Source organism: Pseudomonas syringae group sp. 247E2 (assembly GCF_032587795.1).
GTDB lineage: Bacteria > Pseudomonadota > Gammaproteobacteria > Pseudomonadales > Pseudomonadaceae > Aquipseudomonas > Aquipseudomonas amygdali.
This window is the reverse complement of record NZ_JAWHPK010000025.1, coordinates 342,644-450,715: the sequence shown is the minus strand read 5'-3', so window position 1 is coordinate 450,715 and position 108,072 is coordinate 342,644. Positions and strand designations below refer to the sequence as shown.

General features: G+C 54.6%; 78 protein-coding genes and 2 pseudogenes (1 of these 80 running past the window's edge). 41 read left to right on the top strand and 39 right to left on the bottom strand.

Features of this window, described 5'->3' with window-relative positions:
- Positions 1-283: 283 nt before the first annotated feature.
- A complete protein-coding gene (locus tag RYC18_RS22125; protein WP_054076371.1) occupies positions 284-1,171 on the bottom strand; it encodes a DMT family transporter in 888 nt (295 codons plus the stop codon).
- Positions 1,172-1,431: 260 nt separating this feature from the next.
- Between RYC18_RS22125 and RYC18_RS22120 the strand changes: the two genes are divergently transcribed.
- A complete protein-coding gene (locus RYC18_RS22120) occupies positions 1,432-2,688 on the top strand; it encodes an OprD family porin (protein WP_004665143.1) in 1,257 nt (418 codons plus the stop codon).
- A 253-nt stretch (positions 2,689-2,941) separates the two neighbouring features.
- Here RYC18_RS22120 and pcaC read toward each other — a convergent pair whose 3' ends face one another.
- From pcaC to RYC18_RS22080, 8 genes are all read right to left on the bottom strand, one after another.
- The gene (gene pcaC, locus RYC18_RS22115; RefSeq protein WP_004665142.1) at positions 2,942-3,340 is read right to left on the bottom strand and encodes a 4-carboxymuconolactone decarboxylase; all 399 of its coding nucleotides are present in this window, start codon (positions 3,338-3,340) and stop codon (positions 2,942-2,944) included.
- A complete protein-coding gene (locus tag RYC18_RS22110; RefSeq protein ID WP_316886849.1) occupies positions 3,337-4,698 on the bottom strand; it encodes a 3-carboxy-cis,cis-muconate cycloisomerase in 1,362 nt (453 codons plus the stop codon). Before RYC18_RS22110 ends, pcaC begins: the two co-directional genes overlap by 4 nt.
- 24 nt (positions 4,699-4,722) lie before the next feature.
- Positions 4,723-6,072 (bottom strand): MFS transporter, encoded by a 1,350-nt coding sequence (locus RYC18_RS22105; RefSeq protein ID WP_005779820.1) that lies wholly within the window; start codon positions 6,070-6,072, stop codon positions 4,723-4,725.
- 86 nt (positions 6,073-6,158) lie between these two features.
- Positions 6,159-6,761, bottom strand: coding sequence for a protocatechuate 3,4-dioxygenase subunit alpha (gene pcaG / locus RYC18_RS22100; protein ID WP_004665140.1), 603 nt, complete (start codon positions 6,759-6,761; stop codon positions 6,159-6,161).
- A gap of 11 nt (positions 6,762-6,772) precedes the next feature.
- Positions 6,773-7,492, bottom strand: coding sequence for a protocatechuate 3,4-dioxygenase subunit beta (gene pcaH / locus RYC18_RS22095; RefSeq protein WP_002553121.1), 720 nt, complete (start codon positions 7,490-7,492; stop codon positions 6,773-6,775).
- Between the two features lie 124 nt (positions 7,493-7,616).
- Entirely contained in the window at positions 7,617-8,546 is a 930-nt protein-coding gene (gene pcaQ / locus RYC18_RS22090) for a pca operon transcription factor PcaQ (protein ID WP_005753503.1), read from the bottom strand.
- 52 nt (positions 8,547-8,598) lie between these two features.
- On the bottom strand, positions 8,599-8,841 hold the full coding sequence (locus RYC18_RS22085) for a glutaredoxin family protein (RefSeq protein ID WP_005779823.1): 243 nt from the start codon (positions 8,839-8,841) through the stop codon (positions 8,599-8,601).
- A 57-nt stretch (positions 8,842-8,898) separates the two neighbouring features.
- Positions 8,899-9,969, bottom strand: a complete 1,071-nt coding sequence (locus tag RYC18_RS22080; protein WP_057404366.1) for an acyltransferase family protein — start codon at positions 9,967-9,969, stop codon at positions 8,899-8,901.
- Positions 9,970-10,212: 243 nt separating this feature from the next.
- Between RYC18_RS22080 and RYC18_RS22075 the strand changes: the two genes are divergently transcribed.
- From RYC18_RS22075 to RYC18_RS22030, 10 genes are all read left to right on the top strand, one after another.
- On the top strand, positions 10,213-10,527 hold the full coding sequence (locus RYC18_RS22075; protein ID WP_002553118.1) for a YqjD family protein: 315 nt from the start codon (positions 10,213-10,215) through the stop codon (positions 10,525-10,527).
- Positions 10,528-10,531: 4 nt separating this feature from the next.
- Positions 10,532-10,924: a phage holin family protein gene (locus tag RYC18_RS22070; protein WP_002553117.1), complete on the top strand. Its 393-nt coding sequence runs from the start codon at positions 10,532-10,534 to the stop codon at positions 10,922-10,924.
- The gene (locus tag RYC18_RS22065; protein WP_002553116.1) at positions 10,921-11,277 is read left to right on the top strand and encodes a hypothetical protein; all 357 of its coding nucleotides are present in this window, start codon (positions 10,921-10,923) and stop codon (positions 11,275-11,277) included. Before RYC18_RS22070 ends, RYC18_RS22065 begins: the two co-directional genes overlap by 4 nt.
- Positions 11,278-11,450: 173 nt before the next feature.
- Positions 11,451-12,782, top strand: a complete 1,332-nt coding sequence (locus RYC18_RS22060; protein ID WP_004661594.1) for a deoxyguanosinetriphosphate triphosphohydrolase — start codon at positions 11,451-11,453, stop codon at positions 12,780-12,782.
- Between the two features lie 251 nt (positions 12,783-13,033).
- Positions 13,034-13,426, top strand: a complete 393-nt coding sequence (locus RYC18_RS22055) for a response regulator (protein ID WP_002553114.1) — start codon at positions 13,034-13,036, stop codon at positions 13,424-13,426.
- A 515-nt stretch (positions 13,427-13,941) separates the two neighbouring features.
- Complete coding sequence (locus RYC18_RS22050; RefSeq protein WP_316886848.1) at positions 13,942-14,994, top strand: hypothetical protein; 1,053 nt, start codon at positions 13,942-13,944, stop codon at positions 14,992-14,994.
- 193 nt (positions 14,995-15,187) lie between these two features.
- Positions 15,188-16,063, top strand: coding sequence for a hypothetical protein (locus RYC18_RS22045; protein ID WP_316886847.1), 876 nt, complete (start codon positions 15,188-15,190; stop codon positions 16,061-16,063).
- A 9-nt stretch (positions 16,064-16,072) separates the two neighbouring features.
- On the top strand, positions 16,073-18,223 hold the full coding sequence (locus RYC18_RS22040; RefSeq protein ID WP_316886846.1) for a hypothetical protein: 2,151 nt from the start codon (positions 16,073-16,075) through the stop codon (positions 18,221-18,223).
- Complete coding sequence (locus tag RYC18_RS22035) at positions 18,204-18,755, top strand: hypothetical protein (RefSeq protein WP_316886845.1); 552 nt, start codon at positions 18,204-18,206, stop codon at positions 18,753-18,755. The genes RYC18_RS22040 and RYC18_RS22035 overlap by 20 nt, the downstream gene beginning before the upstream one ends.
- Positions 18,748-20,178, top strand: a complete 1,431-nt coding sequence (locus tag RYC18_RS22030; RefSeq protein ID WP_122385181.1) for a hypothetical protein — start codon at positions 18,748-18,750, stop codon at positions 20,176-20,178. The genes RYC18_RS22035 and RYC18_RS22030 overlap by 8 nt, the downstream gene beginning before the upstream one ends.
- 140 nt (positions 20,179-20,318) lie before the next feature.
- Here RYC18_RS22030 and RYC18_RS26585 read toward each other — a convergent pair.
- The 3 genes and pseudogenes from RYC18_RS26585 to RYC18_RS22020 form a co-directional block, all read right to left on the bottom strand.
- A pseudogene (locus RYC18_RS26585) lies at positions 20,319-20,483 on the bottom strand (DUF4427 domain-containing protein); the annotation flags it as partial.
- Between the two features lie 1,794 nt (positions 20,484-22,277).
- Positions 22,278-23,428 (bottom strand): IS3 family transposase gene (locus RYC18_RS22025; RefSeq protein WP_316886844.1). Its coding sequence is split into 2 segments (ribosomal slippage): positions 22,278-23,194 and positions 23,194-23,428, totalling 1,152 coding nucleotides; the frame shifts between segments, so codons are not numbered across the junction.
- 409 nt (positions 23,429-23,837) lie between these two features.
- Positions 23,838-36,917 (bottom strand): calcium-binding protein, encoded by a 13,080-nt coding sequence (locus RYC18_RS22020; protein WP_316886843.1) that lies wholly within the window; start codon positions 36,915-36,917, stop codon positions 23,838-23,840.
- A 396-nt stretch (positions 36,918-37,313) separates the two neighbouring features.
- Here RYC18_RS22020 and RYC18_RS22015 point away from each other — a divergent pair, with 396 nt between their 5' ends.
- Entirely contained in the window at positions 37,314-38,789 is a 1,476-nt protein-coding gene (locus RYC18_RS22015) for a tetratricopeptide repeat protein (RefSeq protein ID WP_316886841.1), read from the top strand.
- Between the two features lie 71 nt (positions 38,790-38,860).
- Here the strand turns inward: RYC18_RS22015 and RYC18_RS22010 are convergent, their stop codons facing one another.
- The 5 genes from RYC18_RS22010 to RYC18_RS21990 form a co-directional block, all read right to left on the bottom strand.
- Positions 38,861-40,282, bottom strand: coding sequence for an HlyD family type I secretion periplasmic adaptor subunit (locus tag RYC18_RS22010; RefSeq protein ID WP_122385514.1), 1,422 nt, complete (start codon positions 40,280-40,282; stop codon positions 38,861-38,863).
- A complete protein-coding gene (locus tag RYC18_RS22005) occupies positions 40,275-42,431 on the bottom strand; it encodes a type I secretion system permease/ATPase (RefSeq protein WP_122385513.1) in 2,157 nt (718 codons plus the stop codon). The genes RYC18_RS22010 and RYC18_RS22005 overlap by 8 nt, the downstream gene beginning before the upstream one ends.
- Before the next feature lie 259 nt (positions 42,432-42,690).
- Entirely contained in the window at positions 42,691-44,097 is a 1,407-nt protein-coding gene (locus tag RYC18_RS22000) for a TolC family outer membrane protein (protein WP_122385512.1), read from the bottom strand.
- Positions 44,098-44,653: 556 nt separating this feature from the next.
- Positions 44,654-44,983 (bottom strand): hypothetical protein, encoded by a 330-nt coding sequence (locus RYC18_RS21995; protein ID WP_122385511.1) that lies wholly within the window; start codon positions 44,981-44,983, stop codon positions 44,654-44,656.
- Between the two features lie 163 nt (positions 44,984-45,146).
- On the bottom strand, positions 45,147-45,479 hold the full coding sequence (locus RYC18_RS21990; protein ID WP_316886836.1) for a hypothetical protein: 333 nt from the start codon (positions 45,477-45,479) through the stop codon (positions 45,147-45,149).
- A 237-nt stretch (positions 45,480-45,716) separates the two neighbouring features.
- Here RYC18_RS21990 and RYC18_RS21985 point away from each other — a divergent pair, with 237 nt between their 5' ends.
- The 11 genes from RYC18_RS21985 (at position 45,717) to RYC18_RS21935 (ending at position 59,312) form a co-directional block, all read left to right on the top strand.
- Positions 45,717-46,754, top strand: coding sequence for a hypothetical protein (locus RYC18_RS21985; RefSeq protein WP_316886835.1), 1,038 nt, complete (start codon positions 45,717-45,719; stop codon positions 46,752-46,754).
- Complete coding sequence (locus tag RYC18_RS21980) at positions 46,738-49,809, top strand: hypothetical protein (RefSeq protein WP_122385525.1); 3,072 nt, start codon at positions 46,738-46,740, stop codon at positions 49,807-49,809. Before RYC18_RS21985 ends, RYC18_RS21980 begins: the two co-directional genes overlap by 17 nt.
- Positions 49,806-52,160, top strand: coding sequence for an RNaseH domain-containing protein (locus RYC18_RS21975; RefSeq protein ID WP_316886834.1), 2,355 nt, complete (start codon positions 49,806-49,808; stop codon positions 52,158-52,160). The genes RYC18_RS21980 and RYC18_RS21975 overlap by 4 nt, the downstream gene beginning before the upstream one ends.
- Before the next feature lie 71 nt (positions 52,161-52,231).
- A complete protein-coding gene (locus tag RYC18_RS21970) occupies positions 52,232-53,800 on the top strand; it encodes an ATP-dependent nuclease (RefSeq protein WP_316886833.1) in 1,569 nt (522 codons plus the stop codon).
- On the top strand, positions 53,785-54,816 hold the full coding sequence (locus RYC18_RS21965; RefSeq protein WP_122385223.1) for an AAA family ATPase: 1,032 nt from the start codon (positions 53,785-53,787) through the stop codon (positions 54,814-54,816). Before RYC18_RS21970 ends, RYC18_RS21965 begins: the two co-directional genes overlap by 16 nt.
- Positions 54,817-54,991: 175 nt before the next feature.
- Complete coding sequence (locus RYC18_RS21960; RefSeq protein ID WP_316886832.1) at positions 54,992-56,128, top strand: radical SAM protein; 1,137 nt, start codon at positions 54,992-54,994, stop codon at positions 56,126-56,128.
- On the top strand, positions 56,128-56,742 hold the full coding sequence (locus tag RYC18_RS21955) for a 3'-5' exonuclease (RefSeq protein ID WP_122385221.1): 615 nt from the start codon (positions 56,128-56,130) through the stop codon (positions 56,740-56,742). Before RYC18_RS21960 ends, RYC18_RS21955 begins: the two co-directional genes overlap by 1 nt.
- Entirely contained in the window at positions 56,736-57,332 is a 597-nt protein-coding gene (locus tag RYC18_RS21950) for an AAA family ATPase (RefSeq protein ID WP_183144325.1), read from the top strand. The genes RYC18_RS21955 and RYC18_RS21950 overlap by 7 nt, the downstream gene beginning before the upstream one ends.
- The gene (locus RYC18_RS21945; protein ID WP_122385219.1) at positions 57,317-58,111 is read left to right on the top strand and encodes an aldo/keto reductase; all 795 of its coding nucleotides are present in this window, start codon (positions 57,317-57,319) and stop codon (positions 58,109-58,111) included. Before RYC18_RS21950 ends, RYC18_RS21945 begins: the two co-directional genes overlap by 16 nt.
- Positions 58,112-58,296: 185 nt before the next feature.
- Positions 58,297-58,572, top strand: coding sequence for a hypothetical protein (locus RYC18_RS21940; protein ID WP_122385218.1), 276 nt, complete (start codon positions 58,297-58,299; stop codon positions 58,570-58,572).
- The gene (locus tag RYC18_RS21935) at positions 58,569-59,312 is read left to right on the top strand and encodes a Fic/DOC family protein (protein WP_122385217.1); all 744 of its coding nucleotides are present in this window, start codon (positions 58,569-58,571) and stop codon (positions 59,310-59,312) included. The genes RYC18_RS21940 and RYC18_RS21935 overlap by 4 nt, the downstream gene beginning before the upstream one ends.
- 165 nt (positions 59,313-59,477) lie before the next feature.
- On the opposite strand, the gene RYC18_RS21930 is transcribed toward RYC18_RS21935, so the two are convergent.
- The 4 genes from RYC18_RS21930 to RYC18_RS21915 all read right to left on the bottom strand — a co-directional run bounded on the left by RYC18_RS21930 (position 59,478) and on the right by RYC18_RS21915 (position 62,062).
- Positions 59,478-60,113 (bottom strand): HAD family hydrolase, encoded by a 636-nt coding sequence (locus RYC18_RS21930; RefSeq protein WP_122385216.1) that lies wholly within the window; start codon positions 60,111-60,113, stop codon positions 59,478-59,480.
- Positions 60,114-60,173: 60 nt separating this feature from the next.
- Positions 60,174-60,581: a DUF6957 family protein gene (locus RYC18_RS21925; RefSeq protein ID WP_235664280.1), complete on the bottom strand. Its 408-nt coding sequence runs from the start codon at positions 60,579-60,581 to the stop codon at positions 60,174-60,176.
- Between the two features lie 78 nt (positions 60,582-60,659).
- Positions 60,660-60,986, bottom strand: a complete 327-nt coding sequence (locus RYC18_RS21920; RefSeq protein WP_183144324.1) for a hypothetical protein — start codon at positions 60,984-60,986, stop codon at positions 60,660-60,662.
- Between the two features lie 344 nt (positions 60,987-61,330).
- Positions 61,331-62,062, bottom strand: coding sequence for a metallophosphoesterase (locus RYC18_RS21915; protein ID WP_122385213.1), 732 nt, complete (start codon positions 62,060-62,062; stop codon positions 61,331-61,333).
- Between the two features lie 284 nt (positions 62,063-62,346).
- Between RYC18_RS21915 and RYC18_RS21910 the strand changes: the two genes are divergently transcribed.
- Positions 62,347-62,802, top strand: a complete 456-nt coding sequence (locus RYC18_RS21910; RefSeq protein WP_122385212.1) for a helix-turn-helix domain-containing protein — start codon at positions 62,347-62,349, stop codon at positions 62,800-62,802.
- A gap of 222 nt (positions 62,803-63,024) precedes the next feature.
- Here the strand turns inward: RYC18_RS21910 and RYC18_RS21905 are convergent, their stop codons facing one another.
- Positions 63,025-63,537, bottom strand: coding sequence for a hypothetical protein (locus RYC18_RS21905; protein WP_122385211.1), 513 nt, complete (start codon positions 63,535-63,537; stop codon positions 63,025-63,027).
- A 226-nt stretch (positions 63,538-63,763) separates the two neighbouring features.
- Between RYC18_RS21905 and RYC18_RS21900 the strand changes: the two genes are divergently transcribed.
- Positions 63,764-64,216 (top strand): helix-turn-helix domain-containing protein, encoded by a 453-nt coding sequence (locus tag RYC18_RS21900; protein ID WP_122385210.1) that lies wholly within the window; start codon positions 63,764-63,766, stop codon positions 64,214-64,216.
- Positions 64,217-64,567: 351 nt separating this feature from the next.
- Here RYC18_RS21900 and RYC18_RS21895 read toward each other — a convergent pair whose 3' ends face one another.
- Entirely contained in the window at positions 64,568-65,563 is a 996-nt protein-coding gene (locus tag RYC18_RS21895; RefSeq protein WP_236535034.1) for a toll/interleukin-1 receptor domain-containing protein, read from the bottom strand.
- A 247-nt stretch (positions 65,564-65,810) separates the two neighbouring features.
- Between RYC18_RS21895 and RYC18_RS21890 the strand changes: the two genes are divergently transcribed.
- From RYC18_RS21890 to RYC18_RS21880, 3 genes are all read left to right on the top strand, one after another.
- A complete protein-coding gene (locus tag RYC18_RS21890) occupies positions 65,811-67,364 on the top strand; it encodes a TIGR04141 family sporadically distributed protein (RefSeq protein WP_122385209.1) in 1,554 nt (517 codons plus the stop codon).
- 191 nt (positions 67,365-67,555) lie between these two features.
- Complete coding sequence (locus RYC18_RS21885) at positions 67,556-67,978, top strand: hypothetical protein (RefSeq protein ID WP_122554290.1); 423 nt, start codon at positions 67,556-67,558, stop codon at positions 67,976-67,978.
- Between the two features lie 292 nt (positions 67,979-68,270).
- Entirely contained in the window at positions 68,271-69,128 is an 858-nt protein-coding gene (locus RYC18_RS21880; protein ID WP_122385207.1) for a DUF6216 family protein, read from the top strand.
- 416 nt (positions 69,129-69,544) lie between these two features.
- On the opposite strand, the gene RYC18_RS21875 is transcribed toward RYC18_RS21880, so the two are convergent.
- The 3 genes from RYC18_RS21875 to RYC18_RS21865 form a co-directional block, all read right to left on the bottom strand.
- Positions 69,545-71,971 carry an AAA family ATPase gene (locus RYC18_RS21875; protein ID WP_240875744.1) on the bottom strand — a complete coding sequence of 809 codons (2,427 nt, stop codon included), beginning with the start codon at positions 71,969-71,971 and terminating at the stop codon, positions 69,545-69,547.
- 484 nt (positions 71,972-72,455) lie between these two features.
- Positions 72,456-72,929, bottom strand: coding sequence for a hypothetical protein (locus RYC18_RS21870; protein ID WP_240875745.1), 474 nt, complete (start codon positions 72,927-72,929; stop codon positions 72,456-72,458).
- Between the two features lie 389 nt (positions 72,930-73,318).
- The gene (locus RYC18_RS21865; RefSeq protein ID WP_122385167.1) at positions 73,319-73,762 is read right to left on the bottom strand and encodes a hypothetical protein; all 444 of its coding nucleotides are present in this window, start codon (positions 73,760-73,762) and stop codon (positions 73,319-73,321) included.
- A gap of 278 nt (positions 73,763-74,040) precedes the next feature.
- On the opposite strand from RYC18_RS21865, the gene RYC18_RS21860 reads away from it, so the two are divergent.
- The 4 genes from RYC18_RS21860 (at position 74,041) to RYC18_RS21845 (ending at position 79,741) form a co-directional block, all read left to right on the top strand.
- Positions 74,041-74,286 carry an ATP-binding protein gene (locus tag RYC18_RS21860; RefSeq protein WP_316886831.1) on the top strand — a complete coding sequence of 82 codons (246 nt, stop codon included), beginning with the start codon at positions 74,041-74,043 and terminating at the stop codon, positions 74,284-74,286.
- 417 nt (positions 74,287-74,703) lie between these two features.
- Positions 74,704-75,099, top strand: coding sequence for a hypothetical protein (locus tag RYC18_RS21855; protein ID WP_122385168.1), 396 nt, complete (start codon positions 74,704-74,706; stop codon positions 75,097-75,099).
- A 404-nt stretch (positions 75,100-75,503) separates the two neighbouring features.
- Positions 75,504-76,115, top strand: coding sequence for a response regulator transcription factor (locus RYC18_RS21850; protein ID WP_268812142.1), 612 nt, complete (start codon positions 75,504-75,506; stop codon positions 76,113-76,115).
- A 56-nt stretch (positions 76,116-76,171) separates the two neighbouring features.
- Positions 76,172-79,741 (top strand): transporter substrate-binding domain-containing protein, encoded by a 3,570-nt coding sequence (locus RYC18_RS21845; protein ID WP_057404365.1) that lies wholly within the window; start codon positions 76,172-76,174, stop codon positions 79,739-79,741.
- 82 nt (positions 79,742-79,823) lie between these two features.
- Here the strand turns inward: RYC18_RS21845 and RYC18_RS21840 are convergent, their stop codons facing one another.
- A complete protein-coding gene (locus RYC18_RS21840; protein WP_005732557.1) occupies positions 79,824-80,168 on the bottom strand; it encodes a YggL family protein in 345 nt (114 codons plus the stop codon).
- A 330-nt stretch (positions 80,169-80,498) separates the two neighbouring features.
- On the opposite strand from RYC18_RS21840, the gene dacB reads away from it, so the two are divergent.
- On the top strand, positions 80,499-81,965 hold the full coding sequence (gene dacB / locus RYC18_RS21835; RefSeq protein ID WP_005746064.1) for a D-alanyl-D-alanine carboxypeptidase/D-alanyl-D-alanine-endopeptidase: 1,467 nt from the start codon (positions 80,499-80,501) through the stop codon (positions 81,963-81,965).
- 52 nt (positions 81,966-82,017) lie between these two features.
- Here the strand turns inward: dacB and RYC18_RS21830 are convergent, their stop codons facing one another.
- Together RYC18_RS21830 and rlmKL are read right to left on the bottom strand one after the other, a co-directional pair.
- A complete protein-coding gene (locus tag RYC18_RS21830) occupies positions 82,018-84,408 on the bottom strand; it encodes a diguanylate cyclase (protein ID WP_316886830.1) in 2,391 nt (796 codons plus the stop codon).
- 140 nt (positions 84,409-84,548) lie between these two features.
- Positions 84,549-86,801 carry a bifunctional 23S rRNA (guanine(2069)-N(7))-methyltransferase RlmK/23S rRNA (guanine(2445)-N(2))-methyltransferase RlmL gene (gene rlmKL, locus RYC18_RS21825; protein WP_005746066.1) on the bottom strand — a complete coding sequence of 751 codons (2,253 nt, stop codon included), beginning with the start codon at positions 86,799-86,801 and terminating at the stop codon, positions 84,549-84,551.
- A 590-nt stretch (positions 86,802-87,391) separates the two neighbouring features.
- Here rlmKL and rmf point away from each other — a divergent pair.
- Complete coding sequence (gene rmf, locus RYC18_RS21820) at positions 87,392-87,607, top strand: ribosome modulation factor (protein ID WP_002553055.1); 216 nt, start codon at positions 87,392-87,394, stop codon at positions 87,605-87,607.
- Positions 87,608-87,749: 142 nt separating this feature from the next.
- On the opposite strand, the gene RYC18_RS21815 is transcribed toward rmf, so the two are convergent.
- Positions 87,750-88,781: a quinone-dependent dihydroorotate dehydrogenase gene (locus RYC18_RS21815; protein ID WP_004659287.1), complete on the bottom strand. Its 1,032-nt coding sequence runs from the start codon at positions 88,779-88,781 to the stop codon at positions 87,750-87,752.
- A gap of 251 nt (positions 88,782-89,032) precedes the next feature.
- On the opposite strand from RYC18_RS21815, the gene RYC18_RS21810 reads away from it, so the two are divergent.
- Together RYC18_RS21810 and RYC18_RS21805 are read left to right on the top strand one after the other, a co-directional pair.
- Positions 89,033-90,244 (top strand): CmpA/NrtA family ABC transporter substrate-binding protein, encoded by a 1,212-nt coding sequence (locus tag RYC18_RS21810; protein WP_316886829.1) that lies wholly within the window; start codon positions 89,033-89,035, stop codon positions 90,242-90,244.
- Positions 90,245-90,258: 14 nt separating this feature from the next.
- The gene (locus RYC18_RS21805) at positions 90,259-90,834 is read left to right on the top strand and encodes an ANTAR domain-containing response regulator (protein WP_002553052.1); all 576 of its coding nucleotides are present in this window, start codon (positions 90,259-90,261) and stop codon (positions 90,832-90,834) included.
- A gap of 63 nt (positions 90,835-90,897) precedes the next feature.
- Here RYC18_RS21805 and RYC18_RS21800 read toward each other — a convergent pair whose 3' ends face one another.
- Positions 90,898-92,145, bottom strand: coding sequence for a glycoside hydrolase family 68 protein (locus tag RYC18_RS21800; RefSeq protein WP_016980862.1), 1,248 nt, complete (start codon positions 92,143-92,145; stop codon positions 90,898-90,900).
- A gap of 894 nt (positions 92,146-93,039) precedes the next feature.
- Between RYC18_RS21800 and RYC18_RS21795 the strand changes: the two genes are divergently transcribed.
- From RYC18_RS21795 to cobA, 5 genes and pseudogenes are all read left to right on the top strand, one after another.
- The gene (locus RYC18_RS21795) at positions 93,040-94,251 is read left to right on the top strand and encodes a nitrate/nitrite transporter (RefSeq protein WP_002553050.1); all 1,212 of its coding nucleotides are present in this window, start codon (positions 93,040-93,042) and stop codon (positions 94,249-94,251) included.
- Between the two features lie 7 nt (positions 94,252-94,258).
- Positions 94,259-95,920, top strand: coding sequence for a bifunctional protein-serine/threonine kinase/phosphatase (locus RYC18_RS21790; protein ID WP_057404363.1), 1,662 nt, complete (start codon positions 94,259-94,261; stop codon positions 95,918-95,920).
- Positions 95,921-96,197: 277 nt separating this feature from the next.
- A pseudogene (locus tag RYC18_RS21785) lies at positions 96,198-97,403 on the top strand (NAD(P)/FAD-dependent oxidoreductase); the annotation flags it as partial.
- A 20-nt stretch (positions 97,404-97,423) separates the two neighbouring features.
- Positions 97,424-100,144, top strand: coding sequence for a molybdopterin-dependent oxidoreductase (locus RYC18_RS21780; protein WP_316886828.1), 2,721 nt, complete (start codon positions 97,424-97,426; stop codon positions 100,142-100,144).
- Between the two features lie 10 nt (positions 100,145-100,154).
- Positions 100,155-100,916 carry a uroporphyrinogen-III C-methyltransferase gene (cobA, locus tag RYC18_RS21775; RefSeq protein ID WP_005746075.1) on the top strand — a complete coding sequence of 254 codons (762 nt, stop codon included), beginning with the start codon at positions 100,155-100,157 and terminating at the stop codon, positions 100,914-100,916.
- An 87-nt stretch (positions 100,917-101,003) separates the two neighbouring features.
- On the opposite strand, the gene RYC18_RS21770 is transcribed toward cobA, so the two are convergent.
- From RYC18_RS21770 to ppsA, 8 genes are all read right to left on the bottom strand, one after another.
- A complete protein-coding gene (locus RYC18_RS21770) occupies positions 101,004-102,038 on the bottom strand; it encodes an OmpA family protein (protein ID WP_002553044.1) in 1,035 nt (344 codons plus the stop codon).
- A 105-nt stretch (positions 102,039-102,143) separates the two neighbouring features.
- On the bottom strand, positions 102,144-102,734 hold the full coding sequence (sigX, locus tag RYC18_RS21765; protein ID WP_002553043.1) for an RNA polymerase sigma factor SigX: 591 nt from the start codon (positions 102,732-102,734) through the stop codon (positions 102,144-102,146).
- An 82-nt stretch (positions 102,735-102,816) separates the two neighbouring features.
- Entirely contained in the window at positions 102,817-103,641 is an 825-nt protein-coding gene (locus RYC18_RS21760; protein WP_002553042.1) for a mechanosensitive ion channel family protein, read from the bottom strand.
- A gap of 2 nt (positions 103,642-103,643) precedes the next feature.
- On the bottom strand, positions 103,644-103,892 hold the full coding sequence (locus RYC18_RS21755) for a hypothetical protein (RefSeq protein ID WP_002553041.1): 249 nt from the start codon (positions 103,890-103,892) through the stop codon (positions 103,644-103,646).
- Positions 103,893-103,978: 86 nt separating this feature from the next.
- A complete protein-coding gene (locus RYC18_RS21750; protein ID WP_002553040.1) occupies positions 103,979-104,974 on the bottom strand; it encodes a zinc transporter ZntB in 996 nt (331 codons plus the stop codon).
- An 11-nt stretch (positions 104,975-104,985) separates the two neighbouring features.
- Positions 104,986-105,474: a ribonuclease E activity regulator RraA gene (rraA, locus tag RYC18_RS21745; RefSeq protein ID WP_004659258.1), complete on the bottom strand. Its 489-nt coding sequence runs from the start codon at positions 105,472-105,474 to the stop codon at positions 104,986-104,988.
- 87 nt (positions 105,475-105,561) lie between these two features.
- A complete protein-coding gene (locus tag RYC18_RS21740) occupies positions 105,562-106,554 on the bottom strand; it encodes an alpha/beta fold hydrolase (RefSeq protein ID WP_005779855.1) in 993 nt (330 codons plus the stop codon).
- Positions 106,555-106,715: 161 nt separating this feature from the next.
- On the bottom strand, positions 106,716-108,072 hold the 3' portion of the coding sequence (gene ppsA, locus RYC18_RS21735) for a phosphoenolpyruvate synthase (protein WP_046835258.1). 1,019 nt of this gene lie beyond the right edge of the window; 1,357 of the gene's 2,376 nt are visible here — the last part of the coding sequence; its start codon lies off the right edge, out of view — the gene reads right to left on this strand; its stop codon occupies positions 106,716-106,718.

Here is a 108,072-nt window from a genome sequence, read left to right as displayed (position 1 = left end):
CCTCGCTCCTGTTTCCGGCCCGACTTCGTCGGGTTCCTTCGCCCTGTCACTGATCCGGGGGCCGCCGCAACGGGCCATCCTTGGCCCGGTGCGGCTTGCTCGGCGTCCTGCCTCGCATCCCCCGGATCAGTGCCAGGACTCAGCCGTCACTAACGTCGCACTCTGCGTCGTCAGTGCTACCGTGATCGAAAAGCACGTATGGCGGCCTCCTGCGGGCGCAGCATGACGTTGTGCTGCACTGAAAACTTGTGATGCAGGGCATCCCAGGCTCCAGCACCGGACACTACCCACCCTTACGCCGCTGTTGCCAAGCCGCCGCCAGGCCGCTGAGGCAGATGATGGCGATGCCTGCCTGTGCGGTCGGTGATGGCATGTGGTCGAACACCACGAAACCCAGCAGCCCGGCAAACACGATCTGGCAATAGCTGAACGGTGCGAGCATTGCCGGGGCGGCGAAGCGGAAGGCCTGGGTCAGCAGCAAGTGGGCCGACATACCACATGCCCCCAGCGCCAGCAGAAACGGCAGATCTTTAAGCGCAGGCACTTCCCAGAAGAACGGCACCAGCGCGCTCATCAACAGGGTATTGAACAGCCCGGCAAAAAAGTTGCTGGTGGTCGGGCTGTCAAACGGGCTGACCAGCCGCGTCAGGAGTTGATACAACGCAAAACACAAGGCTGACGACAGCGGCAGCAGAATCGCCGGGGTAAACAGCTCGCCCCCCGGATGAATGATGATCATCACCCCGATAAACCCGACAACCACCGCAACCCATTGCCCGCGCGTCACACGCTCATGCAACAGCGGCACCGACAGTGCCGTGACCAGCAACGGAGCGAGAAAGTTGACCGCGGTCGCCTCTGCCTGCGGGATGAACATCAGGCTGCTGGTAAACAGCAGACTGGTGCCCAACAGCGCCAGCGCACGCAATGCCTGCAAGCCGGGACGCTTGGTACGCAGCACGCGCAACCCCGCCGATGGCATGAAGATGCAGGCCATGAGCAGCGTGTGCACCACGTAGCGCGCCCAGACCACCAGAATGATCGGATAGAAGCCGGACAGGTACTTGGAGAGTGTGTCGTGACTGGCGAACAGAAAAGTCGCCAGAAGAATGAAACCAATCCCTTTCAGTGGTTGGTTGACGCCGGACAAAGGCGTGCTGGCAGTGCTCATCGCGCTTCCTTGTTCAAGTTTCAGCAGCCGGACGCCGTGGCCGAAAACGCCAGAGCACGCCGCCTATGTTTACAGACCCGTATCTACAGACCAGTGAGCATCGCACACACGTTTGCAACGCCCCTCACAAAATGTTCGAACCGGTTCATTAACGTTCGATTATCGCCCGAAACAGTTATTTCACAATTGCACGGCACCTTCCGGCCTTTCACTATCGTAGCCAGCTACACGACTCAATAACTACAAAAAAGGTCTGTTCCATGCGCGCCAATTCCTCCTGCAAACTCCTTTGCGGTCTGTCTGCGGCCATTGCTGCAAACCTGACACCCATCAGCGGCAATGCTGCCGGGTTCGTCGAAGACGCCAAGGTCAATCTGAACCTACGCAACTTCTATATCAACCGCAACTTCGTCGACCCGGCCAATGCGCAGAACTACGCCGAGGAGTGGACGCAGAACTTCATCCTCGATGCCCGCTCCGGCTTCACCCAAGGCACCGTTGGCTTTGGTGTGGATGCGCTGGGCCTTTACTCGCTCAAGCTAGACGGCGGCAAGGGAACAGGCGGCACGCAATTGCTGCCGATCCACAGCGATGGACGCCCGGCCGACGACTTCGGGCGACTGGCCGTGGCGGGCAAGGCGCGCTTCTCGAAGACCGAATTGAAGGTCGGCGAGTGGATGCCCGTGCTGCCGATCCTGCGCTCCGATGACGGCCGCTCGCTGCCGCAAACCTTTCAGGGCGGGCAAATCACTTCCAAAGAGATCGACGGGCTGACCCTGTACGGCGGACAGTTCCGCGGCAACAGCCCGCGCAACGACGCCAGCATGGAAGACATGTCCTTGAACGGCCGCTCAGCGTTCACCTCAGACCGTTTCAACTTCGGCGGCGGCGAGTACGTGTTCAACGAAAAGCGCACCCAGGTCGGCGTCTGGTACGCCGAGCTTGAAGACATCTACCACCAGCAATATTTCAACCTGCTGCACAGCCAGCCGTTGGGCAGCTGGACGCTGGGTGCCAACCTTGGCTACTTCCAGGGCAAAGACGACGGCCAGTCGCTGGCCGGTGATCTGGACAACAAGACCTGGTCAGCGCTGCTTTCGGCGCGGCACGGCGGCAACACCTTTTATGTGGGCCTGCAGAAAGTCAGCGGCGACAGCGCCTGGATGCGCGTCAACGGTACCAGTGGCGGGACGTTGGCCAACGACAGTTACAACTCCAGCTTCGACAACGCCAGGGAGAAATCCTGGCAGTTGCGTCACGACTATGACTTCGCAGCCTTGGGCGTGCCCGGCCTGACCCTGATGAACCGCTACATCAGCGGCGACAACGTGCATACCGGCACCATCACCGACGGCGAAGAGTGGGCACGGGAAACCGAGCTGGCGTACGTGTTCCAGAGCGGCGCGTTCAAAAGCCTGTCGCTCAAATGGCGCAACTCCACCATGCGGCGTGACTACAACACCAACCAGTTCGACGAAAACCGCCTGATTGTCAGCTACCCGCTGTCGCTGCTCTAAAAACAAAGAACGCCGCCACGGTTGATCACTCATCGTTATACAGAAATCTAACTGACTATCGTGCCGACGCTCCGCGTCGGCATGCAGTTCTGGACGCTCTGCGTCCTCTTTGTGACGCTACGCGCCACGCGCTGGTTCTGCGAGTCAGTGAGATTGAGGCCCGACTTCGTGATAAAACAGCGCTTTCATTTATGGGCAGTGAACGCGGGTAAGGCATGACATTTCGCTGCAGCACTCCTTGTTATGCGACTTTTCAATCCTCCTTCAACGACTCCACACCCATTTCATCCCATACCGCTTCGGCCAGGTGGAACGTCGCATTGGCCGCCGGAATGCCGCAGTAGATAGCGCTCTGCATCAGCACTTCCTTGATTTCCTCACGGGTCACGCCATTGTTTTTTGCGGCCTTCAGGTGCAGGCGCAATTCGCCCTCGCGATTCATGCCGATCAACATCGCAATGGTAATCAGGCTGCGGGTATGGCGTGGCAGCCCCGGACGGGTCCAGATATCACCCCAGGCGTGACGGGTAATCATCTCCTGGAATTCTTCATTGAACGGCGTCAGTTTGCTCAGGCTGTTGTCGACATGCGTATCGCCCAGCACTGCACGGCGCACCTGCATGCCAGCTTCGTAACGTTCGTCTTCGGTCATCGGGAAATCCTTGTGTGTTCAGCCACGGCACGCTCGACCCATTGTCGGGCCTGGCCAAGGTAATGGGCCGGATCAAGCAGACGATCCAACTCGTCGGAAGAAAACTGCTCACTGACTTGCGAGTTTTCGCCGAGCACCTGACGCAAATGGGCGCCCTGCTCCACCGCACGCCGGCAGCACTGTTCGACCAGATGGTGGGCAGCATCGCGGCCGATACGCTGAGACAGCGCAATGCTCACTGCCTCGGCGAGAACCAGGCCTTTGGTGGATTGCAGATTGCTCGCCATACGCTCGGCATCGACCTGCAGACCGGGTAGCACCTGCAACGCTTGCTGCAGCGAACCGGAAACCAGACAGCACAGCTCCGGCAAAGTCTCCCACTCGGCATGCCACAGGCCCAGACTGCGCTCGTGCTCCTGCGGCATGGCGGCCAGCATCGTGGCGACCAGCCCCGGTGCGCGGGTGGCGGTGCTGATCATGACCGCAGCACCGACCGGGTTGCGTTTGTGCGGCATGGTCGAAGATCCGCCCTTACCCGGTGCCGAGGGCTCGAAGACCTCGCCCACTTCGGTCTGCATCAGCAAGCTCACGTCGCGCCCCAGTTTGCCGAGGCTGCCGGCGATCAGGCCCAGCAGACCGGCAAACTCCACAAGTCGGTCGCGCTGGGTGTGCCAGGGCTGCTCGGGCAACTCCAGTTGCAATTCACCGGCCAGCGCTTCGGCCACCGAAAAGGCCTGGTCGCCCAGCGCCGCGAGGCTGCCGGAAGCACCGCCGAATTGCAGGCACAACAGGCGCGGTTTGATCTCGTTCAAGCGCTGTCGATGGCGAGTCACCGCGCCCAGCCAGCCGGCGATTTTCATCCCCAGGGTGACCGGCGTGGCCTGCTGCAGCCAGGTGCGTCCAGCCAGCGGCGTGCCAGCATGACGCTGTGCCTGCTCAGCCATCGCATCGGCCAGTAGGGTGAGATCACGCTCAAGCAGCACGATCGCTCGACGCAGTTGCAGAATCAGCCCGCTGTCCATCACATCCTGGCTGGTTGCGCCCATATGCACATAGCGCTCGGCCTCAGCACTGCGCGCGGCTATCTGTTTGCCCAGCGCCTTGACCAGCGGAATCGCCGAATTGCCGGCACTGCCGATGGCAATTGCCAGCGCGTCGAAATCGAACAGCCGTGCGTCGCAGCTCAGTTCGATGTCGGCGACCACCTCCGGCGGGATCAGGCCGACGCGTGCCTGTGCCCGAGCCAGCGCAGCCTCGAAATCGAGCATGCCCTGTACCCGGCCTTCATCCGAAAAGATCTCGCGCATTTCGGGTTGCATGAAGTAGGCATCGAAAAGTTGATTGCTCACTCTGTTCACATCACCACTCCAGATTGAAAGGTTTCAGGTAGCGTCCGAATGACTGACCCAGCCCTTGATCAGCACCGCTATCGCGGCCAGGGCAGCGGGGACCACCAGCGCCGTCAGCACCTGTTCGAAGCTCCAGCCCAGGCCCAGCAGTGTGGCACCGGCCCAGGCGCCGAGAATTGCGCCGAAGCGGCCGATCCCGAGCATCCACGACACGCCAGTGGCACGCCCCTGGGTGGGATAGAAACGCGCTGCCAGTGAAGGCATTGCCGACTGTGCGCCGTTGATGCACATACCGGCCAGCAGCACCAGCGTGGCCAACAAGGCGACATTGCCCAGACTCTGCCCGACCAGCCAGGCGAACACACCCGCCAGCGCATAGGCCAGACCAATGACCTTATGCGGATTGTAACGATCCATTGCCCAGCCGACCCCCACTGCACTCAGCACCCCGCCGAACTGGAACAGCGCACCGATGAACGCCGATTGCTCCATGCTCGCGCCACTGTCGCGCATCAACGTCGGCAGCCAGCTGGTCAACAGGTAGACGATAACCAGCCCCATGAAATACGTCAGCCACAGCAACAGCGTGCCAGCGCTGTATGTACCGGAGAAAATCACTTTCAGCACGTTGCGGCTACTGACCGTTTTCTGCTCGGGAACGCTGAAATCGGTGATGCCAGCCAACGCCTTCGGCGCAATCGGTGCCAGCACTTTGCGAATACGCTCCGCACCGCGATTGCGCACCACCAGAAACCGCGCTGATTCCGGCAGCCAGACCATCAGTACCACCGCCAGTATCAACGGCAGAATACCGCCCAGCATCAGCAGGCTGTGCCAGCCCATGCTCGGGATCAGTTTGGCCGACACAAACCCACCGCACGCCATGCCCAGATTGAAACCACAGAACATGCTGGTCACCAGCAGCGACTTGAGCCGCTCGGGCGTGTATTCCGACAACAACGTGGTGGCATTGGGCATCGCTGCACCGAGCCCCAGCCCGGTCAGAAGGCGTAATACCAGCAGTTGATCAATGTTGCTGCTGTAGGCAGACGCCAGGCTGAACAGACCGAACAGGAACACCGCGACCACCAGCACGACCTTGCGCCCGAACCGGTCGGCCAGCGGGCCGGAACCCAGCGCGCCGAACACCATGCCGATCAGCGCAGCGCTCATCACCGGGCCCAGGCTGGCCCGGTCGATGCCCCAGTCCTGGCTGAGCGCTGGTGCAATGAAGCCCATTGCGGCGGTATCGAGGCCATCGAGAAACACGATCAGAAAACACAGCGCAACCACCCGCCACTGATACCCGGACAGCGGTTGCGCATTGATGAAGGCCTGAACGTCGAGCGTACCCGGCACAGGCTGGCTGGCGGAAAGCGTCATGGAGATGTCCTTTTATTTTTATAAGGTCGCCTGCCGATGCAGGCGCCGGGAACGCACGCACATTGATACGCAAATCGACAACCGATTCAGAAATCGAAAAACACTGTTTCGCCTTCACCCTGCACGCGGATATCAAAACGATAGGCCGTTTGCCCATCATGCGTGCAGCGGCGCGCGACCAGCGTTTCGCGACGCGGCGGCTGCTCGATCAGATTGAGCACCGGGTCCTGAGCATTGGCCTGCGCTTCGTCGTCGAAATACAGCCGTGTCTGCAGATGAATATTGATACCACGGGCAAACAGCGAAACGTTGATGTGCGCAGCCATCGGCACCCCGGCCGCATTATGTGCCGAGCCTGGCTTGATGGTCTTCAGAATCCATTGGCCGTCGTCAGTGGTCGCCGTGCGGCCGAAGCCGTTGAACGGCCGCTCCGGGTCGAATTCGCTGTGATACGCGCCTTGATGGTCGGCCTGCCAGAACTCCAGATACGCATCGCGGATCAGATGACCGTTGCCGTCGAAGACGTTGCCCAGCAGCACGATGTGCTCGCCCGGCGCGTCGGGTCTGGCCATCTCGTTCCAGATTTCCAGCTCGCGGGTCGGATTGCCGGCCACTTGCGGTGCCAGACCGATGTGCACGTACGGGCCAGCGGTTTGCGAAGGGGTTTCCTGCAGTAATTGAACGGGCATGTCGGGCCTCCTCAGCAGTTTTCGAAGTGTGTCTTGCGCTGGCCGCGCAACACGATGTCAAAGCGGTACGCCAGGCAATCCATTGGATTACCCATCCCCAGATCGAGCCTGGCAATAAGGCTCTGCACGGCGTCCGGGTTGGCGATGGCCTTGACAATCGGGCAGATAGGAATCAACGGATCGCCTTCGAAATACAGCTGGGTGACCAGGCGGGTGGCAATCGACGGGCCGCTGATCGACACATGAATATGCGCCGGACGCCAGTCGTTAGGGCCGTTGCGCCACGGGTAAGGGCCTGGCTTGACGGTGCGGAAGCTGTAATTGCCTTCGCTGTCGGTCAGCGCTCGCCCTACACCGCCGAAGTTGGGGTCGATGGGTGCCAGATAGGCATCGCGTTTGTGGCGATAACGCCCGCCGGCATTGGCTTGCCAGATCTCCACCAAGGTATGCGGAATCGGCTTGCCGTACTGATCACAGACCCGGCCGGCCAGCAGGATGCGCTCACCGATGGGCAGCCCGCCGTTGTTGAAGTTGAGCAGCAGATCGTTGTCGTGCTGACCAAACTTCAAATGCGAGAAATCCGGGCCCGTGGTTTCGGAAATGGATTGCGGGATACTGACCAGCGCCTGACGCGGCGAGCGCAGGATCGAGGTCTTGTAATCAGGTGTCAGGGCTTTGGGGTGCCAGTTTCGGTCACGAATGACGAAGCGGCTATTGTCCGCGGCAGACATGGGTTCTCCTTGTTTTTCTTATGGGCGCAGGCGTCGATCACTTGCGCTACAGGCTGCGGCGAAGTGTCGCGTGATCCATGCTTATAGAGAATTGAAATAAAACCGGTTATCCATAACCAAATGGTTATGCATACTGCGCTTTGCGGTAGGTCTCTCCAACGCCTCGCAGTTCATCCACACACCATTGCGCCGCACGTGTCAGCGGCAGGGCCGGGTTGCTGCACAGGCCGACTGATCCGCCCGGCTCGCGAATGCCCATGTCCAGCTCCACCAGCGTGCCGCCTTTCAACTCCAGCGACACCGCATCCAGTGGCGCGATCCACACCGCATCGCTGCACTGCACATAGCGGCGGCTCAGGGTGAGTGACAGGGTTTCAAGGCGCTGACGCGGCATGCGGATACCGCACTGCACGAAAAGACTGTCGGCAAACTTGCGGATGGTGGTGCCCGCCAGCGGCAACACCAGCGGGAACTGCTCCAGACTTTCAGGCTTGAGCGGCGCCGTCAGTAACGGGTGATCGTTGCGCACCACCAGCGTCATCGACTCGTTGTACAGATGCTCGAACGTCAGCCCCTGAATCTGCGGGCTGTCAGTCATGCGCCCGACCACGAGGTCCAGCTCCCCTACCCTCAGTTGCGACAGCAGGTAGGCACTGGGGCCGGTCATCACGCTGACGATCAACGCGGGGTGGCGCTCGTGCAGACGATGGACCACCTCCGGAACCAACAGGCTTTCAGCCGTGGACAGCACGCCCAACCGTGCGGTAACAGTTTCATGTTCACCCGAGCGCAGGCTACTGACACCTTCACGCAGGGCCTGGACGCTCGGCCCGGCGAAACGCATGAATGCCACCCCCGCCTCGGTCAGCGCCGCACCGCTCTTGCTGCGCACAAACAAGGTGGTGGCCAGCAGTGTTTCCAGCTCCTTGAGACTTTTCGACAGCGCGGGCTGACTGATTGCCAGTACATCGGAGGCACGCGCCAGGCTGCCCTGCCGAGCCACCTCGAGAAAGCACACCAGATGGCGAAATTTGATGCGGGTATCGATATTCAATGCGCGTCGGGTCCGGGGGATAAAGAAGAATGCAGCTCTACGACAATGCCGCTCAACGACTCAAAAACGAAGCTACCTGAGGCGCGTCAAATGGCCAGTCCAGCTCATCCCCGGTGTCGACTCGACGCAACACAGGGACGCGCCACTCGTAACGCTCGAACAGTTGTTCATCCTCGCAGATGTCGACCAGCTCAACCAGTAAGCCGTGCTCGATGGCGAACGGCAGTAAAACCGCTTCGGCAACCTCGCACAGCGGGCAGCCCAGGGTACTGAACAGCTGGCATTCGGGCGGCATGAATTGATCCTCGGCAAATCCTCTACAACCGAAAATTATTCTAGGCGCACCCCGCGATCACGTCGACACCCGGAAATGCATCTTGCTGAACGCGTTGGCGCGGTCCAGTACCGGTTTCTCGAAACAACGGTAACCGACCCAGCCGTAACACACCGTTGCCGCCATCATCAGCAGCGCGAAAAACAGGTTGTCCAGATAGCTTTCGGGCCAGGCACCGACCAGGCTCCACACCCGCCCGATCACCCCCAACACCAGCAGATGAGACAGATAGATCGTGTAGGACATGTCGCCCACAGCGACCAAAAACCCTGGCACAGCCAGTTGTCGACGTCGTTCGAGCAAGGCAAGGGTCAGTACCAGCAGGCCGAAAGTACCGCCGACCATGAGCATGCGCAGCAAGCCCTGACTGTCGTATAACCGGAAGTAACCGATCAGGGGCACGCCCAGCAGCAGCGCACCTCCCAGCGAGGCAAGGACGGCAGCGGTCGGCACGCGCGCGCTGTGCCGACCATAAAAGAACAACGCCAGCGCTGCGCCGAGAATGAATTCAAGGGCGTAGGGATGCAGGATGATCTTCAGTGCGGGCGAATAGTCCTGCCAGTCGGCCAGCACGTTGAACACGATGATGATCAGCGCCCAGCCGCCGAGCAGAAGCGGCACGCTGCGTTCACGAAACAACAGAAAGCCGGAGTACACGACGTAGAACCACAGTTCGAACAGCAGCGACCAGGCCACCATCACCAGCAGCACTTTATCGTTGGGCAGCAGCAGGAACGACATAATCAAGTTGGAAGCCCCATGCCCGCTGTTGACCATGCCCGGCTGCACCAGGTACACCGCCAGCGTAATGAAAAAGTACAGCCAGTACGTGGGGTAGATCCGCGACACCCTGTTGAACAGAAAGCGCCGGGCCTCGACCCCGCTCTGGAAACGGCCACGACTGACGATCACCATCACGAAACCGCTGATGACAAAGAACAGATCGACACCCAACTGAAAAAAATCGAGCATCGGCGGCAGAAGGATATCGCCACCGGAAAACTTGCTCTCTACCGACATCATGTGAAACAACACCACACCAAGGACAGCTATGCCCCTGAGCCCCTGCAGGGAATACAGCCGCTCCATGCCTCTCTCCATTCAGCTCTCATATCGCGCGCCATGTACGTGATCACGCGTGTGGAGCATAGCCAATGGCCAGAAATACGGAACCCCAATCTTCAACACGTCGCGGTTTTTCCTGACAGATACTTTTGGAGTAAGGTGCAGCGGCAGCACGCAGCCTGATCGAACACCAGACGGCAATCGAAGTGAACCTTCAGGAATCACCTGTACTCGAAACATTCATACGCCCACCAAACGGAGAACATCATGGCCCGCCAAACTGCACAGAATGCTCAGGAAATCCTGAGAGCCGACTTCCAGGTACTGGTTGCCGACACTGAGAAATTGCTGGCGCATACCGCCTCTCTCGCTGGTGATCAGGCCGATGAACTGCGCGCCCAGATCCGCGAAAGCCTGCTGCGTGCCAAGGAAACACTGAAGACCACTGAAGATTCGCTTCGTGAGCGCGGTGAGGCTGCTGTGATCGCTACCGAAGATTACGTTCAGAACAACCCCTGGCAGTCAGTCGGTATCGCCGCAGGTGTCGGCTTTCTGATCGGTCTGCTGGCTACAAGGCGCTAACATCATGACTCTGGGAACGGAATCAGCACCGCCCGAGGGAACTCCGGGCTCTTCACCGCGGCGTCTTGGCGCTGCATTCCTTGGCCTGCTGCACACGCACGTCGAGCTGTTCGGCATCGAATTGCAGGAGCAGAAGGCACGTACCGTCAGCCTGCTGCTGTTCGCGGGACTGGCGCTGGTTTTCGGCCTGCTGCTGCTCACTGGGCTCTCGGCCTTGTTGCTGATCGTTCTATGGGACAGCTATCGCTTGGCCGGTATCGTCGGCCTCTGCACGTTCTACCTGCTGGCCGCCATCTTCTGCGGGCTGCGCCTCAAGGCAGCGATTTTCGATGAGTCGTCGCCATTCCACGCAACCCTTGAAGAGCTGGCCAACGACCGCGAGCGATTGATGCCATGAGTGAACCCAAGTCGCACCAGAGCAATACCCGTCGAGAACTGCGCAAGGCGTTGATCCGCCTGCGCATGGAGATGCACCGTCAGGAAATTCGTCATGAGTCGACGCAATTGCTGCAGCCGTTGCAACGCTTTCGCGGGATCCGCCATGACTGGAAAAGCGCGCTCGGCTTTCGCCACGCGCCACTCTGGGGAGTGGGCTCGGTCGCCCTGCTGGGGTTTCTGAGCGGCAAACGTGCCAAGACCGGACGCACCAGCCTGCTGGGTCGCCTGTTGAAGCTCGGCATCACGCTGACGCCACTGATCAAGGTCGCCATGCAGAGTCGCGCCATCCAGAACCGCAACCGCAGGCTCTGATTACGCCAGACCTTTTGCGTGATTCGAGCCTTGTGACAAATGCCTGCTCCGGTGCTCCGGGGCGGGCATTTGCTTTTTAACACACCCTGTTTCTGTCTGTCCGCGCGTCAGGCCTTGCGGCAGGCGTGCCGAACCGGGAAGCTACGGCCAACATTACTGACGGAGTGAACGCCTTGGATTGGCAAACCCTGCTTAACCGCGAACGACTTGGCAAGACACTGCACAGCCCCGAAGAATTGGGGCGCAGTCCGTTTCACAAGGACCATGACCGGATCATCTTTTCCGGTGCGTTTCGCCGTCTGGGACGTAAGACGCAAGTCCATCCGGTGTCCAGCAACGACCATATCCATACCCGCCTGACTCACTCGCTGGAAGTCAGCTGCGTCGGCCGCTCACTGGGCATGCGCGTTGGCGAAACCCTGCGCGCTGCGCTGCCCGACTGGTGCGACCCAAGCGACCTGGGCATGGTTGTACAATCCGCCTGCCTGGCACACGACATTGGCAACCCTCCGTTCGGCCATTCTGGCGAAGACGCAATTCGCAACTGGTTCAATCAGGCTGCCGGACGTGGCTGGCTCGACGCGATGAGCGAGACAGAGCGCAATGACTTTCTCAATTTCGAGGGCAATGCCCAGGGCTTTCGGGTGCTGACGCAGTTGGAGTACCACCAGTTCGATGGCGGTACCCGTCTGACCTACGCCACACTGGGCACTTACCTCAAATACCCGTGGACCGCTCGCCACGCAGACTCGCTGGGCTACAAGAAGCACAAGTTCGGCTGCTATCAGAGTGAACTGCCAATCCTTGAGCAGATCGCTGGCAAGCTGGGTTTGCCGCAGCTTGAGGAACAACGCTGGGCGCGCCATCCACTGGTTTACCTGATGGAAGCCGCCGATGACATCTGTTATGCACTGATCGATCTGGAGGACGGCCTGGAGATGGACCTGCTGGACTACGCGGAAGTGGAGTCACTTCTGCTTGGACTGGTCGGCGATGATCTTCCGGAAACCTATCGGCAACTGGGCCCTGGCGACTCACGGCGGCGCAAGCTGGCCATCCTGCGCGGCAAGGCCATCGAGCACCTGACCAACGCAGCGGCCAGAGCATTCGTCGAGCAACAGGACGCCCTGCTTGCGGGCACGCTGCCCGGGGATCTCGTGGAACACATGCACGGCCCGGCCAAACGCTGCGTACTGAACGCCAAGGACATGGCGCGCAAGAAAATCTTTCAGGACAAGCGCAAAACGCTGCATGAAATAGGTGCCTACACCACACTGGAAATCCTCTTAAACGCCTTTTGCGGTGCAGCGGTCGAACAGTTTGGCGGCAGGACGCCCTCCTTCAAGCACCGACGTATCCTCGACCTGCTGGGCAACAGCGCGCCGGATCCCAAGGCACCGCTGCATGCATCGTTCCTGCGCATGATCGACTTCATCGCCGGCATGACCGACAGCTATGCCAGTGAGATGGCCCGGGAAATGACTGGCCGCTCCGGACAGATTTAGCCTTGATAAGACCAGCCGAGTACCTGCGCGCATGCAGATACAACGCTGGTCAGACCTGATTGCCTCGCAAAAACTCAGACAGGCCCTACATGCATGTCAGACGAGTCCTATCGCAGCTTTTCTTCCATCCCTCAATAATTACAGCCACTTCGAATGCCACTCCGGCTCGTCATCCATCCGCCTGCGATACTAACGGTCCGCACGCCGTCTGCGAGGCCTGAACGTCTCGTCAGGGCCTTTCCGGAAAACTCATGTCCACACACAGCCTGCGCATCCTCCTGGTGGAAGATCACCCGTTTCAACTGATCGCCACTCAGGTGCTGCTCAACAATCAGGGCTATTTTCTACTGACTCCCGCACTCACCGCCGCAGAGGCCATGGCTGCCATGCAACGCAGCCCGGAGCCCTATGGGCTGTTACTGTGCGATCAGTGCCTGCCGGATATGTCAGGCCTCGACCTGATCGACGAGGCAGCCCGTCAAGGCTTGCTGCATCAGGCCATTCTTCTCAGCGGCCTGCCTGATGTACAGCTTGAAAACCTGCAGCAGCTTGCCACGCAGCGCGACCTGCCCCTGCTCGGCTGCCTGAGCAAACCCCTGCATGGACCTGACCTCAGCCGCTTGCTGGGGCACAGCCCTGAGTGACATCTGCATTCCTGTTTCAAGCGACTTCGGAAATGCCTCGCAACTATGTAAACGGCAACTGATGCAAAACCGCGCTGCTTGTGAATTCACGTTCAGTCTCGTAGGAAATCATCAACCCACATGAATGATGATTCCATAAAGTAATAAACACCCCGTGCATCAATAACCAAATACACACCGAAATAAGCATTAACGTTTAAACACACTTGTGTTCAACGTAGGCTTTTACGTACTCCGATACGCTAATTATTGTAGGACTTTTCCTATATATGCCTGCCGAGCAAGTCTCTTTATGTGCCTGCCCGAACATCTGAGCTAAGGTGCGCGCTTTCTTCACTGCTTGTTATGGAATGGAATATGAACTCGAATGTTTTTGTGGACACCAATCTGAATATAAAATATTAAATATAAACAAATCATCCACTTATGTAATTTTTCGTAGTTTTTTGACACCGACAATTTGACACCAGATTTTGCTGGCCTATGATCAGATGAGCTAAATAGAGGTTCAGTCCATGATCTCCTTCAAGATACTCCCTGACCACATCCTGTTTCGCTTCGATTGGCAGAACATGCAAAAGTATCGGGACATGGAGTTGCCAAGGCCACCACTAGCCTCAATAGAAAGCCTTCAGGTTGTATGTGCGGAAACGGTTCGAGCCTGTCAAAGTTATGCGCGACTAACTGGTACCTCACGAGCAAACGCACTCAAGAGGATGTTCATTTTCGCGAAAGCTGAGGGAAAGGCTATACCGGCTTCGGGCAGTCCGGATTGGAAAGTATTTGTACAAGAGCACTACATTTATCACCTATCACACCCTGAAAAGACAACTCAAGAGGGTGATAAAGATTTGGAGACTATCCGTTCAGAGTGGCGACAAATAGTATATCTATACAAAAGCTTTAAACAGCAAAAAGTGATACCACTTGACACTACAATTCCAACCATTAAACAGCCGCAAATTCCGGACGATGACAGAAGTGCCGAAATTCTGGACTCTGTAGAAGAACGGTTGTGGCCACTTGAAGACGCAAATCACCTCTGGCCTAAAACATACTTAATTGACAAGAGCCTAACGGTCAGTACAGATAAGTTCCTTGCAAAGCTTCAAAGCGATGTCGAGCACCGTACTCAATCCATACTGACGGCGTGCGAGAGCTATTGGGATAGGGTGGTTATCTGCCAGCGTATTGGTGAAGATCTAATAAAATCCATTCCCGTAGAAGAGATTGAGCGTGTGTTATCGTCTGGTAATTTTTACGTCAATCATCGGTATATCGCTGATGCTTACCGCCCAGACGGCGCCGCTTGGTTTTTGGCAATGATCGAGCACTTTTTTCTCCGAACAGGAGAGCTAAGAGCCATCTCATATACTGCCATGAAGGCTATTCCATTTTTCAAGCCATTCTGTGGCAACAGCTATATGCGAGCTAGAATGGATCAGGAACTCAGGAGAATTGCGGGCAGCTATGCTGCTCCTGGCGAAGATAACCGAAACGCTAATCCGCCTCTTAGGATACGTCTCTGCTCGGGACTGCGGAGCAGCGGCGGCTATCTTAACCGCTGAGAACCCAAAATTTAATCCACACGCACTACGATCAGCGGCCTATCTGTCCGACGGCGATAAGCCCTTACATCACTGGGACAGTAACCTCGGTTGCTTGAAGTGGGGCGTTAGCAAGCCCCGGGCAAAGGCCAGGAAAGTTTCCGCATTATCGCCGCGCAGTTTTAAAATTTACACAGAGCTGGTTAAGGCTACAATGAAAGCCCGAATAAGACTTATTCTGTCAGGAGATAATAATTACAGAAAATTGTTTCTTACGACTTCCTATAAGTGGGTTGGATTGAGCAGTAGCCTTGATCAAATCCTGACCACCAAGGTCGGCATTTGCCTATATGAAGTGATTGAGAATGAACTTATCGCCGGTGGTGTATCTCGGAAGGTGTTTACGCTAAAGCGAATTCGAGGTACTCAAGCCTTGATTAGCTTTCTCAAAGAGGGTACTTATCAGGCAGCGGCTAACACCTTAGGCAACTCGATCGCGGTTATAATAGTAAGATACATACCAAAGTGGTTAAAACAAAGATGGAACGTCCGTATTCTCCGGACATTTCAGACCAAACTGATTGTTTTGGCGACTAAAGGTACCCCTTGGCATGTGGCGGCTACCGACTTCCTGACAGACAAAGACTTATTTGACTTCATCATTAGACAGGCGACAGAAATCGATTTAGCCTCTGATCCAGTCTCGGTTGATCTGAAACGTTATGCCAGCGAGCTAACCGAAGACGCTGCCGAATACTTAGTCAATCAACTAATCAAGCACAATGTAATACTCAAGCTTGATGTTACATCTCTGGCTGCTATCTTTCTGTTTGCTGAAAGGCGCGCGAACTCTCCTATCAAATATTATGTAGACGATGCAAGTGGAATCGACGAAAACTCGATTATCACATTGTCTCACTTATTACATTGCGCATACGATATAAGCAAAGATCCGAAAGCGACCGGAGCAGTCTTGACCAGCATTGCTGGACTATCTATACCGCAGTTTCAAGCAGTGTATTTAGAAGCACTTGAAGTGAAAGCGACCTTGGATAATCAGGTCGACAAAATCAATACTATGGTGAGCTGAGGGATAATAATGCCCAAACTTAACCCCAACCCCATGAGCGACAGAGCAACATTATCATTGCTTATAGAGCGCGCTCGCCAAAATCTTGAACCCACTATCGAATACCGTGCCTCCTGGTTGAAAAAAGGTGGCATCGGGTCGTCGGAGTGGGAAGTCGTCGGCCCTAACCGATCAACTGCCATTGTTAGTTTTGCAGAACCTCTTCCCGATGGAACTTTACTTACGGATACCGTTAACAAACTAATTTTGACAACAATTCAAAAACATGTCTTTTGCATTCGTGCTGGTTATCTTTCTCCGCAAGTCGATCATCGAGCCTGGGCGAAATACGTGCGATTTTTTATTAATATTACAAGCTGGCAGTTCCTTTTCAAAGAGCGCTATCAGCCCCAATCAAAAGGATTTAAACTTATAAACGAAAACGCCTGCGAAGTCATTATTGAAAGCTACAAAAAATGTGGCTGGGCAGGGGTTCTTCAGATCATCCCGCGCCTAAGCGAGTACTTCTGCACATTAATTGACGAGGAATATGACGGAGAAAAACTGACAGAACAACAGATTTCAAAAACAATCAAGCATCTCAAGGAAAACTGCCTTTATGTTAAAAAAGGCAATATCCGAAATGGTACAACTGGATTGGTATCTAGAGACTATTTGGCAAAAGCGATCAATACCCATGCGTCAGCTTTTAACCACGATACAGTCCGAATTTTCCTTCGCCAATTTGAAGAATCTTTGCAACAGCCGATTTTAGTTCAGGGAGTACTGACCAGGGCGCAATACAAGTCTCATAAAACTGCTATTATCAATCATGAACAAAATGGTGGAATAACACGAAAATCTCTTATTCAGTTCCTGAATCTCATGAAGTTGCTATCGGAGGGTAACCCATACCTGCCCGACACCATTCCGAGTTTTAAATTCGACCCTGCCGAACATATGAACAAGCAGGACGTCCGGATTGATGGGCATACAAGAAAAATACCATACTCCATTGGCATTTACGCGCTTGGCAAAGCGGTAGAATGGATCATGGTATATGGGAAAGCAATCGTTGGAGCTACAGTCGCAACTGTCATGGCGTTTAAAAACATCCCTCCTGAGGAGCTGAAAGGGCGCAGCCACCGTTACCGACAGCGGCAAGAGATTTTTGAAGACATTATTTCTCAATACAGCACCGAATCCTTTGAGGGCTTACCTGCTCAGCCCCTTGCAGCGGCTCTGCACATAACTAAGCTCACGAGCCATTCACATGCCGAAAGCACGAGTACGAACATGACGTTTGCCGTCGCATTGGAGTGCTTCGTTGCTGCATGCGCTATAGTCATAGGTTTTACAAAGCCCATCAGAGTTAACGAACTGGCTCACATACAACGGGACGCCCTTAGCTACCAAACCAATGATGAAGGTGCCTTCCTCGCACATCCCATACTGAAGAGACGTGTACCTATTCCTCCCACGATTCGCCGTCCTATTCCCTACATTGCAGCGGTCGCGGCTCAGCTGTTGGCCGTGTTAGGGAATGGGCTTAAGGAGGTGTATGAAGATACGTCCCCCCATTCCGAGCACCTCTTTTATTTTCCTTCTTCTAAAGGGTTCAATCAGCCGAGTGGAAAAGGCATCGACGCTCGTATTGACTACGCTATGCGGTCTTTTTGCGACATCATTGAAATCCCCGTAGATATCTATGGCCGTCGCTGGTACATAAAAATCCATGAAATGAGAAAGTTTTTTATTTTCACCATGTACAACCATGCCAAAGTGTACACCGATGATGCTATTCGACATCATGCAGGTCACGACGACCCTCGCTACCTTCATGACTATCTCTGCGGCGAGGTACCTGAAGAAGAAATTATCAGATACAACATTGAAAATATTGAAGACAAGCTCATCAACCTAGAAATCGGGAACGTAAACGAAAGCGAAAACCAAGGACTGGTTGCACTGTATAAGCAAATTTTGTCCACCATGAAGATTACGTCCTTGAAGTCAAGGAACAAATATGAGTTTGATCAAATTCTTCAAGCGCTGCTGGCAACAGACGGACTGCTCATCTCTGTCTATACTATCAGACTGACGACTTACGACTCAGAAGTCTTTGACACCGAAATCGCGTTAAAGTATGGGGAGGCAGCAGATGAGAAATTCAACCGTTGAAAATATCAATAAAAGATTTAGCTGGTTAAAGTCAATATGGGACGGACACCTCACCCTAACTCAGTACCAACTAGAAAAGCTTGTAGACATGAAAACTTTTTGCACCCTAGAGGTACATGACAACTTTGAAAAAATCAGCTACAACAGCATTAAAAGCTTTTGCTTAACGCAAACATGCGCAGACAGTAGCTATGAAGCAGAAAATTTATGGGAGCATCTACTGTCCCTCCGATCAAAAATATACTCCACATATAAACCACCTGAATCAGAAGCCGTTGAAAAAGGCCCAACTGCTGAGATGAAAATAAACGAAGCGTATAACCAAGCGCAATTAGCCACCTATGCTTATCTTGACATCTTCAGATTCTTCAAAAATTTGGTGGAGTCTGATACTACTCTGAACAGCTCGACTAAGCTTCAGATCGCTAATTTTTTATTTGAGTCGAACCTTAGATTTGAAGGTATTGGAACGAACACAAGATTATCTTCAAAATCCCTTAGCGTAATACAGGGGGGCAAAGGAAATGCCTGATTTTCAGCTGTATCACACGGGCATGAAGCTCGAAATGCCAAGCAGCGTGATTTACTCTCGAAACAAACAGGCGCCGACTGTAAGAAAGAGAATGCTTTCAAAGCAAGTGTATATGTTTTGGCCAAACGGTTCCCCATGTACTCTCGTCAACATCTGGCTGCAACAGATAAGTACTAAGGCCACTGGTAGCTCAGCCGAAACATTCGCAATCCACATGACCCACTACATCAGATACTGCTTTAACCGGGGCGCAGACCTACTCACCGCTGATGACATTTTCCTTTCGGACTTTGCGAAGCATTTATTAGAAGAAAAGAAATTAAAGCACTCCGCCCTCGCAGACGCTCGCAGCCCCAACCATGTAGCCTACACAATCAGAAGAGTAATAGACTTCTTTATTTGGTACCAGATGCACTATAGGCTCATATCGCAACCTAAGATTATCGGCGAACTAGGCACCGGGGCACAAGTAAATATCACATGGAAAGTGAGCATGCGTGGCCAGCCTATATTGTGTCACCCCGCTATTCCTACAGAACGTCCCCCAGTGGGTGACAAAAAGCCTATGCCAGACGATTTCATTGGAAAGATATGTGACACGATTTTGATGCTAAAAACAAAGCCTAGATATCCGTTTGGTGTGAGCGCTGCTCCGAGGCACAATGACTATGTTACAAAAAATGAGTACTTATATAGTCGCAGACTAGCGACGGTTAAACTCTCAAAAATGACTGGTCTTCGCCCCGATGAATTAAACAATATTCCGTTCGACTTGAATCAGCGCCCTATTGAAACCCGAACATTGTATATACCCACACTTAAAACACGCCGACTACCGAGGCCTATACGAGAATTCCCACTTTCCTTGGAAGATGCAATCGAGGTCTCCGTATACCTCAAAGCTCGGAGTGACTTTTTAGCATATTTAAATCTGGAGTCCAGCGCGGCGAATTCTTTTTTGCTTGCGCAAGATGGGACACCAATCGAAACTCGATCACTAGCGCGAGATTTTAAAAGGCTATGTGATCTCTCAGGCCTGGCAGACGTCCAGGTGTGTTTATCTATGTTTCGACACAGATTCATTACTACACAGATTGCATATGAGATTGCAAGAGAACTGCAACGGGATTTGCCACAAAAAGACTTATGGCAGGAGGCCGTTCAGAGAAGAATCTTGGCTAAGGTAGCAAAACTCACTGGCCATCTCGACCCAATGTCTCTTAAACATTATTTTGATGAAGCATTTGCAATCGCGATAGCTAGCTCCGCTACAAAATCATCGCAGAAAACAAAAGCTCTTATCCTTCAACTTCAAACCACAATTCTTGAGCTTTCCCAGAATCCTGCCGTGTACAGTGACCCGAATATTGCCAAAGGAGTATGTGAACTAGAGCTGATTATATCACAATTGAAAAATCGCTAATAGCTACAAGCAGCTCAATCTATTATGAGTCTCGGCGGTTGTCACGCCTATGATTACTAACTGGAATTGTCATGCCACTGTTTCCCCATACTCGGTGTCGCCCACCAATCCCGAATGCATTTCACTCATCCTCACCATGCTCATGGAACGCATCCATACTGTAATACCCTACCCCAAACCGTGACTGAGTAACTTGGAGCATCATCAGGGCACATTGAGCCCAACACGCTAAAATAACTGCTCCTAACAAAAAACCGCTCTTGCAGATTTCTGGAAACCGCTTTGGCCATTTGTTCACGCTGCCGGAGATCGCGGTAAGGACTTAGCTAAACCAACGGGGCCAAATAACGCCATAGGGTATTCACCTTGAACCGCCCAATCGCGACCAGGGATCGTACGTATCGGCCGCTGCTATCCTCAACCATAGCCAGCATCCCCCGGATTCATGAACAGGTTTTTGCGGTATAGACAACTCCAGCACCTGCAACCTTGATTAAAAATCAAGCTTAGCCAAGCTCGCCTCCAGCGCCCGAATCTCCATGCACGATTTGAAATCAAAGCAGACCTTGGCGAAGGCCGCTTGCAACCTTTCCTCATCGAGCCCATCAAGACTTACCGGTAGCTGATCGCAGACCAAGATGTGATCAAGTGAATAGCCGACGCAACTCCCCTGCTGATCAGTGTCAGGATGTCGTACTGCACACTACGCGCGGTCGCGAGATCGGGAACAACCACGCCTATCCCTGCCCACTTTTTCTCCGACAGCCTGAGGCTTGGGATAGGGTTTCCTTCCAACCCATCCAGCTCGATGCGCTATATACACTTGAGATAGCTCCCAGGGTAATGCCACCGCCACTCTGCACGACTGCCTCTCAGACAGAGATCATCGTTCGCACCTTGACGGCCCCTCAGGGTCGGCCCCTTGACGCTCCAAAAGACCTGCTTCGACCGTCACCAAGTTAATTCCACCCCGTAGCGCCGTGCTCAGAGGGAATGTGAGGGTGAACAGGCTCACTCCTGCGGCATCTGTACAAAGACTGCCCAGAGCGCATCTTGAATCTCCTCTGAGCTTTATTTTCTCGGGCACTTGGTCTTGCCTGCGCAATTCCATATTAGCGCGGTGGATCAAGATACTGGCAGCGAGAAGGTGATCCGCCTCCTTGCTAGCAGGGAGGCAGACACCTTCTTCCGAAAATTTTAAACCTCTGATATGGCAACACACGCCAAGTTCTACTTACCCCAACGCAGTGCGAAAAACAGATAGGGGTCGAGGATTGAGACCCAACGTAGATCTCCTCCGAAATCTAGCTTTATCTCTTTGCTCATGTTGTTAGCAATGTCCGATATATGGCGGACAGACTCCCATACACTAGCGACGTCGATTCCAGCTAAGGAGTTGACCCTCGTTTGGAGCTCATCATGGGTAAGCCGCAGCTTTGGTGGATCCATCCCAAATGCCGAGATAAGCAGTTCATAAACATCCCGCGCATTCCCCCTGCTATCAGGGTAGCTTTTTCTAGACGTTCCACGCGTCGGTGGGCCCTTACGCATCTGATCGATTGTCGATGAGAAGTCAGCCCTGTTATTCGCGAGCTTCGTACACACATTTGTCACATGATCAGCGGTTATCTCGACCAATTTAGGTTCGGCCAAAGCTTCACGCGCGTCCAGATCTCTGGCTAGCGCACGCTGAGCGCATGTTAAGCCAGGTACCTGGATGCCTGGTAGGACGGCGTCTTTCCGGAATGTGTACTGCCAATGAAAATTTTAGGTATTGTTGCTCGCGCCAAAATGCGAGCCGCATGAGTACACGACAATAAAAAAACCCAGCCTTGAGAGCTGGGTCTGATCCCATATCGCCTTTGCAGAGGTTGATCGCTATGGGAACAAAATCAGCTTATTTACTCAGTTGATCCAGCAAGTCGTGCCCTGCCCAGGTAAGCTGATACCTCCCGTTGTCACAGCCCAAAAAACCACCATCCACCATCAACCTCATTCCGTAAGACCAGTCGTACCCCGAGAGTCCGGCAGCTGCAGCGAACTTGTCCAAGTCCAGATAGGTAATTCCAGTAATGTCGGGGTGAATCGCCCCTGGTTTCCTAGACACTCTCCAAGCTCAGGAAATAACGTTTCTCATACTCTACTGGAGACAGCTGCATAGCACTGCTGTGCCGGCGTTTAGGGTTATAGAACATTTCGATGTAATCGAAAATATCACTTCGAGCGTCTTCACGCGTTGTATAGATCTTTCGTCGGATTCGCTCCCGCTTCAAAAGCTGGAAAAAGCTCTCGGCTACGGCATTGTCGTGGCAGTTTCCTCGCCCACTCATGCTGCTGATTACATTGTTGGCCTTCAAGAAGCTTTGCCAGTCTGAACTACTGAACTGACTGCCTTGGTCTGAGTGGATCATTACTTGCTGCTGTGGTTTGCGTCGCCACACAGCCATCAACATCGCATCGATAGCCAGGTCTCTGCACATCCTTGGCTTCATTGACCAACCAATTACTTGGCGTGAGAACAGATCCAGCACTACTGCCAGGTAGAGCCATCCTTCATAGGTGCGGATGTAAGTGATATCTGTCACCCAAACCTTGTTCGGCTCACTGACCTTGAACTGCCGCGCGAGGTGGTTGGGCGAGGCCACTGTTGGTTTTCCACCGTAAAACCCTGGACGCCGCCGATAGCCCGTTTGCGAACGTAGCCCCTCCGCCTGCATCAAGCGTCCGACCCGATTTCGCCCGCATGCCTCTCCCAGCTCACGTAGGTCATCGTGAATTTTGCGGTAGCCGTATACACCTCCGCTTTCCAGCCAAGCGTGTTTGATCAAGCCAAGCAGACGTTGATCTTCTTTCGCTCGGGCAGATTGAGGCTCGGCCAGCCAAGCGTAGTAGCCGCTGGCGTGCACCTTGAGGGTTTGGCAAAGGCGCCGCACCGGGTAATCAGTCGAGTGCTTCTTGATGAAGGCGTACTTCAGCCGCACTCCTTGGCAAAGTACGCGGCGGCCTTTTTTAAGATGTCTCGCTCTTCAGTCACGCGCTTAAGTTCAGCGCGTAGATTGCGCAGTTCTGCCTGCTGATCGTCGTCTTGCTGACGCTGCTCTTGGGGCTTGCTGTAGACCTTGATCCAGGCGTAAAGGCTGTGCACGGACATACCCAGGCGCTGGGCGACATCGGCGACAGGTTTGCCTTTTTCGGTCACTTGCTTGACCGCCTCGATCTTGAATTCTTCGGGGTAACGCTGACGACTCATGGCACCTCCTATTTGGGCCTCATTATGAGGCTTGGAGGTGTCTAAGAAACCAGGGGCGATTCAGACGTTCAGTGCTCGGCCAGACGAGGTGCTCTATAGCTTTGAGCGCAAAATCAACGACCGCTAGCTAATGGCCGGGTGGCGGTTGGCTGGGTTTGAGATGGTGCGCGCCGCATCTGGGGAACATATTTAAAAGACCTAGCCAATGCTGGTGATCGTCTGTAACCGGATCTGCCGCATCCCTGGCAGCCATTCTTAGCAGTTGAGGAGACACGTTAGGCCAAATCCACCACCTTCCCAGGATGGGCGACAGTGAAAACTAGCAACACTTAAAGCTCCATAGCTAGAGCAGATATAAAAACGCCCCGGTAACCGGGGCGTCCTTTTACAGTTTGAATCTACGTCAAAACTACTTCCAACTCGCGACCAGAACCGCATCCAACTGATTCTGCTGCGATTGAGTCAAACTACTTTCAGCGCCAGCACTCACGCCGAAGGACGCCATGGTATCGACCAGGCTTTGTACCTGGCTGTCTAACAAGGTTTTCCCATCGGAGGTTTTGAACTGATCCACATGGTAGTCATTGGAGGAGTACCAGTTATTGACGACAATCTTGTCGGGCGTATCGACAATGCTAACCTCCAGGTCGTTGCCACTGCGACGGAACCAGAGCTCCTCAAGGCTGACGCTGGCATCGAACTGAACGGTGTCGTTACTAGTACTTGCGTCGTAGTTGTTGACCGAGTCCTTCCCTCCACCAACGCCAAACGCATAGGTGTCGCTGCCTTCGCTCCCCGTTAGCGCATCGTTGCCAGCTCCGCCATCAAGAAGGTCATCACCGGCACCGCCATAAAGCGTGTCATTACCGGCATCACCCAATAGGTGATCATTGCCTACATCACCATACAGCGCATCGATACCATCACCGCCAGAGAGAGTGTCATTACCATCAGCACCATAAATAGCATCATCTCCCAGCCCCGCGCTGATCACGTCGTCAGTGGCAAAACCACGCAAGGTATCATCCGAGTCAGTACTTTGAATAACATTCGACTTAATTGTGGTTTGATTCCACTCACTACCATCCGCGAATTGAATGCGATCAATCTCATATCCAGCCGTAGCATCTCCGGCAAAGTGCGACGCCACACGCAAGCTGTCGGAGCTACCGATAACCTGGATAAGAAGGTCATTGTTTTCACGTGTGACCTGCACATCTGCAGCATTAAGATCGGTGAGTTTGAGGGTGTCAGTTTTTCCAATGCGAACCTCACCACCGTTATTAACAGTATCCTGACCAGAGCCTTTACCGAACAGGTAGGTATCGTTGCCGTTACCACCATTCAGCACATCGTTGCCAGCGCCAGCATCAAGAACGTCGTTACCATCATTCCCGTTGAGGGCGTCATTACCAGCTCCACCCTGCAGCAAATCATTTCCATCTCCTCCATTCAGAGTATCCGAACCATCGTTACCCTTGAGGGTATCGTCACCGCCTCCTCCGTTGACGGTATCGTCCCCCAGTCCGGCATCAATGACATCGTTGCTGCTGGTGCCCGATAGAGTGTCATCTCCATCAGAACCTTGCAGTACTTGGAACTTGATCGCTGCTTGATCCAAGAAGCTACCGTCGGCGAACTGAATACGATCAATTTGATATCCGGCAGTCGCATCTCCCAGGAAATGGTAGATCACTCGCAGGCTATCAGTTGTACCGTTGACTCGGATAAAAAGATCCATACCATCACGAGTAACACTGACATCAGAGGCATTCAGGTCAGTCAGCTTGACAGTGTCCATCTTGCCTGCCCTAGTCTCATTGGCGTAATAGATCGAGTCCTGGCCAGCCCCTTTGCCAAATATATAGATGTCATCTCCAGCTCCGCCGTCCAGGCGATCATTACCTGCCCCGCCATCAAGCACATCACTGCCATCCCCGCCGTAGAGGACGTCGTCGTCTGCACCACCCTGTAGAACATCATTACCTTCGTTACCATTTAGCGTATCGGCACCGGCACCGCCAGAGAGCGTGTCGCTGCCAGCCATACCATTGACGGTATCGTCACCTGCGCCCGCATCGATGGTGTCGTCAGCCGACGTTCCTGAAAGTGTTTCATCCGCCGCAGTGCCTTGCATGATCTGCGTCTTGATTGCGGTTTGATCCCAGAAACTGCCATCAGCAAACTGGATATGATCAATCTGATATCCAGCAGTCGCATCGCCCATGAAGTGGTAAACAACCCTTAAGCTATCGGTTGTTCCGTTGACTCGTATAACCAGGTCATAACCATCGCGTGAGAGACTCACGTCGCCGGCGTTCAGGTCGATCAGTTTCACGGTATCAAGCTTGTCAGCACGGGTTTCGTTTGCGTAATAGACACGGTCTTGACCAGAGCCTTTGCCGAACAGGTAAGTATCATCACCATTCCCGCCATTCAACAGGTCATTACCTGATCCACCATCGAGAACGTCATTACCATTCCCGCCATAGAGGCTGTCATTGCCAACCCCACCTTGAAGAAGGTCATCACCATCATCACCGTTAAGAGTGTCCGCGCCACTGCCGCCGATCAAAGTGTCGTTACCTGTCCCACCACTGACAGTGTCGTCACCCGCTTCACCGGACAGGGTGTCGTTACCACCGCTGCCGCTGATCGAATCATCCCCCACACCGGCATTGATCACGTCGTCCGTTTCGTAACCAGTCAATGACTGATTAGCGTCCGTGCTACGCAATACTTCGGTCTTGATGAATGTCTGATCCCAAAAGCTGCCATCTGCAAACTGAATACGATCAATCTGGTATCCAGACGTAGCATCGCCCATGAAATGGTAATAGATACGCAGGCTATCGGTTGTGCCATTCACCTTTAGGATAAGGTCGTACCCGTCGCGGGAAATGGTGACATCACTCGGGTTCAGACCGAGTAGTTTCACAGTATCGAGTTTGCCTAGGCGCGACTCATTGGCATAGTAAATCGAATCTTGGCCAGAGCCCTTACCGAACAGGTAGGTGTCATCTCCAGCGCCGCCATTGAGGAGGTCATTACCTGCGCTGCCGTCGAGAATGTCATCGCCAGTGCCACCATTAAGGGTGTCATTACCAGCGCCGCCATTCAGCTTGTCATCACCCTCGTCGCCGTTGATCGTATCTGAACCACTACCGCCGGACAGAGTATCGTTACCCGCGCCACCGGACACAGCGTCATCACCCGAACCCGCGTCGATTATGTCGTCGCTAGCGTATCCCGTCAGACTTTGATCCGCGTCGGAGCCCTTCAATACCTGCAGTTTGATGATCGATTGATCCCAGAACGACCCATCTGCGAACTGAATACGATCTATCTGATAACCAGTCGCTGCGTCTCCAGCAAAGTGACCAATTACCCGCATACTGTCGGTAGTATCGTTAATGCGAATAATCAGATCATCAGCGTCACGAGAGATAGTTATGTCAGAAGCTTTCAAGTCAGTCAGCTTGACGGTATCGACCTTGCCTGCACGTGCCTCATAGGCGTAGTAGATCGTGTCCTGGCCAGAGCCTTTGCCAAATAAATATGTATCGTCACCCGCACCACCATCTAGGCGATCATTTCCTGCACCACCATCCAGGATGTCGTTGCCGATACCACCACTCAGGATGTCGTTTCCGGTGCCTCCTTGAAGAAGATCGTTGCCGTCATCACCGTTAAGCCTATCGGAGCCAGCACCACCCAATAGAGTGTCGTTGCCTCCGCCGCCGCTAACCGTATCGTCACCAGCCCCGACGTCAATAAAATCGTCTGTGCTGTAGCCTGTCAGAGACTGATCACTGTCCGTTCCCTGAAGCACCCGAGCCTTGATAACAGACTGATTCCAGAAGCTGCCATCCGCAAACTGAATTCGGTCAATCTGGTATCCACCGTTTGCATCATTCAGGAAGTGATTCATGACTATGAGGTTATCGGTCGAACCATTGATCCGAATAACCAGATTTGCACCTTCCTGGAAAAGCGTGACATCAGATGCGTTGAGATCAGTCAACTTGACCCTGTCAAGCTTGCCGACGCGGTTTTCATAGGCGTTATAGATCGTGTCCTGGCCAGCACCTTTTCTGAACAGATAGCTGTCATTACCTGCTCCGCCATCAAGACGATCGTTTCCATCGCCTCCATCAAGGGTGTCATCGCCGGCGCCGCCGCTTAATATGTCGTTTCCAGCACCACCTCGCAGAACATCATTACCTTCCTCGCCATTTAACGTGTCGGAGCCGATACCTCCTTTGAGCGTATCGTTACCAGCCCCACCACTGACGATATCGTCACCGGCTCCCGCATCGATTTGATCATCCGCTTGGTAACCAGCCAGGGTCTGATCGGCCGCTGTGCCACGCAGGACTTCTGACTTGACCGTAGCTTGATCCCAGAACGTCCCGTCAGCGAACTGGATACGGTCAATTTGATAGCCCGAAGTAGCTTCACCAATAAAGTGATTCGAGATGCGCAAGCTATCAGCTGTGCCATTGATATTGATAACAAGGTCATTGGCGTCGCGCACCAAGCTGATGTCAGAGGCATTCAACGCTGTCAGCCTTACAGTATCCAGCTTACCCACTCGCCCCTCGTAGGATGAAATAGTGTCCTGACCAGCGCCTTTACCGAATAGGTAGATGTCATCTCCTGCACCGCCGTCCAAACGATCATTCCCCGTCCTGCCATCCAACACGTCATCACCGGCGGCGCCACTCAGCGTGTCATTGCCTGCGCCGCCCGCAAGAACATCGTTCTCACTTGTGCCGGCAAGGTTCAACGGATCCACCGAGGTCTGCCCTGCTAGGTTGGAACTGATATCTGTTGCGTTCCAGATCGTGCCATTTTCAAACTGAAGCTGGTCGATCGTATAACCCAATGTTGTGCTGAAATGCGAAGACACTTTAAGCGTTTCGCCGGTAGATTTGATCTGGATGATCAGATCATTTACTTCCCTGCGCAGCAAGACGTCCGCTGGATTTAGCCCTTCCAGTTTCACGACATCCAGCTTGTTGGGCGTCGTATCGTTATAGGCATAGTTGTTAACGGTGTCTTGCCCAGATCCTCTTCGGAAAACATAGGTGTCTGACCCATAACCACCGTTCAAAGTGTCGTTCCCAGCACCGCCGTCAAGAATGTCGTTGCCGTCTTCGCCATTAAGCGTGTCTTTGCCTTCGCCACCGAGGAGTGCATCATTTCCGGCTCGGCCGCTTAAGGTGTCATTACCGCTAGCCCCCTTTAGAACATCTGCCGAGTCATAACCGAAAATGATATCGTCACCTACTGTGCCAATTAGCAACGCGGTTCTGATCTGATCAGTTGTCAGAAACGATCCATCACTAAATTGAAGCTGATCAATCGCATAACCGGAGATCAGGCTAGCGTTAAAATGCTGAGTCACACGCAGAATCTCACCGGTTTCCTTAATCTCGATGATCAAGTCGTCCGACTCACGCCGCAGCGAAATATCCGAGAGGTTCAATCCATCCAGCTTGATAACGTCAAGTTTATTAGCCGTCGTGTCGTTATAAACTGAATTATTGATGGTGTCCTGGCCCGATCCCATACGGAATACATAGGTATCCGAACCGGAACCGCCCGCTAAGGAATCATTGCCAGCACCTCCATCCAGCAGGTCATCTCCTATGCCACCGTTTAACGTGTCGTCATCCGCCTCCCCTCGCAAAACGTCATTACCTTCATCACCATAAAGGTTGTCCTTACCGGCACCACCGTCGAGAATATCGGCACCTACACGACCGCTAATGTTGTCATTGCCCGCTAAACCTTTAAGCACATCATCGGTGTCGTAGCCGACGAGGGTATCGTCATCCTCCGTCCCACCTAGCAGGGCCAGTTTAATTTGCGAGTTATCCATGAGCGTTCCATCAGCAAACTGCAACTGATCGATGGCATATCCGGAAATAGCGCTGGCACTAAAATGAGAGGTGACTCGAAGAGTATCGCCAGTCTCCTTGATCTGGAGAATCAAATCGTCGGACTCACGGCGAATAGAAATATCTTCAGCGTTGAGCCCCTCGAATCGAATGACATCGAGCTTCCCTACGGTCGTATCGTTGTAGGCTGAATTGTTGATCGTGTCTTGGCCTGCGCCCTTACGAAACACATAAATATCTGAACCAACACCACCATTTAGCGAGTCGTTGCCTAAGCCACCATCAAGAGAATCATTGCCATAGCCGCCATTAAGAGTGTCATTGCCAGCATCGCCAAATAGCGTGTCATTACCATCTTCACCAGAGAGAGTATCTTTACCATCACCTCCATCTAGAACGTCATCGCCGCCACGACCGCTGATGGTGTCATTCCCACCAAGCCCGTTGAGAAAATCTGCAGATTCGAACGCAATAAGAGAGTCATCCTCTTGTGTTCCTTTGAGTATTGCCGCTCTGAGCTGATCAACGTTCAACGTTGATCCATCCGCGAACAGCAATTGATCAACCGCATAACCGTAAATGGCGCTGGAGCTAAAATACGAGGCAACGCGCAGTGTCTCTCCCGAGTCGCGGATCTGGATAACCAGATCGTCTGAATCACGACGTAGGGAAACGTCAGCCTGATTCAGCCCTTCAAGCCGCACTACATCAAGCTTATTGACGCTCGTGTCATTATAGGCCGAATTGTTGATCGTGTCTTGGCCAGAGCCGTGGCCAAAGACGTATACATCCGAGCCATACCCACCGTATAGCGTATCATTGCCTGAGCCACCATCTAGAAAATCATCGCCGTAACCGCCACTAAGAGAGTCGTTGTCAGCCCCACCTTTAAGCGTGTCATTGGCATCCCCACCAGAAAGCGAATCGTCGCCCGAACCGCCCAAGAGAAGGTCATCGCCGTCATCTCCAGAGAGATTATCCTTGCCATCTCCCCCCTCGATCCTATCACTTCCGGAACCACCACTAAGGGTATCGTTGCCGCCATCACCGGCAATTACATCATCTGTACTGTACCCCGTCATAACATCGTCAGCGTCAGTTCCCAGAAGCAATGCAGCTCTGATTTGTGCATTGTCCAGAATCGTTCCGTCGGCAAATTGCAATTGATCAATTGCATAACCGTAAATCGTGCTGGCACTAAAATGAGAGGTGACACGTAAAGTTTCACCAGACTCTTTAATCTGAATCAGAAGATCGTCTGAATCGCGCTTAATAACCACATCTGAGACGTTCAAGCCTTCAAGACGAATAACATCCAGCTTGTTTTCAGTCGTGTCGTTGTAAGCAGAGTTATTGATTGTGTCTTGACCGTAGCCTTTACGGAAAGTGTAGATATCAGATCCCTTGCCTCCGGCAAGCGAATCTGTGCCGACGCCGCCGTCAAGGATGTCATTACCATCACCACCACTCAGAGTATCGTTGCCTTTTCCACCCCGCAGAGTGTCGTTGCCATCCTCTCCGTAAAGGATATCATTGCCCTCTCCGCCATCCAGAGTGTCGTTGCCAGCACGCCCACTAAGTGTATCGTGACCTGCCAATCCGCTCAGCCTGTCTTCAGTGACATAGCCAGTAATGCTGTCATCCCCAGCAGTACCCACCAGCAAGGCTGCAGTAATTTGGGTCTTATCCCAGAAAGTGCCGTCACTGAACTGCACTTGATCGATGGCATAGGCGTCGCTGCTGAAATGTGACGAGACACGAAGGGTTTCACCAGTATCAGTGATCTGGACAATGAGATCGTCTCCCTCACGCCGGATACTGACTTGAGATGCATTCAGCCCCTCCAGTTTCACGACATCGAGTTTATTCTGAGTTGCGTCCAGATAGGCGTAATTCAAGACGGTGTCCTGACCGGAACCTTTGCGGAAGATATAGGTGTCCGACCCACCGCCGCCACTCAATGTGTCGTTTCCTGAACCGCCATCCATGACATCGTCATCATTGCCACCAGAAAGCATGTCGTTACCAGCGCCGCCAAGCAGAGTGTCGTTGCCATCCTCCCCATTCAAAGTGTCTCGGCCATCTCCGCCGTCCAGAACATCGTCGCCAGCCCGACCACTAAGCGTGTCGTTACCACGGAGCCCCTTCAGCATATCTGCAGTCTCATAGCCGGTGATGTTGTCATCACCCGCGTTACCTGTCAGCAATGCAGACTTGATGAAGGAGGTGTCCCAAACAGATCCATCTGCGAATTTTACCTGATCGATTGCGTAGTTATATGCGACGTACGAGCTGAAGTGCCCGCTTACACGAACAGAGTCATTCGTGTCTTTGATTTGAATGATCAAGTCATCGGACTCGCGCCGCATCACGACATCTTCGGGCTTGAGACCTTCAAGAACAATAACGTCCTGTATGTCAGTATTGGCCTCGTTGGAGACTGAATTATAAATCGTATCTTGGCCCGATCCGCGACGGAAAACATAGGTATCCGATCCAAGCCCACCTGCTAACGAGTCATTGCCCGTTCCACCGTCGAGGAGATCGTTACCCTCTCCGCCGCTCAGTGTGTCGTTGTCGGCGCCGCCCAGAAGAGTGTCGCTGCCCTCTTCTCCGTTGAGGGTATCCTTGCCAGCACCACCATCCAGAAAATCATCGCCACCACGACCACTGAGCGTGTCATTCCCAGCGAGACCAAACAGTTGGTCGGCAGTCTGATAACCAATGATCGTATCGTTGTCGCCAGTCGTCTTCAGCACTTCCGTTTTCAGTTTCGCACCATCCCAGACAGTACTATCCGCAAACTGAAGCTGATCCACTGCGTAGACGCTGTCACCATCTTGGTTGAAGTGGGAATTGACGCGGATCGAATCACCCGTCGATTTTATCTGAATAACCAGATCGTTATATTCTCTGTGCACCGTGATATCGGTCGGATTCAAACCGTCCAGTTTGACCTTATCGATTTTCTGGGCTGTCTTATCGTCCGAGGTATAGTTATTAATCTGATCCTGGCCCGATCCTTTGCGTAACACATAGGTATCAGAGCCCATACCACCATCAAGCGTATCGTTGCCGCTACCGCCATCCAGAGTGTCATTGCCATTGCCGCCATAGAGCAAATCGGCGTCTGCACCACCGTTGAGAAGATCGTTACCATCCTCACCGTACAAGGTGTCGTTACCGGCCTCGCCTGACAGCGTATCATCCCCGGCACGGCCGTAAATCGTGTCGTTACCCAAGCCGCCACTGACGCTGTCGTCAGATGCGTAACCCGTCAGTACATCGTTGCCTTCAGTACTTTTGAAGGCCGCCATGGTTTTGACCTCATCCAACGACCAGCTCGTGCCATCGGCAAACCTGATCGCTTCCAGCTGATAAGCACTCAAACCATCAGAGCCAAAATAACTCGATACGCTGATTTGATCAGTGGTACCCCGAAGGGTCAGAACCAGGTCATCGTAGGAGCGAGTGATGACGATATCGCTAGGCAGAATATCGGATGCAAACTCAATGGCATCCGACTTGTTGGTACTAGGGTCGTAGTTGCTGATCGTGTCCTGGCCCCAGCCACGACTGAAGCGGTAAGTGTCCGACCCTTCACCGCCCGAAAGCGCGTCATTGCCCGCACCGCCTTCCAGTACGTCATCGCCGGCATCGCCAGACAGGTAGTCGTTTCCGCTGCCGCCCGCCAGCAAATCGGCCCCGGCGCCGCCATACAGGTTGTCCTGGCCATCGCCACCCGACAGGGAGTCAGCCCCGTCAGCGCCATAGAGAATGTCGTTACCAGCGTCCCCCTTCAGGACATCGTTACCGGCCTGACCATACAACGAGTCGTCACCAATACCGCCACTCAAGGTGTCATCCGTGGCATAGCCCCGAATGGAATCGTTACCCTCGGTCGACAGCAATGCCATCGACTTGACCTGATCCAGCGACCAGCTCGTGCCATCGGCAAACCTGATCGTTTCCAGCTGATAAGCACTCAAACCATCAGAGCCAAAATAATTCGATACGCTGATTTGATCAGTGGTACCCCGAAGGGTCAGAACCAGGTCATCGTAGGAGCGAGTGATGACGATATCGCTAGGCAGAATATCGGATGCAAACTCAATGGCATCCGACTTGTTGGTACTAGGGTCGTAGTTGCTGATCGTGTCCTGGCCCCAGCCACGACTGAAGCGGTAAGTGTCCGCCCCTTCACCGCCCGAAAGCGCGTCATTGCCCGCACCGCCGTCCAGTACGTCATCGCCGGCATCGCCATACAGGTAGTCGTTTCCACTACCGCCCGCCAGCAAATCGGCCCCGGCATCGCCAGACAAGTAGTCGTTTCCACTATCGCCCGCCAGCAAATCGGCCCCGGCGCCGCCATACAGGTTGTCCTGACCATCGCCACCCGACAGGGAGTCAACCCCCTCAGCGCCATAGAGAATGTCGTTACCAGCGTCCCCCTTCAGGATGTCGTTACCCGCAAAGCCATACAGCAAGTCGTCACCGAGACCGCCACTCAGGGTGTCATCCGTGGCATAGCCCCGAATGGAGTCGTTGCCCTCGGTCGACAGCAATGCCATCGACTTGACCTGATCCAGCGACCAGTTCGTACCATCGGCAAAACGAATCTCCTCAAGCTTGTAAGCACTATCACCATCACTAATAAAATAACTAGAGACGGTTATTTTGTCGGTGCTTCCGTTCAGCGCAAGAACCAAATCATCGGCGGAACGGGTAATGACGATATCGCCAGGCAAGATGTCAGATGCAAACTCAATGGCATCAGACTTGTTGGTGCCGGCGTCATAGTTGCCGATCGTGTCCTGACCCCAACCACGACTGAAACGGTAAGTGTCCGAATCTTCACCGCCTGAAAGCGTATCATTGCCTGCGCCGCCGTCGAGTACGTCATCGCCGGCATCGCCAGACAAATAGTCGTTTCCGTCGCCACCCGCGAGAAAATCGGCTCCGGCGCCGCCAGAAAGGTTGTCCTGACCACCGCCACCCGACAAGGAGTCCGTCCCCTTAGCGCCATACAGAAAGTCGTTGCCCGCATCCCCTTTCAGAATGTCGTCTCCGGCGAGACCATAAAGTAAATCATCCCCCATCCCCCCACTGATTACGTTGTCGCCAATATCCCCCCAGAGTTGGTCGTTACCTTCGGTGGTTTGCCCAGACATGGAACGAACTTGTTCAGCCGTCCAAAAACTCCCGTCCTCAAACTGAATTCTATCTAATGAGTAGTTGATACCATCTGGCGCTAGATCATTAAAATAACCCTGAACTGTGATTCTATCTTGCGCACTCTTTACAAAAAGAATTAGATCGTAGTCGCTACGTTTAACCAGAATATCGCCTTGTGAAATTCCGGCACCAAATAGAATCCTATCTAGCCTCTCACCTACAGGATCGGAATCCATATTAATAATTGTATCTTTACCGTCCCCAACATTAAAATGATAGGTATCTGAGCCACTACCACCTAAGAGATAGTCATCACCCAAGCCACCATATAAATCATCATCTCCTTCACCACCAAAAATATTGTCATTACCTGACATGCCCATGAGATGATCATCAGATAAAGTCCCATTCAAAAAATCATTGCCAAAGCCACCGAAGTTTCCGACCCCAATAATAGAGAGCAAATTTAAAAAACCATCCCCACCCTCTTTCCCGGAGTCCCTAAGCTCTTTTAATAAAATTTGACCAAAGTCACCAGAACCAATCAATGCATTAGAAAGCTCTGCGATAAGTAGCTGACCTTTCTCGTGATCCACATCAAATTGAGTTTTAAGCTTAACAACAACAGATGAAACATTCCATTGAACTCCATCTTCAGTATAGGTTCCGTCCAGTCCGTCAAGTAATGATGCCAAATGAGTTTGTAGCATTATTTTGCCGTAAACAGCAGTAGCTAAACTGTCAAATGCTTCGTTCAGCTTCGACACTGCCACTGGCCCCATTGGGTCGGGGGAGCCTCCACTGGTAAAGTATTTTTCCCCTAAAAAAGCCTCTAAAGCAAAAAGCTTACGTGCATCGCCAATCATACTTCCGCGGCTTGCAGGATCGAGATCCTGGACACCAGCCCAATGATATATAATATCTAGAATCAGCTTCTGCCTAACAGATGTATCTTGCTCATTTCTGAACGACTCGACCAAAGTAACAAGGATTTTGTCACGCCCCATTGCCTGCTGCAGATCATTGACATTCCCGAAACCATCAACGTTAGGTAAAGATACTATTTCACGCGGGACTTCAACACTAAAATTATCGGCAGTATCTGTAGCATTAACATCAAACCAGACATCTTCTATTGCAGCAACAGAACCGTCAATTCGAGTATAACTTCCTAATTGACGATGATCATTACCATTAGAATCAAGCATACTCTGAGGTGCATTTCCGCTAGCGTCTGGCTTACTAGAATCGGAGTAAGACAAGTTGATTGAGGCAACTTTTGCTTGAGTAAGAGTTAATAGCTCGCCCTCACTAACCACACCGTCAGAGTTCTTATCAACCCATACATTAAGCTCCGAAAAGGCATTATCATGAGAATCAAAAACACCATCTTTGTTACTATCAAACTCAGATAATGCCAAAAATCCATTTGCGGCTTTCTTATCTACTGAAATGCTCGTCTTATTTCCAAAAAGCTCAGAGCCAGAATCAATCTTCCCATCGCGATTTCTATCATAAACCAATAGGCCGTCATCTACGCCAACCCATCCCGTGCTTTCTAAGAATCCATTACCATCGTGATCAAAGTGAACTCCAGCATCGGTAGAAAGCGTCTCAACTCCATCACCATCCAGATCTAATATCAGGGGGCTAGCGGTTGTCTCAGCATCTCCAAAAGAGTCTTCGATCTTTTCGACCTGACCGTCAGGGACTTTTTCAAAGAAACCATCTGGAAAAATGTGCAACGGGTACATTATATCTTCAATACTTTGAGAAGTTCCCCCACCCTCGCCATCGTACTGCCCGCCAAGCTTGAAAAAACCATCCTGAATACCAAACTCAAAACTTCCAGACTCTGTTTTTGTATTGCCATCTTGGCCATCTGTCGTTGACTTATCGAACTTAAAGCTCCCTCCTTTTGTATCAAGATTAAATGTAAAGCCTTTCCCATCGGTAAAACTCCCCCCAAAACCGTAACCATCTTCGCTTTTAAAAAACTTTCCAGAAGTCGTCGACCCATCACCATTTGGGAAATCTACATTATAGTTCCCATTGCCATCCGGTTCTAAATTAAGCTGCTGTTTAACCCCCGTCTTAGCGTCTTGATATCCTATACCAAAACCGACGCCACCGCCGTCGTCTTTGAACCTAGTTAGGTCTAACTGCCCATTGGGAGTCTTAACTGATACCGAATCAGGATTTCCGGATTTATCGACACCTAACCCCACGCTGGTGTCTTTCCCAGCTGGGAACATTAACTTTACAGAAGTGCCAGCCCCATCAAACGGCCTGGTTTCTGTCTGAATTCCGATCCCATGGCCGTCTGATGCCTCCCCATGTATAGTGATTCCTGTGCTCTCACTGTAAGATACTTTTGCACCGACTGAATAACCTGGACGACCCGACATACCTACCCCTGCAATAGATAAAGCAGCGCCCAAAATATGAGAGCTACAAATTTTGAATTTTTAGCCAACGTAATTTATTTATAGCTTTGAGACGTGTGAAGCATCTGGGGAATAGATAGTCCTTTGGAGAGTTAACCATTGGATGCCCACTAAACCTTTCTCACAACGGACGAGATCACGGGCCTATAATAATATATAAACACCCAGTAATGGCAATTAGCTATTCCTATCAGTCTAGTTTCTTCGATATTCTATCCATATAGCTGCGACGACCATAGGGCGTTAACACCGTCTAAAACCAGATAGCAGAGAAAATTTTGAAATGTTACTATCGCTTTGTTCAGCTAAAATCGCTCTCTATCATTGGCCTAAGACACCTTACAGAGATCCAAAACTGTGAAACGATTATTATACTTGGTGGCATTATCAACCCTCTCCATCTCTGTGTGCGCTCGCGCATCGTTAAATGACGCAATTCAAGCAATTGAAAAAAAAGACTACGCAGTAGCGATTACCTTTTTAACTCCGGAAGTAAAAAATGGTTCGGCAGTGGCAGCCCGATATCTCGCAGGTCTTTACCTCGCAGGTGAAGGAACTCCTCAAAATTACGACGAGGCATTTCGCCTTTATGCCTTAGCTGCTAAACGAGGAGATTTATTTTCAGAAGGTGAGCTAGGATTTTTTTACGAAAAAGGTTTGGGGATCAAACAAGACTATATCGAGGCTGCTAAACAATACAAGAAAGCAGCAGATGGGGGTGTACCTGAGGCGATGCACGCATTATCCATACTGTACGACAAAGGTATTGGAGTACAGAAAGACCCGAAGAAAGCTTTAGCACTGCTGGAACAAGCTGCCGAAAAGAACGATGCACGAGCGCAAAATGAGCTTGGAATTAAATATGCTACGGGAACTGGAGTAATCAAGAACACAATTAAAGCATTCGAGCTATTTCGTTTAGCCGCAGAACAAAAAAATGCTGGTGCTCAGTTAAATCTTGGATATGCGTACAGCAAAGGACTCGGTGTAGCCAAAAACCCGTCCGAAGCCATACGCTGGTATACAATGAGTGCTGAGCAAGGTATTGCAGACGCTCAATTTATGTTAGGGCAAATATACGAAGTAGGGATAGGTACTGAACCCGACTATAAGTTGTCTCTTCAGTGGTATAGACGAGCGGCGAAACAAGCAGGGGGTTATGCAAGCTTTAAAATAGGATTTTTTTACTTAGAAGGAATGGGTGTCAATAAAGATCCTGAAGAAGCTGCGAGTTGGTTCACCGAAGCAGCCAATCAAGACATAGATTTTGCTCAAGCAGCCTTAGGAGATCTTTATGAAACCGGAAACGGAGTGAAAAAAGACGAAAAAATTGCAATCGCACTTTACCGAAAGGCGGCAGCACATAGGTCTCCAATGGGAATGTACCGTTTGGCAATGATGCTTAAGGATGGTCGAGGAGCACCGCAAGACTACGTGCAATCTGCTGCCTTGCTGGAACAACTTGCAAATATGGGTGCAAGTGAAGCTCAGGCCCAGCTGGGATTATTCTATGAAAATGGGCTAGGCGTTGAACAAGACTATCAGCGCGCAATTTCATTGTATAAATTGGCATCTAGCGACAAAGACAACACAGGTTTTGCGTTTGAATATTTAGGTTTTGCTTATGAGAAAGGGCATGGCGTACAAAGAAGTGCTGTCATTAGCTACGCTTTACTACGAAGCGTGCTTTTTAAGCATCCCGAAAGATCCTACATAAATGAACATCTGGAAAAATTATCAAGCAACATGAGCAGCAGTGAAATCGAGAGCGCGAAAAATCTCGCTTTTAAAATAAACCTAAAAGGACTAGATGTAATCGAGAAATATAATTAATGGCGGGCGTAGCCATTCACACGACTGCTGAATGGCGCATTGCTTTTAGCTTATGACCGAGAGAACCAAAGCTATCTTTCCTGGAGAGATTCGGACATATGCTGCTTTAAAGGGCTTAAAAAATATTCAATAATAAAACGCTTATCAGTCTTTACTTCTGCCGTAACGGCCATCCCGGGAGTCAACTCAAATTGCTTCCCATCAACTAACAAATGATTCTGCTTCAAGCGAATTTTGCTGCTGTAGAGAAGGCCACGTTTCTCATCCTCAATCGCATCTCTTGAAACGCTAACCACCTCCCCTTCAATGGTTCCATATTTTGTGAACGTAAAAGTCTCTACTTTTACTGTCACATCCTGTCCTACATGAACAAAGCCGACATCCTTATTTTCCAGCATAGCCTCGACCTCAACGGATACATCCGAAGGCACCAACATCATCAACGGTTGAGCGGGCGTAACAACACCACCAACAGTATGGATATTCAATTGCTGTACGGTGCCATCTACTGGGGCTTCGACAGTAGTCAAATCTTCCTGATATCTAGCTTTCGATAACTCCTGACTCAAGGAAGCAACCTTCTGATCCGCTTGTTGCAACAAATCAAGCATCGCTCTTCTGGTCTGAGCGACAACACCGTCCCTTCTCCGCTCCGCTTGTTGGCGCGCAGCATTTGACTGCAAAACACTTATCTGTTGAACGGCAAGCTGACGCTCTAAGTCAAGTCGAGCTTGTTCTTTTTCCAAGTACGCGTGGCGAGCGATATATTGCTTCTGCAGTAGATGCTCGTAGTCTTGGGCAAGCTTTGTGGCGATGGGCAAAGTCTTTTGCAAACTAGCCACCTGCGCACGAGCGGCTTGAATGTCAGCTTGGCGCTGCAGTATCTCCGTTCCCCCCTGTTCCAGGTTACTTCGGTATTCCTGATATTGCCCCTGAAGCCATCGCTCGGCTGCTAGGACATGCTCAGGATCACCACCGAGAATGGTATCAGCGAGAGATCGCGGCGCATGGTTACCATTAATGGCATCTAGCATCGCCCCAGCGCGAGCACTATCAATGCGAGCAGCGAGGAGATCGCTTTCAATTTTTCCAACATCTGCGTCCGCCGACGTAGAGTCCAATTCAAGAAGAAGCTGGCCAGCTTTGACCACTTGCCCGTCGTTCACGTAGATCGCCCGTACTACCGCAGTCTCACTCGACTGAATGATCTTGGTTTTGCCACTTGGGATAACTTTCCCATTTGCGGTAGCTACGATGTCGATTTTACCAACGCAGGCCCATATCAATAACAGAGTGGCAAAGAGGATGATCGCCCAGATAAATATGCGAGGAGCTGGGTGCACCGGCTGATCTTGCAGTTCAAGAGCAGCAGGCAGAAATTGAACTTCATGCGCCAAACGCTTAGGCGCATCCATTTCCTTACGTCGGCGCCAAGAGTTACGCCAAGCTCTTCGGTAGCTCTGCCCCAACCCCGATTTCTGTACGTCAGCCATGACCACCTCCGTGTTGCAAGCGATGGAGACGAGAGTAGTGTCCGGCCTGATGGTTCAGCAGCTCGGCGTGTGTGCCCTGTTCAACGATTTGCCCTCGATCGACGACGACAATCCGATTCGCATCGCGGACAGCTGATAAGCGGTGTGCAATGATGATGACAGAGCGTCCCGTGCAGATAGATTTCATATTCTGCTGAACAATGCGCTCAGATTCGTAATCCAAAGCACTCGTTGCTTCATCAAAAATAAGAATGCGAGGGTTACCCATAAGCGCCCGGGCAATAGCGATACGCTGACGCTGTCCACCCGACAGTGAGGCGCCGTGCTCACCAACCATAGTGTCGTAGCCCTCGGGAAGCTCAAGAATAAAATCATGCGCTCCGGCCAGCTGTGCGACTTCAATCACGGCTTCCAGTGGAACGCCTGGGTCACTTAAGGCGATGTTTTCCCGGATACTACGGTTGAACAGCATATTGTCTTGCAGCACTACACCAATCTGTCGACGCAACGAAGAAACATCCGCCAGCGCCAAGTCCATTCCATCGACTAGGACACGCCCCCGCTCAGGCACATAGAGGCGTTGAAGCAATCTTGTCAGCGTACTTTTGCCCGAGCCGGATCTTCCAACGACACCGATAACTTCGCCAGCTTCGATAGCTAGGCTGATGCCCCGAAGAATTTCAGAGCCATCCGGGCGATAACGAAAATGAACCTCATCGAACTCTATACGCCCCTTTATGGGCGGGAGCGAACTACGAGTTGCCTGGGTCAATTCAGTCCGGGTGTTAAGGATGTCCCCCAGCCGCTGCACAGAAACGCCGGTTTGCTGAAAGTTTGTCCAAAGTTGAGCCAGGCGCATGATTGGCTGGGCAACACGCCCAGCAAGCATATTGAAGGCAATCAGTTGCCCAACTGAAAGCTGACCGTCGATGACCAGTCGGGCCCCCAACCAAAGCGTGGCCACAGTCACTAATTTACCAATCAGCGACACGCTCTCGTTGGCGATGGTTGACAAGGTCTGAGTTTTAAAACCTGCTGCCACGTACCCCGCTAACTGGTTGTCCCATTTCCGAACAGCTTGAGGCTCAACGGCCATCGATTTCAGGGTGTCGATACCGTTAACCGTCTCTACTAGAAATGCTTGGTTTTCCGCACCCCGAGCAAAGCTGTCATTCAGGCGTGCCCTCAATAATGGTGTAATGCAAACCGAAACCAGGATGTACATCGGGAGTGACAAGAGAACGATCAGCGTCAGCCAACCGCTGTAGTAGAACATCACAGCGATGAAGACCGCCGAGAATAAAACATCGAGAAGCAAGGTAATGGCGTTACCTGTGATAAAGCTCCGAATGTTTTCGAGCTCTCGCATCCTTGCTACCGAATCCCCTACCCTTCGCGCTTGAAAATAGGAAAGCGGCAGTGTAATCAGATGCCTGAATAACTTGGAGCCTAACTCGACGTCGATTCGGCTGGCGGTATGGGCAAACACATAGGATCGCAAGCCCGATAGACTAGACTCGAACAGCATCACACCCGCCAGACCAATCGCGATCACATCCAGCGTGGTCAATCCGTGGTGCACAAGCACCTTGTCCATGACGACCTGAAAGAAAAGCGGGGTGATAAGCGAGAAAATCTGTAAAACGAAAGAAATCAGCAGTACCTCGCCGAGAAGCTTTCGGTATTTAACAACCGCTGGAATAAACCAGGTGAAATCGAAGCGAGAGGACTCACCAGTAATTCCTGCACCTGCTCTTATAAAGAGCAGTTGGCCAGCCCAGCGACCAGCCAAGTCTTCAATCGTTATGATCTCGGGACGCTGAGAGCGAGGGTCATGAATGAGCACCTTGCCCTGATCTAGACGCGCCACAATAAAAAAATTCCCGTCCTCGCCCTGTGCTATTGCAGGTAAAGGCGTGCGATCCAGCCTATCGATAGCCACTTTTGCAAACTTAGCCTTGAGGCCCAATTTTTTTGCAGCAAGAAGCAGCTCGGATGGCTGGAGAGCTTCGCCTGAGGAGAATTCGTGGGCTAGTTGCTCAGGGGATGCTGACACCTGATGAAAACGAGCCAGCATCACGAGCGATGCCAGTCCGGTATCTATTGGTACGGCGTCATTGGAAGCTGCGCCTGGCTCAGTGGCGGTCATGAAGCCCCCCTGCAAATTGATGTGGTGCGCACCAGGGCTATTACTAGCGGTTAGCCAGCACAATATATCTGAACCATACCTGAACCGATACAAAATATTACACAGCATACGGAAGTGATGACGCCCATAAAAATTCGGGCGCCAGTGGCGTGGAAAAAAGTATGGACGAAGGGCGGCTGTGTGCGGGCGCCACTGATCTTAGCCTACTGGAAGGGTAATATCTGACCAGTCATACGACGGCGGTGAGCCGAAAAGGAGCTTAGATATCTGGAGGAAGGAAATCCCGGCTTGGATCGTAGTTCTGATTCAGGTAGGCGGATAAAGACTTGAGATCGTCTGGACTGAGCGAACCCGCTGCTTGTTTGAGCTTCAGGTTGTCCAGAATGTAGTCATAGCGAGCGTCGTTATAATCTCGAACGGCGGCATACAATTGCCGCTCAGCGTTCAACACATCGACAACGTTTCTAGAGCCGATATCGACTCCGACCTTGTTAGCCTCTACCGATTTTCTTCCGGATCGAATGCTCTGGCGTCGGGCGGCTATCTGCTCGATGTCTGAATTTATCCCCCGAAATGCATTTCTCGTGTTGAGCACCACCTCACGACGCCGGTCTTCTTGCTCATCCTGACTTTGGTACAAACGCTCCGTCGATTCTCGAACCTGCGAATTGACCATTCCACCGGAATACAATGGGATGCTTAGCTCAACACCGATGCTGCTCTGGGCTACATTGCCTCGGTATCCGCCCGTCCCGGACTCCGCAGGATTGCTATAGCCAAAACCATCATTATTGCCTGTGCGGTACGACACCACGGCATCCACCGTAGGAGCATGCCCCGCTTTACGCTGGCGAAGAGTCTGCTCAGCGGCGCTCACCGCATGCTCGGCAGCCTGCAACTGAAGGTTTTGCTTTATCGCGGCATCCACCCAAAGAACCGGATTGTTAGGATTTGGAGGTATGACCGGCAATTGGTGACCCATACCATCAAGAGAGTCATAGGAATTTTTGGTAAGGCGATACAGAGCCTCATAGGCATCATCAACTTTGCGTTGAATGAGCTGCCGATTAGCTCGGGCATTGTCGTACGCAGCTTGAGCATCATAAACGTCAGTAATACTTGAGGCTCCATCCTCAAGACGGCCCTGCGCTTGATCTCTTTGCCGTAAAAGCGCTGCCTCCTCAGCCTCAGCGGCGGCTCTTGCATCAAGCTGACGTAGCGTTTCGAAATACGCTTGCGCGGCAGTCAGTATCAGCTCTTGCTCTTTCGCGGAAAGCTCAAGCGCCGCTTGGCTGACCGTGAATTCTGCAGCTTTAAGTTGATACCAGCGATCTATGCGAAACAGAGGTTGGCTCAAGTTGGCTCGAAAGGTCGTGCTGCTGCGCTCCCTCGACAGCGCTGGCTCGTCGCGATCCAATTGAGTCACCTCCGTCGTCGCTCCTGCTGTGAGGCTTGGCAGCAACCCGGAACGCGCCTGTGGCGTTGCTTCTAATTGAGCTTGATAGGTATGCCGCGCAGCGGAAAGCCTCGCATCGTTCAGTGATGCAGCTTGATAAACCGCGAGCAGATCTGCGCGCTTTGAGTAAGGTTCGCGTGCCAGAGCTTCTTGAGCACCTAAGGCGAAAAGGCAAAGAGAAAGCGCGCAGAGATAGAAGTTGTGCTTCATCGACGTTCCATGTATCGGATGCATCCAGACAACCTAAATGCCAGCCAGTCAGATTTGTCGGCCAGCCGATAAAACTCTTTAGCGTTGCACAGCACACCCAGCGTAAGGACGTATCTGAACGTCCGGCAGCGCAATTGCCGCCAGAGCTGACGTCGGCTTCTCGGTTATGATGGGTAAACTCATTCAACGGCGCCGAAGCTGATCGGGAAACCATTCCACAACGCAGTACCCTTGCTGAGGTAGAGCTGCATTTTGCCCAATCATACCAGCGCAGCAAAAGAGGGTCGTGGCTATTTTGTAGTCTGACGCCCCTATTTGCCCTAGCCACATGATCAGACGTTTCAAGATCGACCTCTGTGCTCACGAAAAACTGATAAAGCGCTTGCCAGATCTTAGATTGGTTCGAGTCGACTACGTCCATCAGCTCGCTTGATTGGCCTGTATTCCATCCATCTCATCCCGAGCAGGATTAGCAAGTGCTTGGCTAGGAAATATGAAGCAGGAAGCTGAAGGATTTTCACTTCAACTGGCTCGTTCTCGTCCACGCCATCTGTTACTACAGCACCTCTCGTAAATAGCCCTTGATCACTCGCAAGGGGGCGTCCAGCGAGTCCATTGTTCGAGCGGCATAGAAACTGGCGGAAAGATGCTGAAGCTCGCGTCCGAGCGGCTTTTCAGGGCCGCCCATCGCTTCAAGCGCAACGAGCAGGCACTCATTGATCTTCTGCTGAATCGCATCCACATCACTCTTGGCTATCAACAGTTTGAAGACATCGTGATTGTAGTCACCCATGATTAGATCATCGCGTAAAATTGGACTTTCATCTTCCGTCTCATAAGCGAGCTTATGACAAAAAAGAGCGACTGTTTCCAACTCCGAAACCATAGATAATCCTTGCAAAATGCTCCTTTCCCTCTAGAAAACACGTTTTCGTCGCGCCAACGCTCTCAGCCGTCGCTGGTTTGTATAAAGGGCTCATCAATACGAGGTGTGATTTACGCCCGCGTATGCTCTCCAGGCTCGGCATGTGCCGTGTTGGAACAGTCCGCTACATCGACATGACAGACAGCACTTCCACATACCGGAATTTCTTCCTTGCTGCTTTCACCGCCTCCTGCTCTGCCAAGAGCTTGCTGAGCGTGTCCGCCTCATGAATCAGCTCGTGCATTTTGCCTTCAAACTCATTACCGACACGCATGGTGACTCGCAACCTTGGCGTGAACGCTTTGGCGACAGTCTTTTTCTTTGTCGGTTTTACGGGGTCTGTCGTCACGACTTTCGGCAGGATAACTGGCTCCGGCTGTGTAATAGGCTGCGCAGCAGGCTCGATTTCACCGAATAGCGCCCGGCGCATCTCGTCTTCTGTAAGCTCTGTGCTCATGCAGCCTCTCGTAAGTCTGGGATAAGTAACGTGCACTCTTAACCGGATGCAGTGCGTGCCGCAAGCCATACTGAACCTGAATTAATTCGAAAGACAAATCGCGTTACCAAGCGTTGCGCGATTTAGCAGCAAATTGATAGCTTAGCCACCAACACTTACACGTTGTCTTGGCCGCCATTGGTCTTCAGCAACCTGCAACGTTGATCAGTCGCTAAGGGAATAAGTGAGGTACCGCAAATGGACAAGCACGCCCCCGAGCACCTGCTCCGCCTTCTTGCGCAAGGCGCCTCCCTGTGTGCCACCGACAGAGCCGAAGCCTTCATTGTCCTTCAGAGAGCATCCGCGGTGCTCTGGCGACTTGAGCCCAGCGCTTCCCCCATGTCAGCGATTAAGCTCGAACAACAGCTTCGTGCCCCCTTGGAGACGTGGTTGCCAGAGACACTCAGGCTGGATTACTCAGGCCCACTGCTTTACTCCAATATCGCGACGCAAACCTGCAACGAAATGCTGCTTGAGCTCGACGTCGGTCAGCTCTGGGAAGAAGTCCAGGCGAGCGTAAATAGGGTCAAACAGGCATGTCGGCTGCGGGCAGAAGGAGAAGTTCACTACCGGAACTTCAGGCTTTTCCTCATTGAACACGGCGTAATCTTTCCCTCTGAGGCCCAAGACGTCTTCATCCCGCTCAACCTCTCTCTAAGCGAGTTCTACGACCCCATTCCGCTACACCTGTACCACAACGGTTTAGTCTATTTATGTCCGGAGTGCCGCTGGCCAATGAATGCCCAGCGGCACGAAGTCAGCTGCGACTCGGCGTGGTGCCAGGACAAAAAAAGCCTTTTTGTTCGCGACGGCACAAGCCTTCTAAACAGGGTAAACAACAGCGTATTGAATGGCCAGCCGGTCGATGGCCGCCTGATGCTCAAACCTGCGCTGTGGAAATTCACCCTGCAGCCAGGACTTATCGAAATCGCCCTGGCGAATACGCTGGCGGGGAAAGGGTTCGATGTGCGGCTCTGGCCGGACGTGGATCGAACAGACCTCCGTATCCACTTAGGACTTATTGAACAGGACATCGATGCCAAGGTTTGGGCATCCCCTTACGAGTTGGCCAAGCACATCGAATCGATCCCCTCCAGCAAACCACGCTGGATCGTGATCCCGGATTACCAGAGAGAGAGCATTCCGTTTCTACGCGAACGGTGCAAGCCTGGGGTGAGCGTATTTACCCAAAGCCAGTGTGTGAAGGAGGCTCTGAAACATGCTTCCCCTTTCTGATACCAGCGTCACACTGTTCCTCGCCTTAGCCGCGCGTTACGTCGGCAACGAACCCATGGTGGCGGACGCGGCGGCACTCTGCGCGGGTCGCACACGAGGCTGGAGCACTTGGTACGGGCTAGCCGAGCCTGACCAGCTAGTTATCGCTGAAGGCTTGCGCCTACGCCCCTCCTCCGTGGCTCAGCCCAAACGCTTCGTTATGACCGCAGAGGAAATAATCAAGGGCGAACGTAGCCCCTTTGAGTTAGTCGACTCTGGCAAACTCAGCAGCGAGCTCCACGAGCAGGATCGCTATCGCGTCTCACCCCACCTGAACGTCGATCAGCTCATCAGGGAGCACCTGGATGCGTTGAGATATGGGCGACCCCCACCGGCTCATGCACAGATTCCAGACTCAGGGGATGTCGTTCTCAAGCACATCACAGGTGATCAGGTCAGGGTGTTCGTCGTCCCACAGAGCGAGCGAGGGGTACTCAGTGGCGCCCACCGATACGTTAGTGTCCCAACATCCAACGCAGCCCCTGAGATGGAGTGGAAACTTGGCGCGCTGAACGAGCTCGCGGCGTCGCTCGATGCTGCAACCGGATTGCACACGAATCATCGAAGCTCCTTGGCCAACATTTGGGGCTCAGATCCGTTACGCACGGCTGACGCAGGTGATTTCTATCGTGTGAACGCGCCGACCGGCACCGGCAAAAGTGTGGCTATGGTCATGATGTCGATCGATGCTGCGCGCCGAGGACACCGGGTGGTGATCGCGGTGCCAACGTTGGTTGAGCTGGAGAACACGGTTCGGATTCTCAAGCAATCCGCTGCGGTGACAGCCCCTGAAATCACGGTTGCCCCTCTGCATTCAGCAACACGCATCTATGAACGCGGAAAGATTCAATTTCAACAGGGTCACTCTGCACCGGCTTACGACTATGCCTGCCTACTCGATGCCTATTCCTCGGATACGCTCCACGTTGAACCTGGAAAAGAGCCGTGCTTCAACGTTAGGGTATCGACGCAGGGAGAAGGGCGTGCAGAACAATCAAAGCGACTGAATCACTGCCCTTTCCTGTTCAAGTGCGGGCGAACCACGATGCTGTCCCAAGCTCTGGAAGCGGACATCGTGGTGATCAACCATCATGCCCTGTTGTCCGGAACAACCCGCATTCCGCTGTCCGACTCAGATCGGTTTCCAGGCCCACGCAGCTTCATAGAGCTGCTGCTAAGAACAGCACCGGTGTTTCTCGTCGACGAAATCGACGGTCTACTGAAGTCTGCGATAGACAGCAGCGTCATCGAATTGAAGCTGGGCAATCAAGGCGACAACAGCCCGCTGCTCCGTCTATTCAATACAGTGGCCGGTCGATCCAGCATTCCCGAGATCGATCGAAGCAGCATGTATCGCGTGAACTGGGCGCTTACCTACTGCACACTCAGTGTCAGTCAGCTCATGAACCTCCAGCAGGAGGAATATTTCGAGTGGCCAAAGAAAGAAACCACTTGGTCGGACGCAGACGACACGTTCATTACCGAAAAGCTCGGTATTGATCGTGAGACGCTGGAGCATCTGTTCAACAGCACGAACCGCGTACCGGGCTATCTCGACAAGCTGAGTCACCACCTTGCTCACTGGCGATCCAATGGAGGTCAGTACAAGCTTGAGGCCCTAGCGATCACTCTGGGGCATCTCATCAAAGAGTTGTCCGACAGTGACCTGCTTCCAGAGCGCCTCAAGGAGCACGATCAAATCCGCCTCAAGGCCTCACTCATCTTGCGAGGTACGTTAGAGGCAATCGAAACGCACCTGCGTAATCTTCAGGTCGAGCTACCTAGCTTTGTGAACGCCGAAATACCTTATGCCTACGAGGTCAAACGGAGTATCGCAGGGCCGGAACCCCTGAGTCCGACTCCGAATGGCCCCTTGCAGCGAGCCGTATTTGGCTTCAAGAGCAAAGACACTGGCGACAACGACTCAACCCTGAACGTTGTCGCAATGCGTGGTGATCCACACAGCACACTGCTTTCGCTGCCAGATGTCAGCGCCTTAGGCTATGCCGGTGTGAAGCGGTTGTTTATCGGCTTTTCGGCGACGGCCTACTTCCCCGGCGCCAGCGCTTACGATCTTCGTGCGAAGGATTTCATTGACGTTCCAGATGTCGCAGGCCAGGTCACCTTCGAGAATGTGCCTCAGACCACCGCTATCTCTGGCGCTCAGTTCTCGCAGCGAAAATTCCTGGTATCAAAATTCGCCAAAGAGATTTGGCCATGGCTTCGTAGCCGACTTGCAAGCTTGGCCAACGACCCCGTCACGCAAACGCGTGCCCGCCTGCTGCTGGTTACCAATAGCGATGCAGACGCTGAAGTTCTTGCCATGACCTTGGCCAGGATGCAGGGCGGCCCTGGTCAACTGGTGGGCTGGGTTCGTGGACGGCAAAGCGATTACAAGCCGTCCTCGCTAGATGCACAGCAGATGCTTGCATACGATGATCTCGCTGAGTTCACCAACGGCCGACACAAGGACAAAACTCTGCTGGTCAGCGCCTTGGGCCCAATGGCGCGTGGACACAACATTGTGAACAGCGACGGATTTTCAGCCATTGGTGCTGTGGTGATCTGTGTACGCCCTCTTCCATCGTCAGACAGCCCCAACAACAATCTGGCGCACATCTGTTACGAAACCAGCAAATCTGTGGCGCCATCCAGCAGTCCGGGCGTACTGATGATGCAGGAGCGGAAGCATTCCAATGCGCTTCTGCAAAAAATTCGTACCGCCCGCCCCGCTTTCAGCCAGCAGCCGGCCAACATCCGCCACTACACCATCATGAACATCCTTGTGAGCCTCACCCAACTGATAGGTCGTGGACGCCGTGGCGGTACACCTGTGACCTGCTACTTCGCCGATGCTGCATTTCTCGAAGGTTTGAAGCCGTGGCCTCAGATGCTTAACGAAAGCGTTGAACAGCTCAAGCAGGACGGCGATTGGAACCAGTTTGCACGTCACCATGCCGGCGTTGCCTCGGCACTCTTGAACTACATCAATGGATCAGTGAAGGACGCACGATGAAGGTTCTTGAATTACGCACTAGCCTCTTTGAGTTCGATCCAGCAGCTTTGGGACAAAGCTACCGCGTCGTGGTAGGCCCGCATTACCTTGATGCCTGGCAAGCTCTTCAGGGACTGGTAAGGAAACCCCATCCTGGCCTACCGACCATAGGGCTTGAGGAAATGCTCGCCACTCTTTCCGGAGGCCCGGTCAAGGTGAACCTGTTTCCGCAAAAAGAAGGAGGCGTCTCGGCGATCCTTTTGCTCAAACCCCTGCCCGTTGACACCATCAACGAAGCGCTCCACCTCTGGGCAATGGACGTGATGCAGTTTTACAAACAAGAACTGGTGGAATTTGAAGGCAAACTGGTCGTCACCGAGCTGGTACCTATGGACACCACTCGCCTAGTAGCGCCTGGTGACGTATCGTCCCTTGCGTACACAGTCATTCCCTGGCTGGTAGGTCAGGCGCTCATCGCGAAGCCAATGCAGGCCGCGAAACCTCTTAAGCTTTATCAGGCTGCCGACGGGTGCGTGCTCGCCTGGGACGACCCTGTCGTTTCGGAAAGCGACGTACGCTACGCCAGTGCGCTTCATGCCATCGAGCCTGCATTAGTGCTGCTCTACGGTCAGTCCAAACCTTATCTGCAGCTGCGGGTAAAGCTGACTCAGGTGATGCCCAGTCTCAAAGGCCAAAAGAAGCATGCGTGGGTCAAAACAGGCGACCTGATTGTTAAAGCAAAAATCCGGAGCAAGCCCGACGGGCATGGCGGCTGGGAAACATTTTACGAACACCCCATTGAAAAGTTGCTGACCTTCATGGGGGTTCCGTCATTTCCCCCAATCATCGAAGGCGATATCCCTGTCGACAGCGATGTGCGGCCTATCTACGCCATTCCACCCTCGAACCCTTTGATCGCGTCAGGCACTGGCCCACTGTTTCTCGACCAGGCAGGATTCCATCTAGTTGCTTGTCTGCCAGGAACAAAGCCGCTACTGGTCAGAAAGTCTGTCGCCGTTCTGCGTGAGGAGAAGGCCAATACTACGGGCGAGGTGATCGACTTGAACGTAATGGTTTTGGCAGCTCACGCAGACGTGATGCTCAGGCTTCACGGGGCGAGCCCGAACTTGGCCAAGGACAGCAAGTTCTTCAAGAAAGTCTCCCCACCACGTGTGACGCTGTTACGTCTGGATGTGCCCGATGCGCAGCGTATGCTGGAGGGACAGCATGACCTGAACAGCCTCAACGAATGGTTGTTGAATCACGTGGTACCGTCGAGCAAATTGCTCGCTCAAAACGGCGCCAAGGTCATGATTGTTGAGACCAGTGCATCAGCGGCATCACGCGAGGCGGGACTCGACCCCAAGCACGTCATCCGCCGGGTGCTGGCAAAGCATGGGATCGCCACCCAATTCATCATGCACGTTGACCCCGATGCACAGGTAAAGAAGCGTAAGCCCAAGGAAGATGACCGTGATTTCAAAGCGATCAACTCGATCATTGAAGCGATTCGGTTGAGCGGCGAACACCCTGCCCCTACACCCAAGGTCAAGTCGATGCCGGCCAACACCACGGTACTGTCAGTCCTGCTGGATAGACTTCAGGACAAAGGTTGGGCGAAATTTCTACCCGTGATCACCCGCACCAAACTCGGTGGCCACACCCCTGAAATCTTCTGGTTTGAGTCTGGCGTAGACTCTGCTGGCGGATGGTTCAGCTACAGCTCGGGACTGACTGCGATCCATGCCACGGACACGCTACTGACGCCCGATCAATTGAAAACACTGATCACCCAAGCCCTTCTTGATTGCAAAATCAATCCAGCTGACTCGTTGATCGTCTGCCTTGATGCAGATCTGAGAACCTTTTACGCAGGCCTGAAGGACAGTCCTGGTGAGGGGCTACCCCCTGTGCCCGCCGATGCGGCGGTCGTGCGGATTCGTGCAGATCACCAGGTGGCACAGGTCAGTGGCAGCCACACCTTGTCACCGCGAGCCGCCCATTTCATCGGTACGAAGATCGGCGCATTCCAGTCCTGTGAGAGCTCTTCAGTATTTTACTTTGTGTCCCCATCCAAGCAGTTTGGCAGCGCTCGTTCGCAGCGTCATAACACGCGTTACGACGTACAGGAGAGAGATCTTCGTGATCCTTGGCAGCAGCTCGGCGTCACGGAGATTGCCATCATCCAGCCTGGAGCCTTTGACGGTGCAGCTGCGGTCGCCGAGCAAGTGGCGTTGCTCTGTCGCAACCCACCACTGTGGGATGGTCATCTGCGCCTGCCTGGCCCGATGCACCTTGGCAAGCAAGTAGCTGCAGACCATCCGATCATGGAGGCACGGCGAAAGACAGAGGTTAATCGATCAGCCGGTTAAAAACCGCCTCGTAACCGTTTATCACTAGCCACGCATAAGTCATAGCACCCAGCATTTCACAAGGAACGAGAATGCCAGCCATTACCCAGTTAGTGTTGCAAAACTTCAAAAGCTTTCCTGCACTGACGCTGCACTTTGATCCAGGCACTAACGTGTTGATCGGGGACAACGAGACGGGCAAGAGCAGTGTCCTGCTTGCGCTAGATTTGGCGCTCAGCGCGAGCAGAAGTCGCGTTGAGACCATAGGCTACGAAGCTCTCTTCAACCAAGCTGCTGTCAAGAAATTCCTGGCAGCCCCTGCTCGATTAGACCTGCTGCCAGAAGTTATCGTGGATGTCTTTCTTGAGGACGGTCAAGATCAGGGTCTGTACGGGTATCAGAACCTGACGCAGGCCGCCGGCGACGGCCTGCGGATGGCTATCGTGCCCTTGATAGAAGATTTCGGGCCTACGATTCTTGAGCTGTTGCGCACTAACAAGGAGAGCTTCCCGTTCGAGTATTACACCGTGCAGTTCTCGACATTCTCGGGTGCACCACATGTCAGCTACAGGCGACCGGTCAAACATTTGCTGATCGACAGCTCCCGAATCGATACCGAATATGCGGCTCGGGAGTACACGCGAACCGTCTTCGGATACCACACCCAAGTGCCGGATCGATACATGCTTGAAAATCAGTATCGCCAGGGCAAAGAGGGTTTTCAGAAAACAAACCTGAAGGCGCTGAACGATACGCTTGGTGACTACCAGTTTGCCCTCAGAACAAGTGTGCGTTCGAACCTCGAAACTGATCTTGTCATCACCAAGGACGGCATTCCGATCGAGAACCGTGGCAAAGGGGAGCAGTGCTTCATAAAGACCAACTTTGCTCTTCAGAAGCACGATGCCAAGGGGGGCCTTGATGCCCTGCTACTCGAAGAGCCTGAGAACCACCTGAGCCATACGAACATGAAGCGGCTTGTGGAGCGCCTGACGCTTGCCCGGGAGACTCAGCTCTTCATTGCCACGCACAGTAGCCACATCTGCTCCCGCCTCGACCTTCGGCATGCTCTGCTTCTGGGCACTGAGCAGAGAGCTGGACGGCTTAAAGACCTGACAGCACCTACGGCCGAATTTTTCATGAAAGCGCCGGACAATAACGTTCTGGAGTTCGCACTGTCGAAACGTGTCATCCTGGTCGAAGGAGATGCTGAGTTCATTCTCATCGAGCACATCTACAAGCAAAATGCCCAAGGCAACACTCCGCAGGCCGATGACGTCCACATCATCTCCATTGGTGGCACAAGTTTTAAGCGCTACCTGGAGCTCGGCAAACTGCTGGGCATCAGGGTGGCCGCCATCCGGGACAACGACCACGATTACGAGCAGAACTGCGTGGAGAATTACAAGGAAAGTGCTTACGACGGTGCTCGAATCTTTGCAGACCGTGACAACGCTCGATCGACATTCGAAATCGGCTTGTATCTGGATAACAAAAAGGTGTGTGACGACCTGTTTGGTAAAGGCCGCAAAACGCTGACAGTCCAGGATTACATGCTCAAGAACAAGGCCGATATGGCGTTCGAACTACTGACAGCAAAGGCGGATGAACTGATGGCTCCGGCGTACATTCAGGAGGCAATCAAGTGGATAAGAGCGTGATTTTTGCTGTCGCGGGTTCAGGGAAGACCAGCCTTGTGATCAATCGACTGAGCCTCGACGAGCGCGCGCTGATTATCACCTACACAGAAAATAACTTCCGTCACCTGCGTAACAAGATCATCCAGAAATTCGGGACAGTTCCATCCAACATTACCGTGATGACCTATTTCTCATTCTTGCATGGTTTTTGTTACCGCCCGCTGATGCAGCTGAAACTCGGAAGCCGAGGCTTGACCTTCCGGCTCCCGCCGAACCGTCAGATCCCATTGACGGACATAGCACGCTTCCGCAGTCCCAGCCGCAGACTCTACCACAATCGCCTGGCTAAACTCTTGCAGATGCAAGGCTGCTTACCAGCGATACACAGCCGCATCGAGCGCTTCTACGACCACGTCTATGTCGATGAAGTGCAGGACTTTGCGGGCCACGACTTTAACCTGTTGCTGGACGTCTCCATGGCCCAGGCGGCAATGACCTTTGTGGGAGATTTCTATCAGCATACGTTCGACACCAGCAGGGACGGTTCGGTCAACAGCAGCCTTCATGACGATCTAGCCAAATACGAGAAGCGATTTAGCGACGCGGGAGTGACTGTCGACAAGACCACACTCAGCCATAGCTGGCGATGCGCGACTTCGGTAAGTGACTTCATCAGTGCAAGATTAAATATCCCGATGGGCTCACATCAGAAACGCTCCAGCGACATTGTAACGATCCTTGAGCAGGCACAAGCCAATGCTCTGCACGCCGATCCTTCGGTGGTGAAGCTATTTTTGCAAGAGCACAGCAAGTTCGGTTGCTATTCGCAGAATTGGGGAGCCAGCAAGGGCATGGATCACTTCCAGGACGTCTGCGTCGTCTTGGGCTCAGAAGCATGGACACGGTACCAAAACGGAAGTCTGCACGAATCCAAACCACAGACACGAAACAAGCTATACGTGGCCTGCTCAAGGGCGCGTGGCAATCTGTATTTTGTTTCGGACAAGCTGTTCAAGCCTTTCAAGCAAAGGCGTTAAGGCGTTAAGGCGTCACTGCATGGGATCGCGGCTTGCAGCGTTTCGGCATGGAGCGCCAGCGGTGGAACCCCCATGTGCATATGAGCATGGTCTGTAGAGAAACAAATCGATCAGCGTTGTAGCGCATGACGCGATCAAGAGGCCAGTCACAGGTTGAATTGCAGGGAGCGCGTCAGTGAATCAAGACATCCACCTCATCACCGCCGAGCAGTTGGCCGATGTCAATCCGAGCCTCAAGGATCCGGTTCAATACCGCAAAAGCGGTTTGAGCCTCAATCATATCGTTGGCTGCCCTCTCGACTGCAGCTACTGCGTCCGCCATCTGTTCGGTAATTTTGATCAGCGCCAGCCACGGGCGCTGATGAGCGACGAGCAGGCTTTCCAGCAGTTCATCTCGCATCGGTATTTTCAGCCTCACATCACACCGATCCAGCTGTTTAATCGTGCTACCGATCCGATGCTGCCCGACGTCAAAGCGCATACGCATAATTTGTTGCGGCTGCTGGATGAGGCAGGTCTCACCAACATCGTATTGGTCATCACTCGATGGAAGGTAACGCCAGCGGACTGCGAACAGTTCAATGCTTTGCGAAATATCAAGCTGACGATCCTCGTGACCTATTCAGGCATCAGAGATCCGAAGGTCGAGCCGATCAAGTCGTCGATTGCTGGCAATAGTCTGAAAACGCTTTTTAAGCACGCCCAGAGTTACCGCGTGGTGCTCTACTGGCGCCCTATCATCCCAGGCTTGAACGACTCGGAAGAACACGTCGCGCAAGCAGCTGGATTGGCTAAGCATGCGCATGCTACGGTTTTCAGCGGTTTGTTCTACCGCAAAGAAATTGCCGAGTATTATCAAAGCCAAGGGATCGCGGAACCCTACAACTCAACAGCCAGGCGCAAACTCCTGCCACTCGAAGAGGAGCAGCGTTTGCTCGGACGGTATGAGTCGTACGGGCCGGGCACACCCATTTTCCGTAAAACCTCGTGCGGTGTTGCGTTCGGCCATCAGCAGCCTGATTACAATGGCCACTTCGGTATCACCGAGCTCTGCGAGACATGCCCTAGATCGCAATTCATCATCTGCAAGGCGGCATGGAAAAAACCTGATGAAATCCGCCTTCAGCAATTGTGTTCAGCACTGGGTGCTGAAGGAGAACCACAGGTTACCGAACGCGCGATCATCGTCCGTGGACTGGATGAACAGCGCCGCTATTTCATGCAGCATACACTGGGGTATCAAGTCCACGACGCCGATAAGCCCCATCACTACGACCGTCATGGTCGGGCTGAAGCAGAAAGGAATCTTTGATGAACGACACTGAATTTGCGTGGCCTTCTGAACAGATCATTATCGTGGACGTAGAGGGTAACGGCCACACCCCGCCTGACTTGGTTGAGCTGGCTATTGCTGCCTTCCCAGCTATCAAGGATGAAACTCCTTTGAGCTGGTTGATCAAGCCGCCTAACCGCATCACTTGGCAGGCCAAAAACGTTCACGGGATCGGCAATTCTGACGTTGAAAATTGCCCAGCCTGGAATGAAATCAAGGATGAGGTCGAACAGGAGCTGGCAGGGAAATGGTTTGTCGCCCACAACGCTTCCGTAGACTATTCAGTGGTCAAACGCCACCTGCCCGATTGGGTTTCCGCAGGCATCATCGATACGTTAAGGCTTGCAAGGCATGTGTATCCATACGCTAGCAGTCACAGTCTGGCGGCGCTCTTGACGACCACAGGCCTTCGAGATGCAGTATCTGGAGAGCTGCATCGAGCCGGTGAAGACGCACGCGTCACCGCTCTTCTGCTCGCCCACCTTATTGAAAAGTCCTCGGCTAAAAACTGGATTGAGATATGCAAGATTGCTCAGATCCAGAAGCCAGCCGAGGAGAAGGCCCCCCCACCCGAACAAGGAAGTCTATGGTGAGCGCTATCATGGTAGGCGTGACCGGTACGCATTCAACCGGCAAATCGACATTCTGTGCTGATCTTCGCCAGTCACTGGAGCAGCACGATATTCGTGTTGCCAGCATCCCGTCGTTTGGCAGGCGCGCCCACAATCTTGGTATTCCCATCCTGGCCAACCATACCTATAACTCAACCATGTGGTTCATAGAACAGACGCTTGAGGCTCAACAAGCGGCCATCGTTGATGCGGATGTTGTGCTAGTAGACCGCCCAATCGTCGACGCCTTGGCGTACTGGAATGCAGCCGTTGCGTATCGCGGTGCTGCAGCCGCCGATCATGAGATTGACGCTATTCAATCGCTGATGCGTAACCATTGCCCGGCCTACAAAATTTTGGTTGCCACCAGGCTGGATGTAAGCGTCCCGCTTGGCCCGAATCGAGATGGTGACCTTGTGTTCAGGCAATCGGTTGATAGCCACCTACACCGACTACTGGCAGGGTTGGAGCTTCAACATCAACTGCTGTTTCCACAAGTGCGTGAATCTCTCCTGAGCAACCTGCAATCTGAGGTTCTGTGCCACGTGGGGCTCTCATGGCCCCGACGTTGAACGGCAAACTCGCGGGCAAAACGGTTCGCCGCTTGGGGTTCGGAACCATGAGGTTGACTGGGCCTGGTATCTGGGGGCCACCGAGTGATCAACAACGCGCTATCGATGTACTGCGCAAAGCCGTGGAGTCAGGTGTCCAGCACATCGACACCGCAGACGCTTACGGGCCCGACATTGCTGAACCATTGATTCGAACTGCTTTGTTCCCCTATCCGGATGACCTGATTATCGCTACGAAGGGAGGCTTTACACGCCAGGGGCCCGGCCTTTGGACGCCATGCGGTGCACCGGCCTATCTACGCCAATGCGTTGAGATGAGCTTGAGACGTCTCAACGTGGAGGCGATCGACCTCTACTACCTACACAGGATCGACCCTGCGATCCCTTTAGCGGATCAGGTTGGAGAGCTTGACCGGATGCGGCAAGAAGGAAAAATCAAAGCTCTCGGAGTGTCCAAGGTCAGCATCGTCCAGCTCGAAGAAGCGAGTTCGATTGCCCCGATCGCGGCTGTTCAGAACCCCTTTAATCTCCTTCAAACTGGATCGTCGGAAATAGTGGCTTGGTGTGAGAGCAAGGATGTTGCCTTCGTACCTTATGCTCCACTGGGAGCTGGGAAATGCCTCAATCCGTCTAAACCCCGTAGAGGAATCACCGGCACGCCCCAGGAGGCTTTGAAATGGCTCCTGGATTACTCCCCTATCGTGCTCCCAATACCGGGCACATCAAGCATCGTCCACCTCATGGAAAACCTTCAATCGGACGGCTACGTTAAGTCCTAAAGCCTCACTGGGCCCTACTCGGCCGAACGATCAGATAGAGAGTCGTCATGGAGAGCATTACCAACCCTATACGAGGTCGATCAGAGGGGCTAGACGTCCTAGGCCGCAACTCGTTGCGTGCGGAGTGGCGCCAAAAATCTCGGAGTAATGTAGAATGATATTGTACCGAGTAAGAGGGCCGCTTAATGACTCAATCAGCTCCCAAAAGCGTCGCCAGTGAAGTCCGCCATTTGGCCAAGGTTCACAAAGTAACCGCGAAGCGGGATAGCGTCAGCCGCATGGCTAGATGCATAACTTCTTTATCCGGCGACACAGTTGCTCTGGATACTGTTGAACAACTGCTAGTGAATTTGAAGCGAAAAGGTGTGATGAGCACATCTGACCTGCTCTCGATGCAGGTGCGATACCTGAAGGAGAAAAGCGCGAGCAAATCCAAGTCTAAGAAGAAGCTCAAGGCGTGAATTTTGATCCTTTCGGTGATTTCGAGACTGCTGGTTATCTGCGAAACCGCTTCCAGCTAACCGACCTCAACACCGTGAAGCGCCTAGAGCATTCCTCGTTCGAAGCGAACATCGAACAGGCGCTTAGCCATCTAGCCCATCTCAAGGAAGTCGATTACGCATCCATCCTTGATGTGCATCGAATACTGTTTCAGGACATTTACCCGTGGGCTGGGCAAGATCGAATGGCAGTGACGCCTGACCTGCGAATCAGCAAAGGGCGAAAAGGTGGGCAAGGCTACACCGAGTTTGCTGACGCTGAAGATATCGTCCGCGCCGCTGGTTATGCAGTTTCCTTGGCGAACAACCACGCTCGGTTTAAGGACAGGCCCGGTGAGGTTATGGGCCTGCTCGCCTTGGCTCACCCCTTCCTCGATGGCAACGGCAGAACCATCCTTCTTATCTTTACGGAACTCAGCTATCGAGCAGGCTTCAGCGTCGATTGGCGCCAGACCACCAAAGACGACTATCTGGCGGCTCTGAGCGCAGAAATCCTAGACCCAATCCGGCGGCCGCTTGATGAGTACCTTAAACCCTCCGTGATCGCTGCCGCCAAACGGAAAGACTGGCCGGCTCTAATAGGTGGCATTCAGGGACTGGACGGGCTGGACAACGAAGACATGGATTACGAGAAACTGGATGGCACACAGTCTCAACCGCAGTATAAAGGCTATCTAGCTGAACGTACCTCATCTCCCTAGCGCTGCGCGAACAGAGAAGTGACTACAGAGCAGCATTCATACGTCAGGTAGCTATGCACTCCAATCCCCATGCAGACAAAGCCTGACTTCTGTGCATCATTCCGACGGGGTTAAACCACTTTCCTGACATTCTTCGTTATGTTATCCATCTGCGACCGCCCCGAATTAACGAATGTGGTCTATCACCAGTTCGGCGAATTGTTGAAGGTCATTGATTGCCCCCTGACGTTTACGATCTAGATGAAGCCCCATCATCCCGACCAACCTCGGGCCATCCTGGTCACATCTCTTTGAATCACCAATCATCACTACCCGCCCCCGCTCGCCGCCAAATACATGGCCTGGCTCGACGTCCATTTGGCTGCAAATCGATCGGTAAATTGAGGGTTCGGGCTTCATAACGCCAAGTTCGAAGCTGAACGCGTACCCGTCCATTTCCGGAAACAGGCGCCTGACGACAGGCCCGTAAGGCGCGCCTAAGTTTGAGCAGATACCGAGCCTCGACCCTGCGTCTCGTAGGCGTGACACTGCCTCAACAGCGTCGGAATAGGCCTCAATCGACGCAAGCTCCTGCTCCAGTGCCCGATTCATTTTCCCCCTCTGCTGCAGGGTTAGCTCAATGCCTAGAAATGATGCCATCTCGTCGAATGGCAGGTTTGTCGTCATTACAGAACCAATGCTTTTTGAGCCTAAAACAACCCCTTGTCGACGGCCCTCCCTGAGTAGCTCCCGGTAAGGGTTAGTCGGGCGATTGATGCGAAGGATTGTCCCGAATGCATCGAGCACCACTGCAGCAATCATTTAATTAGCTCCTTGTGAGCAACTCCGACCAGAATCATCACCCGTGCCCTCCGCTACGCTTCAAAACAATCGCACAACAGCTGACAAAGACATGCACGTCCGGCGCCCATTCCCGAGCAAGACATAAAGCTTGTTTTCAGTTTGGAAAAACATGTCGTCAGTAAAACTGATCATCGGCGTCGTACGAAACCAATGCGATTTCGTCGTCGTCGAACTGTCGTACAGCGTGTCGAAAACCAGCAGCATGGTGGGCTTCTTCCCTTCAGCAGCCAGCTCTTCTAAAACGAGATCAGCTGCGTCAAAGTCAAGCACAACCCACTCCCCCACGATGCAGAAGCTCCGGCCCGGAAACTGCTCTTGGGTAATCTTAATCGCGTCATTAAGCTCGATTCGGCCTCCTGCAATGATCGCGCTTGGGCCGATCATCTGCCCTATATCAAAGTCCTGCATAGTCGATCCTTCTTTCATTCATTCTTTTCCTCACACGCTCTAGGCTCTTCAGCGGGGAGCTCATTACGTGGTCAACCCTCACCGCCACGGGCGTATTCAGTGCACCATGCTGTTAACCAGTAAGCTCGGAGGCAGAAGTCTGCCATCTACAAAACAGAGATCGCTTTCGTCCTGAATCAGCAGGTAACAACTGCCGGACAAAGTAATCGCAATCGTCCAGCCCTGTTCCTCCGTAGTCCCAATGATTCGAGACGTCCGAATCAGTCGTCCATCTTGGAATCTGCCACTCAGATCCATGTACACCCGGCCAATTAGGCAGGGGTGGTCAACCTGCGGCTTCCACAGAAAAGCAGCGACAGGTGCTTCGAATTTGATCGCCGCCGCAGCAAGAACTTTCGCCGGCCAATCAACTACCGTGGCCATGCGCTAGCCCCCTGGCTCCCTGCTCAGTCACCAAAACGTAGTGGTCACCGCCATCGACGGTTTGAAGCAATCTAAAGCTTCCGCGGGCACCGACTTGACGTACCGAGCGAGTTGCTACCGTCATGCCGTCTAACAATGCTCCCGACTGGTCACAATAAACTGTTGCCGCGAAACGGTTACCGATGCGGGCGCCGTCCACCAGATAGGCGTCCACCAAGACACCCCAGTCATGGCCCATCGCCTGGACAACCTCCTGTGGCAGCTCGGTCGGGTTCGACGATTCGGCTCGTAAGGGTGCGCCGCGGGCAGCCTCGGTTACGTTTGATTTCAAATGCAGGCGCTCCTTAAATTTCTATTTCAAGAAAGGGACTGAACCCCGTTGACTCACCGGGATATCCGCGCGGATTAGAGACAACTCGGCAGCCTGCTAGCTCGATATCGACAGCTTCATGCGTGTGTCCAAACACCCAGAGATCTACTCGCTCTATGAGGTGAGGCCAGTCGTTTGTGTACGCCGCAGTAAGATGCCCCTCATGCGTAGATCCGCTCACAGCTGGTGATGGCGCATGGTGGGTGACGACGATCGTCTTGCCGTTAAAGGGCCTGTCGAGCTCTTCGGTTAGCCAGTGTTTAGCCCGATGGTTTCGGGCGATTAGGTCGTCCGAGCGGAGGCGCCGATAATTTTCGATGCGAATGTATTCAAAGTCGTTCATAGATGCCCTGGCCATGCTGGAGGCCGCCACCTGGTCACCGCTGGATGAAAAGTCTGTCCATCCAGTCGTACCTAAGATCCTGACGTTGCCATGCACCAGGATTTCATTTTCGAGCACGTGCACATGGCCGGCCGCTGCATCTTTCATCTTTTCTAGCGTCCGATCGATGTGCCCATCGTAGAACTCATGATTGCCACAGACGTACACGACTGGGCAGGCGAACGTGTCATTAGCCCAGTTCACTCCCCTCGCCTTCTTGTCGATGTCCCCTGCCAAGACCACAAGGTCAACGCTAGGATCTAGCCACGGCAGATTGCAACTGGCGAATTCGAGGTGCAGGTCTGAGTAAATCCTCAGTTTCATCAGCATTTCCAATGTTGGTTAATAATTCAGCAAATCCGCTAGACCATCGGCACGAACTGTTGATGTGCCCCTACCAGAAAACGTGCTTAAATTCGATTTACTAGGTTATTGATTTTTTGGCCATTCCGTCTCAGCCACCCTCTTCGCGCCCTATCCATACCGGGTACGGCATTGGGGCAGCCCCGAGTAGAAGCAGCATATGAAAATGCCCGAATAATTAAATATATAGATTTGAATGAGCATTAGCAAACGCGGCATATCATTTCGTTTGCACGAGAACACCCATGATGTCGTTACACCAGGCGTTTGCAGCAGCGATGATGTTCGTTAGAGCACACCACAAGCTCCTGCAGCAGGAAGTATCCACTGACCTCAGTCAGGCCCGAATCAGTCAGTTGGAATCCGGCAAAAACAGCGCAACGTTGGAGACGACGCGGCAGGTCGCCCAGGCAATGCGCATGACTACAACGTCGTTCGTGGCGACGGTTCTAGCGGTGCACGACAAGACCTCGCCCCGTGAGGTTCTTAACGAAGCCCTTAGAGAGCTGGAGTCTCTTGGGCTGCTGGACGTGGACATTTCACAATACTCCCCCAAGTCAGCTCATCCGGTTTCACAGAAGTCCGCAAACACGCGTGCGGAGGTGCAGAAACTTAAAGCAGCAGGGCACAGGCATATAGATGTTGTAAGAATGCTCGGCCTCGGGAAATCGACGGTGACGCGACACTGGCGGGAGGAGTGAAATGCGGGTAGGTATTAGACGCAAATTTCGAATTCGCGGAGGAGCCTTGATGTTGGGGCACGGGGCATACCAAGGCAGCCCGCTTGAGGGTCAATCGAGAATGAAGGGCGTTTCAGCGCCCTTCCTAATCCAACCGGGCAAAGCCGGATAGGCTCCTCCAGTTCCGCCACGGCAAAATCGTATGCATTGTTGGGCACTGCCCAGTGAATGTGCCGACCAGCCCTACCGCGCCCAGCCCTCGCCCGCCTGAACACCATGAAGCGACAGGTCTTGCAGCAGTCGTTTGCGACTCAAACTTGCCGGAATTTTGAAGATGTTCCTGTAGGCAAAATACAAGCCCATGGGTATGACAACCAGCCCTATCCCGAAGGTGGCTACACCGGCAATAAACCCAGCTGGAATCGCTAAAACACCGTACACAATACCTGCCACGAACCCCGATCTTGCAAGGTCGCGAACTTCCTCAAGATCGTATTCGACCGTCCCGGGTTTGGTTTCAAAAGCAACCACCACGACTGCGGATTTACCGATGTGTTTGATAAACCACGTTCTTGGCACATCCTGGGTCATCGCCCCTTTGCGTTCTAGGTATCTCGGAACGATCAGGTCTTTGTAATAAAAAATTCTGCCAGCCCCATCCAAGAGCCTGACTTTTTTGTAGAGAGTCGCAGCAGCTTGAGATGCGTGAGCATCATAATTCTTGATCGTTACGGTGATTTTCTTCAGATCCGACATTTGGCCTTCCTTTGTGCCTGTGTGCTGTGAGTTTCCATGGGTGGTTTCGTCGCTTCAGCCTTGAGATCCGGTATGAGGTCTCGCCAGACGTTTTGGGTCGAAGGCCTGGCGTCACCAAGGACACAACAAAGCACGCAAATGATGGCTATATGCCCGATCAGGTAAATATATAGATTTGTTTGGTCTTAGGCAAACGCGGCATACCGTCAGCTTTTGAGACGGCAGAATGTCTATACATGAAAATTTTGCTGCAGCGCTGCGGTGGATACGCGTCACGAAGGGGCTTAGCCAGAAAGATGTGAGCGGTGCCGTGGCTGCGTCCCATATCAGTCAGCTTGAAGCTGGCAAAACGAGCCCGACCGTTAAAGTCGCTGGAGATTTGGCTTTGGCGCTCGGCTTGTCACCTTCTGCACTATTGGCTGCAGCTGCTGCCTCTGATTTGAGCGCCACGCCCCGAGCCGTCTTGATGCAGGCCATTGAAGACTTAGAGCGTCTTGGGTTGATCGATACGGTTCCGCCGGCATCAGCCCAAGACACCGATAGCCCTCACCCGACTAGCGCTCGGGCTGCACTTACACGCTCGCAAGTCCAAGAACTGAAAGCTCGGGGGTTGAGCCAGGTGGAAGTCGCGAGGGATCTTGGGATTCCGAGGTCTACGGTGCAGCGGCACTGGCGCTAAAGTCGTGCTCAGCCCACGAGCAAGCCAGTCCACCGTTCATAGCTTAGTTAAGTGCATATCTGAGCTGTGCTTAGCGGCAAGGCTTGAGGCGTGAATCAGAAAGAGGCGTCTGCGGCATTGCGGATATCACCTCCTGCATTCCGCCAAGCTTGGAACAGCCCTGGGTCTAAAACATCTGCCTAAGGCTGTCGATCGAGATTCAATCGTGAGCCTGGTGGTTGAACCGTTACAGATAGCGCTTGGCAAAAGGACTCGGGTATAAGCCATGCGGCGGCCTTGCGGGCCGGTAGCAGAGCTGCCGACTTATTGCTGCGCCATTTGCGCAAGGCCCGCATCACCACCAAAGGTTGGCTAACGCTGCAGCCGTTCCAAGAGCCGCTCCCAGAACATCTCCGCAGCCCCTTCCTGGCTCAACTTACTTGTGCGCCCAGTGAACCCTGAGCTCATCAATGTTTTGAAAAAGACTGCCTGGTCATCAGCATCCACCGAGAGAATCTCGTTGTAGCTATTTCCCGTCAGTTGGCCCGAGTATGTAATGCTGTTTCGGTCATAGTTTTCGCCAATAGCGATTGCGCACTCTACAATGGTCTTTCCGTCACGGTAGATGGACGCGGTGAACCGCACGTCACTGACCTTCCGCAACGTCCCCTGGATGCCCGGGTTACGTGCTTGGAGTTCCGCTAGAGAATTCTCAAAAAAACGCTGGATGTAATCGAAGCTCGCATGCGCGAACTGGTCTTTATCGAAATCAGTAAAGCTCTTGCGAAGCCTCAGATTGCTAGAGCGCGGCGCCGAGATCGCTGGGCCGGCGGAAGCAACAAACTGCGGCTGCGCTGCTGATCCCGGTCTATCTAGCGGGCTAGATTTCTCTGATCCACTCTGGAGAAGCGCGCGTATACCCCGAACAACGTCAGCGTAGGCCTCGTCAGGGTTAGTCCAGCTCGTTATCGGCTTAGCGTCCGTGGGTATGGCCAGTAGTCCACCCAAGGGGCTATGGCTCCAATCGCAGGCTCTCAAAATTATCGGCACGACTTTGCACTCACCGCTAGCTTGGCGCTCAAGCGCCCGCTTCATTTCGATGGAGTAACAATAATGAGAGCTCAGAAAGCTCGCGCTCACCAGTAGTAAGATTACTTCCGCCGTGTTGATCTGGGCGTCTATCGAAGCGCTGAGATCCTCGCCAGGAAGAATCCGCCGATCATGCCAGGACTCCAAATAGCCCTCATGCTTGAGGGAAGCCAAGTGCTTTTCCAGCTGGTCTCGGAGCAGCTCGTCCTCATGGCTGTACGAAAAAAAGACCCGTGCCATACCCGCCCCTTTAGTGAAGTTATTATTGGACAGTAGCATGTCCCTTCGGCTGTAGGGAGATGGAGCTGCCGCACCCAACGACCGCCATCAGCAATGTGCGGATCCATGCGTTCGGCTCGCCCCTTAAAGACAAAGCTGGTCGCTCGCGCTTGAGGTCACGGAAAGAAGAAAAACTCGTTTATCACCATACCTTCCCAGTTTGCTCAGCTAATCTCCAGGCCAGTCGGCTGGATGCCCAAATGGCCAGTATCGATTTTGTTTAAGTGCGATCCGTTAGGGAGGACTTATGAAGATCACTATCAACGTTTTTTTGCTAAAAGCAGGACGAACAGTTCTTGATGCCCTGTCAGATGACGTCACCTTGCAACCCATCTCCTTTTCTTTGAATGGGATAGACTGTCTTTTCTACCATGAAACGAATCCATCACATCCTAAATGGACTCAGCTGTTCAATAACATTGAGGAAGTGGCGCAACTGGATTTAAGGGGGAGGTCATTAAAAGCCCTATTAGTGATGGCGGTTGAAGGCCGGATATTCTGCTTCACATTTGGCCATGCCCGGCACCTGATTGATGGGCTTGGGATTGAGCGCTACTTCGGCCTACGAACAGCGCTGAGCCTCACTGATCCTCTGCTTATCAAGTCGCTTGAAAAATCCAATATTGACCGGACTCCTTTGCGTTCCAAGGCACAATCTTCCAAGCATCTGTCCATTTCAGAGTTCGAGTTCAAGTTCGACTCAGAGATTCTGAAATCCCTTACAGGGATCGTCCAAAACGATCAAGACGATGGCGACTACGTCAGCGGCTCTGACTCTCTGGCTCTTCACTCGGATGTCACTTTGGAGGAACTCCCAGAGATCGCTGCTCGCCTATTGAACGCGTACGGGGACGAAACATGCAAAGAGAGATACCCGTGGATGGATTTCATCGTCCCTGTGCGAGACGCAACCCTTGTGGGGCAGCTCGATGATCAGCTTGTAACTGCTGTGAACGCAAATGACTTCGAACGAGTGAGGGCAGCTCCGCCCATAATGCTGCCTGATGACGTAAGCGGCTTCGGATACCGCAAGCACAATCCTCGGTCGATGAATGGCCCAGCAATCACCTTTGACCTAGATCTCCAGCAAGCCTTACAGGCCAAGCAAATGTTAGGTCAGATCACGCTCCAATCACTGAACTCCGAACGCATCTACTTGTACGGTGCGGACGAGCAAAAAATTGCGGCATGGCCAATGTATAGCTGTCTTGAGGCGGAGATTGAGTTGGACAATAAGATCTACCTCCTCAGCGAGGGGGATTGGTATCAGATTGACCGAGACTACACCGAGGGAGTAAACCGATACTTCGCGTCGGCCATTCCGTCCGACTTGCAATTTCCGGTATATGGAACCGACCATGAGGGCCCGTACCTGCGTCGGATCGCTGACAACATTAATTTTTTTCTGCTGGATCAAAAATTAGTTCGGTTGAGCGGCGCTTCTAGTCCATTTGAGTTCTGTGACCTGCTCACTCCAGACAACCACATCATCCATGTCAAAAAATATTCGTCTTCCAGCGTTCTGAGTCATCTTTTCTCCCAAGCGTACGTTTCTGCTGAGGCGCTCATCAATGACCCCGACGTGACAGTGCAGGTCAATGCACATCTCGCCCTGCATGGGGAGTTTCAGTTTGCGTTCAACTCTGCGGCCCAACCAAGAAATAAGATCGTATTTGCCATCATGCAAACAAACCGGGACTTGCACATGCCTTTCTTCTCGAAGGTGAATTTCAGGCAGTTCGCGCAGCGCCTGACGGCTATGGGGTACCAAGTCGAGGTATGTCGGATCGGCAGTCAGTAGGTAAACGTCGATGAAAACTGACGCAAACGGCGGCTCTCCACGAGCCTATCCGCGCTATCAGGGCCGTCAAGCGGCCATAGCAGCTCGCAAATTGGATAGCGTCACCCGAGCTGCTACGCAAGGAGGATCGCCATTACAGAGCGTCACACTGGAGCTAGACTGGGGTTTTTGACTTCAAACAGGACGCTGGAATGAGCGAGTCACCCTACATTACCCACCGTGAAATTTTGCTCTATGGCAAGTACGGCACCGCCTACTTGCTCCAAGAGTTCATCTTGTACCAGTACGATGCTTCCAGGTACTCGTTCGAAATCGATGAGCACCGGGGGGGATTCGACAGCAGACACCTTCAGATGTACCAGGATATGAAGCAGTGGTTTTGGGAAAACGGTCGGTCGTCTGATGGTTTTATGGAGCTCGCTGAGACCATCCAAGCTAGGTGGATTCGTCAGGCTGAAACCAACCGTGATGAGCTTGTTCAGCTCCGGCAGATGCGTCCCGAAGACTACCCGAATGAGGCGGGAACCACCCAGCTGGAATCGTACCGTACGGATTTGGAGAACCACGAGATGTTCCACCGCCGTTATGTAGCCAAGGGCTACATCGACGAGTGAGTGCAATCCCGCGGTGACATAGCGTTCACGCCAACATGGCGCTAAGCCGTCGTTGCCTCAACAACGGCGCGCACCGCCCGATACCGTAGCCCGTCAGACGCCCAGGAATAGGGATTAGGGGCGCAGGAGCTGGCTGCCAAATTCAGGGAGCTCTCGTTCCAACCCACCACCATCTTTAAGTGGAAAAATAGGCCTTCGAAAGATATCTGCCGTAAGGTCATATACCAAGCTGACCTTGTGCCGCCTCGCTCGTGCTGACAGGATGCGATTCCTCCAAGGATGGCATTGCACGATGACAGATCAAACTTTCACCTCCGTCATGCACATACTCGATCTTCTATACAAGCTGTGGCCCATCGCATGCGGGCTGCTGGTCATAGGGGCTGTGTTTTGGCGTACCCGTTCGTTCTTCTTCCTGTTTCACCAAATTCTGAAATGGCTGGGACTCGAAGGAAAATACACGAACACAGACGATCAAAAGGTGGCTGACGAATACTTGGATTTGAACAAATTCAATCTGAAGACTGGCTTTCGCCTTAAGTCGGTCAAGGCCAAGACGCAGCTACATGGATGGCTGAATGAAAATGATCTGGAATTCGCGGAGGTACGCCACGCGGGTTGGTATTTCAAAGCCAACAAACTGATCTTCGAAATACCGAGCAGAATGCAGATATGGGTCTCTCGGGTACTGTTTCTTGCGCTGGGGTGCGTATTCGTGGCCACGGGCTCGATCCTCCAGAACCCAGACCAGGCCCTGCTTAAAGTCACAGCGACGGGCACTTGGTTTTGGGTGGGGAAAAACGAAGCTACCAGTTTACGATTCGACCTCCCCGGTACCCTCCGGGGCGATGCGTGGAAAATACAGCAGCATGACTGCCGCTACGGTGATGACTCCATTCCGCTAGATAGCAGCTGGGACAAAGATGTCATCTGTCGCCTGGTGCTGGGTTTCAACGACAGCTACATAGCTGATGCGATTGAAACGCAGAAAACATCAGGTTTAGCACTAGTCTTCATGGGGTCGCTGACCTTTGTCTTGGTGGCCATTTTTACGTTCTGGCAACTTACAGCGGTCAAGCTTCAGAGACGGATAACCGGAGAAGACTTGTCTACGCCCGCTAGCCAAGCGTACGACTCGTGGGAGCCTTGAATGGTTTGACATTATCTATCCTGAGTTCCAAGTTAGCGGGGTAACTGAGCAGGCTTTGACAACGTGACACAACTTGCTTCAATCCGGCGAGCGAGGCGCAGAAAAATTCTTGGCGTGGTAGTTAGTAAGCTCCGATGCCTGAATTCCTCTCCGGAAATTTGGTGCTCTTCCATATCCACTGACGGCAGCAAAGCGATACACCCATTACCCATGCGGATAGTCGCCCTCCCAGTCCATCGGCAAGCGGAGCTCGCAAGCGTGAGAATCGAGACGGGTGGCCGATACGGCATTGGTAACGCGATGCGCTTTGCACTCCATACCTGAGGTACTCCTTCAAGTGGCGAAGCCAGCCTTGAGGCTTTCACTGCGCGTACGGGGGACATACCCACGTTCAGATCCCGTGCCCCCTGATTCCCTCAAGGACTTTCAGAGTCAACCCCAGGGTGAACAATCTCAGCCGGAGGAGCTGCAGGTACCGGTACCAACGCTGCTACGACGGGGTCAGAATGCATAGCAGATAAACCAGGAACCACTATTGGCTGCTCTGCCGCATCGACGACGCTACCTATAAGGTTTTGGTCTTCGTCCACATCTGCTCGCAGCTCACCCAGAGGCTCATCCGGATCTAAATCGACATAATCAACGCCCATCATCATCCGATAGTGGGCCGTGTGTTCGGTCACCTTGAAGATTCTGAAGAAAATCTTTTGATAGCTAGCCGCCATGGCATCCCCGATGGCAACATACAGCTCGTCAGGAGAGTAGTGCGAGCCATCATTGACCCAACTGATCAACGACTGGCACTGCACCTTTTCAAGCCCCTCAAACTTCCCGACCAAATGGTACGTGTCCACACCCCCAAGAATTTTGAAGTAGTTTTCCAAAATCCTACGCATGGTGTTTTGCAAGGTAAGGGCAGGTACTGGGAATTTCTTCAGCTCGGCCCATAGCAATTGATAGGAGGTTCTGATGGGATTGCTTGTATGAAATTCGATGGTCGAGTAATCAGCTGGCTTGCGAACGATCCAGAAGGTTTCGTCACTAAGAGACACCTCGGCTTTCCGCCGCTGGTCGTAGGTGATCTCTTTATGAAAATGAACGTTATGCGTAAGCACGAAGATTTGCTTTAGATGGCTATCCTTTTTCCTGACCTCTGCGAACAATTCTTTGATCAGGCTACTTACGATGAAAAGCACGTCACTATCGAGACTGGAGACCGGGTCGTCGATAACCACGATGCGATCACTGGTAATACCGGAGGTGGTGATACTGCCACGGAGCAGGTGATAGAAATATAGAAAGGTAACGAAGCTCTTCTCGCCCTCACTCAGCGTTTGCTTGGCGTCCTTACCGTCACTACGGATAAGCCTGTATGAATTACCCACACACGCGGGGTCAAGCGAGAAGCTACGAAATCCAAAGTTTTTGAGTATCTTATTGATAGCAATGACAGTAGGCTTAACGCTGGTCAACTCCGTTTCAATCTGGTCAATATCGATCTGAGTGGCAGCAACATTCTGCCTTGCCTTCTCTCGGCTTCCCGAAACACCCTCAATGGCACTCTTCAGCTTAGTTTTCTCAACGGAATAGTCGGCTAGGGTATTTTTTAGTTCGGTCTCAACAAGATACTTCCACACCTCACCTGAGAGTTTACTTTGTTCAGCCGTGAAACTTGCCACAAGGCGGTTGTGCTCGGTGACTTTGAGATTGGCAGCGCCGATGATGCGCGCAAAACCATTCTGAATATCATCCATTCCCTCGAACTCGATCACGGCACTCGGGCTAGATACCTTTTTCTCCACTCGATCCTTATTGACAAGCACTAGAGCATCAAGCGTCTGGATCTCAAGGCCGATCTTCACTTTATCCAGATGATCGCAGTCTATAGATAACAAAGCACGCGCCTGAGCCGAGACCTCATCTGCGACCAAGAGATAGTTATTGCGGAGGTTTAAAACTGCTTTCGAGTCAGCTTCAAATGTCTCATCAAAGTACTCAGCAAGATCCTGCTCAAATTTTTGGGGAATGCCTTGCTGGCAAAAAGGGCACTGATCGTCTGTATGTTCAAGAAACCGCATGCCCTGCCGTATCCAGTCGCTATTACCTAGCCGTTGGATTATCTCTGACACACTAACATCTTCCTTGCCGATCACCTTCTTGGCCAGAATAGGGCTTGATTCAAAGGCTATCAGCCGCGTCAAATCCAAATCTGGAACAATTGACATTTTAGCTGGCTGCTCACCATACAAAATCAGCGCTCGCTCTTGAAGACCAGCCAGGTCGACCAGGGATGAGGCATTGTTCGCGTACTCCAGTAAAGCTTTAGCCTTGAAAGCTTCTTTGTTATTCCTTAAACCGGTGAACGCACCCTTAAAGTGTTCATCGTGTTTAATTTTTTGCTCCCAGCACCGGGTAACCAATTTTGCTTCCAAAGAGGCAAGCTCGCCATTCTTTCCACGCTTGCCATCCTCGCCTTCAAGCATGATCGTAGACTTCGTTACGAGCTGCTCGTGTCGCTTTTGTAAATCCTTGAGATCTCTAAGATGATCAAGCTGGGCCTGCTCGGCTTTGCCGAGCGTAAAAACACCTTGAAGTTCTTTGGAGTCCGTGAAGTTAGAAGTTATAAAGTCATTATTATAGACCATGGCTGGTATCTGATTATTTCTTAGCCAGGTAATGCTGGAGTTTGCGGAGATACCAGGTTTTTCGATGAGGCGACTGATTGTAGTTTTTCCCGCCCCGTTGGCCCCGTAGAAGAAATTTATCGGTTTGAGATTGACGATGTTTTCGGGCTTGGTGGGGCTATAGGTGGCGATGCTGGAGAGGCTAATCGACTCGATCATGGTGGGGCATCCGTGCAGGCTGCCGTGATTGGCCGGCCTATGATGACTAGATTAAGGGGGCAATGCGTAAGAGATAGGCATTGCCGAGGACGAACCGCATGATGCCGATTCGCCGAGTCAGCGTAGACGCTTTGGCAATTTATGCAAAAAAGGATTCGTGAGGGCGGATGTACGCAGCGGGAACGGAGGCCCGCTAGGAGATTGCGATGCTCTAGAACGGGCATGCAGGAAGTTTTGGAGCGAGACGGAAATGTAAACCATAGCTACTGTAAAAAAGGCCACGGTTTACACTTTTCGAGAGAAATGGACTTTCGGGGGGGCTGAAGACGGCCTTAAGCTCGGTGATTACGGAGCTTTGGGGAGAAAAGGCGTTTGTTTACACTCCTCCACCGCAGGTGGGGGAAGACAAGATTGCGAACGAGGCTGAAGCCTCGATTGGAGATTTGAAAACCTTTATCCTTGTTCAGATGCGCCTCTAGCGTGCTCAGCGGCTCATCTGCATAAGGTGATGGAGCCGCTCGCGTATCAGATCGGCCAGGCCGTTAAGCTTGCGATAAAAGTTATCAGCATCGATTAAGAACCCTAGGCGATCACTGATGCCGTCCCTCTCGTAGGCCACTGCCTGATATTCAGCAGTTTCTGTTAGCCCCATAGTAATCAAGCTTTGACAGGCAGTGGTCAACTGACGGTGGCGCTCGATCTCGGCTGCGTAGCGAACGAAATAACGGTTGTTGAACACCCGGTGACGCCTCAGCATCACACAGTAAGCAGTGCTGCCAGCAATGAAGACCTGCATCATGCTGACGTGAATACCCAGACCATTCAGGTACTCGGAAATCTGCGGGGTTTGTGTGCAAGCAACGGCATACAGGGCCGGGCAAGCCGCAACGGCGACGAGCGCCTGATTGGTGGAAGGGATGGCAAAGGCGCGGTTTAACATTCGACGCAGACGATTCACAGCAACTCCTGATTAGCAAATTGCCCCAGCAGAGCGCTGGGGCGTGCCTAATCAGCATCAAAAATCAGCGAATCGCGCGCAACCGAACCCACCACACTTAGTGTTGGGCTAGCTGACGCAACACCATCCCCTCCTGTCACATTCAATACTTCAGAAAGCCAACGATCAGATTGGCCAAGCCAATCCCTATTTTCAACAGGTCAAGAAGGCGATCCGCCCATGACTTGCCGACACACGCGTGTTGGGACACTGTTGCTGGCTGTTCCGCGGACACAGGAGCCTTATTCATTCCTCTGCGCCCAAGGCGGGTGGCACGAGCACGATATTTTTTACTGGACACGAGCAAATGCTCCCATTCGAAGAAAGGAAAGAAACTTTTTTCGAAGGGATTAGCGAAGACGGTGTTTGTAGTTGCTGAGCTCGGGGCCGTCTAGGAAGACAGGAACGCGAAAGATGGCTCGCAGGAAACGGGCCAGGAGAGCTATGAGTTTGGCTAGCACTTCACGATGAATGTTAAGAGCAGCAGTCCAAAACTTCTTCTGTTGCACTAAAGCCGGGGAACCAAAAATGCCTATCTGGCAAACATGGTCAAGAGCATCTAGGACACGACGGATCTTCGCCATCGCTTCAGACAGGTTGCGGAACGGGCTACCTGGTTCGGTAGTAGCGCACGCCATTCCAATGGCGTCGTCGACGGCTTTTAAAGCCTCCGCGCGCCTTTCCCGCTGTAGCTTTGCAAACTCAACTTTGAGCTCTGCTGTGACAGGATCCAAAGTCCGTTCGCAGTCAGTCGCTGGATCGTATCGATTTACCGTTAATGTATGATCATCCATAGGGATTCTCGTGAGTTGGTACGGCTCCACGATAGCCACGCGGCCGAGGATAGACAACCCTTTTGTTGGAAAAGCGAGGCAGCCCGAGCGTTCCGTCAAAAGATCGCTTCGTCTAGCTGAGCTGGAGTTGCGATCGCCCTGCGGATGAAAATCTCTAGCTGGGCAACACATGAGAGCGCGAGTTAGGCTGGAGAAGGAGTGATGTATCATCATTCCCTACCAACGCCCCTGCCGGGTGCTGCAAGCTGAGCGCTCCGCGTGCTCCAAGGAAGGAAACCATGTTCGATCATCCGCCGCTCCTCAGTTCTCTATTTGAGGAAGATTACCTACTCCGCGAACTAGGACAAGTCGCCCACGTGCCTCAGGTAGCACTGACGGAGCTAGTAGCTAACGCTTGGGATGCCGGAGCCTCGAAAGTCGAAGTTATTCTCCCATCAGAAATCGGTGGCACCCTGACTGTGACCGACGATGGTCATGGCATGACGCCTGAACTCTTCGTCAAGCGTTGGATGACCCTACGCTAGTCGTGGAGTCGAATATGATCAGTGGCGACGAACCCAAGTGCTCTGAATTGCAACTGGCATCCGTCGAGGACTTTGAAAAGACTAAGATCGGCAGCTTGATGAAGTGCATGGATACGCTGGAATTCTATGGAATTCAGCTGGAGCGCTTTGTTCGAGTGCTCAACTCAAGTCCTCGACACATTTCTGCTCCGGCCTACCGTGGGGGCATCCAATTCAGCTATGCCCCGCCCAGGCAACCAAGCTTAAGGCGCCACGCCCCTCATCCTGCGCGCTGGTCAACGTCAAATTACTTATAATATTAGCGATATGACTAGCTGCATAACTCTAATTAAAGAAATGTCAATGGCGTAAGGCCTTGCATCAGTTATTGCTCCTCGGCAAGATGAATGTATAGGTATAATAATCGGAGCGAAATCTATGACAACCCTTCGTATAACGATCGCCGTCAATGCGCGCGACGAATCTGACTTTATGATCCGAAGCCATATCAAGAAACAGGAGTCAATGTGGGCGTCCGACTTCCAACTGATAGGCTTGGCATACCGGGAGTTCGACGCTGTTGCAAAACGAATTACAGAGAATCCATACGCTGCAAAGGCGTGCTTTGTCAGAGCCCTGATCGGCTGCGGGGTGAGTCTAGTAGACGCTGAAACTCTTCTGGCTGCAAAGGGATGGGAGCGCCGGATGAGGCTAACTTGGGAGCTGTTGAATGAGCGTCAGCGGACTGAGGCCCGGAGCCTTGACTATACCAGTTATGAAAACTACTGGCCGAACCTTGTCTTTATGGATGCAAACTACCCTTCCCTCATCTAAACCTAATTCCATTAACGATTCAGAATGAAGTGTCTATATGCTCGACTGGAAAAGCAGGCTCTGAGGCGGGATTGTTAAATCACTTAAATCGCAGGCAGACCCAAGCGTTAAGTTTAGGTTAAGGTCTTATTTGAAGTCGGCAGGTAACGGCTTCATCCTCCGCCATCCCGCGATGGCCATAAGCTGTGGTGTGTCAGATAGATTCAGCCTAGAGCACTCCCAATCAAAAACACCGTTTAAGCTTTTCCAGCAAGAGCAGGAGCAGGAGCAGGAGCAGGAGCAGGAGCAGGAGCACCAAAGCCTTGTGGGCTTTGAGCTAAAAGCCAAGCAGATCAAGGGCTCAAGAGCAGTCAAAGCCTTGTGGGCTTTGACACCAAGCATACGTCTGTCCACAAAAAGTTTTTATCATCGACGACCATCCGGTTATCCGGATGGCAGTCAGAATGCTTCTGGAAAACGAAAATTACGAAGTGGTGGGCGAAACCGATAACGGCGTCGACGCGATGCAAATGGTTCGCGAATGCATGCCTGACCTGATCATTCTCGACATCAGCATTCCCAAGCTCGACGGCCTTGAGGTACTGGCGCGCTTCAATACGATGGGGCTGCCCTCCAAGATACTGGTGCTGACATCGCAAACCCCCAACCTGTTTGCCATTCGTTGCATGCAATCGGGCGCTTCCGGTTATGTATGCAAGCAGGAAGACCTGAGCGAACTGCTCAGTTCGGTGAAAGCGGTATTATCCGGCTACAATTACTTTCCCAGTCAGGCATTGGCGTGTGCCGTTCGCGAAGACGGGCAGACGAACGAGCTGGAATTGTTCAAGTTGGTCAATGATCGCGAATTGATGGTGTTGCAATTGTTTGCTCAAGGCCGCTCCAACAAGGAAATAGCCAAGGGCATGTTTCTCAGTAACAAGACCGTCAGCACTTACAAAACGCGACTTATGCAAAAGCTGAAAACCAGAACCTTGGTAGAACTTATCGAGATGGCAAAACGCAACGCGCTAGTGTGAGAAACCGGATGCCCACACGCTTTAGACAATTATTAATACTGGCCACAGGCCTGTGCATGGGCTGGAGTGCTCAGGCCAGCCTTTATGCGGCCGAACATTACACACTGCTTGGTCGCTCGAGCCCGGCACACATGGACGTGAAGCTGGACAGCAACCAATGGCAATGGGTGCGCGGTCAACGTGAACTGACTCTCGGCATCTCGAACCCTGATTACCCGCCCTTCGATATCACAATGTCAGGCAACGACTATGAAGGCATCACTGCCGATTACGCGGGCATCATTTCGGATGCGCTGGACCTGCCGGTCAGGGTGCAGCGCTTCGAAACCCGCGATGCAGCGATCAAGGCACTGATCACAGGCCAGGTCGACCTGCTGGGCACTGCCAACGGCTTTGAAGCAGTTGATCGCAACATCAGACTGTCACAGCCCTACTCGGTGGATCAGCCCGTGCTGGTCACCCGGGTCGGAGACACGCGCCCCCTCAACGATGGCCTGAAAGGCATGCGGCTGAGCATGGTCTATCACTATTTGCCACCCGCAGAGGTCGAGGCGACGTACCCGGGTGCAACACTGAAGACCTACCCCTCGTTTCAGAACGCCATCAACGCCGTAGCCTTCAACCAGGCCGATGTCTTTCTGGGCGATACGATTTCCACCCAGTACATCATCAACAAGGGCTATCTGAACAATGTGCAAATGTCGAATTTCGGCAAGCACGAGCCCAATGGCTTCAGCTTCGCCGTCAGCAATGAAAACACACAATTGCTGGGTGTCATCAACCAGACACTGAAAGCGATTCCAGTCGATGAGCGCATCAACATTTCCAGGCGCTGGAGCACCGGCAGCGACCTGATGCTCACCGACCAGAAGCTGCAACTGACGCAACGCGAGGAACGCTGGATCGCTCAGCACCCGACCGTGCGCGTGGTGGTCAACGAAGCGTACGCACCGCTGACCTTCTTTGACGCCAAGGGCAACTTTCGCGGCATCACCGCCGACCTGCTTGAACTGGTCCGCCTGCGCACCGGCCTCAGGTTCGACGTCAAGCGCTCGCCCAGCCTGACCGATATGCTGAACCAGGTCAGCGAGGGCCAGGCGGACCTGATCGGCGCACTGGTGTCCAGCGATGAACGAGAAGACCACCTGAGCTTCAGCCGGCCGTATATCGACAACTCATTTGTACTGGTCACCCGCAAGGACCAGGGTTCGCCCAGCTATCTGGAACAGATGGACGGCAAACGCCTGGCAATAACCCAAGGCAGCCCGATGCTGGACTGGCTGCGACGCAAATACCCCAGAGTCGTACCGCTGGAAATCGACAACCCGTTCCAGGCGCTGGACATGTTGTCACTGGGCAGAACGGAAGGCGCGGTCATTTCGCTGCTCAGCGCAGACTACTTTCTGTCTTCAGGCATCTTCGAGGAACGCCTGCAGATGACCGCCACCATCGGCGAGGACCCGGCGCTGATTTCCATGGCTACCTCACGCAATGCCACCGAGCTGAGTTCGATTCTCGACAAGGCGCTGGCAAGCATCGCGCCGCAGGATCTGGCGGCGATCAACAATCGATGGCGCGCCTATGCCCCTTCAAGCGCCAGCTGGCATGACTACGAACGCCTTATCTATCAGATTCTGATCAGTGCAGGCCTGTTGCTGCTGGGCCTGCTGGCCTGGAATGCCTGGATGCGGCGGCAGATACGTCAGCGTGAAGCGGCAGAGCGGGCGCTGGGCGACCAGTTCGAATTCATGCGCGCACTGGTTGAAGGCACGCCCCATCCGATCTACGTGCGGGATCGCGAAGGCATGCTGCGCATGTGCAATGACAGCTACCTGAGGGTCTTCTCAGCGCAACGTGAAGACATCATCGGCAAGAGCGCTACCGAAGGAGTGCTGGGCAATGCCTTCGAAGCGCGGGAATACGCTGCCGACTATCAACGGGTCATGGCCAGTAACACTGCATTGATCCTCGACCGGCCCCTGCGCATTGGCGACCGGCAGATGACCATCTACCACTGGATCCTCCCCTTTCGCGACTCTCTGGGCGAGGTGCAGGGCATCATTGGCGGCTGGATCGATATCAGCGAGCGTCGCCAGCTTATTGAAGACTTGCAGGCCGCCAAGGAACAGGCTGACGCTGCCAGCCGTGCCAAGAGCACCTTTCTTGCCACCATGAGCCATGAAATCCGTACGCCCATGAATGCAGTTATCGGAATGCTGGAGCTGGCGCTCAAACGTGCCGATCATGGCGAACTGGACCGCTCAGCCATCGAAGTCGCCTACAGCTCGGCCAACGACTTACTGGACCTGATCGGTGACATTCTCGACATTGCGCGCATTGAATCCGGCCGGCTGTCACTGAATCCAGAGCGGGCGAACCTGCGTCGACTGGTAGAGTCGGTACTGCGGGTATTCGACGGTCTGGCTCGCCAGAAGGACCTCGACCTGGTGCTGGAACTGGACAGCCGGATCAACGCCGATGTGCTGATCGACCCTCTGCGCTTCAAACAGATACTGTCCAACCTCGTAAGCAACGCCATCAAGTTCACCCCTATGGGACGGATCAAGATCGTGCTGCAGGCAGCCGAGAGCCCGGACCCGCAACTGCTGCACTTGCACATTACCGTTCAGGACAGCGGTATAGGCATCAGCGCCGAAGACCAGCAGCGTTTGTTCGAGCCCTTTGCCCAGGCCGATAACACCGGGCAGATGGCGCGCACCGGTGCCGGGCTGGGCCTGGTGATTTGCCGCAGCCTTTGCATGATGATGGGCGGCAACCTCTCGCTTGATAGCGTACCAGGCCAAGGCACCCGGATCAGTATGAACCTGGTGCTTACCACGCTTGAACCACTCACAGGCCAGCCCGTTACTACGCCACCGCTAGCCGTCGCTCACCAGACGCTACGGATCCTGATCGTCGACGACCATCCTGCCAACCGGCTGCTGCTCTGCCAGCAACTCGGTTTTCTAGGTCACCACTGCGAAATGGCCGAAAACGGCGCGCAGGGGCTTGAGCACTGGAAGACCGATACCTTTGATCTGGTGGTTGTCGACTGCAACATGCCGGTCATGAACGGCTATGACATGACCACTGCAATCCGCGCAATTGAAGACGCAGACGGCCAGCCACGCTGTCCGGTCTGGGGCTTCACGGCCAATGCGCAGCCTGACGAGATCGAGCGCTGCCGCGCAGCAGGCATGGACGACTGCCTCTTCAAACCCATCAGCCTTTCGATGCTCAGCGAACGGCTGACAGCCGTTTCGCCGCTGTCGCGCACACCTCTGCCGTTCAGCCTCGACAGCATCAGCAACCTGACCGGTAACCGTCCGGAAATGGTTGAACGCCTGCTTGCGCAGCTGCTGCAAAGCAATCACGAGGACCGGCTGTTGCTGGCCAGACTGATACCGGAGAACAATCGCAGGAAAACCCGCGACCTGGCCCACAGGATCAAAGGTGCCGCACGGATCATCAGCGCTTCAAGGGTGGTCGATGCCTGCGATGCACTTGAGCAGGCCTGCGAAGCGGACACGCCGGATGAACAGTTCCATACCTGTCAGCAGGTTGTCGAACTGGCGATGATCGAGCTTGAGGACGCGCTGATTCTGCAGCAGGCGAAACCTGACTGAAGACGTTTCAAAGACGATGTAGCGAAGGGGAACAAGCGGGGGAAAAGCAAGAGAGGCAGGCGCTGGCCTGCCTCCCGTTACATCAGGCGGCCGGGTTGATTTCTTTTTCCGGGTACCAGACGTCGATCAGCGGGCTGACAGTGACTTCTGTCAGTTCACTGCGGCCTTTGAGCCAGGCTTCGACAGCAACACGCTGTTCTTCGCTGACCGAGCCACGCTTGCTCAGGCAAACCAGACCGAAGTCGTCGCCGCCCACATAACCAAGACCGTTGGCTTCCATTGCTTCTTTCAGAAAAGCGTCAAGGAAAGCATCGATTGCCTTGTCATCCAGCTCTTGCTTGAAGTCCAGGTTCAGTTCAAAACCCAATTCCTGGAACTCGTCCACACACAGTTTTTTGCGCAGACGGCGGGAGCGGTTAGTGGCCATGGGACAATCCTCATCAATAAATATCGGGCGGCACTTTACCAGCTTGACGATTTAAAAGCCCGACAATTGCGGTCTGTCATGGATATCCGGTCTTGCGACAGTGATGCAGGCCCAATCGATAAAAAATAACGTTTACCGGCCTGCCCCCCATCACAAGCCTGCCCTGCTTGGGGCATAATGCGGGTCGTTTCATGCGTGGCACTGTATGTTACAAAAAAAGCCCGCTACGCATTCACTACTATAGTTATCAACATCGCAGCGAAATAGTTACCGAGGGAATTCATCCATGCCCTCTTTTTTATGTCCCCCCTTGCAGTAGGGTTTTATTCAATGATCAAGTCGCTACGTCCATTGTTGCTCGCGTCAATTCTTTTGCCACTGGCTCTGCCCTCCTACGCTGCCGTCATCAACACCACGCTGCCCCCCAAGGTTCAACAGGCTCTGAAAGCCAGCAAACTCGGCGATGACGCGCTTTCGCTGGTGATGTTGCCGCTCAACGGGCCGGGCACGCCGACCGTGTTCAATGCCGACGTATCGGTCAACCCGGCCTCAACCATGAAGCTGATCACCACCTACGCCGCGCTGGAAATGCTCGGCCCTACCCACCAGTGGAAAACCGAATTCTTCACCGATGGCACCCTGAGCAACGGCGTGCTGCGCGGCAACCTGTACCTCAAAGGCGGCGGCGATCCAAAGCTGAATATGGAAAAACTCTGGCTGCTGATGCGTGACCTGCGCGCCAATGGTGTGCAACAGGTGACCGGTGACCTGGTATTGGACCGCAGCCATTTTGTGCAGCCGCAATTGCCCGAATTCAATGATGACGGCAACGATGATAACAAGCCGTTTCTGGTCAAGCCTGATGCGCTGATGGTCAATCTCAAGGCATTGCGCTTCGTGACCCGAAACGATGACGGCAGAATTCTGGTCTCGATCGAGCCGCCGATTGCGACCATTCGCATCGACAACCAGGTGAAGGCGAGCGCATCAAAGCAATGCACCGGGGATGTGCGCTACAACCCGGTCACCCAGCCTGACGGCAGCGTCAATGTGACGGTGACTGGCCAGTTGGGCAACGGCTGTAATTCGCAGACCTACCTTTCGCTGCTTGACCATCCGACCTATGCGGCAGGCGCAGTACGGGCCATCTGGCAGGAACTGGGCGGCACTATCCAGGGCAAGGACCGCGTTGGCGTTTTGCCCGGTAACGCCAAGCTGCTGGCCAAGGCTTTTTCGCCGGATCTGGTGGAAGTCATTCGTGACATCAATAAATTCAGCAACAACACCATGGCCCAGCAACTGTTTCTGAGCCTGGGTGAAGAGTTCCGCAATGAAGCTGACGGTGACGACGGCAAGGCTGCCCAGCGCGTCATCCGCCAGTGGCTGGCGAAAAAAGGCATCACCGCGCCGCATCTGGTCATGGAGAACGGCTCCGGCCTGTCGCGTGCGGAACGTGTCAGTGCCCGTGAGATGGCCATTATTCTGCAGGCTGCGTGGCGCAGCCCGTATGCTGCCGAATTCATGAGTTCGATGCCGTTGGCAGGCATGGACGGCACCATGCGTAAACGTCTGAAGCGCACCCCGTTGCTGGGTGAAGCGCACATCAAGACAGGCACGCTGAACACGGTTCGCGCTATTGCCGGCTTCAGCCGCGACAGCAACGGCAACACCTGGGCGGTCGTGGCGATCCTCAACGACCCGCGTCCGTTTGGCGCATCCTCGATACTGGACGAGGTACTGGTCGATCTGTATCGACAGCCGAAACTGACCAACACCACGGTCTCGATCCAGCAATAACCACCCGCCGCTTGTAACCAGCAGACCCGCTTTCGAAGCGGGTCTGTGTGCGTCAGATCTGCTCAGGCTCGACCCGATCGCGACCGGCCTGTTTGGCGGCATAGACACCCGAGTCAGCGCGCAACAACATTGTGTCGATCCCCTCACCGGCTCTCCAGCTGGCGATGCCGAAGCTGGCCGTCACAACCTGATCGACGCCTTCGATAACCTGGTTACGCAGGCCCTCGCGCAGGCTCAAAGCCAGTTGATACGCCTGCGAGCCCCGTGTGCCCGGGCAGATCACCATGAACTCTTCACCCCCAAGGCGGCAGAACACATCATCGCTACGCAGGCGCTGGCTGATCTTTTCCGAAATCGCCTTGAGCACCTGATCGCCTGCGGCATGCCCGAAACGATCATTGATGCGCTTGAAATGATCGATATCGAGCATGATGATCGACAGGTTACCGCCGTGCCGGTCGATCCTTTTCAGCTCGGCCTGCATGCGGTCCTGGAAATAGCGCCGGTTGTAGGCACCCGTCAGTACGTCGGTGACCGACAGCGCGCGCAACTCCTGTTCGACACGCTTGAGGTCGGTGATGTCGGACACAAAACCGTGCCATAGCACGCTGCCATCTACCAACCGTTCTGGCGTGGAAGCAGCGCGGAGCCAGCGCTGGCCCTTGCGTGGCAGGTCGACACGGTACTCCTCGCTCCAGGGTGTCAGATGCTTCGCGCTGGCCAGAATAGAGCTTCTGACGCGCGTCAGATCCGGTGGCTGGATACGTCGCAGAACGGCCTCGGAATCGCCCAGCAACTGCGCTTCATCGACTTCAAACAGCTCGCACATGCCAGCGCTGGCGTATCTGAAGCGCGCACTGCCGTCGATAGCCAGGTGATACTGATAAATGCCGCCAGGCACCTGCGAGCCAAGTTTTTTCAACAATTGCCCTTGTTCGGCAAGCGCCTCGTTGACGCGCTTGTGCTCCGTGACGTCGATGCACACCGCCAGATACCCGGTCCAGAGCCCCTGATCGTCGCGCACGGCGGTAACCAGCATGTTCACCACCAGGGTGCTGCCGTCACTGCGCTGCAGGGTCCACTCCTGCGAAGGGTGATGACCGTCTTGCACGGCGTCGAGAAACATCAGCCGGGAAGCGCTGATCGGGTGCCCGCGGTCCTTGCTCAATACACTCGCGCGGGCCTCCAGCTCGGCCGGCTGATAAAGGTCCATGAGGCGCAGCCTGCCCAGTACCTCTTCCTGAGAATAACCCAGCATTTTCTGCGCACCGACGTTGAACGTCTTGATCAGCCCATCCAGGTCGGTTGCAATGATCGCCACTTCGGTCGCGGCGTCCAGCACACTGCGCAATTGCCCGTGCGCCGCCCGTAACTGCTGCCCGCGCTGGCGCAACTCACGGGTACGCTGCGCCACACGCTGCAGCGCTCGCTGACGCTGGCTGATCAGGCTGTAGAGCAACGCGCTGAGCATCAGGCTCAAAAGCCCGCCAAGCCAAAGCACCCGGCCCGGCATCATGGTCTGATTGCTCTGGCTGAAGATTTCCGTAGGGCGAACCTCGACCAGATAATCCCTGTCACCGAGGCTCAGCAGGCTGCTGGCATACAAATGATTGCGTACTGCTACGACCGGCGACTGGTAAACCTGCTCAGGCTTTGCCGGCGAACTGAGGTCAAGCATGGTGACCGCAAGATTGTCCTGCTCCGCTGTGCCGATGCTCATCAATTGCGTCAGGCTGATCACTGCAGTGACATAGCCTCTCAATTCGGAAGGCGACTGGCCGATGGAGAACACCGGCGCCACCAGCAAAATTCCGTACGTGTCTGACGGGTCAAGGGCCAACAGGCTGATACGAGGCGTTGCAACAATGCGCTTGAGCAAACGCGCACGCTCAAGAGCGACATGACGTACCGGCTCCGAGGCTATATCAAACCCCGACGGCGTCGGAACTTTGCTGAGTGTCTGGATGAATCGAACCGGAAAATACTCGTTGCGTACAGTGGCGGTTTTCAACGCACCGTTTTCATCCATTTCTCTTATGAAATATTCGGCTGAGCTCTCCTCGCGCGCCTGCTGTTCAAAAGCGGCCCGCTCCGCCAGCGTTACTTTCGGGTTCCAGGCGTAGGCCTGGGTTCCAATCAGCAATGGCGCGACAAAGCCGTCGAATTCCGATTGCTCGACCTGATGGGAAAAGATAAAGACGCGACACAGGGTGTCCAGACGAGTGACCTGCCGGTCCAGACGCTCCTGAAGACGACTGAAGCGCTCCGCAGCAAGCATGTCGAAACGCTGGCGCAATTGACGCTGGTACAGCTCATTGTCGGCCAGCGCCAACATGATGGTAAGTGCCGCTCCGACCATCAATGCCAAAACGGCTATTGGCCACGCTGAGAGCTGGCCGTTGATGAAACTCAGAACTCTGAGCCTGAACCGTTTCGCTGTCATACACAGAAACTCATGACGCCAACATGCTGAAGCGTCAAGCTGGCTATGACTTCTGTTATAGCTATTCGCCAGTAATTTTCATAGGGAGCGATGAGCAAACCTGTACAAAACTGTTACAGGCAAGCTCATCACACACCGTATCAGGCACGCGCCATGATTTTCCAGGCGCGGTGAATCTTGCCGTTGCGGGCAAAATCCTGGTCGATGGTTTGCGCGGTAATATCCTCGACCGCATAGCGCTGACTCAGATTTTCATCGAGCACGAACTTGCGGAAGTTGTTGGAGAAGTACAGCACGCCACCCGGTGCCAGACGCGCCATGGCCAGATCGATCAGCTCGACCTGATCACGCTGCACATCAAAAATGCCTTCCATGCGCTTGGAGTTGGAGAACGTCGGCGGATCGATGAAGATCAGGTCGTACTCGTCGCGATTGGCCTGCAGCCAGGCCATCACGTCCCCTTGCTCCAGACGGTTCTTGTCGGAGAAGCCGTTCAGTGACAGGTTACGCCGCGCCCAGTCCAGGTAAGTACGCGACAAGTCGACGCTGGTGGTGCTGCGCGCGCCGCCCTTGGCGGCATGCACGCTGGCCGTCGCGGTGTAGGCAAACAAGTTCAGGAAGCGCTTGCCGGAGGCCTCGCGCTGGATACGCATACGCATCGGACGATGGTCGAGAAACAGGCCGGTGTCGAGGTAGTCGGTCAGATTGACCAGCAGCTTGACGCCGCCTTCACTGACTTCCAGAAACTGGCCCTGCGCGCTTTGACGCTCATATTGTTTGGTGCCGCTCTGACGCTCGCGACGTTTGATCACCACACGGTTCTTGTCAATGTTCAGCGCCTGCGGAATGGCCGCCAGTGCATCGAACAGCCGGGCCGAAGCCTTTTCCGGATCGATGGACTTGGGCGCTGCGTATTCCTGAACGTGAACCCAGTCGTGATACAGGTCGATCGCCAGCGAGTATTCAGGCATGTCGGCGTCGTAGACGCGGTAGCAATCGATACCTTCGCGGCGCACCCATTTGCCCATCAGCTTGAGGTTCTTTTGCAGGCGATTGGCAAACATCTGCCCGCCTTCGCTCAGGCGCGCCTGTTCGACCACCACCGGTTCCGGCTTGATCGGGTTGCCGTTCTTGTTGAGCTTTCTTTCAACAACTTCAACTTCGACAGGGTTCTCGCGCTCGATCTGACGCTGCTCGGGTGTGCGACGCTCGCCGGTCACGAACTGATCAGGCGTGACCTTGATCAGCAGCAATTTGCACGGCAAGGCGCCGTTCCAGAACGAATACTGTTTGTGGCTGCGAATGCCCATGCGCTTGCCCAGGTCAGGCGCGCCGGTGAACACCGCAGCTTCCCAGTTAAGGCAGGCCTGACGCAGGCGCTCGCCGAGGTTCTGGTAGAGATACAGCAGGCTGGCTTCGTCACCCAGGCGCTCGCCGTACGGAGGGTTGCAGATCACCAGACCTTTCTGGTTCTGGTCGGGACGCGGCTCGAAGGTCGCGACTTCGCCCTGATAGACCTTGATCCAGTCACTCAGACCTGCACGTTCGATGTTGTTGCGCCCAGGCTGGATCAGCCGCGGATCGGCCTCGTAACCGCGAATCCATGAAGGCGTTTTGGCCAGCCCTGCTTCTGCGCGTGCCAGCGCTTCGTCGTGCAGCTTGCGCCACAGCGCCGGAACGTGGCCGAGCCAGGCAGAGAAGCCCCAGCGTTCGCGTTTGATGTTCGGGGCGATGTCGGCGGCGATCATGCCTGCCTCGACCAGGAACGTACCGACACCGCACATTGGGTCAGCCAGCGCGCCGCCCTCGGCAGCAATGCGCGGCCAGCCAGCACGAATCAGGATCGCGGCGGCAAGGTTTTCCTTCAGGGGCGCAGCACCTTGCTGCAGACGATAGCCGCGCTGGTGCAGGCTGTGGCCAGAGAGGTCGAGAGACAGAATTGCCTCGCCGCGATCCAGGCGCAGGTGCACGCGCAGGTCAGGGTTGATCTTGTCCACTGACGGCCGCTCGCCATCCGGAGTACGCAGCTTGTCGACTATCGCATCCTTGACCTTCAATGCACCGAAGTGGGTGTTATCGATGCCCGACCCGTGGCCACTGAACTCCACTGCGATGGTGCCATCGGACTCGAGATGATCATGCCACTCGACATCCAGTACGCCGTGGTAGAGGTCTTCGGCATCTTTCATCGGGAAGCGCTTGAGCACCAGCAGCACGCGGTTGGCTAGCCGCGACCAGAGGCACAGCCGGTAGGCGGTCTCCATGTCGGCCGAGCCGCGAATGGCCGATGTGTGCTCGCGGGTCTCTTGCAGACCCAGTGCCGTAGCTTCCTCGGCAAGCAGTCCTTCGAGGCCTTTGGGGCAAGTAAGGAAAAGTTCGTAGCGATCCGACATGTGTATTCCAGGGCCTGAGCCGTCTGCGGCGGGCAACGCATTGCCCTGCCAGATTTGAACAGGCGTCTTTCGTGGAGAACGCCTGCGTGGCACGTGATGTGTGCCGGTCCACCGCATGATCCTGTCATGTCATTGCGGCAGTTTTCGGGAGTATTAGAACAGATATCCGCCAGGACAATGTCGGCAATAAAAAGACGTAATTAAAAAGTCACGCTGGAAAAGTCACATTTCCACCGTGCCCATCGCGACCCTTCGTCGCTTAACCAGCCAAGGCATTAGGCCACCATACGAGACTGACAAGCGATCTCATCTGGCTCGCAAACCCCTGCGTCAAAAGGGCTGCGCCAAACAATCAGTGTTTGAACAAACCATTGCTTATTGCTCGACAGACCTGAATATGACGTGCTTATGACAAAACGATCATTCACATCGACCTGTGCTTTGGTTAGAAATCGTCTCAGGTCATCTCCGCAACGGTTATGACATCAAGGCCCGCGACGCCGGCAGCGGGCACCAACGGCAGAAGATTCTGCCCGACCTCATCAAGGGGTCTCAGGGATATTACAGTCAACAGACGAGGGCATTACCCTATGAGAAGACTTAAGCGTGATCCGTTGGAAAGAGCATTTTTACGCGGATATCAATACGGCGTTCATGGTAAATCCCGTGAGCTTTGCCCTTTTACTCTACCGTCAGTACGCCAGGCATGGATCAATGGCTGGCGCGAAGGACGCGGCGACAACTGGGACGGTATGACCGGCACTGCGGGCATCCACAGACTCAACGAACTTCACGCGGTCGGATGAGGCGATTCACATCAAAGACTTTCGGCCTCTGTCGGGCCACCTACATGATTGACTGATTCACACCTGTACCATGCACGCCCGACCCGGGCGGCGGGCCAACGCCCAGGGGCTCTCTCGAGGAGCCCCTTTTTTTGCCTTCGATTCAGCGTACGGCCGGTGGCATTGCCGCAATGGCGTCCACCGATTCGCGAATCAGCGCAGGGCCCTTGTAGATGAAACCGGAATAGATCTGCACCAGACTGGCACCTGCGGCTATCTTCTCGGCGGCATGCCGGCCTTCAGTGATACCACCAGCGGCAATGATCGGCAGACGACCTGCCAGCTCACCGGCCAGCACCTTGACGATGTGCGTGCTTTTTTCCCGCACCGGCGCGCCCGACAGACCACCCGCTTCATCGCCATGCGGCAGCCCTTCCACACCCTGGCGGCTGAGCGTGGTGTTGGTGGCAATCACCGCATCCATGCCCGACTCGATCAGTGCAGAGGCCACCAGCACGGTTTCTTCATCGCTCATGTCCGGGGCAATCTTGATCGCCAACGGCACGCGTCTGCCGTGCCGCTGCGTCAGTTCCTGCTGGCGCAGGCTCAGGGCCTGGAGCAGTTGCTTGAGCGAGTCACCGAACTGCAGACTGCGCAGCCCCGGCGTGTTGGGTGAGCTGACGTTGACGGTGACGTAGCTGGCGTGGGCATAGACCTTGTCCAGGCAGATCAGGTAATCGTCCACCGCACGCTCGACCGGCGTGTCGAAGTTCTTGCCGATATTGATGCCCAGAATGCCGCGATACTTTGCCGCCTGGACTCGGGACACCAGGTTATCGACGCCCAGATTGTTGAAGCCCATGCGATTGATGATCGCCTCGGCATGCGGCAGGCGGAAAATGCGCGGTTTGGGGTTGCCCGGCTGTGGACGTGGCGTCACAGTACCGATCTCGACGAAGCCGAAACCCAGCTGCGCAAAGCCATCAATGGCTGCACCGTTTTTGTCCAGACCTGCTGCCAGCCCCACAGGGTTGGGAAATTCCAGCCCCATCACACTGACCGGCAACTTCGCCGGGGACTTGCTCAGCAGGCCATTAAGGCCCAGCCGCCCGCCTGCACCGATCAGGTCCAGCGACAGGTCATGAGAGGTTTCCGGAGAAAGTTTGAACAGTAACTGGCGGGCCAGGTTATACATGGCGGGATGGGCTCGTGAGCAGCTGAATTCAGGGTGGCGATTATAGACGCGTGCAGGCCTGTCAGGCGAGGCGCGCGACAAACTTGTTGCTCACTCTTCCCCGGCGATGGCATATGCCTTGCTTGAAACCGCTATCGGCACTCACTCCAACGGCGGAGCGGTGCATGGACAACGGCGTCGCTTCGACACTTGCATTGCAATGGGTCGGACGACGCCTTTTTTCTGGACGGACCTTTGATGAAGCACGCGCGATGAACGAACGAACCGGTAATGCGCTGGACTGGGTGGCCGGTAGTGACGCCCCGGAAATGAACAGCCTGGACGTGGGCTTCATGGCATTGACCGACTGCGCCCCGCTGGTGGTTGCGGCCACTCAGGGTTTCGCCCAGCCATACGGCCTGAGCCTGAACCTCGAGCGTCAGACCTCCTGGGCCGGGCTGCGCGACAGACTGGTCAGCGGGCAGTTGCAGGCGGCACACAGCCTGTATGGTCTGATCTATGCGGTGGAACTGGGCATCAGCGGTGGTCCGGCGACCGACATGGCCATCCTCATGGGACTCAACCAGAACGGCCAGTGCATCAACCTGTCCCGCGAGTTGCAGGAGGCGGGCGTGATCACTCCTGAAGCACTGGACAAACGCGCGCACCAAAGCGGATCAAGGCTGACCTTCGCGCAGACCTTCCCCACCGGCAACCACGCCATGTGGCTCTACTACTGGCTAGCCAGCCAAGGCATCCATCCGCTCGATGATGTGACCAGTGTCGTGGTGCCACCCACGCAAATGGCGCAACACCTGCAGGCTGGGCGCATCGACGGTTTCTGCGTCGGCGAACCCTGGGGCGCCAGCGCCGTTCAGCAGCAACTGGGCTTCACCATGGCGACCAGCCAGTCGATCTGGCCGGATCACCCGGGCAAGGTGCTGGGCTGTACCCGTGAGTTCGTCGAGCAGAACCCCAACACCGCCAGAGCGCTGATCATGGCCGTACTGGAAGCGAGCCGTTTCATCGAGGAAAGCGACCATAACCGGCGCAGCACCGCACAGTTGCTCAGCGGTGCGGATTATCTGGATACCTCGCCGGACTGCATCGAGCCACGCCTGCTTGGCCACTACAGCGACGGCCTCGGCAATCACTGGCAGGACCCACATGCAGTCAGTTTCCATGATCAGGGGCAGGTCAATTATCCGTGGCTGTCCGACGGCATGTGGTTCATGACTCAGTTCCGGCGCTGGGGCCTGTTGCGTGAAGACCCGGATTACCTGGCTGTCGCCAGCCGTGTCCAGCAACTGGACCTGTATCGCCAGGCAGCTGATGCGCTGGGCATCGACGCACCCACTGCAACCCTGCGCAGCAGTCAGTTGATCGATGGCAAGGTCTGGGACGGCAGCGACCCCGCAGGCTACGCGCGTAGCTTCAAGCTCCACTCGCTGGCCGCCAACGCGCCCGCTGTGGCCAGTCGTTGACGGAGAACGTGACCATGCTGCGTATCCTGCTTATCAATGACACGGCCAGAAAAGTCGGTCGCCTCAAATCGGCATTGATAGAGGCCGGTTTTGAAGTAATCGACGAATCCGGACTGATCATCGACTTGCCCGCCCGCGTTGAAGCGGTGCGCCCGGACGTCATCCTGATCGACACCGAATCGCCAGGACGCGACGTAATGGAGCAAGTGGTGCTGGTCAGCCGTGACCAGCCGCGGCCCATCGTGATGTTCACCGACGAGCACGATCCGGGCGTGATGCGCCAGGCAATCAAGTCCGGGGTCAGTGCGTATATCGTCGAGGGTATCCAGGCGCAACGGTTGCAACCGATTCTGGACGTGGCGATGGCCCGTTTCGAGAGCGATCAGGCGCTGCGTGCGCAACTGCATGCCCGCGATCAGCAACTGGCCGAACGCAAGCGCATCGAGCTGGCCAAGGGGCTGCTGATGAAAATGAAGGATTGCAACGAGGAAGACGCGTACACCCTGATGCGGCGTCAGGCGATGAGTCGCCAGCAAAAGCTGATTCAGGTGGCCGAGCAAATTATCGCGATGAGCGAGTTGCTGGGGTAAACGAGCGAAGAACGCCTGCTCGCACAGGCGTTCTTCCGCTACCAGGTTAATGCGTGCAGTCGGTCAGCTCAGCACCACGTTCTTCATCGCGGGGATGTAGCCGTAGTCATACACTTCCTGCACAAACGAGCGATCGCCCTCCAGTAGAATCCTCACCGTCGGTGCCTCGGTACCGCCAATGCGGTAATCCTCGCCAGAGGTGGGTACGCTGTCGATGAACGAGGTCACCAGACCGTTCGGCATCACACAGTGCGAGTAAGTCTGAAATGGCTGTGCGGGCGGATTGCCCAACACCAGGCCGGAAGCGTTCATCGGCCGGTAAGGCCCGAACAAATGCTCGCCGACAAACCCGTAAACACCATCCGGACCCGTAACACCATCGGCATAAGTAAACTTGTGGCTGATGGTGAACAAGTAATACTTGCCGTCCTGAAATACATAATGCGGGCGTTCAGTCTGATCATTGACGCCCACTGCGGTGACCAGCGGCGGAAGTATTTCCCACTCATCACCACTGAGGTCTTTCGCAACGGCCAGTCCGATACAGCCGACTTGAAATCTGGCACCGCCTGTTTCCTCATGACCTGGCGGAACAGGACCAAGTTCTGCGGTGCCTACTGTATGCGTGCCGCGTTCGCCGGCGACATTGCCTTCAAAAACCATGTACAACTTGCCATCATTGGGATCAATAAACGGACTGGGGTCGCGAAAGTTCCAGGTCGAGTTCTGCGCTTCGGTTTGGTAATATTTGCCGTCGGCCTCGAACAGTGTTTTCACCTCCGTAAAGTCTTTCAATTCCACGCCCTTGTCAGACGTCACAATACGGCCACGTACTTTGGCAATTGCTGCCCCCGGCGTTACACAGGTGTAGTACAGGTCGATATCGCCTTTATCATTCAACAGTACGGGTGTGCCCGCCCACTCCCGGGTGGTTGGCGACACACCTTCGGCCATTACCCGGCCACCAAAGATCCAGTCCTTTCCGGTGCGCGAGTACCAGTAGCACATGCGTGCCCGGCCATGACGATCTTCCCAGTCACGCTTGATGTCATAGCGGCCATTGGCACCGACATACTGCGGATCGTCGGGGTGGCGGTCAGCCGTCAGCGTGACGATCACCGACCAGCCGTTGACTGAAACCACGGTGCCGTCAAGCTCGCGCAACGGCATGGTGTCCCAGATGAATACGGTATCACTCATGACCGGAAAATCCGGGCTTACCAGAGGCTGCGTGGTAGTCGGATCATTTTCATTGACCTTCAGCGCATCAGCTCTGGACCAGATGGTGGGTGCGTAATTGATGTTACTCATGATGATGTCCTTTATTGGCGCCTGCAATGAAGCGCGAAGAGGAAGACAGCCCGGTCGGCGCGGCTGTATTGCCGGGAGGTACCCGGGATCGGTGTTTCAAGCCCTTGGGGGCAACTGAAAACCGGAAAAAGAGCGAGTAGCCGATTACTTTTTAAAAGTAAACATTTATCGAAATTGACAGGCAATTTGCAATTACAGATCGCCGTAGTGAAGAGTAAATTCATTTCCTGATGGATGAGCCGTGTTAATCACGGTGCAATGAATGCTGTCAGAGATACCGGGCAATGTAAATTAAATATTGAGACTGGTGTTATCGTACAACTTCAATAAACAGAATATTAATAAATATTAACACTTATTGATCAGCGCTATTAAAACCGTCATACAAGCACGTCAAAACAGCATCACAATGACAGTACTTAACACCAACACTAATGGCACATGAAATAATAATAATGCCATTGAACTTTAATAAACTCTTCAATGGCCATGCGTGATCTTGCCCTTTCAGCTGCATACTGTCGCGCGCGCGCCCTGTTTTACAGCGCTTTGCTGGCGAGCGCCCGCTTCAAGGTCACTGACCGGCCCTCGCCTGCTTCCCGGGAATCACCCAAACCCGCTCGCAGCTTGCGGCTAATCGCTTGCAACGCCATTGGCCCATCTCTTGCTTTAGCAATCGCACGGTAGCCAACGGCGGCTATCACCTTTTTACGACAAAGACGTCGCTCATCTCTTTCCGCTCATGTGGACAGAGAGGCGACGTTTTTTGCGTTTTGGCCCCGGCGACGGGGCCGGTGGAGTCGCCGTCATTCGGAACACTCCACCACAGCGTCTGGAATACCCGTGTCGCGGTCATGGCCCGACTGACTAACTAGCAGATGATGAGGTGTACACATGGATACAAGCTTCTGGAAGGCAGGCCATAAACCGACCCTGTTTGCGGCGTTTCTCTATTTCGACCTGAGTTTCATGGTCTGGTATCTGCTTGGCCCGCTGGCGGTGCAGATTGCCACTGACCTGCACCTGACCACTCAGCAACGTGGCCTGATGGTCGCCACGCCGATTCTGGCGGGTGCCGTGCTGCGCTTTTTCATGGGCCTGCTGGCGGACCAGCTGTCGCCCAAGACCGCAGGCATCATTGGCCAGGTGATTGTCATCGGCGCACTGCTGGCGGCCTGGCAACTGGGCATTCACACCTACGGTCAGGTACTGCTGCTGGGCCTGTTCCTGGGTATGGCCGGTGCTTCATTCGCCGTCGCGCTGCCCCTGGCGTCGCAATGGTATCCACCGCAGCACCAAGGCAAGGCGATGGGCATAGCCGGTGCGGGCAACTCGGGCACCGTACTGGCAGCATTGATCGCGCCGGTACTGGCCGCCAGTTTCGGCTGGGGCAACGTGTTCGGCCTGGCGCTGATCCCGCTGGTTCTGACCCTGATCGCTTTCACGCTTATGGCGCGCAACGCCCCGGAGCGCAGCAAGCCCAAATCCATGGCGGATTACCTCAAGGCGCTGGGTGATCGTGACAGCTGGTGGTTTATGTTTTTCTACAGCGTGACGTTCGGCGGCTTCATCGGCCTGGCCAGCGCCCTGCCCGGCTATTTCAACGACCAATATGGCTTGAGCCCGATTACTGCCGGTTACTACACCGCTGCCTGTGTCTTCGGCGGCAGCCTGATGCGCCCTCTCGGTGGCGCGCTGGCTGACCGCTTTGGCGGGATTCGCACATTGACCGTGATGTACGCCGTTGCGGCCATCGGTATCGCGGCGGTGGGTTTCAACCTGCCAAGTTCGTGGGCAGCACTGGCCCTGTTCGTTGCCGCGATGCTGGGCCTGGGTGCCGGTAATGGCGCAGTCTTTCAGCTGGTTCCGCAGCGTTTCCGCAAGGAAATCGGGGTCATGACCGGCCTGATCGGCATGGCCGGCGGCATCGGTGGCTTCCTGCTGGCAGCGGGTCTGGGCACCATCAAACAGAACACTGGCGATTACCAGTTGGGCCTGTGGCTGTTCGCAGGCCTGGCAGTGCTGGCCTGGTTCGGCCTGCTGAACGTCAAGCGTCGCTGGAGAACCACCTGGGGTTCGGCGGCTGTGACCGCGGCGCGAGTCTGAACCGCCGATGACGCTGCAACTGCAGTTCGCTCAATTCAGCGCCAGCGGTCCGCGCGCAGAAAATCAGGATGCTCTGCGCCTGGTGACTCCGGCCCCGACACTGGCCGCCAGCAAGGGCTATCTGTTCGCCCTTGCCGACGGCGTCAGCCAGTGTGCCGATGGCGCACTGGCTGCGCAGTCCACGCTACAGGCGCTGGCGCTCGACTATTACGCCACGCCGGAAACCTGGGGCGTGGCCCAGTCTCTCGACCGCCTGCTGCTGGCGCAGAATCGCTGGCTGCTGGCCAACGGTTTGCTGACCACCCTCAGCGCTCTGGTGCTGCGCGGACGACGCTTCACCCTTGCCCATGTCGGTGACTGCCGGGCTTATCGCTGGCAGGCCGGTACGCTAAAGCGCATCAGTGAAGACCACGTCTGGGAACAGGCCGACATGCAGCATGTGCTCAAGCGCGCGCTGGGCCTGGACCAATACGTGGTCATGGACTATCTGGACGGAGAGCTGTGTGAAGGTGAGCGGCTGTTGCTGGTCAGCGACGGTATCTGGGCAACCCTTGGCGATGCCAGCATCCGCTCGATTCTGACCGAGCAGGACGACCTCGATTCGGCGGTGAAAACGCTGGTCAGCGCGGCACATCTGGCGGGCAGCCAGGACAATGCCAGCGCCCTGCTGATTCAGGTCGACAGCCTGGGCGAAGACGATCTGGGTGATACGTTGCTGCAATTGCAGCAATGGCCACTGCCACCCGCGCTCAAGGCGGGCCAGATTTTCGAAGGCTGGACGGTTGGCAATATCGCGGCGCAGTCGCGCCAGTCCATCCTTTATCGGGTGACCGATACCCACGGCCAACCGTGGCTGCTGAAGACCCTGCCAGCCAGCCGGCATGACGAATCGGGTGCTGGCCAGGGGTTATTGCTTGAAGAGTGGTTTTTGCGCCGGGTTGCCGGGCGCTTCTTTCCCGAGGTCCATCCGTTGGCAGACCGTCAGCACCTGTATTACGTGATGCGCGAGTATTGCGGAAATACACTGGCCGAGGTTTTCACGCGCAACGGGCCGCTGCCGCTGGCTCAATGGCAGGACCTCGCGACCCGACTGTTGCGCGCTGCGGGCCTGCTGCATCGGCGCAACATCATTCATCGCGATATCAAACCGGAAAACCTGCTGCTGGCAGATGATGGCGAACTGCGCCTGCTGGATTTCGGCCTGGCTTACTGCCCGGGATTGTCAACCGGCAACGCTGACGACTTGCCCGGCACCCCGAGCTACATCGCCCCGGAAGCCTTCAACGGCGCTGAGCCGCATCCGCAGCAAGATCTGTATGCGGCAGGCGTCACGCTGTACTACCTGCTGACAGGCCACTACCCCTATGGCGAGATCGAAGCCTTTCAGCATCGCCGCTTCGGCACGCCGATCTCCGCCAGCCGTTATCGACCGGATCTGCCGCAATGGCTGAGCCAGATTCTGGACAAGGCACTACAAGCCGACCCGCACCAGCGTTACGAAACCGCCGAGCAGTGGTTGCTGGAAATGGAGCAGGCCGAGCATCGTCCGGTGGTAGCAAAACCGCGCCCGTTGCTGGAACGCGAACCGCTCAAAGTCTGGCAAACGCTGGCACTGATCTCGATGCTGCTCAATCTTCTGCTGGTGATCTGGCTCATGAGCCATCACTGAACCAGACCGCCCTGCTTCTGTGCAGCACGCCTCAACGCAGTGCAGAAATAGCCTGAGGCATCGACCGAAATCCCCTTTACGCAAGTGAATGCGAGTTGGCACAGGCGCTGCATGGTCTTGTGCAGATCATTCATAACGCGTGGCCCTCAACGATGAAGGCTGCGCCTCCCGATAGAACGGGACCGGACAAAGGCGTCCCCGTCAGGCAACTGGCGGGACGCCTTTTTTTGTTTGCGCGAAACGTGTCGAGCACGCGCTGCAGTGACTCGGAGGCAAGATGAAAAAACTCAAACTGGTGATGATAGGCAACGGCATGGCCGGCGTGCGCACACTCGAAGAGTTGCTGAAACTGAGCGAAGACCTGTATGACATCACGGTCTTCGGTGCCGAGCCACACCCCAACTACAACCGCATCATGCTGTCCCCAGTGCTGGCAGGAGAACAGAATTTCGAAGACATCGTGCTCAACGATCTGGCCTGGTACGAAAGCAACGGTATCCAGTTGTTGCTGAACCGTCGCGTGGTGAAGATCGACCGCATCAAACGCGTGGTAATCGCCGATGACGGCACCCAGGCCTCTTACGAGCGCCTGCTGATCGCCACCGGCTCACGACCCTTTATTCTGCCGGTTCCCGGCAATACGCTGGAAGGCGTCATCGGCTACCGCGACATCGGCCACACCCGTCAGATGATCGATACCGCCGTCACACACAAACGCGCAGTGGTCATCGGCGGCGGCCTGCTCGGGCTCGAAGCTGCCAACGGCTTGAGCCTGCGCGGCATGCAGGTCACTGTGATTCACAACGGCCAGACGCTGCTGGAGCGCCAACTGGACAAAACCAGCGGGCTGATGCTGCAAGCCGCGCTGGAAAAGCGCGGCCTGGGTTTTCGCCTCAACGAACAGACCGAAGCCTTGCTCGGCGATGATCTGGGCCGCGTACGCGCGGTGCAATTCAAAAGCGGCGAGGTGATCGACACCGATCTGGTGGTCATGGCCGCAGGCATACGCCCCAACACCGAACTGGCCGAACAGGCTGGTCTGCCCTGCAACCGGGGCATTCTGGTCAACGATACCTTGCAGACCTACGACCCGCGCATCTATGCGATTGGCGAATGCGTCAGCCATCGCGGCATCGCTTACGGGCTGGTGGCGCCGCTGTTCGAGCAGGCCCGGGTGTGTGCCAATCACCTTGCCCAGTTGGGCTTTGCCCGTTATCCGGGGTCAGTGACCTCGACCAAGCTGAAAGTCACCGGCATCGACCTGTTTTCCGCCGGGGACTTTCTGGGTGCTGAAGGCACTGAAAGCATCACCCTCTCGGACCCCATCGGCGGTGTCTACAAAAAGCTGGTGATCAAGAACGACGTACTGGTCGGCGCCTGCCTTTATGGCGACACCGCGGACGGAAGCTGGTACTTGCAGCAGATCCGTGATGGCCAGGGCATTGATGCCATACGCAATCACCTGATGTTCGGCAAACCCGCCGCGCCAGAGGCCGCCTGCGCATGACCAACCTCGCCATTCGGACCACTCGGGTGACCGCGTCCACCTGCTGCTATTGCGGCGTTGGCTGCGGCGTGCTGATCGAGCATGACGGGCAGAATATCCTCGGCGTCAGCGGCGACCCGAAGCACCCGGCCAACTTCGGCAAGTTGTGCAGCAAAGGTTCAAGCCTGCACCTGACCGGGGACATCGAAGCGCGCGCACTGTATCCGGAACTACGCCTGAGCAAAGGCCTGGCACGCAGCGTCACCGATTGGGACACCGCGCTGGAGCACGCGGCCAACGTCTTCGCCGACAGCATCCGCGAGCACGGCCCCGACAGCGTCGCATTCTATATTTCCGGCCAGCTGCTGACCGAGGACTATTACGCGTTCAACAAGCTGGCCCGTGCACTGGTCGGCACCAACAATATCGACAGCAACTCACGGCTGTGCATGTCTTCGGCCGTGGCCGGCTACAAGCGCAGCCTGGGCGCCGACGCACCGCCTTGCAGCTATGAAGATATCGAACTGAGCGATTGCGTGATGATCGTCGGCAGCAACATGGCCTACGCGCACCCGATTCTGTTTCGTCGCCTGGAAGAAGCAAAAAGCCGTCGCCCGCAGATGAAACTCATCGTCATCGACCCACGGCGCACCGATACCTGCGAACTGGCGGACCTGCACCTGGCGATTCAGCCTGGCACCGACGTTGCGCTGTTTCACGGCATCCTCCATGTGCTGATCAGTGAAAGCCTGATTGATCCCGAGTTCATTGCCGCACACACACAGGGTTATGAGGCGCTGTCAGTGCTGGTACGAGATTACCCGCCTGAACGTGTAGCAAACCTCTGCGGCATTACCCAGGAACAGCTATACACCTGCGCCAGTTGGGTGGGTGAAGCTCCGGGCTTTCTGTCGCTGTGGTGCATGGGGCTGAATCAATCCACTGCGGGAAGCGCAAAAAACAGCGCACTGATCAACCTGCACCTGGCCACCGGGCAGATCGGCCGACCCGGTGCAGGCCCCTTTTCGCTTACCGGCCAACCCAATGCCATGGGCGGACGTGAAACCGGCAGCCTGTCCAACCTGCTGCCCGGCCATCGCGACGCAGCCAATTCCGAACACCGTGCGCAGGTTGCGCACTACTGGGGTGTCGACAGCCTGCCCGCCAAGCCCGGTTTGTCGGCCATCGAACTGTTCGAACAAATGCAGAACGGTACGATCAAGGCATTGTGGATTGCCTGTACCAACCCGGCACAATCACTGCCCGATCAGAACAGAATCCGACAGGCGCTGGAAACCTGCCCGTTTGTGGTACTTCAGGAGGCCTTCAAGACCACCGAAACAGCGCGCTATGCCGACCTGTTGCTGCCTGCCGCCAGTTGGGGCGAGAAAGAAGGCACGGTGACCAACTCGGAGCGGCGCATCTCCAATGTCCGCAAAGCCATTGCGCCCCCCGGCGAAGCGCGCTCCGACTGGGCAATCACTGTGGACTTCGCCCAGCGCCTGCAAAAGCGCCTGCAACCCGATGCACCTGCGCTGTTCGATTTCCACACACCCAAGGCCTTGTTCGATGAGTTCAAAGGCCTGACGGCCGGACGGGATCTGGATATGTCCGGAATCGACCGCCAGCTCATCGACCTCCATGGCCCGCAGCAATGGCCCTTCCCTCGCGGTGCAAGCGTGGGCACGCCACGCCTGTATACCGATGGTATTTTCCCCACTGACTCGGGCCGTGCGCAGTTTTTATCCGAGCCTTACATCGCCGCCAAAGAGCTGCGCGATGCTGACTACCCACTGACACTCAACACCGGCAGGCTGCGCGATCAATGGCATGGCATGAGCCGCACCGGCACCGCTGCGCGGCTGTTCGGGCATGTCAGCGAAGCGCTGTTGAGCCTCAACCCTCAAGACATGCAACGTTATGACCTGCAACCTGGCGATCTGGTCAAGCTGATCAGCCGACGCGGCGAGCTGTTGTTGCCCGTCGGCGGCGATGACAGTGTTGCCTGCGGTCAGGCCTTCTTGCCGATGCACTGGGGCGACCGGTTTCTCAAGGGCGGCGTAAACGCTCTGACTCAGCCAGCCTTCGACCCGATCTCGAAACAACCGGAACTCAAGCATTCCGGGGTCAAAATCGAAAAAGCTCATCTGCCCTGGCAGTTTTTCGCCCTTATCGAGGGCAATGTGCAGCAGCAAATGGAAAGGCTGCGTCCCCTGTGCGACGTGTTTACCTACCTGAGCATGGGCCTTGCCGGACGCGAACGTCCTGCATTGATCATACGCGCCGCCAGCGCCGAAGCGCCTGATCCGATGCTGCTGCAGCACATTGACCAGGTACTGGGCCTCGATGAAGGGCCAGTCATGGCTTATGACGACCCCAAGCGCTCAATTGGTAAGCGGGTGCGTATCGACAACGGCCGAATTACTGCCATCCGCCTGGCCGGTGAAACGCTTGCCCGACACTGGCTGCAGGCTCTATGGCTGGAAGAACGCATTGATGCTTCGCTGCGGCGCTGGCTGCTGGCCCCGCTCAGTAGCGAGCCTGGCAAAGACTCGACGCAGGCCTTCGACAAGACCTTGTGCAACTGCATGAACGTCAGCCAGAGCGCAGTAAAGGAAGGTATCGAGCGCGGCCTGGACCTGAATCAACTCAAGACACAACTGGGTTGCGGGACCCAATGCGGTTCCTGCGTGCCTGAAATAAAAAGACTGATCAACACCGTGGCGGTTACCCAATGAGGAGTGCAGCATGAGCGCAAAAGTATGGCTGGTGGGCGCAGGTCCCGGTGACCCGGAACTACTGACCCTCAAGGCAGTGCGTGCCTTGCACGAAGCCGACGTGGTGCTGATAGATGATCTGGTCAATACCGCAGTGCTTGAGCACTGCCCGAATGCGCGAGTGATCGCGGTCGGCAAACGCGGCGGTTGCCGTTCAACGCCACAAGCGTTCATCCATCGCCTGATGCTGCGCTATGTACGTCAGGGCAAATGCGTTGTGCGCCTCAAGGGTGGCGATCCGTGCATCTTTGGCCGTGGCGGTGAAGAGGCGCAGTGGTTGCAGGAACGCGGCGTCGCGGTGGAACTGGTCAACGGGATCACGGCGGGGCTCGCCGGCGCAACACAATGCGGCATTTCGCTGACCCTGCGCGGCATAAGCCGTGGCGTGACACTGGTCACTGCCCATACCCAGGACGACAGCAGCCTCAACTGGCAGGCCCTTGCACAAGGCGGAACTACTCTGGTTGTTTACATGGGCGTGGCAAAGCTGGCGGAAATTCGCGAGAGCCTGCTGGCTGGCGGAATGAGTGGCGAAATGCCGGTGGCGATGATCGAGAATGCTTCGCTGCCCTGGCAGCGCGAGTGCCGCAGCACGTTGAACGCAATGCAGCGCGACGCCAGCGCTTTCGAGCTGAAGAGCCCTGCCATTCTGGTGATCGGCGCGGTTGCTGCGTGCAGCAATGAGCTGCTGAATGAAACGCTGATTGATCACGCACAGCTGAGCGCTGGCTGACCGTGCCTCCTGAGTAGCGTCTGCCTGAGCAAATCGCAGGCAAAGAAAAGCCCGGCCTGAGCCGGGCTTTTCAGTACAAGCGGCTAATTACTTAGCTTGAGCTTCTACTTCTGCTTCTACGCGACGGTTAACTGCGCGGCCAGCTTCAGTTGCGTTGTCAGCAACTGGGCGGGATTCGCCGTAACCAACCGAGTTTACGCGGCTAGCGCCAACACCGTACTGGTTAACCAGAACCTGTTTAACGGCGTTTGCACGACGCTCGGACAGTTTTTGGTTGTAAGCGTCAGGACCGACGGAGTCAGTGTGACCTTCAACAGTGGTGGTGGTCTGTGGGTACTGCTGCATGAAGTCAGCGAGGTTCTTGATGTCGCCGTAGCTGTTAGGCTTGACTACGGATTTGTCGAAATCGAACTTCACGTCCAGCTCAACACGAACGACTTCGGCAACTGCTGGGCAGCCATCAGCGTCAACGGTAACGTTGGCTGGGGTGTCCGGGCACTTGTCGACGTTGTCGCATACGCCGTCGTTGTCGCTGTCGGAGCACACTTCAGCTACTGGAGCTGGTGCTGCTTCGACTTTCTTGCTGCCGCCGCCGAAGTTTACACCGATACCGACGCTAGGCGCCCACTCGGTGTTGCCTTGGTCGATGTTGTACTGAGCTTCAACGCCTGCACGGGCATAGAAGTTGTCAGTGAAGTACAGCTTGGCGCCGCCGCCGATGTTGGCGAAGGTAGAACCGTCACGGCCGTTGCGAGCGTCTTGACCGATGCTTTGGTCAGAGAAACCGGCAGACAGGTAAGGACGCAGCATGTCGCCTGGGTTGTTGAAGTGGTACAGAGCGTCCAGAGCGGTGTTGGCGCCCTTGATGTTCTTGCCACTGTCGCTACGGACGTTGTGGACTTCGTCGTAGCCCAGACGCAGTTCAACATCGTCAGTCAGGAAGTAGCCAACGGAGCCGCCGAACAGGTTGCCGTCGTTTTTGAAGTTACGATCGCTGTCGTAGTATTCTTTCTTGGCGAAGCCTTCGATTTCGACCGCGCCTTGGCCTTGAGCCAGAGCGCCGAACGAAGTTGCGGCAACAATAGTACCAATGGCCAAGCCCAAGGTGTTTTTCAGTTTCATCCGTTAAATCCCCATCTGATGATTATTAAGCAGTCCCACACAGGGGGACAACTCAGCGGCGAGTCTACCAGACCTTGCCAGTTTGTTAGAGATATTTGCACCGTATTAAGTTTCGGCGATTCCCGCAAATTTCTCTCGTAATTTATCTAAAGCCCGCTTGTAACGCATTTTCGTTGCGCTCAAGCCCATGTGCATGATGTCAGCAATCTCCTGGAATTCAAGTTCTGCAACAAAACGCAGGACCAGAATCTCCCGATCGATCGGGTTCACATACACAAGCCAGCGATCAAGTCCGCCCCGCTCTTCAGGTTTGGGCGTCTTTTCTTCCGACGCTTCCTCAAGTGGATCCAGACTCAAAGCGTCCATCAAGCGACGCTTACGCCGTTCCTTTCTGTACTGCGTGATGCATTCATTGTAGGTGATGCTGTAAAGCCAGGTCTTAAATTTAGATTTACCTTCAAAATTTTTCAACCCATACAACACCTTAAGCATCACCTCCTGACAGACATCGTCAGCATCGCGATCGTTCCCTAAATAACGTGCGCAGACGTTAAAAAGTGTTCTCTGGTAACGACGCATCAATTCTTCATAAGCCCGCGTCACATTGAATAGCTCAACATGGGCGCGCGCGACCAGCTCCTCATCAGAGAGCTCGCGGGGATCGTAGCGCGTCGAAAACGGTTGAGGTTTATTCAAAACAAATCTTGCCGACAGTCAGGTCAGTGTCCGCCACGGCCTGTATCGGCAACCTGGCGGCATACATTAGCAGGTTAGCCGCTTAACGGCTGCTTACTCTCTGCTCGAGAAGGATGCGGTTGGAAAACGACACCAGCTCCCCCTCGTCTGTCAGCAACGTTGTCTTGACCGTACCGATTTCCTCGATCTGACCTTCCGTATCGCCCACCCGCACCTGCTGGCCCACCTGAAACAGCTCACGAACATAAATTCCGGCGATGATCTGCCCTGCAATCTCCCGACTGCCGAGGCCCAGGGCAAGCGCCACTGTCAGACCAACGGTAATCAAGGCAATCACAATAACGTGGTTCAGCAGGTCGGTCTTGACCTCAAGCTGGCTGATCGCAACCGAAATACTGATGATGATGACCAGGCCTTGAGCAATTCGTCCCAAGCCGGCGGAGTAGTCGATACCTACGCCTTCGGCTGCGCCGCGTACCAGCCCATTGACCAGTTGCGCCAGCAGCACGCCGACCAGCAAGACCAGCGCCGCACCAAATACCTTGGGCAGATACAGCGCCAACATGTCCAGCGTAGCTGAAACCCGCTGCAGCCCCAGCGATTCGGCAGCCGAGACGAGGAAAATCAGTAATACAAACCAATACACGATCTTGCCGATCAGCGTTGAGATCGGCACCTTGACGCCGGCGCGGCCGATAATCTTGGTCAGACCTGTACCGCCGACCAGACGATCCAGGCCCAGTTTGGCCAGCAGTTTGGAAAGCAGCGCGTCGAGCAGTTTGGCCACGACGAAACCCAGCAGCACTACAACAAGCGCGCCGAACAGGTTAGGGATGAAATTTGCGACTTTGGTCCACAATGCAGTCATTGCAGCAAGAAGGCTCTGGGTCCAGAGATTCAATTCCATGCTCAATCAGCCTTATCGATAGAACGGGCACCCGGAATGGTGCGGCGAGAAACAGGAGAGACGTGGGCAGAACCGTTGTTCACGGCGATCATCAGTGCCTCTGACCAACGGCCCAGCAACCCGAACAACACACCGGCACCGACCTGGCGATTGGCGGTTTTCAGGACGCGTCCCAGACATGCGTCATCATCCCGGCTGGAGGATGAAGAATTGAGCATGTCGCGTAAAGATTCTTCAAACGGATCGTGCATCAGGCACCTCACGTAATGTCAGTCAAAGACGCGACGCGAAAACAACAAGTCACACACGCCCGTCAAAAACCCGGCCAAGCCCACGCTTATACCCAGCGCAATCGCTTGAATAGCCACCACTGCCCGACGGCCAGCGCGACAATCAGCGAGCACGCCACCAGAAAGCCGTATGAACTGTCAGAACCGGGTATGCCGCCGACATTGATACCCAGCAAACCGGTGAGAAAACTCATGGGCAGGAAGATACCGGTAATGATCCCGAAACGGTACATGGTGCGGTTCATGTGCTCGCGCAAGCGCCTGTCTTCGGACTCCAGCAGCAGCCCTACCCGCTCGCGGGTCAGCTCGAGTTCTTCCAGATAACGCGTCAGGCTGTTGTTCAGCTCATTCCAGTAATCGGCGTCGTCATGGGCGAACCACGACAGTTTGATCCGCGAGAGCTGGCCATAAATATCGCGCTGCGGCCCGAGAAACCGGCGCAGACCGGCTGCGCGTCGACGAATATGCAGCAGCTTGCCGTGCTCGGGACTGTACCGTTCGTCGGCGTCGGTCTTTTCTTCCTCTTCATCGACCGATTCGGTGAGTTCGCCGACCAGATCCTGAACCTTGTCGGTCAGGTATTGCGCCAGGTACAGGATCAGCTCCGAGGCACTGGTGGGGCCTTTACCCTGCCCCAGCATCTCGATCAGTTCCTCAGTGGCCCGCAGAGGACGCAGGCGCAGCGAGATCACCCGCTGAGCAGCAGCAAAAATGCGCACCGAGACCATGTCTTCCGGTTCGGCACCGGGGTTGAGGTTCACCCCGCGCAGAAACAGCAGCAACTCTTGCTCCGGCAACGGCAGCAGGCGCGGCCGGGTGTTCTCTTCAAGCAACAGGTCGCAGGCAAATTCGCTCAGACCACTACCGGTACGCAGCCAGGTATGGGTCTGCGGATGACTGCGATCCCAATGCAGCCACAGACTTTCCTGCGGCTGCAGCTCAAGGTCCTGCAATTCGGTTCGAGCGATGAAACGCGCCCCGCCTTTACCGTCCAACACAAGGGCATGAACCAGCCCCCACTGCGCGTTTGCTTCATCGAACATGGATATTTCGCTTATTCCGGCATGGTCAGGGGTGAAGGGGAAATGATGACGCCATTGTTGTCGGCATACAGATACTCTCCCGGACGGAAGGTCACGCCACCGAAGGTGACCAACACATTCAGGTCACCGATTCCGCGTTTCTCGGTTTTTTTCGGATGGCTGGCCAACGCCTGAACACCCAGGTCGGTCTGCGCGATGACGTCAACATCGCGGATGCAACCGTAAATCAACATGCCTTCCCAGCCGCTTCTGGCCGCTTTCTCTGCCAGCATGTCACCGAGCAAGGCACAACGCAGCGACCCACCACCGTCGACCACCAACACCTTGCCCTTGCCGTCGAGCTCGACCTGCTCCTTGACCAGCGAGTTGTCTTCGAAACATTTAACGGTGACGATCTGGCCGCCAAACGAATCGCGACCGCCAAAATTGCTGAACATCGGCTCCACGACCTGAATCAGGTCCGGATAGGCGTCACACAGATCGGGGGTGATGTAGTGCATAAGGTCAACTCCTGTCTCGCGAATGGTACGGATCGGCCTGATGAATCAGGCGCGACCGGCTGACGCTAACCATAGCGACTTTAACCGCTAACTGCCCACCGCCGCCTGAAACTCTACAACCTGTTCAGGAACAGACTGCCCGTTCAGCCACTCGATGACCCGCGGCCAGACCTGTTGCTGCGCGGCCTTGCTGACCAGCATGCGCACGTGGTCGAAGTCTTCGTCAAAACCATACTCGCGCCCCAGGCAAAGAAACTGTTTGTGCTGCGCTGCGCCGATCTGATCAAACAGCGTGCGACAGGCCCACACGGGGTCCTGATGATCGCCAGCCGCAGCAACGGCCAGCACCGGCACCTGAACCTCCTTAAGCCCCGCCCACCAGTTGTTGTCGCGCTCGCCAAAACGCCCGAACAGCCCGTGCCAGCGCAGGCTTTCCAGCACCAGCCCTATTGGCTCGTCTTCCGGCCCACGCTTGAAACGCGGCCCTGAAACATGTTCGAAGGACCTGAGCAACAGCCGCGCGGACCATTGCAGCGGCGGAATTTTCAGCGGCCAGTACGTGCGGCTGACCTGACTGCCGAATAGCGCCACCGACGCTGCAGTGTGCGGCCCCAGGTACTGGCCGCCCAAGGCCGCCGCCAGGGTTGTGCCGCCCAGCGAGTGCCCCATCCAGTGCGGTATCTGACCACTTTGCTCACAGACAAAAGCGGCAATGGCGGGCACGTCGAAACGGGCATAGTCAGCCACACAATTGGCGCGGTAGTTCTGGTTGCGTGCAGACAAGCCGTGCCCGCGCATTTCCGGGATCCATACGTCATAACCGGCACGCGCCAGATACGGCCCCAGACCGATACCTTTGGGCGAATACCAGAAGCGCCGGTTGGAAAAACTGCCATGCAGCAGAATCACCGGGATGCCGCGCACGTCGGGCTGATCGACCAGCCCCAGTCGGGTCACCACCAGCTCGACGCTGGGGTCGGGGCTGTTGGCTGGCTTGAGACGATAGACGTCCTCGACAAGGTCGCCGCGACGCTCGGCGCTGATCAAGGCAACGGGAAAAAGCTGGCTACTGCTTTGCATATCACTCTTTATCTGGCTTGACAGACGGTATGAAACAACGCGCTCCGTGGCTATCGCGGCACGCCATAAAAAAGGCGGCTTCCGAAGAAACCGCCTTTTTCAAACACCTGAACCAAATGACGGTTCAGGCCACCCTCGCGTCACACGAAGGCCGTCTCACCTCAGACAGGTGCCTGCGCCTCGGCGAGGAAGAACCAGGTTTCCAGCACCGAATCAGGGTTGAGCGATACGCTCTCGATCCCTTGATCCATCAGCCAGCGCGCCAGATCCGGATGATCGGAAGGACCCTGTCCGCAGATGCCGATGTACTTGCCCGCCTTGTTGCACGCCTGAATGGCATTGGACAGCAACTTCTTGACCGCAGGGTTACGCTCGTCGAACAGGTGAGCAATCACGCCGGAGTCGCGATCAAGGCCAAGTGTCAGCTGGGTCAGGTCGTTCGAGCCGATGGAGAAACCGTCGAAATACTCGAGGAACTCTTCGGCCAGAATCGCATTGGACGGCAACTCGCACATCATGATGATGCGCAGGCCGTTTTCGCCACGTTTCAGGCCATTGGCGGCCAGCAGGTCGATGACCTGACTCGCCTCACCCAGCGTCCGGACGAATGGCACCATGATCTCGACGTTGGTCAGGCCCATATCTTCACGCACGCGCTTGAGCGCACGGCACTCCAGCTCGAAACAGTCGCGGAAGTTCTCGCTGATATAGCGCGACGCACCTCGAAAGCCCAGCATCGGGTTTTCTTCTTCAGGCTCGTATAGCTTGCCGCCGATCAGGTTGGCGTACTCGTTGGACTTGAAGTCCGAGAGGCGCACGATGACCTTTTTCGGCGTGAACGCGGCAGCCAGGGTGCTGATACCCTCGACCAGTTTGTCGACGTAGAAACCGACCGGGTCATGGTAACCGGCGATGCGCTTGTCGACACTTTCCTTGATTTCCGGTGGCAGCAGCGAATAGTTGAGCAGCGCCTTGGGATGCACGCCGATCATGCGGTTGATGATGAACTCCAGACGCGCAAGACCAACACCGGCGTTGGGTAACTGGGCGAAATCAAACGCACGATCCGGGTTGCCGACGTTCATCATGATCTTGAACGGCAGCTCGGGCATCGCATCGACCGAGTTGGTCTTGATGTCGAAACCCAGCTCGCCTTCAAAGATGTAGCCGGTGTCGCCCTCTGCGCAGGAGACCGTTACGCCCTGGCCATCCTGCAGCGTCTGAGTGGCGTTGCCACAACCGACCACTGCCGGAATGCCCAGCTCGCGCGCGATGATCGCGGCGTGGCAGGTACGACCGCCACGGTTGGTGACAATTGCGCTGGCGCGCTTCATGACCGGTTCCCAGTCCGGGTCGGTCATGTCGGACACCAGCACGTCACCAGGCTGGACCTTGTCCATCTCGGACACGTCCTTGATGATCCGCACCTTGCCTGCGCCGATGCGCTGGCCGATGGCACGACCTTCGACCAGCACCTTGCCGGTCTCCTTGAGCAGGTAGCGTTCCATGACGTTGGCC

Excerpts from the sequence above, each read along its gene's own strand:
- RYC18_RS22125 (WP_054076371.1), bottom strand. The coding sequence starts at position 1,171 with ATGAGCACTGCCAGCACGCCTTTGTCCGGCGTCAACCAACCACTGAAA.
- RYC18_RS22120 (WP_004665143.1), top strand. The coding sequence starts at position 1,432 with ATGCGCGCCAATTCCTCCTGCAAACTCCTTTGCGGTCTGTCTGCGGCC.
- pcaC (WP_004665142.1), bottom strand. The coding sequence starts at position 3,340 with ATGACCGAAGACGAACGTTACGAAGCTGGCATGCAGGTGCGCCGTGCA.
- RYC18_RS22105 (WP_005779820.1), bottom strand. The coding sequence starts at position 6,072 with ATGACGCTTTCCGCCAGCCAGCCTGTGCCGGGTACGCTCGACGTTCAG.
- pcaG (WP_004665140.1), bottom strand. The coding sequence starts at position 6,761 with ATGCCCGTTCAATTACTGCAGGAAACCCCTTCGCAAACCGCTGGCCCG.
- pcaH (WP_002553121.1), bottom strand. The coding sequence starts at position 7,492 with ATGTCTGCCGCGGACAATAGCCGCTTCGTCATTCGTGACCGAAACTGG.
- RYC18_RS22085 (WP_005779823.1), bottom strand. The coding sequence starts at position 8,841 with ATGCCGCCCGAATGCCAGCTGTTCAGTACCCTGGGCTGCCCGCTGTGC.
- RYC18_RS22080 (WP_057404366.1), bottom strand. The coding sequence starts at position 9,969 with ATGGAGCGGCTGTATTCCCTGCAGGGGCTCAGGGGCATAGCTGTCCTT.
- RYC18_RS22075 (WP_002553118.1), top strand. The coding sequence starts at position 10,213 with ATGGCCCGCCAAACTGCACAGAATGCTCAGGAAATCCTGAGAGCCGAC.
- RYC18_RS22070 (WP_002553117.1), top strand. The coding sequence starts at position 10,532 with ATGACTCTGGGAACGGAATCAGCACCGCCCGAGGGAACTCCGGGCTCT.
- RYC18_RS22065 (WP_002553116.1), top strand. The coding sequence starts at position 10,921 with ATGAGTGAACCCAAGTCGCACCAGAGCAATACCCGTCGAGAACTGCGC.
- RYC18_RS22055 (WP_002553114.1), top strand. The coding sequence starts at position 13,034 with ATGTCCACACACAGCCTGCGCATCCTCCTGGTGGAAGATCACCCGTTT.
- RYC18_RS22050 (WP_316886848.1), top strand. The coding sequence starts at position 13,942 with ATGATCTCCTTCAAGATACTCCCTGACCACATCCTGTTTCGCTTCGAT.
- RYC18_RS22045 (WP_316886847.1), top strand. The coding sequence starts at position 15,188 with ATGAAAGCCCGAATAAGACTTATTCTGTCAGGAGATAATAATTACAGA.
- RYC18_RS22040 (WP_316886846.1), top strand. The coding sequence starts at position 16,073 with ATGCCCAAACTTAACCCCAACCCCATGAGCGACAGAGCAACATTATCA.
- RYC18_RS22035 (WP_316886845.1), top strand. The coding sequence starts at position 18,204 with ATGAGAAATTCAACCGTTGAAAATATCAATAAAAGATTTAGCTGGTTA.
- RYC18_RS22030 (WP_122385181.1), top strand. The coding sequence starts at position 18,748 with ATGCCTGATTTTCAGCTGTATCACACGGGCATGAAGCTCGAAATGCCA.
- RYC18_RS22020 (WP_316886843.1), bottom strand. The coding sequence starts at position 36,917 with ATGTCGGGTCGTCCAGGTTATTCAGTCGGTGCAAAAGTATCTTACAGT.
- RYC18_RS22010 (WP_122385514.1), bottom strand. The coding sequence starts at position 40,282 with ATGGCTGACGTACAGAAATCGGGGTTGGGGCAGAGCTACCGAAGAGCT.
- RYC18_RS22005 (WP_122385513.1), bottom strand. The coding sequence starts at position 42,431 with ATGACCGCCACTGAGCCAGGCGCAGCTTCCAATGACGCCGTACCAATA.
- RYC18_RS22000 (WP_122385512.1), bottom strand. The coding sequence starts at position 44,097 with ATGAAGCACAACTTCTATCTCTGCGCGCTTTCTCTTTGCCTTTTCGCC.
- RYC18_RS21995 (WP_122385511.1), bottom strand. The coding sequence starts at position 44,983 with ATGGTTTCGGAGTTGGAAACAGTCGCTCTTTTTTGTCATAAGCTCGCT.
- RYC18_RS21990 (WP_316886836.1), bottom strand. The coding sequence starts at position 45,479 with ATGAGCACAGAGCTTACAGAAGACGAGATGCGCCGGGCGCTATTCGGT.
- RYC18_RS21985 (WP_316886835.1), top strand. The coding sequence starts at position 45,717 with ATGGACAAGCACGCCCCCGAGCACCTGCTCCGCCTTCTTGCGCAAGGC.
- RYC18_RS21980 (WP_122385525.1), top strand. The coding sequence starts at position 46,738 with ATGCTTCCCCTTTCTGATACCAGCGTCACACTGTTCCTCGCCTTAGCC.
- RYC18_RS21975 (WP_316886834.1), top strand. The coding sequence starts at position 49,806 with ATGAAGGTTCTTGAATTACGCACTAGCCTCTTTGAGTTCGATCCAGCA.
- RYC18_RS21970 (WP_316886833.1), top strand. The coding sequence starts at position 52,232 with ATGCCAGCCATTACCCAGTTAGTGTTGCAAAACTTCAAAAGCTTTCCT.
- RYC18_RS21955 (WP_122385221.1), top strand. The coding sequence starts at position 56,128 with ATGAACGACACTGAATTTGCGTGGCCTTCTGAACAGATCATTATCGTG.
- RYC18_RS21950 (WP_183144325.1), top strand. The coding sequence starts at position 56,736 with ATGGTGAGCGCTATCATGGTAGGCGTGACCGGTACGCATTCAACCGGC.
- RYC18_RS21945 (WP_122385219.1), top strand. The coding sequence starts at position 57,317 with ATGGCCCCGACGTTGAACGGCAAACTCGCGGGCAAAACGGTTCGCCGC.
- RYC18_RS21940 (WP_122385218.1), top strand. The coding sequence starts at position 58,297 with ATGACTCAATCAGCTCCCAAAAGCGTCGCCAGTGAAGTCCGCCATTTG.
- RYC18_RS21930 (WP_122385216.1), bottom strand. The coding sequence starts at position 60,113 with ATGATTGCTGCAGTGGTGCTCGATGCATTCGGGACAATCCTTCGCATC.
- RYC18_RS21925 (WP_235664280.1), bottom strand. The coding sequence starts at position 60,581 with ATGAAAGAAGGATCGACTATGCAGGACTTTGATATAGGGCAGATGATC.
- RYC18_RS21920 (WP_183144324.1), bottom strand. The coding sequence starts at position 60,986 with ATGGCCACGGTAGTTGATTGGCCGGCGAAAGTTCTTGCTGCGGCGGCG.
- RYC18_RS21915 (WP_122385213.1), bottom strand. The coding sequence starts at position 62,062 with ATGAAACTGAGGATTTACTCAGACCTGCACCTCGAATTCGCCAGTTGC.
- RYC18_RS21910 (WP_122385212.1), top strand. The coding sequence starts at position 62,347 with ATGATGTCGTTACACCAGGCGTTTGCAGCAGCGATGATGTTCGTTAGA.
- RYC18_RS21905 (WP_122385211.1), bottom strand. The coding sequence starts at position 63,537 with ATGTCGGATCTGAAGAAAATCACCGTAACGATCAAGAATTATGATGCT.
- RYC18_RS21900 (WP_122385210.1), top strand. The coding sequence starts at position 63,764 with ATGTCTATACATGAAAATTTTGCTGCAGCGCTGCGGTGGATACGCGTC.
- RYC18_RS21895 (WP_236535034.1), bottom strand. The coding sequence starts at position 65,563 with ATGCTACTGTCCAATAATAACTTCACTAAAGGGGCGGGTATGGCACGG.
- RYC18_RS21890 (WP_122385209.1), top strand. The coding sequence starts at position 65,811 with ATGAAGATCACTATCAACGTTTTTTTGCTAAAAGCAGGACGAACAGTT.
- RYC18_RS21885 (WP_122554290.1), top strand. The coding sequence starts at position 67,556 with ATGAGCGAGTCACCCTACATTACCCACCGTGAAATTTTGCTCTATGGC.
- RYC18_RS21880 (WP_122385207.1), top strand. The coding sequence starts at position 68,271 with ATGACAGATCAAACTTTCACCTCCGTCATGCACATACTCGATCTTCTA.
- RYC18_RS21875 (WP_240875744.1), bottom strand. The coding sequence starts at position 71,971 with ATGATCGAGTCGATTAGCCTCTCCAGCATCGCCACCTATAGCCCCACC.
- RYC18_RS21865 (WP_122385167.1), bottom strand. The coding sequence starts at position 73,762 with ATGGATGATCATACATTAACGGTAAATCGATACGATCCAGCGACTGAC.
- RYC18_RS21860 (WP_316886831.1), top strand. The coding sequence starts at position 74,041 with ATGTTCGATCATCCGCCGCTCCTCAGTTCTCTATTTGAGGAAGATTAC.
- RYC18_RS21855 (WP_122385168.1), top strand. The coding sequence starts at position 74,704 with ATGACAACCCTTCGTATAACGATCGCCGTCAATGCGCGCGACGAATCT.
- RYC18_RS21845 (WP_057404365.1), top strand. The coding sequence starts at position 76,172 with ATGGGCTGGAGTGCTCAGGCCAGCCTTTATGCGGCCGAACATTACACA.
- RYC18_RS21840 (WP_005732557.1), bottom strand. The coding sequence starts at position 80,168 with ATGGCCACTAACCGCTCCCGCCGTCTGCGCAAAAAACTGTGTGTGGAC.
- dacB (WP_005746064.1), top strand. The coding sequence starts at position 80,499 with ATGATCAAGTCGCTACGTCCATTGTTGCTCGCGTCAATTCTTTTGCCA.
- RYC18_RS21830 (WP_316886830.1), bottom strand. The coding sequence starts at position 84,408 with ATGACAGCGAAACGGTTCAGGCTCAGAGTTCTGAGTTTCATCAACGGC.
- rlmKL (WP_005746066.1), bottom strand. The coding sequence starts at position 86,801 with ATGTCGGATCGCTACGAACTTTTCCTTACTTGCCCCAAAGGCCTCGAA.
- rmf (WP_002553055.1), top strand. The coding sequence starts at position 87,392 with ATGAGAAGACTTAAGCGTGATCCGTTGGAAAGAGCATTTTTACGCGGA.
- RYC18_RS21815 (WP_004659287.1), bottom strand. The coding sequence starts at position 88,781 with ATGTATAACCTGGCCCGCCAGTTACTGTTCAAACTTTCTCCGGAAACC.
- RYC18_RS21810 (WP_316886829.1), top strand. The coding sequence starts at position 89,033 with ATGAACGAACGAACCGGTAATGCGCTGGACTGGGTGGCCGGTAGTGAC.
- RYC18_RS21805 (WP_002553052.1), top strand. The coding sequence starts at position 90,259 with ATGCTGCGTATCCTGCTTATCAATGACACGGCCAGAAAAGTCGGTCGC.
- RYC18_RS21800 (WP_016980862.1), bottom strand. The coding sequence starts at position 92,145 with ATGAGTAACATCAATTACGCACCCACCATCTGGTCCAGAGCTGATGCG.
- RYC18_RS21795 (WP_002553050.1), top strand. The coding sequence starts at position 93,040 with ATGGATACAAGCTTCTGGAAGGCAGGCCATAAACCGACCCTGTTTGCG.
- RYC18_RS21790 (WP_057404363.1), top strand. The coding sequence starts at position 94,259 with ATGACGCTGCAACTGCAGTTCGCTCAATTCAGCGCCAGCGGTCCGCGC.
- RYC18_RS21780 (WP_316886828.1), top strand. The coding sequence starts at position 97,424 with ATGACCAACCTCGCCATTCGGACCACTCGGGTGACCGCGTCCACCTGC.
- cobA (WP_005746075.1), top strand. The coding sequence starts at position 100,155 with ATGAGCGCAAAAGTATGGCTGGTGGGCGCAGGTCCCGGTGACCCGGAA.
- RYC18_RS21770 (WP_002553044.1), bottom strand. The coding sequence starts at position 102,038 with ATGAAACTGAAAAACACCTTGGGCTTGGCCATTGGTACTATTGTTGCC.
- RYC18_RS21760 (WP_002553042.1), bottom strand. The coding sequence starts at position 103,641 with ATGGAATTGAATCTCTGGACCCAGAGCCTTCTTGCTGCAATGACTGCA.
- RYC18_RS21755 (WP_002553041.1), bottom strand. The coding sequence starts at position 103,892 with ATGCACGATCCGTTTGAAGAATCTTTACGCGACATGCTCAATTCTTCA.
- RYC18_RS21750 (WP_002553040.1), bottom strand. The coding sequence starts at position 104,974 with ATGTTCGATGAAGCAAACGCGCAGTGGGGGCTGGTTCATGCCCTTGTG.
- rraA (WP_004659258.1), bottom strand. The coding sequence starts at position 105,474 with ATGCACTACATCACCCCCGATCTGTGTGACGCCTATCCGGACCTGATT.
- RYC18_RS21740 (WP_005779855.1), bottom strand. The coding sequence starts at position 106,554 with ATGCAAAGCAGTAGCCAGCTTTTTCCCGTTGCCTTGATCAGCGCCGAG.